The 115,055-nt window shown below is 63.3% G+C and carries 96 protein-coding genes and 7 pseudogenes; 57 read left to right on the forward strand and 46 right to left on the reverse strand.

Annotated elements, in window-relative coordinates:
- Positions 1-310, reverse strand: a 310-nt coding sequence (tnpB, locus tag DBO86_RS07895) for an IS66 family insertion sequence element accessory protein TnpB (RefSeq protein ID WP_146173172.1), incomplete at its 3' end; no start/stop codon positions are given.
- A gap of 39 nt (positions 311-349) precedes the next feature.
- Between tnpB and rarD the strand changes: the two genes are divergently transcribed.
- The gene (gene rarD, locus DBO86_RS07900) at positions 350-1,237 is read left to right on the forward strand and encodes an EamA family transporter RarD (protein ID WP_108233416.1); all 888 of its coding nucleotides are present in this window, start codon (positions 350-352) and stop codon (positions 1,235-1,237) included.
- Positions 1,238-1,555: 318 nt separating this feature from the next.
- Here the strand turns inward: rarD and DBO86_RS07905 are convergent, their stop codons facing one another.
- Positions 1,556-2,074, reverse strand: a complete 519-nt coding sequence (locus DBO86_RS07905; protein WP_092378092.1) for a glycine cleavage system transcriptional repressor — start codon at positions 2,072-2,074, stop codon at positions 1,556-1,558.
- A 33-nt stretch (positions 2,075-2,107) separates the two neighbouring features.
- A complete protein-coding gene (locus tag DBO86_RS07910; protein WP_092378095.1) occupies positions 2,108-2,557 on the reverse strand; it encodes a GNAT family N-acetyltransferase in 450 nt (149 codons plus the stop codon).
- Between the two features lie 304 nt (positions 2,558-2,861).
- Here DBO86_RS07910 and DBO86_RS07915 point away from each other — a divergent pair, with 304 nt between their 5' ends.
- A complete protein-coding gene (locus tag DBO86_RS07915) occupies positions 2,862-5,039 on the forward strand; it encodes a malate synthase G (protein WP_108233417.1) in 2,178 nt (725 codons plus the stop codon).
- 126 nt (positions 5,040-5,165) lie between these two features.
- Here the strand turns inward: DBO86_RS07915 and DBO86_RS07920 are convergent.
- Positions 5,166-7,230, reverse strand: a pseudogene (locus DBO86_RS07920) (LTA synthase family protein).
- A gap of 165 nt (positions 7,231-7,395) precedes the next feature.
- Between DBO86_RS07920 and DBO86_RS07925 the strand changes: the two are divergent.
- A complete protein-coding gene (locus DBO86_RS07925) occupies positions 7,396-9,327 on the forward strand; it encodes a putative nucleotidyltransferase substrate binding domain-containing protein (protein WP_108233418.1) in 1,932 nt (643 codons plus the stop codon).
- On the forward strand, positions 9,324-10,025 hold the full coding sequence (locus tag DBO86_RS07930; RefSeq protein WP_003463851.1) for a 3'-5' exonuclease: 702 nt from the start codon (positions 9,324-9,326) through the stop codon (positions 10,023-10,025). The genes DBO86_RS07925 and DBO86_RS07930 overlap by 4 nt, the downstream gene beginning before the upstream one ends.
- 269 nt (positions 10,026-10,294) lie before the next feature.
- Here DBO86_RS07930 and trhP read toward each other — a convergent pair whose 3' ends face one another.
- The 4 genes and pseudogenes from trhP to DBO86_RS07950 all read right to left on the reverse strand — a co-directional run bounded on the left by trhP (position 10,295) and on the right by DBO86_RS07950 (position 14,401).
- Positions 10,295-11,602: a prephenate-dependent tRNA uridine(34) hydroxylase TrhP gene (gene trhP / locus DBO86_RS07935; protein WP_074855408.1), complete on the reverse strand. Its 1,308-nt coding sequence runs from the start codon at positions 11,600-11,602 to the stop codon at positions 10,295-10,297.
- Positions 11,603-11,766: 164 nt separating this feature from the next.
- Positions 11,767-12,273: a hypothetical protein gene (locus DBO86_RS07940; protein WP_104727952.1), complete on the reverse strand. Its 507-nt coding sequence runs from the start codon at positions 12,271-12,273 to the stop codon at positions 11,767-11,769.
- Between the two features lie 91 nt (positions 12,274-12,364).
- A pseudogene (locus DBO86_RS07945) lies at positions 12,365-14,134 on the reverse strand (sodium:solute symporter family protein).
- Positions 14,135-14,140: 6 nt separating this feature from the next.
- On the reverse strand, positions 14,141-14,401 hold the full coding sequence (locus tag DBO86_RS07950; RefSeq protein ID WP_003463859.1) for a DUF4212 domain-containing protein: 261 nt from the start codon (positions 14,399-14,401) through the stop codon (positions 14,141-14,143).
- 219 nt (positions 14,402-14,620) lie between these two features.
- On the opposite strand from DBO86_RS07950, the gene DBO86_RS07955 reads away from it, so the two are divergent.
- Positions 14,621-15,019 carry a TonB-dependent receptor domain-containing protein gene (locus DBO86_RS07955; RefSeq protein ID WP_003463861.1) on the forward strand — a complete coding sequence of 133 codons (399 nt, stop codon included), beginning with the start codon at positions 14,621-14,623 and terminating at the stop codon, positions 15,017-15,019.
- A gap of 192 nt (positions 15,020-15,211) precedes the next feature.
- Here the strand turns inward: DBO86_RS07955 and creD are convergent.
- A pseudogene (gene creD / locus DBO86_RS07960) lies at positions 15,212-16,260 on the reverse strand (cell envelope integrity protein CreD); the annotation flags it as partial.
- A 175-nt stretch (positions 16,261-16,435) separates the two neighbouring features.
- Between creD and DBO86_RS07965 the strand changes: the two are divergent.
- The 3 genes from DBO86_RS07965 to DBO86_RS25805 all read left to right on the forward strand — a co-directional run bounded on the left by DBO86_RS07965 (position 16,436) and on the right by DBO86_RS25805 (position 21,035).
- Positions 16,436-18,067: a VRR-NUC domain-containing protein gene (locus DBO86_RS07965; protein ID WP_108233419.1), complete on the forward strand. Its 1,632-nt coding sequence runs from the start codon at positions 16,436-16,438 to the stop codon at positions 18,065-18,067.
- Positions 18,064-20,364, forward strand: coding sequence for an ATP-dependent DNA helicase (locus DBO86_RS07970; protein WP_108233420.1), 2,301 nt, complete (start codon positions 18,064-18,066; stop codon positions 20,362-20,364). The genes DBO86_RS07965 and DBO86_RS07970 overlap by 4 nt, the downstream gene beginning before the upstream one ends.
- A gap of 290 nt (positions 20,365-20,654) precedes the next feature.
- The gene (locus DBO86_RS25805) at positions 20,655-21,035 is read left to right on the forward strand and encodes a hypothetical protein (RefSeq protein ID WP_125874017.1); all 381 of its coding nucleotides are present in this window, start codon (positions 20,655-20,657) and stop codon (positions 21,033-21,035) included.
- Between the two features lie 403 nt (positions 21,036-21,438).
- Here DBO86_RS25805 and creC read toward each other — a convergent pair.
- From creC to DBO86_RS07995, 5 genes and pseudogenes are all read right to left on the reverse strand, one after another.
- A pseudogene (gene creC, locus DBO86_RS07975) lies at positions 21,439-22,859 on the reverse strand (two-component system sensor histidine kinase CreC).
- 19 nt (positions 22,860-22,878) lie between these two features.
- Positions 22,879-23,508: pseudogene (creB, locus tag DBO86_RS07980) on the reverse strand (two-component system response regulator CreB); the annotation flags it as partial.
- Positions 23,509-23,756: 248 nt separating this feature from the next.
- Entirely contained in the window at positions 23,757-24,197 is a 441-nt protein-coding gene (locus DBO86_RS07985) for a CBS domain-containing protein (RefSeq protein WP_003463876.1), read from the reverse strand.
- A gap of 157 nt (positions 24,198-24,354) precedes the next feature.
- Positions 24,355-24,793: pseudogene (locus DBO86_RS07990) on the reverse strand (methyl-accepting chemotaxis protein); the annotation flags it as partial.
- Positions 24,794-24,910: 117 nt separating this feature from the next.
- Positions 24,911-26,149, reverse strand: a complete 1,239-nt coding sequence (locus tag DBO86_RS07995; protein ID WP_074855405.1) for an HD-GYP domain-containing protein — start codon at positions 26,147-26,149, stop codon at positions 24,911-24,913.
- A gap of 192 nt (positions 26,150-26,341) precedes the next feature.
- Between DBO86_RS07995 and DBO86_RS08000 the strand changes: the two genes are divergently transcribed.
- Positions 26,342-27,232, forward strand: a complete 891-nt coding sequence (locus tag DBO86_RS08000) for an acyltransferase (RefSeq protein WP_084341200.1) — start codon at positions 26,342-26,344, stop codon at positions 27,230-27,232.
- 275 nt (positions 27,233-27,507) lie between these two features.
- Here DBO86_RS08000 and fdhA read toward each other — a convergent pair whose 3' ends face one another.
- From fdhA to DBO86_RS08045, 8 genes are all read right to left on the reverse strand, one after another.
- Positions 27,508-28,707 (reverse strand): formaldehyde dehydrogenase, glutathione-independent, encoded by a 1,200-nt coding sequence (fdhA, locus tag DBO86_RS08005; RefSeq protein ID WP_074855403.1) that lies wholly within the window; start codon positions 28,705-28,707, stop codon positions 27,508-27,510.
- 373 nt (positions 28,708-29,080) lie between these two features.
- Positions 29,081-29,944 (reverse strand): formyltetrahydrofolate deformylase, encoded by an 864-nt coding sequence (gene purU, locus DBO86_RS08010; RefSeq protein WP_074855402.1) that lies wholly within the window; start codon positions 29,942-29,944, stop codon positions 29,081-29,083.
- Positions 29,945-30,211: 267 nt separating this feature from the next.
- A complete protein-coding gene (locus DBO86_RS08015) occupies positions 30,212-30,841 on the reverse strand; it encodes a sarcosine oxidase subunit gamma (protein WP_108233421.1) in 630 nt (209 codons plus the stop codon).
- Positions 30,834-33,857, reverse strand: a complete 3,024-nt coding sequence (locus tag DBO86_RS08020; RefSeq protein WP_108233422.1) for a sarcosine oxidase subunit alpha — start codon at positions 33,855-33,857, stop codon at positions 30,834-30,836. Before DBO86_RS08020 ends, DBO86_RS08015 begins: the two co-directional genes overlap by 8 nt.
- Positions 33,854-34,180, reverse strand: a complete 327-nt coding sequence (locus tag DBO86_RS08025) for a sarcosine oxidase subunit delta (protein WP_017675818.1) — start codon at positions 34,178-34,180, stop codon at positions 33,854-33,856. The genes DBO86_RS08020 and DBO86_RS08025 overlap by 4 nt, the downstream gene beginning before the upstream one ends.
- A gap of 316 nt (positions 34,181-34,496) precedes the next feature.
- Entirely contained in the window at positions 34,497-35,747 is a 1,251-nt protein-coding gene (locus tag DBO86_RS08030) for a sarcosine oxidase subunit beta family protein (RefSeq protein WP_108233423.1), read from the reverse strand.
- Positions 35,748-35,869: 122 nt separating this feature from the next.
- Positions 35,870-37,123: a serine hydroxymethyltransferase gene (gene glyA / locus DBO86_RS08035; protein ID WP_108233424.1), complete on the reverse strand. Its 1,254-nt coding sequence runs from the start codon at positions 37,121-37,123 to the stop codon at positions 35,870-35,872.
- 690 nt (positions 37,124-37,813) lie between these two features.
- Positions 37,814-38,113 carry a hypothetical protein gene (locus tag DBO86_RS08045; protein ID WP_003463904.1) on the reverse strand — a complete coding sequence of 100 codons (300 nt, stop codon included), beginning with the start codon at positions 38,111-38,113 and terminating at the stop codon, positions 37,814-37,816.
- A gap of 239 nt (positions 38,114-38,352) precedes the next feature.
- Here DBO86_RS08045 and DBO86_RS08050 point away from each other — a divergent pair, with 239 nt between their 5' ends.
- On the forward strand, positions 38,353-39,393 hold the full coding sequence (locus DBO86_RS08050; RefSeq protein ID WP_108233425.1) for a threonine aldolase family protein: 1,041 nt from the start codon (positions 38,353-38,355) through the stop codon (positions 39,391-39,393).
- Positions 39,394-39,452: 59 nt separating this feature from the next.
- Here DBO86_RS08050 and gbcB read toward each other — a convergent pair whose 3' ends face one another.
- A complete protein-coding gene (gene gbcB / locus DBO86_RS08055; RefSeq protein ID WP_074855396.1) occupies positions 39,453-40,559 on the reverse strand; it encodes a glycine-betaine demethylase subunit GbcB in 1,107 nt (368 codons plus the stop codon).
- Positions 40,560-40,873: 314 nt separating this feature from the next.
- Between gbcB and gbcA the strand changes: the two genes are divergently transcribed.
- Complete coding sequence (gene gbcA, locus DBO86_RS08065) at positions 40,874-42,160, forward strand: glycine-betaine demethylase subunit GbcA (RefSeq protein WP_108233427.1); 1,287 nt, start codon at positions 40,874-40,876, stop codon at positions 42,158-42,160.
- A 142-nt stretch (positions 42,161-42,302) separates the two neighbouring features.
- Here gbcA and rlmE read toward each other — a convergent pair whose 3' ends face one another.
- On the reverse strand, positions 42,303-42,932 hold the full coding sequence (rlmE, locus tag DBO86_RS08070; protein WP_003463912.1) for a 23S rRNA (uridine(2552)-2'-O)-methyltransferase RlmE: 630 nt from the start codon (positions 42,930-42,932) through the stop codon (positions 42,303-42,305).
- A gap of 202 nt (positions 42,933-43,134) precedes the next feature.
- Between rlmE and DBO86_RS08075 the strand changes: the two genes are divergently transcribed.
- Positions 43,135-43,860, forward strand: coding sequence for a TrmH family RNA methyltransferase (locus tag DBO86_RS08075; protein WP_003463914.1), 726 nt, complete (start codon positions 43,135-43,137; stop codon positions 43,858-43,860).
- A gap of 106 nt (positions 43,861-43,966) precedes the next feature.
- Here DBO86_RS08075 and typA read toward each other — a convergent pair whose 3' ends face one another.
- Positions 43,967-45,790: a translational GTPase TypA gene (gene typA / locus DBO86_RS08080; protein ID WP_039965278.1), complete on the reverse strand. Its 1,824-nt coding sequence runs from the start codon at positions 45,788-45,790 to the stop codon at positions 43,967-43,969.
- A 284-nt stretch (positions 45,791-46,074) separates the two neighbouring features.
- Positions 46,075-47,529: a tRNA uracil 4-sulfurtransferase ThiI gene (gene thiI, locus DBO86_RS08090; RefSeq protein ID WP_108233428.1), complete on the reverse strand. Its 1,455-nt coding sequence runs from the start codon at positions 47,527-47,529 to the stop codon at positions 46,075-46,077.
- A gap of 329 nt (positions 47,530-47,858) precedes the next feature.
- On the opposite strand from thiI, the gene glnA reads away from it, so the two are divergent.
- The 5 genes from glnA (at position 47,859) to ntrC (ending at position 53,435) form a co-directional block, all read left to right on the forward strand.
- A complete protein-coding gene (glnA, locus tag DBO86_RS08095) occupies positions 47,859-49,265 on the forward strand; it encodes a glutamate--ammonia ligase (protein WP_013717510.1) in 1,407 nt (468 codons plus the stop codon).
- 276 nt (positions 49,266-49,541) lie between these two features.
- Positions 49,542-50,105: a DUF4124 domain-containing protein gene (locus DBO86_RS08100; protein ID WP_108233429.1), complete on the forward strand. Its 564-nt coding sequence runs from the start codon at positions 49,542-49,544 to the stop codon at positions 50,103-50,105.
- A 5-nt stretch (positions 50,106-50,110) separates the two neighbouring features.
- Positions 50,111-50,728, forward strand: a complete 618-nt coding sequence (locus DBO86_RS08105; RefSeq protein ID WP_108233430.1) for a DUF4124 domain-containing protein — start codon at positions 50,111-50,113, stop codon at positions 50,726-50,728.
- A 188-nt stretch (positions 50,729-50,916) separates the two neighbouring features.
- Positions 50,917-52,005 carry a nitrogen regulation protein NR(II) gene (gene glnL, locus DBO86_RS08110; RefSeq protein ID WP_106733306.1) on the forward strand — a complete coding sequence of 363 codons (1,089 nt, stop codon included), beginning with the start codon at positions 50,917-50,919 and terminating at the stop codon, positions 52,003-52,005.
- Positions 52,002-53,435, forward strand: a complete 1,434-nt coding sequence (gene ntrC, locus DBO86_RS08115) for a nitrogen regulation protein NR(I) (RefSeq protein ID WP_108233431.1) — start codon at positions 52,002-52,004, stop codon at positions 53,433-53,435. The genes glnL and ntrC overlap by 4 nt, the downstream gene beginning before the upstream one ends.
- 93 nt (positions 53,436-53,528) lie before the next feature.
- Here ntrC and DBO86_RS08120 read toward each other — a convergent pair whose 3' ends face one another.
- Positions 53,529-53,927, reverse strand: coding sequence for an NINE protein (locus tag DBO86_RS08120; protein ID WP_108233432.1), 399 nt, complete (start codon positions 53,925-53,927; stop codon positions 53,529-53,531).
- A gap of 147 nt (positions 53,928-54,074) precedes the next feature.
- On the opposite strand from DBO86_RS08120, the gene DBO86_RS08125 reads away from it, so the two are divergent.
- Positions 54,075-55,286 (forward strand): putative DNA modification/repair radical SAM protein, encoded by a 1,212-nt coding sequence (locus tag DBO86_RS08125; RefSeq protein ID WP_108233433.1) that lies wholly within the window; start codon positions 54,075-54,077, stop codon positions 55,284-55,286.
- A complete protein-coding gene (locus tag DBO86_RS08130) occupies positions 55,286-56,173 on the forward strand; it encodes a TIGR03915 family putative DNA repair protein (protein ID WP_075750332.1) in 888 nt (295 codons plus the stop codon). Before DBO86_RS08125 ends, DBO86_RS08130 begins: the two co-directional genes overlap by 1 nt.
- Here the strand turns inward: DBO86_RS08130 and DBO86_RS08135 are convergent.
- Together DBO86_RS08135 and DBO86_RS08140 are read right to left on the reverse strand one after the other, a co-directional pair.
- Positions 56,139-57,284, reverse strand: a complete 1,146-nt coding sequence (locus tag DBO86_RS08135; protein WP_075750334.1) for a PilT/PilU family type 4a pilus ATPase — start codon at positions 57,282-57,284, stop codon at positions 56,139-56,141. The two genes, DBO86_RS08130 and DBO86_RS08135, sit on opposite strands and share 35 nt — an antisense overlap.
- A gap of 165 nt (positions 57,285-57,449) precedes the next feature.
- Positions 57,450-58,484, reverse strand: a complete 1,035-nt coding sequence (locus DBO86_RS08140) for a type IV pilus twitching motility protein PilT (protein ID WP_055984795.1) — start codon at positions 58,482-58,484, stop codon at positions 57,450-57,452.
- A 71-nt stretch (positions 58,485-58,555) separates the two neighbouring features.
- Between DBO86_RS08140 and DBO86_RS08145 the strand changes: the two genes are divergently transcribed.
- From DBO86_RS08145 to DBO86_RS08205, 13 genes are all read left to right on the forward strand, one after another.
- The gene (locus DBO86_RS08145) at positions 58,556-59,248 is read left to right on the forward strand and encodes a YggS family pyridoxal phosphate-dependent enzyme (RefSeq protein WP_075750336.1); all 693 of its coding nucleotides are present in this window, start codon (positions 58,556-58,558) and stop codon (positions 59,246-59,248) included.
- Positions 59,249-59,265: 17 nt separating this feature from the next.
- Positions 59,266-60,084, forward strand: coding sequence for a pyrroline-5-carboxylate reductase (gene proC / locus DBO86_RS08150; protein ID WP_075750338.1), 819 nt, complete (start codon positions 59,266-59,268; stop codon positions 60,082-60,084).
- Between the two features lie 11 nt (positions 60,085-60,095).
- On the forward strand, positions 60,096-60,689 hold the full coding sequence (locus DBO86_RS08155; protein WP_055984803.1) for a YggT family protein: 594 nt from the start codon (positions 60,096-60,098) through the stop codon (positions 60,687-60,689).
- A 2-nt stretch (positions 60,690-60,691) separates the two neighbouring features.
- The gene (locus tag DBO86_RS08160) at positions 60,692-60,982 is read left to right on the forward strand and encodes a DUF167 domain-containing protein (RefSeq protein ID WP_075750340.1); all 291 of its coding nucleotides are present in this window, start codon (positions 60,692-60,694) and stop codon (positions 60,980-60,982) included.
- Between the two features lie 181 nt (positions 60,983-61,163).
- Entirely contained in the window at positions 61,164-63,152 is a 1,989-nt protein-coding gene (locus DBO86_RS08165) for a dynamin-like GTPase family protein (RefSeq protein ID WP_108233434.1), read from the forward strand.
- A 59-nt stretch (positions 63,153-63,211) separates the two neighbouring features.
- Positions 63,212-63,406 carry a hypothetical protein gene (locus DBO86_RS08170; RefSeq protein WP_021490406.1) on the forward strand — a complete coding sequence of 65 codons (195 nt, stop codon included), beginning with the start codon at positions 63,212-63,214 and terminating at the stop codon, positions 63,404-63,406.
- Positions 63,399-64,016 (forward strand): ATPase, encoded by a 618-nt coding sequence (locus DBO86_RS08175; protein WP_075750342.1) that lies wholly within the window; start codon positions 63,399-63,401, stop codon positions 64,014-64,016. Before DBO86_RS08170 ends, DBO86_RS08175 begins: the two co-directional genes overlap by 8 nt.
- Before the next feature lie 74 nt (positions 64,017-64,090).
- Positions 64,091-65,230 (forward strand): homoserine O-succinyltransferase MetX, encoded by a 1,140-nt coding sequence (gene metX / locus DBO86_RS08180; protein WP_075750344.1) that lies wholly within the window; start codon positions 64,091-64,093, stop codon positions 65,228-65,230.
- Between the two features lie 2 nt (positions 65,231-65,232).
- Positions 65,233-65,853, forward strand: coding sequence for a methionine biosynthesis protein MetW (metW, locus tag DBO86_RS08185; RefSeq protein WP_026088470.1), 621 nt, complete (start codon positions 65,233-65,235; stop codon positions 65,851-65,853).
- Positions 65,854-65,867: 14 nt separating this feature from the next.
- Positions 65,868-66,284: a DUF4426 domain-containing protein gene (locus tag DBO86_RS08190; RefSeq protein ID WP_003463950.1), complete on the forward strand. Its 417-nt coding sequence runs from the start codon at positions 65,868-65,870 to the stop codon at positions 66,282-66,284.
- Between the two features lie 140 nt (positions 66,285-66,424).
- A complete protein-coding gene (gene rdgB / locus DBO86_RS08195; RefSeq protein WP_084340421.1) occupies positions 66,425-67,021 on the forward strand; it encodes an RdgB/HAM1 family non-canonical purine NTP pyrophosphatase in 597 nt (198 codons plus the stop codon).
- A complete protein-coding gene (gene hemW / locus DBO86_RS08200) occupies positions 67,018-68,178 on the forward strand; it encodes a radical SAM family heme chaperone HemW (RefSeq protein ID WP_108233435.1) in 1,161 nt (386 codons plus the stop codon). Before rdgB ends, hemW begins: the two co-directional genes overlap by 4 nt.
- Before the next feature lie 87 nt (positions 68,179-68,265).
- A complete protein-coding gene (locus DBO86_RS08205; RefSeq protein ID WP_017675845.1) occupies positions 68,266-68,589 on the forward strand; it encodes a DUF3392 domain-containing protein in 324 nt (107 codons plus the stop codon).
- Positions 68,590-68,634: 45 nt separating this feature from the next.
- Here the strand turns inward: DBO86_RS08205 and DBO86_RS08210 are convergent, their stop codons facing one another.
- From DBO86_RS08210 to DBO86_RS08230, 5 genes are all read right to left on the reverse strand, one after another.
- Entirely contained in the window at positions 68,635-69,978 is a 1,344-nt protein-coding gene (locus DBO86_RS08210; protein ID WP_108233436.1) for a DUF1329 domain-containing protein, read from the reverse strand.
- Between the two features lie 310 nt (positions 69,979-70,288).
- Positions 70,289-71,005, reverse strand: a complete 717-nt coding sequence (gene trmB / locus DBO86_RS08215) for a tRNA (guanosine(46)-N7)-methyltransferase TrmB (protein ID WP_108233437.1) — start codon at positions 71,003-71,005, stop codon at positions 70,289-70,291.
- 67 nt (positions 71,006-71,072) lie between these two features.
- Complete coding sequence (locus tag DBO86_RS08220; protein WP_108233438.1) at positions 71,073-71,867, reverse strand: thiazole synthase; 795 nt, start codon at positions 71,865-71,867, stop codon at positions 71,073-71,075.
- Positions 71,868-71,885: 18 nt separating this feature from the next.
- Positions 71,886-72,086, reverse strand: a complete 201-nt coding sequence (thiS, locus tag DBO86_RS08225) for a sulfur carrier protein ThiS (protein WP_045735689.1) — start codon at positions 72,084-72,086, stop codon at positions 71,886-71,888.
- A gap of 102 nt (positions 72,087-72,188) precedes the next feature.
- Entirely contained in the window at positions 72,189-72,560 is a 372-nt protein-coding gene (locus DBO86_RS08230; RefSeq protein WP_003463966.1) for a DUF423 domain-containing protein, read from the reverse strand.
- Positions 72,561-72,720: 160 nt separating this feature from the next.
- On the opposite strand from DBO86_RS08230, the gene mtgA reads away from it, so the two are divergent.
- Positions 72,721-73,449: a monofunctional biosynthetic peptidoglycan transglycosylase gene (gene mtgA / locus DBO86_RS08235; protein ID WP_108233439.1), complete on the forward strand. Its 729-nt coding sequence runs from the start codon at positions 72,721-72,723 to the stop codon at positions 73,447-73,449.
- Position 73,450: 1 nt separating this feature from the next.
- Here mtgA and DBO86_RS08240 read toward each other — a convergent pair whose 3' ends face one another.
- The 5 genes from DBO86_RS08240 to ftsY form a co-directional block, all read right to left on the reverse strand.
- On the reverse strand, positions 73,451-74,062 hold the full coding sequence (locus DBO86_RS08240) for a hypothetical protein (RefSeq protein WP_104729843.1): 612 nt from the start codon (positions 74,060-74,062) through the stop codon (positions 73,451-73,453).
- A gap of 62 nt (positions 74,063-74,124) precedes the next feature.
- On the reverse strand, positions 74,125-74,979 hold the full coding sequence (rpoH, locus tag DBO86_RS08245; protein WP_074855375.1) for an RNA polymerase sigma factor RpoH: 855 nt from the start codon (positions 74,977-74,979) through the stop codon (positions 74,125-74,127).
- A 143-nt stretch (positions 74,980-75,122) separates the two neighbouring features.
- A complete protein-coding gene (gene ftsX / locus DBO86_RS08250; protein ID WP_074855374.1) occupies positions 75,123-76,139 on the reverse strand; it encodes a permease-like cell division protein FtsX in 1,017 nt (338 codons plus the stop codon).
- Positions 76,139-76,807, reverse strand: coding sequence for a cell division ATP-binding protein FtsE (gene ftsE / locus DBO86_RS08255; RefSeq protein WP_003463983.1), 669 nt, complete (start codon positions 76,805-76,807; stop codon positions 76,139-76,141). Before ftsE ends, ftsX begins: the two co-directional genes overlap by 1 nt.
- Positions 76,804-78,120: a signal recognition particle-docking protein FtsY gene (ftsY, locus tag DBO86_RS08260; RefSeq protein ID WP_108233440.1), complete on the reverse strand. Its 1,317-nt coding sequence runs from the start codon at positions 78,118-78,120 to the stop codon at positions 76,804-76,806. The genes ftsE and ftsY overlap by 4 nt, the downstream gene beginning before the upstream one ends.
- Positions 78,121-78,458: 338 nt before the next feature.
- Here ftsY and DBO86_RS08265 point away from each other — a divergent pair, with 338 nt between their 5' ends.
- The 5 genes from DBO86_RS08265 (at position 78,459) to DBO86_RS08285 (ending at position 83,644) form a co-directional block, all read left to right on the forward strand.
- Positions 78,459-78,893: a BLUF domain-containing protein gene (locus DBO86_RS08265; protein ID WP_104729841.1), complete on the forward strand. Its 435-nt coding sequence runs from the start codon at positions 78,459-78,461 to the stop codon at positions 78,891-78,893.
- A gap of 141 nt (positions 78,894-79,034) precedes the next feature.
- Positions 79,035-80,405 carry a M16 family metallopeptidase gene (locus DBO86_RS08270; RefSeq protein WP_108233441.1) on the forward strand — a complete coding sequence of 457 codons (1,371 nt, stop codon included), beginning with the start codon at positions 79,035-79,037 and terminating at the stop codon, positions 80,403-80,405.
- A complete protein-coding gene (locus DBO86_RS08275; protein WP_074855370.1) occupies positions 80,402-81,862 on the forward strand; it encodes a M16 family metallopeptidase in 1,461 nt (486 codons plus the stop codon). The genes DBO86_RS08270 and DBO86_RS08275 overlap by 4 nt, the downstream gene beginning before the upstream one ends.
- The gene (rsmD, locus tag DBO86_RS08280) at positions 81,862-82,464 is read left to right on the forward strand and encodes a 16S rRNA (guanine(966)-N(2))-methyltransferase RsmD (RefSeq protein WP_074855369.1); all 603 of its coding nucleotides are present in this window, start codon (positions 81,862-81,864) and stop codon (positions 82,462-82,464) included. Before DBO86_RS08275 ends, rsmD begins: the two co-directional genes overlap by 1 nt.
- A gap of 196 nt (positions 82,465-82,660) precedes the next feature.
- Positions 82,661-83,644: a hydrolase gene (locus DBO86_RS08285; RefSeq protein ID WP_108233442.1), complete on the forward strand. Its 984-nt coding sequence runs from the start codon at positions 82,661-82,663 to the stop codon at positions 83,642-83,644.
- A gap of 1 nt (position 83,645) precedes the next feature.
- Here DBO86_RS08285 and DBO86_RS08290 read toward each other — a convergent pair whose 3' ends face one another.
- Positions 83,646-84,152 carry an SgcJ/EcaC family oxidoreductase gene (locus tag DBO86_RS08290; protein WP_104729838.1) on the reverse strand — a complete coding sequence of 169 codons (507 nt, stop codon included), beginning with the start codon at positions 84,150-84,152 and terminating at the stop codon, positions 83,646-83,648.
- A 164-nt stretch (positions 84,153-84,316) separates the two neighbouring features.
- Between DBO86_RS08290 and DBO86_RS08295 the strand changes: the two genes are divergently transcribed.
- Genes DBO86_RS08295 through DBO86_RS08310 form a run of 4 tightly spaced genes read left to right on the forward strand, consistent with a single transcriptional unit; the run spans position 84,317 to position 88,975 of the window.
- Positions 84,317-85,486: a sensor histidine kinase gene (locus tag DBO86_RS08295; protein ID WP_108233460.1), complete on the forward strand. Its 1,170-nt coding sequence runs from the start codon at positions 84,317-84,319 to the stop codon at positions 85,484-85,486.
- Positions 85,483-86,145, forward strand: coding sequence for a response regulator (locus DBO86_RS08300; protein WP_108233443.1), 663 nt, complete (start codon positions 85,483-85,485; stop codon positions 86,143-86,145). Before DBO86_RS08295 ends, DBO86_RS08300 begins: the two co-directional genes overlap by 4 nt.
- On the forward strand, positions 86,142-88,493 hold the full coding sequence (locus DBO86_RS08305; protein ID WP_108233444.1) for an ATP-binding protein: 2,352 nt from the start codon (positions 86,142-86,144) through the stop codon (positions 88,491-88,493). The genes DBO86_RS08300 and DBO86_RS08305 overlap by 4 nt, the downstream gene beginning before the upstream one ends.
- A gap of 2 nt (positions 88,494-88,495) precedes the next feature.
- Positions 88,496-88,975 (forward strand): response regulator, encoded by a 480-nt coding sequence (locus tag DBO86_RS08310; protein WP_017675870.1) that lies wholly within the window; start codon positions 88,496-88,498, stop codon positions 88,973-88,975.
- A 5-nt stretch (positions 88,976-88,980) separates the two neighbouring features.
- On the opposite strand, the gene DBO86_RS08315 is transcribed toward DBO86_RS08310, so the two are convergent.
- The gene (locus DBO86_RS08315) at positions 88,981-89,637 is read right to left on the reverse strand and encodes a TetR/AcrR family transcriptional regulator (RefSeq protein WP_108233445.1); all 657 of its coding nucleotides are present in this window, start codon (positions 89,635-89,637) and stop codon (positions 88,981-88,983) included.
- 462 nt (positions 89,638-90,099) lie between these two features.
- On the opposite strand from DBO86_RS08315, the gene DBO86_RS08320 reads away from it, so the two are divergent.
- From DBO86_RS08320 to ggt, 6 genes are all read left to right on the forward strand, one after another.
- The gene (locus DBO86_RS08320) at positions 90,100-91,530 is read left to right on the forward strand and encodes a coniferyl aldehyde dehydrogenase (RefSeq protein WP_108233446.1); all 1,431 of its coding nucleotides are present in this window, start codon (positions 90,100-90,102) and stop codon (positions 91,528-91,530) included.
- 42 nt (positions 91,531-91,572) lie between these two features.
- Positions 91,573-92,118 carry a twin-arginine translocation pathway signal protein gene (locus tag DBO86_RS08325; protein WP_108233447.1) on the forward strand — a complete coding sequence of 182 codons (546 nt, stop codon included), beginning with the start codon at positions 91,573-91,575 and terminating at the stop codon, positions 92,116-92,118.
- 91 nt (positions 92,119-92,209) lie between these two features.
- The gene (locus DBO86_RS08330) at positions 92,210-93,808 is read left to right on the forward strand and encodes a GMC family oxidoreductase (RefSeq protein WP_108233448.1); all 1,599 of its coding nucleotides are present in this window, start codon (positions 92,210-92,212) and stop codon (positions 93,806-93,808) included.
- Between the two features lie 104 nt (positions 93,809-93,912).
- Positions 93,913-94,395: a pantetheine-phosphate adenylyltransferase gene (gene coaD / locus DBO86_RS08335; protein WP_017675875.1), complete on the forward strand. Its 483-nt coding sequence runs from the start codon at positions 93,913-93,915 to the stop codon at positions 94,393-94,395.
- A 197-nt stretch (positions 94,396-94,592) separates the two neighbouring features.
- A complete protein-coding gene (locus DBO86_RS08340; protein WP_003464019.1) occupies positions 94,593-94,844 on the forward strand; it encodes a YfhL family 4Fe-4S dicluster ferredoxin in 252 nt (83 codons plus the stop codon).
- Positions 94,845-94,954: 110 nt separating this feature from the next.
- Positions 94,955-96,613 (forward strand): gamma-glutamyltransferase, encoded by a 1,659-nt coding sequence (ggt, locus tag DBO86_RS08345; protein ID WP_108233449.1) that lies wholly within the window; start codon positions 94,955-94,957, stop codon positions 96,611-96,613.
- 95 nt (positions 96,614-96,708) lie between these two features.
- Here ggt and DBO86_RS08350 read toward each other — a convergent pair whose 3' ends face one another.
- From DBO86_RS08350 to DBO86_RS08370, 5 genes are all read right to left on the reverse strand, one after another.
- Positions 96,709-98,544: a Na/Pi cotransporter family protein gene (locus DBO86_RS08350; RefSeq protein ID WP_108233450.1), complete on the reverse strand. Its 1,836-nt coding sequence runs from the start codon at positions 98,542-98,544 to the stop codon at positions 96,709-96,711.
- Positions 98,545-98,623: 79 nt separating this feature from the next.
- Positions 98,624-98,962 (reverse strand): multidrug transporter, encoded by a 339-nt coding sequence (locus DBO86_RS08355; protein ID WP_100547311.1) that lies wholly within the window; start codon positions 98,960-98,962, stop codon positions 98,624-98,626.
- Between the two features lie 76 nt (positions 98,963-99,038).
- Positions 99,039-99,617, reverse strand: coding sequence for a lysophospholipid acyltransferase family protein (locus DBO86_RS08360; protein WP_108233451.1), 579 nt, complete (start codon positions 99,615-99,617; stop codon positions 99,039-99,041).
- Positions 99,618-99,733: 116 nt separating this feature from the next.
- Positions 99,734-100,546 (reverse strand): bifunctional DNA-formamidopyrimidine glycosylase/DNA-(apurinic or apyrimidinic site) lyase, encoded by an 813-nt coding sequence (mutM, locus tag DBO86_RS08365; RefSeq protein ID WP_074855355.1) that lies wholly within the window; start codon positions 100,544-100,546, stop codon positions 99,734-99,736.
- Between the two features lie 111 nt (positions 100,547-100,657).
- The gene (locus tag DBO86_RS08370; protein ID WP_074855354.1) at positions 100,658-101,524 is read right to left on the reverse strand and encodes an HDOD domain-containing protein; all 867 of its coding nucleotides are present in this window, start codon (positions 101,522-101,524) and stop codon (positions 100,658-100,660) included.
- Between the two features lie 138 nt (positions 101,525-101,662).
- Between DBO86_RS08370 and DBO86_RS08375 the strand changes: the two genes are divergently transcribed.
- The 9 genes and pseudogenes from DBO86_RS08375 to gloA all read left to right on the forward strand — a co-directional run bounded on the left by DBO86_RS08375 (position 101,663) and on the right by gloA (position 115,038).
- On the forward strand, positions 101,663-102,862 hold the full coding sequence (locus tag DBO86_RS08375) for a class I SAM-dependent rRNA methyltransferase (protein WP_108233452.1): 1,200 nt from the start codon (positions 101,663-101,665) through the stop codon (positions 102,860-102,862).
- A gap of 267 nt (positions 102,863-103,129) precedes the next feature.
- A complete protein-coding gene (locus DBO86_RS08380; protein WP_108233453.1) occupies positions 103,130-104,248 on the forward strand; it encodes an ABC transporter ATP-binding protein in 1,119 nt (372 codons plus the stop codon).
- A gap of 22 nt (positions 104,249-104,270) precedes the next feature.
- Entirely contained in the window at positions 104,271-105,344 is a 1,074-nt protein-coding gene (locus DBO86_RS08385; protein WP_108233454.1) for an ABC transporter substrate-binding protein, read from the forward strand.
- Between the two features lie 146 nt (positions 105,345-105,490).
- On the forward strand, positions 105,491-106,726 hold the full coding sequence (locus tag DBO86_RS08390) for an ABC transporter permease (RefSeq protein WP_108233455.1): 1,236 nt from the start codon (positions 105,491-105,493) through the stop codon (positions 106,724-106,726).
- A 7-nt stretch (positions 106,727-106,733) separates the two neighbouring features.
- Positions 106,734-107,588: an ABC transporter permease gene (locus DBO86_RS08395; RefSeq protein ID WP_084340443.1), complete on the forward strand. Its 855-nt coding sequence runs from the start codon at positions 106,734-106,736 to the stop codon at positions 107,586-107,588.
- A 215-nt stretch (positions 107,589-107,803) separates the two neighbouring features.
- Complete coding sequence (gene ilvD / locus DBO86_RS08400) at positions 107,804-109,642, forward strand: dihydroxy-acid dehydratase (protein WP_074855348.1); 1,839 nt, start codon at positions 107,804-107,806, stop codon at positions 109,640-109,642.
- Positions 109,643-109,747: 105 nt separating this feature from the next.
- Positions 109,748-113,815 (forward strand): DEAD/DEAH box helicase, encoded by a 4,068-nt coding sequence (locus tag DBO86_RS08405; protein ID WP_108233456.1) that lies wholly within the window; start codon positions 109,748-109,750, stop codon positions 113,813-113,815.
- Positions 113,815-114,272, forward strand: a pseudogene (locus DBO86_RS08410) (metallophosphoesterase family protein). The gene DBO86_RS08405 and the pseudogene DBO86_RS08410 overlap by 1 nt, the downstream one beginning before the upstream one ends.
- A gap of 238 nt (positions 114,273-114,510) precedes the next feature.
- Positions 114,511-115,038 (forward strand): lactoylglutathione lyase, encoded by a 528-nt coding sequence (gene gloA, locus DBO86_RS08415; RefSeq protein WP_021490448.1) that lies wholly within the window; start codon positions 114,511-114,513, stop codon positions 115,036-115,038.
- Positions 115,039-115,055: the final 17 nt, after the last annotated feature.

The raw sequence follows: 115,055 nt of genomic DNA on the forward strand, positions 1-115,055 counted from the left end.
GGTCGATACCGTCCAGCAACCAGTTCAGCTCCTGGGCCGTCAGCACGATCGCATCGTCGCCAGGCTGCGGATGCGACTTGAAGCGCTCAGCCTCCAAGCGCTTGAGCCACAGGCAGAAGCCGTTGCGCTCCCAATACAAAATCTTCACGCGATTGCGCGCGCGATTGAGGAAGACGAACAGCACGGGGTCGAAGACCGCCACCTTGATATCCAGCTCGACCAGAGCGGCCAGGCCGTCAATGGATTTGCGGAAATCCACCGGCTTGGGGTAGAGGTAGACTTTTTCAACTTTAGCGTCGGGGCGCATCATGGTGGCTGGCTCCAGAAAGAAATCGGAGCACAGCATTGACTGGCCTGCGGATCATTTGAAGATGGGGTTTGTGGAGCGCTTACCATCATCTGGGGCCTGTTCCCGCTCTACTTCAAAGCCCTGCAAAGCGTCCCGGCGATGGAAATCATCGTGCACCGCGTGCTCTGGTCCGCGCTGTTCGGTGGTCTGTTGCTGCTCGTCTGGAAGCACCCTGGCTGGTGGCGCGAGCTGCGCGACAATCCCAAACGCCTGGCAGTGCTGGCCGGCTGCGGCCTGCTGATCGCGACCAACTGGCTGGTGTACGTGTGGGCGGTGAACAATGACCGCATGATCGAGGCCAGCCTGGGCTACTACATCAACCCGTTGATCAACGTACTGCTCGGCCTGCTGATTCTCGGCGAGCGCCTGCGCCGCTTGCAGTGGCTGGCCATCGCCCTGGCCGCGCTGGGTGTGCTGCAGCAGCTATGGCAGGTCGGCAGCCTGCCCTGGGTGTCGCTGGTGCTGGCGCTGACCTTCGGTTTCTATGGATTGATTCGCAAGCAGGCGCCCGTGGCAGCCCTGCCCGGGCTGGTGGTGGAAACCTGGCTGCTGGTGCCGGTAGCGTTGGCCTGGCTCGCTCTGCACCCTGCAGCGATGAGCAGCCAGGCAAGTTTCTGGACCAGCAGCGAAGCACTGTGGCTGGCAGCCGCCGGGCCGATCACCCTGGTGCCGCTGGTGTGCTTCAACGCCGCGGCGCGGCATCTGCCCTACACCACGTTGGGCTTCCTGCAATACCTGGCGCCGACCCTGGTACTGCTGCAGGCCATCCTGCTGTTCGATGAGCATTTCTCGCCGAGCACCCTGCTGGCGTTCGCCTGCATCTGGGCCGGGCTTTTTGTATACAGCCTGGATATCTGGCTGAACCTGCGCAAGCGGCGCAGCGCGTAAGCGCTGGTGCGCACGGCGCACCCTATGACCGAGCGCAGGCGGATCTGCGAACCTCGTAGGGTGTCGCGGGGCCGCCCAGGCTATGCACACCGGCGTCGACCGGGCCCTGAGCAGAAAACACTCAACCGCCGCCAGACCGCGCCAGCCTTGGGACGGAGCCTGTCCCCCCGGCTTATCCACAGATCCATCCCCGGCATTTGTGCACAAACCATTGATCCTGCTGCATTTTTAGCCAGCCAATGAAAAACCCCGGGGCACTAGGCAGTGCGCCGGGGCTCCCCAGTTTATCCACAGGCTGATCCACGCATACCGTGGATATCAATCCTCAGCGCGCAGATTCAGCTCCACCATCAGGTCATCGGCCAGGGTTTCCAGGCGTGCCTGCAATTGCTCCAGCGCCAGCGTTTCCGGCACGGCCAGCAGTGCTTCGGCGGTGAACAGCAACTCGCCGCTCATCGGCGCTGGCGCCACCTCGGTCAGCAGGCTCTCCAGGTTGACACCCTGCTCGGCCAGCACACGGGTGATATCACGGACGATACCGGGTCGGTCATTACCCACAAGCTCCAGACGAATCGCAGTGAAACGCCCGCCCGGCTCGCTGCCGCTGGCCGCCAGCTGCACACGAATACCCTGTGCACTGAGCGCTTCGAGCGCCTTGATCAGGCCGCCGTGGGCCTCGGCCGGCACATCCACCCGCACGATTCCGGCGAACTGCCCGGCCATGCGCGCCATACGGCTCTCCAGCCAGTTGCCACCATGATTGGCCACGCAGCCGGCCAGACGCTCGACCAGACCCGGTTGGTCCTCGGCAATCACCGTCAGTACCAGATGGTCCATGTACTACCTCACTCGTTTACAGGATTGGGAAGGTCAGCCGCGTAGCGACAACCAGTAAGTGAAGAACTGCTCGTCACGCACGTAGCCAAGACGCTGGTAAAGGCGCTGGCCGGCCAGATTGGTCTTCGCCGTCTCCAGTTGCAGACCGCAGGCGCCGGTCGCCTCGGCATGCACGCGGGCGGCATTCATCAATGCCTCGCCCATACCCGAGCGGCGGGCGCGTTCGTCGACATACAGATCACTGAGCAACCAGGCCGGTTCCAGCGCCAACGAGGACTGAAAGGGATAAAGCTGCACGAAGCCCTGCGCGGCGCCCTGCTCGTCGCGAGCAATGAACAGTTGCGAATCACCGCGCTGCAGGCGCTGGCCAAGAAAGCTGGCAACTTCCGCCGCCTCCCGCGGCACTTGGTAGAAGCGTAGGTAGCCGACGAACAGACGGGTGAGATCAACAAGGTCAGCAGCAACAACAGCGGATACCGTCATGGCAGGCTCCGGAATGACTGAAAGGCAGTATAGGCGAGGTGGCGTAGGCCATATCGGCGCACTTGTCAGCAGCCAACTCAATTAATCGTGTACGATTTTTTCTTATTTTGTGGAACAATATCGCACTTTTTTGCACGCAAAGAGCACTAAATGTGACCATAAATAGTCTTGTGGTCGCAGACTGACGCTACCCCGCTGCATTTACCCAGGATCTTGATGTAGTATGCCGCGCTTTGGACTACAAGACGGAAAACCCGTCTCCAAAGCGGCTATTGAGTAGAGCTCAGAGAGAGTGAGGCAAGTGATGACTGAACGCGTTCAAGTCGGCGGCCTGCAGGTCGCCAAAGCCCTGTACGACTTCGTGAACAACGAAGCCATTCCCGGTACCGGCATCGCTGCCGACCAGTTCTGGGCCGGTGCCGCTGCGGTCATCAAGGACCTGGCGCCGAAGAACCATGCCCTGCTGGCCAAGCGCGACGAACTGCAGGCGCAGATCGACGCCTGGCACCAGGCGCGCAAGGGGCAGGCCCATGACGCGGCTGCCTACAAAGCTTTCCTCCAGGAAATCGGCTATCTGCTGCCTGAGCCGGAAGACTTCCAGGCCACCACTGCCAATGTCGACGAAGAGATCGCCCGCCTGGCCGGCCCGCAGCTGGTGGTGCCGGTGATGAACGCGCGCTTCGCCCTGAACGCCTCCAACGCCCGCTGGGGCTCGCTGTACGACGCACTGTACGGCACCGACGTGATCAGCGAAGAAGGCGGCGCCGAGAAGGGCAAGGGCTACAACAAGGTGCGCGGCGACAAGGTCATCGCCTTCGCCCGCGCCTTCCTCGACGAGGCCGCGCCGCTGGCTGCCGGCTCTCACGTCGACTCCACCGGTTATGCCATCGTCGACGGCAAGCTGGTCGTTGCCCTCAAGGGCGGCAGCAACAGCGGCCTGCGTGACGACGCGCAACTGGTCGGTTTCCAGGGCGAGGCCAGCGCACCGATCGCCGTGCTGCTCAAGCACAACGGCCTGCACTTCGAAATCCAGATCGATGCCTCCAGCCCCATCGGCAGCACCGACGCCGCCGGCGTCAAAGACGTGCTGATGGAAGCCGCGCTGACCACCATCATGGACTGCGAAGACTCCGTCGCCGCCGTCGATGCCGACGACAAGGTGGTGGTCTACAAGAACTGGCTGGGCCTGATGAAAGGCGACCTGGCCGAGGACGTGTCCAAAGGCGGCAAGACCTTCACCCGCACCATGAACCCGGATCGCGTCTACACCCAGCCGGACGGCTCCGAGCTGACCCTGCATGGTCGCTCGCTGCTGTTCGTGCGTAACGTCGGCCATCTGATGACCAACCCGGCCATCCTCGACGCCGAAGGCAACGAGATCCCGGAAGGCATCCAGGACGCGCTGTTCACCAGCCTGATCGCGGTGCACAACCTGATCGGCAACACCAGCCGCAAGAACACCCGTACCGGCAGCGTGTACATCGTCAAACCGAAGATGCACGGCCCGGAAGAAGTCGCCTTCACCAGCGAAATTTTCGCCCGCGTCGAGGATGTGCTGGGCCTGGCCCGCAACACCCTGAAAGTCGGCATCATGGACGAAGAGCGTCGCACCACCGTCAACCTCAAGGCGTGCATCAAGGCTGCCAGCGAGCGCGTGGTGTTCATCAACACCGGCTTCCTCGATCGCACCGGTGACGAGATCCACACCTCCATGGAGGCCGGCGCCGTGGTGCGCAAGGCCGCCATGAAGAGCGAAGCCTGGATCGGTGCCTACGAGAACAACAACGTCGACGTCGGCCTGGCCACCGGCCTGCAAGGTCGTGCGCAGATCGGCAAGGGCATGTGGGCCATGCCGGACCTGATGGCCGCCATGCTCGAGCAGAAGATCGCCCACCCGCTGTCCGGCGCCAACACCGCCTGGGTCCCCTCGCCGACCGCCGCCACCCTGCACGCGCTGCACTACCACAAGGTCGACGTGTTCGCCCGTCAGGCCGAACTGGCCAAACGCACCCCGGCTTCGGTGGACGACATCCTGACCATCCCGCTGGCCAAGGACACCAGCTGGTCAGCAGAAGAAATCCGCAACGAGCTGGACAACAACTCGCAAGGCATCCTCGGTTACGTGGTGCGCTGGATCGACCAGGGCGTGGGCTGCTCCAAGGTGCCGGACATCAACGACGTCGGCCTGATGGAAGACCGCGCCACCCTGCGCATCTCCAGTCAGCTGCTGGCCAACTGGCTGCGCCACGGCATCGTCAGCGAAGCGCAGGTGGTCGAAAGCCTCAAGCGCATGGCACCGGTGGTCGATCGCCAGAACGCCAACGACCCGCTGTATCGCCCGATGGCCCCGGATTTCGACAACAACGTCGCCTTCCAGGCCGCGCTGGAGCTGGTCATCGAGGGCACCAAGCAGCCCAACGGCTACACCGAGCCGGTGCTGCATCGCCGTCGTCGCGAATTCAAGGAAAAGAACGGCCTGTGATTCGCCTGGCACCTCGACCATAAAAAACCGCCCTTCGGGGCGGTTTTTTTATGGGGAGTGTCGCGGCTAAAGCCCCTCCCACAGGGCACTCAACTTTGTGGGAGGGGCTTTAGCCGCGACAGACAACTAGCGCGTGGCCTGCGCCGCCTTGTCCGCTGTTACCCCGGTGGTATTGCCCAGCAGACTGGTTGTCGCGGTCTGCACGAAGGCCGACAGCTTGCGCTCCAGATCGCTGCGCCGCTGCGCATCGTCGATCACTTCGGCACTGGCCTCGTGGCCAAGCTGGTAGCGATACAGGCGCGCATCACGGTCACGCGGTTTGACCAGGATGTTGTCGCCCGTCACCAGGCCCACGGTCTGGTCGCTCCCGGACGGTTTGATCACCGCCACGCCGGCATCGCCCTCAGGCAGCGCCAGCAGGTCGCGGCCCCAGCATTGCTGCTGCACCGGCTGGCCGAGACGGCCCATGATGGTTGGTACCACGTCGATCTGGCTGCCGACGGTGTCGCGGTTATTGCCGAAGGTTTCCTGCACGCCGGGGCCAATCAGCAGCAGCGGGATGCTGAAGCGCGACAGGTCCATCTCGGTGATCTGCTCGTCGTTGCCGAAGCCATGGTCACCCAGCACCACGAACAGGGTGTCCTTGAAGTAGGGCTCCTGGCGCGCCTTGGCGAAGAACTGGCCGAGCGCCCAGTCGGCGTAACGCATGGCGGTCAGGTGCTCGTCCAGCGAGCCGTGGCCGGTGACGCGTTCGACCGGCAGATCCTCCGGCAGGGCGTAAGGCGTGTGGTTGGACAACGTCTGCAGCAGTGCGTAGAACGGCTTGCCCTGGCGCCCCAGCTTGGCCAATTCATCGGCACCACGGCTGAACATGTCCTGGTCGGACACGCCCCAGGTCGGGTCGATGAAGACCGGGTCGACGAAATCGTCGCGGCCGACGAAGTTGCGCATGCCCTGGTTGGCGAAGAAGCCGGACTGGTTATCCCAGGCGAAGCTGCCGTTGTACACGTACACATCGTCATAACCACGGGCACTGAGCAACTGCGGCAGGCCGGAGAACTGGTGGCCACCTTCGGGCATGCGCATCAGGTATTCGAACGCCGGCAGGTTGGGGAAGCAGGCCATGGTGGCGAACATGCCCTGGTGGGTGTGGGTGCCGTTGGAGAACACGCGCTGGAACAGCAGCCCCTCCTTGGCCAGGGCATCGAAGTTGGGGGTAATGCCGTCCTGGTTGCCCATGGCGCCGATGTAACGGCCGGCCATGCTCTCAATGAGAATGACCACCACGTTGCGCACCTGCGGCAGTTGGCCTTCGGCCGGTGGCGTGTATACGCGGCGCACGGCGGCCAGGTCGGCATCGAGCAACTGATCGCGTGGGGTCAGCAGCAGGTCGCGGGTGATCTGCCGCGCTTCGTCAGCCGGCAGGGTGGCCTTCCAGCTGTTGTCGCGGTGATCGGAGAAGAAGTTCTCGGCGGCATCGACCAGGGTCAGACTGCCGTTGAGGCCCAGGTGATTGGCGAACATCGAATCGGTGGTGTAGGCGTCGCCCCAGCGCAGCGGCGGGCCGGAGCGCAGGGTGCCACGCGCAGCGACCACGCAGACCAGCAGAAACAGCACGAACACGGCGATGCGAGCCGGCCAGCGCGGCGGCGCAGCATGCCCGTGCGCACGCGTGGCGCGCTCGATACAGCGGAACAGCCAGGCCAGCAGCAGCGTGGCCAGGGCCCAGGCCAGCAGCAGGCGCAACACCGGGAAACCGTTCCAGATCATGCTGGTGACGGTGCCCAGGTCCTCCTGCATGTACTGGAACACCAGACTGTTCAGGCGCTGATGGAATTCGCGGTAGAAATTCAGCTCGACCACGGCAAAAAACAGACACAGGCTGGTGACGACGGTCAGCCAGGCTACATGCAGACGCCGCGCGCGCATCGCAGTCACACTCAGCAGCGACAGACTCAGCGGAATGCACAGGTAGACGACCAGACGCAGGTCGAAGCGCGCCATTGACGAAGGCCTCGGCGAAGGTGCTGACCGATGTATCGGCGATCAGCGCCTGGTTGTAGGCCAGCAAGCCCAGCCGAGCCAGGGCGAAAAGCAGCAGCATGCACAGCGCGCTGCCGAGGATGAAAGCCAGGTGACTACCAACACTGACCTGCGCCGCCTTGCGGGCAGCTGGTACGGATGACTGCATGGATGTGCCTTGCTCTTTATGGCATAGGAGGGCCGGTGCAGCTTGCCTGAGTGCAGGTCAAAATTTCGTCAAAACTGCGTTGTCTGCACCCTACTTAGGTGCAATGGGCAAGCCGGCCAGCCAGGGCCACACTGACAGCATCCCGAAACTGCGAGGCGCACGCCCATGAGCAAGGCCGACGCGATGGCCGATGCGGGCAAGACAGCGGTGCTGCAGAACATCCACGGCACCATGGAGTTCCTGCAGAAGTTTCCGCCCTTCAACCAGATGGACACCGCCCACCTGGCGTTTCTGGTCGAGCACTGCCAGCTGCGCTTCTATGCCGAGGGCGACTCGATCATCAAACCCAGCGATGGCCCGGTCGAGCACTTCTACATCGTCAAGCAGGGCCGCGTGCACGGTGAGCGCCCACACAGTGCGCGGCGTGGCACCGAGACCACCTTCGAGATCACGGCTGGCGAGTGCTTTCCCCTGGCGGCGCTGATCGGCGAACGCGCCACGCGTACCGAGCACCTGGCCGCCGAGGACACCTTCTGCCTGCTGTTGGCCAAACACGCCTTCATCAAGCTGTTCGCCGTTTCCAACCCGCTGCGCGACTTCGCCCTGCGCGGGGTCAGCAGCCTGCTCGATCAGGTCAACCAGCAGGTACAGCTGCGCGCGGTGGAAACCCTCGGCGCGCAATACTCGCTGGACACCCGTCTGGGCGAACTGGCCATGCGCCAACCCATCGGCTGCGCGCCCGACACGCCGCTGCGCGAGGCGGTGCGGCTGATGCACGAACAGCATGTCGGCAGCATCGTCATCGTCGATCCGGCCGAGCGGCCGCTGGGCATCTTCACCCTGCGCGACCTGCGTCGGGTGGTGGCCGACGGCGTCGACCTGGCCCAGCCGATCAGCAACCTGATGACCCCCAGGCCCTTCCACCTGGCGCCGGACGCCAGCGCCTTCGACGCCGCCATCGCCATGACCGAGCGGCATATCGCTCACGTTTGCCTGGTGGACCACGAAAAACTCTGCGGGGTGATTTCCGAGCGCGACCTGTTCAGCCTGCAGCGCGTCGACCTGGTGCATCTGGCACGCACCATCCGCCACGCCGGCAAAGTCGAGACCCTGGCCGGGCTGCGCAGCGACATCCGCCTGCTGGTCGACCGCATGCTCGCGCATGGCGCCAGCTCGACGCAGATCACCCATATCGTCACCCTGCTCAACGACCACACCGTATGCCGGGTGATCGAGCTGACCCTTGAAGAAATGGGCGATCCGGGCATTCCCTTCACCTGGCTGTGCTTCGGCAGCGAAGGCCGCCGCGAGCAGACCCTGCACACCGATCAGGACAACGGCATTCTCTTCGAGGCCGAAAGCGCCAGCGAGTCTGCTGCCATCCGCGAGCGCCTGCTGCCGATCGCCCGCGAGATCAACCAGCGCCTGGCGCAGTGCGGCTTCACCCTGTGCAAGGGCAATATCATGGCCGGCAACCCCGAGCTGTGCCTGTCGCGCGAGGAATGGTCGCGGCGCTTCGCCGGCTTCGTCCTCGAAGCCACGCCGGAAAATCTGCTGGGCTCGACCATCTATTTCGACCTGCGCGCGATCTGGGGCCCGGACGAAGGCTGCGAACAGCTACGCGAGGAGCTGCTCGGACGCATCGCCAACAACAGCCTGTTCCAGCGCATGATGGCGGAGAACGCCCTGCGCCACCGCCCGCCGGTTGGACGCTTCCGCGACTTCGTGGTGGCCCGTTCGGGCGCCGACAAGGACACTCTCGACCTCAAGGTGCAGGGCCTGACGCCCTTCGTCGACGGCGCCCGTTTGCTCGCGTTGGCCAACGGCATCAGTGCGGTCGGCACCCTGGAGCGCCTGCGCGCGCTGATCACCAAGGGCGTGATCGAGGCCCTGGACGGCGCCGCCTATGAAGAGGCCTACCACTTCATTCAGCAGACGCGCATGCAGCAGCATCAACTGCAGGCACGCGACGAGCTGCCCTACTCCAATCGGGTCGATCCCGACCACCTCAATCACCTGGACCGGCGTATTCTGCGCGAGTCGTTCCGCCAGGCGCAGCGCCTGCAGAGCAGCCTGGCCATGAGGTATCAGCTATGAGCAAGTTCACCTGGTTCACCGGCCGCGGTCCGGCCCTGACCCAGCAGCAGCTGCAACGCCGCGAGGCCTTGAGCGCTCCGGCGGCGTTCGACGAACGTCCGCTGCACCAGCAGCGCTTCGTCGTCCTCGATCTGGAAACCACCGGCCTGAACATGCGCCGCGATCAGGTGCTGGCCATCGGCGCGGTGGTGATCGACAACGGCGCCATCGATTTCGCCGAACAGTTCGAATGCACCCTGCACCGCCCCGACCATCAGGCCAGCGCCAGCACGCTGATCCATGGCATCGCGCCCAGCGCAGTGGCCCGGGGTGTGGAACCGGCTGAGGCGCTGCTGGATTTCATGGAGTTCGTCGGCAGCAGCCCGCTGCTGGCCTTTCATGCCGAATTCGACCAGCGCATGCTGGCTCGCGCACTGCGCCAAAGCCTGGGCTATCGCCTGCAGCACCATTTCTTCGATGTCGCCGAAATCGCCCCGCTGCTGTGCCCGCAAGCGCGCATTCGTCAGGGCGGGCTCGATGACTGGGTCGCCGAATTCGGCCTGCAGGTGCACCAGCGCCACAACGCCAGTGCCGATGCGCTGGTGACCGCTGAACTGGCGCTGATGCTGTTCAGCAAGGCGCGCCGTCAGGGCATCGACAGTCTTTGCGATCTAGAGCGCCAACTGGCCAGCCAACGCCGGCGTCAACACGCCATGTAAACAGACGCCACGTCGGCTCGTAGGGGGGATCGGGGCGCGTAGTCGACGCTCTTTTCATCCACCTCGAGGGCAACAAACCTGGTGAATGGGTGAAGCGTCATCCACCCTACGAAGCTTATCCACAACTTCAAGGTGCGCACAGCGCACCCTACGGACTGGCCAGCCGGCGTCGGCGTCGGCAGGCCATATACAGCACATCGCCCGCAAGCGGGCTCCCACGACGCAATCCCCCGTAGGAGCCGGCTTGCCGGCGATCCATCTTGGCCGCTCTACAGATCGCGCATCAGCAATCCATAATCCAACCCCACTTCCGCCGGCAACGGCAGGTACAGCACGTGACCGTCCCCCGGCGCCACCTGCTGCGCCTGGCCCTGCGCGTTCTGCAGGTGTTCCAACGTGAAACGCAGATTGCCCTGCGGCGTCATCAGCTCCAGGCCGTCACCCACGGCGAAGCGGTTCTTCACCCGCACCTCGACCAGCTCGCCACGGCGCTCGCCGGTGAGCTCGCCAACGAACTGCTGGCGCTCCGCGACCGAGCTGCCGCGCTCGTAATTCTGGTATTCGTCGTGCACATGACGACGCAGAAAGCCTTCGGTGTAACCGCGATGCGCCAATGACTCCAGGCTGCCCAGCAGGCTCGGGTCGAATGGCTTTCCGGCCAGGGCATCGTCGATGGCTCGGCGGTAGACCTGCGCCGTGCGCGCCACGTAGAAATGGCTCTTGGTGCGCCCCTCGATCTTTAGCGAATGCACGCCCATGCGCACCAGGCGCTCGACGTGCTGCACCGCGCGCAAGTCCTTGGAGTTCATGATGTAAGTACCGTGCTCGTCCTCGAAGGCGGCCATTTCCTCGCCCGGCCGGCCGGCCTCTTCGAGCACGAAGGCTTGCGCAGTCGGCGCACCCTGGCCAAGCGTCGGCTCGACCACGCGGACGATCTCACCCAGCTCGTTCTCGGTCGCGGGCGTGGCCTGGTATTGCCAGCGGCAGGCGTTGGTGCAGGTGCCCTGGTTGGGGTCGCGGCGATTGATGTAGCCCGACAACAGGCAACGCCCGGAATAGGCCATGCACAACGCGCCATGGACGAACACCTCCAGCTCCATGTCCGGTACCTGACTGCGGATTTCCTCGATCTCTTCCAGCGCCAGCTCGCGCGAGAGGATCACCCGGCTCAGCCCCTGCTGACGCCAGAACTCGACACTGGCCCAGTTCACCGCGTTGGCCTGCACCGAGAGGTGAATCGGCACCTGCGGATAGTGCTGACGCACCAGCATGATCAGGCCCGGGTCGGACATGATCAGCGCATCGGGCGCCATCTCGATCACCGGCGCCAGATCCTTGAGGAAGGTCCTGAGCTTGGCATTGTGCGGGGCGATGTTGACCACCACATAGAACTGCTTGCCCTGCGCATGTGCCTCGGCGATGCCCAGGGCCAGGTTGGCGTGGTCGAACTCGTTATTGCGCACGCGCAGGCTGTAACGCGGCTGCCCGGCATACACCGCATCGGCGCCGTAGGCGAAGGCATAACGCATGTTCTTCAGGGTGCCGGCTGGCGACAACAGCTCAGGGAAACGGGGCATGACCGCACGCTCGAAAATCAGGGGCTGGCGATTCTATGCAGGTGGCAGGCGTGGATATTGATCTGGGTCTATCGGGCGCGGAGAAGCACCTGGTGGGTTAAATGGATCAGGCGGTCGCGTAGGGTGCGCCGTGCGCACCACTGCCGCGACACAAGAATGGCGGGCTAGCGACACACTTGGCGGTACAGCGCGTCGTCCTTGTCGATGCGCTTGAGCTGGGCAAGCTGAGGCTGTTTCTTCTCGTCCAGCGGCAGCAACTCGCCAGTTGTGCAATTGAGCAGATGAGCGCGGTGCGATACGTGGTCGATGTGCTGCTTCTCGAAACGATAGAGCATGAACTCGGCCACTTGCGCATCCGCCAACTGCTTGTGCACGACGCTCTTGCTGTCGAGCACGGTAAAGGCAGTGACCATCGGCACGAAGTAACTCCACGGACGCCAGAACACATGCCCCGCCTCGGTCGCCACCACCACTGATTCTGCAGGCTGACGTGCCTGCTGATGCTCGAACCAGGAGTACTCGTAGAACACCTGATAGCCCAGCATCCCCAGACCACCAAACAGTGGCACGATCCACCGCGGCAGCTTGTTGCGCGTCAATTTGCGTAGCAGCAGAGCGATACCGGCAGCGCCGAGCCCCGCGACCACGATGGCAAGCAAAGTCCACAACATATGACTGTTCCCGAAAAAAGACGGGCCTCCACTGGAGGCCCGTCTGTCAGACCCTGGACCATCGGAAGATGGCCTCAGGCCAGGATTATGCTTAGTGGTTCAGAGCGGCACCAGCACCTTTGGGGGTACGCACGCTTTCCACCAGGTCCTGGATTTCCTGCGGTGGGGCAGCAGTGACGCTCGACACCGCGTAAGCCACGGCGAAGTTGATCAGCGCACCAACGGAACCGAAGGAAGCCGGGGAGATACCCATGAACCACTGGTCCGGAGTGTTGGGCAGCATGTTGGTCTCCGGAATGAAGAACCAGCCCAGGTAGGTGAAGATGTACAGCAGGGTGACCACCAGACCGGCAACCATACCGCAGATCGCGCCCTTGTCGTTCATGCGCTTGGAGAAGATCCCCATCATCAGCACCGGGAACAGGGTCGCCGCCGCGATACCGAAGGCCAATGCCACCACCTGCGCGGCGAATCCGGGTGGATTCAAGCCCAGGTAGGTCGCCAGCAGGATCGCTGCAGCCATCGACAGCCGCGCTGCCAACATCTCGTTCTTCTCGCTGATCTTCGGATTGATCAAGGTCTTGATCAGGTCATGACTGATCGCCGAAGAAATCGCCAGCAACAAACCAGCCGCCGTCGATAGCGCCGCTGCAATTGCACCGGCCGCGATAAGACCGATTACCCAGCCAGGCAGGTTGGCAATCTCCGGGTTGGCCAGAACCAGGATGTCGTTGTTCACGGTCAGCTCGTTACCGTTCCAGCCACGCTCCTGAGCGGTCGCGGTGAAGGCCGGTGCAGCATCGTTGTACATCTGGATGCGGCCGTCACCGTTCTTGTCTTCCCACTTGATCAGGCCGGTCTGTTCCCAGGTCTTGACCCACTCAGGACGCTCTTCATAGGACAGAGCCGGGGCGGAAGCGCCTTCCGGATAAATAGTGGTCATCAGGTTCAGGCGCGCCATCGAGGCAACGGCCGGAGCGGTGAGGTACAGCATGGCGATGAAGATCAGGGTCCAGCCAGCGGACCAGCGCGCATCGGCTACCTTCGGTACGGTGAAGAAGCGAATGATCACGTGCGGCAGACCGGCAGTACCGATCATCAGCGACAGGGTGAACAGCACCATGTTCAGCTTGTTGTCGACATCCGCGGTGTAGGCAGCGAAGCCCAGGTCACGCACCACTTCATCGAGTTTCTGCAGCAGCGGCACGCCGGACTCGACGTGGTCACCGAACAGGCCCAGCGGCGGGATCGGGTTACCGGTCAGCTGCAGGGAGATAAAGATGGCCGGGATGGTGTAGGCCACGATCAGTACCACGTACTGAGCGACCTGGGTGTAGGTGATGCCCTTCATGCCACCGAATACGGCGTAGGCGAAGACCACCGCCGCAGCGATCCAGATACCAGTGGAGTTGCTCACTTCGAGGAAGCGCGAGAAGGCAACACCGGCACCGGCCATCTGGCCGATCACGTAGGTCACGGAGATGATCACCAGTCAGATCACCGCAGTCAGGCGTGCGCCTCGACTGTAGAAGCGATCACCGATGAAATCCGGCACGGTGAACTTGCCGAACTTGCGCAGGTACGGTGCCAGCAGCATCGCCAGCAGCACGTAGCCACCGGTCCAGCCCATGAGGAAGGTGGAGTTGGCATAACCACCGGCGGCAATCAGGCCCGCCATGGAAATGAAGGAAGCAGCGGACATCCAGTCAGCGGCCGTCGCCATGCCGTTGGTGATCGGATGCACACCACCGCCAGCGACGTAGAACTCCTTGGTGGAGCCGGCACGCGCCCAGATGGCGATGCCGATATAGAGCACGAAGGACGCCCCTACGAACAACATGTTGATAACGAACTGGCTCATGACCACTTACTCCTCAACGCCAAATTCTTTATCAAGTTTGTTCAGTCTCCACGCGTAGTGAAAAATGAGCCCGATAAAGAAGAGGATTGAGCCTTGCTGGGCGAACCAGAATCCGAGGTCGGAACCGCCAACGGAGATTCCCGCGACCATCGGACGCAGGATCATGGCGAATCCGTAGGAAACCAGCGCCCAGACAATCAGGCTCCAGGTGATGAGCCGCACATTGGCCTTCCAATAGGCCGCGGCATTGCTTTGTTCAGAAGTCATAGACGCCTCCGGTTATTGTTATTCTGATGCATCTTCAAGCTAGCAGCAGGCCAGCACCTACCGACAGCTAGACATTGGTATTAGCAGGCTGCTGAACACCCCCCCGGCACTGGCCCCCTGCCCCATGCAGTTGTTGCCCGAACCATCAACGGCCTGCCAGAACTGTAGAAGAAAAGTGGCGTTTTCAAAGGTGACCGGCAACATCACCCCGCATGGCGGGTGATCGGCGGCTATGCCTATGTCGACGCCGAAGTGACCGAAAGCACCACGACCACCATACCGGTGGGCTCGCGCCTGGCCAACGTGCCACGGCATAGCTTCAACCTGCTCGACACCTACGAGTTCGACAGCGGCGCACTGGCCGGCCTGGGCCTGGGCGTTGGTCTGAAATATGTCAGCGAGCGTCAGGGCCAGGCCAGCAACAGCACCTTCGACATGGACGGCTACGGCCTGGTCGACCTGCTGGCCTACTACCCGCTGACCGAGAACGTGCGCCTGAACCTCAACCTCAACAACGTCTTCGACAAGCACTACGAGGAACGTCTGGAGCTATCCGGGCGAACCGCGCACCCTGCATGCGGGGATTTCGCTCAGCCTGTAAAAACGGGCGCCAGGTGAACCCGGTTCATCTGGCTTGCCACCTCGTCTCACCATGCAAGCACGCCTTCTGCCGCACCTCGGTATATAACCTCTGACAGATCCGTTGTTGCGTCTGCCATTGACGAAACAATCCGGCAATCCGCCGCGCCAGCAGATGCCCGGCACGCGCCTCCCCGCGCAGACCGATATGCCCGCTCATGAGCGATACCACAGGCGCATAAAGCCCAGCGCCAGCAGCAGGCCCACCAGGGCGTACTGCACCGGATGCACGGCCAGGCGTTTGAGCACTTCGAAGAGAAAGAAGGTGGCGAAGGTCAGGGCAATGAACAGCAGCGCATATTTGATCGCGCGGTCGGTCTTCAGGTACTGATCCACCGGGTCGACAAAACTCACCCCGAAGTTGCGGCCGAATAGGCCCTGGCAACGCTCGGCGCCCACGCAGTCGCGCAATGCCTCTTCCAGGTTGGTGGCGAAGAAGCTGGTCTGCCACTCGGCGCTGAAGCCCTTGTCAGAGATTTCGCGGCGGCTCGGCAGGTATTCACCGACGAAGCTCGGGTGCGGCCAGTCGGAACTCAGCTTGACCCGGCTGTCGCGCCCGACCGGCACCACCGACAGTTGCTCGGTGCCCTGCAGCTTGAGGTCGAAAGCGAAGTCGAGCGTCTGCCCACTCTGCGCGTCCAGCGCAGGAAGCGGCGCATGCACGCCGGCACCGAAATTGTCGTCACCGCTGCCCGGCGCGAAGCTCTGGGTCTGGCCATTGAGGCGCAGTTGCAGGTCGTTGCTGATGCCATGGATATCGCTGATGCCGACCGAGAGGAAGGGTTTCTCGAAGCGGTAGAAACCGAGGTCGTCGCCCAGCCCCAGGCGCGCCGGCAGGCGGAATTGGCCGCTGACCTGGCTGTCGCTGCGATACAGGCGCGCTTCATAAATGCCGCGGGCACGCAGCTCGGTGCCAACCGCTCCTTCAAGCACGAAGCGCTCCGGCAGGAAGTACAGGCGACCACGCCGTTGACGCTTTTCGCTATAGCGCTCGCCGGTCTTTTCGTTGGTCTTCCATTCATGGGTGGTCTTGATGTAAGGCAACACCAGGGCCCGGTGATCTGCTGGCTGTAGCTGGAACTGCGGGTAATGCCCTGCATCACCTCATAGCGCAGGCCCTGGCGCTCATCGACCAGGCCATCGATCATCAACAGGGGAATCATCAGCAGCAGAATCAACAGGGCAATGGCGCCCAGCTTGAAACTCAGGGAACTGCTCATGGGTACGGCTCTCCGTAGCGAGTGAAAGTACGGCAGAGTCTGGGCAGCGATGATGGGAGGCGTGTGGGGCGCACGTGGAGATTGTGTGGAGAATGCGGGAGCGCTGTAAGCCGATTTGTCATCCAGCAGCTCGGCGGCACTGGCATCTGTATAAAAAACCAGTGAAACTTCGTCCATGCTCAACCTCGATGCCCCCGAACTCTATTACCTGGCCAACTTTCGCAAGGCGCTTGCCTGGCTCGACGCCCATCACGTTGACCTGATGGACGACGCCGAACGCGCCTTCGTTGCGGATTTCCCTCAGCTGCCCCTACCCGCCCAGGCGCTGCTGGTGCGCCTGGTGATGCGCAAGGGCGTGCACTTTCGCGTGAGTAAACTGCGCTACGCCGAGATCGGCGATATACCGAGCGCTGCCGCACCGCTGCTGCAACGGGGCTGGCTGATCGACTGCGCCGCCCTGAACTTCGACGAACTCGGCGCCCTGCTGCTCAAGGACGAACTGGCTGCGCATTTCGCCAGCGATCTGCCACGCGGCAACCTGAAGAAAAGCGAAGTGCTCGACCATCTGCGCGAATTGCACAGCGAACCCCGCAGCCTGGCGGACTGGTGCCCAAATCTGGACGAGCGCCTGCTGAGCCTGGCCATCGGGCCACTGTGTGACCGCCTGCGCCTGATGTTCTTCGGCAACCTGGCGCAGGACTGGTCGGAATTCGTGCTCGCCGACCTGGGCATCTTCCGTTACGAACAGGTGCCGATCACCCCAGGTTCGCGCGGTTTTCGCAGCCGCCAGGATGTGGACGACTACCTGCACCTGCGCGCCTGCCGCGAGGCCTTCGAGGTCGGCATGCCGGTGACCGAGGTTCTGCAGCACCTTGGCGATTTCTCCAGCGACAGCCCGCATATCGGCGAACGCCACCAGCGCCTGCTGCTGCAATTGGCTCAGCATCTGGAGCGCGCTGGCGAGCTGGACTCGGCGCTGGCGCTATACCGCGACACCCGCGCAGTAGGTTCGCGACAACGGCAGATCCGCGTGCTGGAACGCCTGAGCCAAGATGCCGAGGCGCTGGCCCTGGCCGAACAGGTGATCGCAGCGCCGCACAACGCCGAAGAGGCGCAACTGGCCGAAAGGGCGCGCACACGCCTGCGCAAACGCCTCGGCCTACCAGCTGCGACCAAGGCAGCGAAGCTGATCGAGGATCGCCTCGACCTGCGCCTGCCGCGAGCTGCCAGCGTCGAGCTGGCTGTGGCCATGCACTTGGCAGAACCCGATGCACCCGTGCATTACGTGGAGAACACGCTGATCTGCGGGCTGTTCGGCCTGCTCTGCTGGGAGGCGATCTTCGCCCCGCTGCCTGGCGCCTTCTTCCACCCCTTCCACACCGGCCCGGTGGATCTGCACCGCGCCGACTTTCACGCCCGTCGCAGCGAGCTGTTCAGCGCCTGCCTGGCGCGCCTGGAGGACGGCAGCTACATCGAGGCCATGCGCCGCACGCACGCCGAGAAGTTCGGCATTCAGTCGCCCTTCGTGTTCTGGGAACTGCTCGATACCGAACGACTGGAGCAGGCGCTGGCCTGCCTGCCACCGGCGCACCTGGGCGCCTGGTTTCGCCGCCTGCTGGCCGATATCCGCGAAAACCGCGCCGGCATGCCCGACCTGATCCAGTTCTGGCCGGCCGAGGGCCGCTACCGAATGATCGAGGTGAAAGGCCCGGGCGACCGCCTGCAGGACAACCAGAAACGCTGGCTGGCCTTCTGCGCCGAACACGGCATGCCAGTCAGCGTGTGCTACGTGGAGTGGAGCGATTGAGCCTGCGTATCGCCGTGCGCGAGCTGTGCGAGTTCACCGCCAAGGAAGGTGACCTCGACCTGCGCTTCACCCCCTCGCCCACCGCGCAGGAAGGCATGGCCGGGCACGCCACCGTGGTTGCCCGGCGCGGCCCGGATTACGTCTCCGAGCTGCCACTGATCGGCGAGTTCGAGGGGCTGACGGTCAGCGGCCGCGCCGATGGCTTCGACCCCGAGTTTCGCCTGCTGGAAGAAATCAAGACCCATCGCGGCGACATCTCGCGCATCCCGGCCAACCACCGCCTGCTGCACTGGGCGCAGGTGAAGATCTACGGCTGGCTGCTGTGCCAGGAGCTGGGCTTCGAGGAACTGGATCTGGCGGTTGTCTACTTCAACGTCATGACCCAGCAGGAAACGGTGTTCCGCGAACGCCACAGCGCGGCCTCGCTGGGCGAGTTCTTCGCCCTGCACTGCCGCCGTTACATCGAATGGGCGCGGCAGGAGCAGGCGCATCAGCAAGCACGCAATCAGGCATTGGACGCGCTGGAGTTCCCCTACGGCGAATTTCGCCATGGCCAACGGCAACTGGCAGAAGCCGTGTACCGCGCCGCGCGCGACGGCCACTACCTGCTGGCGCAGGCCACCACCGGCATCGGCAAAACCCTCGGCACCCTGTTCCCGCAGCTCAAGGCCATGCCTGGCCAGCAGCTCGACCGCCTGTTCTTCCTCAGCGCCAAGACGCCAGGCCGGCGCCTGGCACTGGATGCCCTGCAACGCCTGCGCGAACCCGACACGCCGCTACGCGTGCTGGAACACGTAGCCCGCGACAAGGCCTGCGAACACCCAAGCAAAGCCTGCCATGGCGACTCCTGCCCATTGGCCAAGGGCTTCTACGACCGCCTGCCGGCAGCGCGCAGCGCGGCGCTGAAGGAACGCTGGCTGGATCAGCAGGCGGTGCGCAATATCGCCATCGCCCATGGCGTATGCCCCTACTACCTGAGCCAGGAGCTGTGCCGCTGGAGCGACGTGGTGGTGGGCGACTACAACTACTACTTCGACCTCGGCGCCCTGCTGCACAGCCTCACCCTGATCAACCAGTGGCGCGTCTGCCTGCTGGTGGACGAAGCGCACAACCTGGTGGAGCGCGGACGCGGCATGTACAGCGCCGAGCTGGATCAGGCGCGCTTCAAGGCCATGTGCCGCGATGCGCCGAAGCGTCTGAAAAGCGTGCTGGAACGGGTCGACCGCCACTGGGATCAACTGCACCGCGAGCAAGAGGTGCCCTATCAGGTCTACCCGCTGGCGCCGGACTTGCTGCTTGCCGCGCTGGGCAAGGCGGTCAGCGCCATCACCGACCTGCTCACCGACCAGCCCGAAGGCAATGGCGGTGAGCTGCTCAGCTTCTATCTCGACGCCATGCTGTTCTGCCGCCTGGCGGAGAGCTTCGGCCCGCACTCGCTGTTCGACATCAATCGCATGGAGGCCGGCAACGGGCGCGGCTACTCGGCCCTGTGCATCCGCAATATCCTGCCGGCGCCCTTCCTCGGCCCACGCTTCGAGGACGCCCACAGCGCCACGCTGTTCTCCGCCACCCTCAGCCCCAGCCACTACTACCTCGACCTGCTCGGCCTGCCGGAAGAGACCCAGTGCCTGGACGTCGCCTCACCGTTCAGCGCCGAACAACTGCACGTACAGGTGGTGCGCAACCTGTCGACCCGCTACCAGCACCGCGACGCCTCGTTGGCGCCGATCTGCCAGTTGATGGCGAGCCAATACGCCGAACGCCCCGGCAACTACCTGGCCTTCTTCAGCAGCTACCAGTACCTGGAACAGGTGCTACAGGAGCTGCGCTGCGACCACCCGCAGATCCCGGTGTGGACGCAGTCCCGGCAGATGGACGAAGCGGCGCGCCAGGGCTTTATCGAGCGCTTCCAGATCGGCGGCCGCGGCATCGGCTTCGCCGTTCTCGGCGGTGTATTCGGCGAAGGCGTGGACCTGCCCGGCGAACGCCTGATCGGCGCCTTCGTCGCCACCCTCGGCCTGGCCCAACTCAACCCGATCAACGAAGAAATCCGCCAGCGCATGGACACCCTGTTCGGCAACGGCTACGACTACACCTACCTGTACCCCGGCCTGCAAAAGGTCGTACAAGCCGCCGGCCGGGTGATCCGCACCCCAGAAGACCAGGGCGTGCTCTACCTGATCGACGACCGCTTCGCCCGCCCCGAAGTCCGCCGCTTGCTGCCGAGCTGGTGGCAAGTTGAACTGCTGCGCTTGCCATACAAAACACCCACACCCGAGCCGCAACCCGACCTGTAGGATCGGGTGGGCGGCATTCCGTTTTAGCCGCGATCATCACCGCCAGAGAACCGTAGCCAGGGCTGAGCGAAGCAATACCCGGGAGGATCGTGAGCGTCAGCACGCCACGACTGAATACGAGTTGCCAGCGGTTATCCGACATGGTGTATAACCTGCCAAACACCCCACCGCCTCGCTGCAGGCCGCGAGATAGAGAAGGATTTCGAAAATGACCAGAAAGGTTATCCACCAAAACCACCCGCAGGTTATGCACCATTTGGTGTCTATTTATAGTTAGGCTATTTCAAAGCATGAGTATGATTGCTCGCATCACCGTAGCCCTTATCCTAGTTATTGTTATAGGTAGCATATATCTAAACTTCACAACGCCTCATACAGAAGAGCAGTCGTTTGACACCACCTTATGGAGTGAGCTCAAAAAAGAATCCATGTTAAACGACCCTGGCTGCGTTCGGGGCGGGATGGCTCTATCTCTAATACGAAATGAACGGTTAACTGGCCTTAAAAAACATGAGGTAGATAAACTTTTAGGAGAAGCTACAACACCTTCAACTACTAATGAATTTCGCTATAGCCTCGGTCAGTGCCATTGGGACTGGAAACACAGCTCTATGGTAGTGCGCTTCAATGCCAGCGATGTTGTAACAAGTACATTTATCGAAGTTGAATAAATTACTAAAATCAGTACAGAAACTAAATTACCAATCAGTCGGGGCACAGCGTCAGCGCTACACCGCCTAACAACTTATATGGACTCTCCCCACAAGTAGTGAGCAAAGCTTTGCCTTTGCACCTGTCGTCAGCGCGGTTGCATTCGTATATCCGGCCTGTTCTGAGCGCTAAGGAAGACATAGTGGCGTGGACAACGCGAAGCTTGTCCACCATGCCTGGATTGAGCGCAGCGAAAACAGGAACGTCGCGTTGCTACCCATCCTAAACAGCCGAGAAGTTTCGCGGCTGAAGCGGAGTGCCGCCCAGCCGCTCCTACAAAGGCTGACGCTCAGGCTGTTGAGGGAGGCGCTTTAGCGGCGAGTCGCGGCTAAAGCCCCTCCCACAAGGCAACAGCAGCGCTGCCTACGCGGGTAGTGTCAGACGTACTTCCACACCGCCTTCGACATTACCGATCTGCAACTCGCCACCATGCAGCTCGGCCACCTCCTGCACAAAGTTCAGGCCCAGGCCGGTGCTCTTGCGGCCACCATTGGGGCGCGGCAGGGAGTAGAAGCGCTCGGTCAGACGTGCCAGGGCGTAGTCGGGGATGGCTTCGCCCTGGTTGAACAGGCGCAGGACGATGCGCTCGCCATCGCGTTCGGCGGCGATGCGGATGCGGCCGTCGGGTGGTGTGAAGTCCAGGGCGTTGTCCAGCAGGTTGGCCAGTGCCTGGCGCAGCAGGAAGCGCTCGCCGCGCAGGCTGAGGCCGGTCGGTATTGCCCGATCAACGTGCAGATGGGCAGCAGTGATACGCGCCTGTTGCGCTTGCAGCAGTTCGTCCACCAGTGGCGCCAGCGGCACCGCCACGCGTTCTTCCAGCCCCTGGCGTTGCTCCACCTGGGTCAGGTGCAGCAGGCGTTCGATCAGGTTCTGCAGGCGTGCGCCTTCCTGCTGGATATTGCCCACGAAGTGCTGGCGCTGCTCGACCGGCATATCACCTTCGAGCAGTTCGGCGGCGCCGCGGATGGCGGCCAGCGGGCTTTTCAGTTAGTGGGTCACGGGTGTGCACGTAACGCTCGACGTAGGCCTTGCCTTCCAGCTCGGTGCGCATGCGCTCCACCGCCTTGGCCAGTTGCCCCAGTTCGCCGCCGCGCACAGTGGGCGCCTCGGCGCGCTGCCCCTCGCTGACCGCCTGGGCATAGCGAGTGAGCTTGCCCAGTGCGGCGCTGAGCCACCAGGACAGCCCCGCGCCAATCAACAGGCCAAGGCCGATCAACCCGGCACCGAGCCAGCCAAGACGCGTTTGCGAGCGCTCGATATAGGGCTGCAGGGTGCGGTTGGGTTTGGCCACCGAGACCACGCCAATGATCTGCTCGCCATCCCTGATAGGTGCGGCGACATACATCACCGAAGAGTCGGGATCGTCCGGGTCTTCGCGGGTCGAGCGGGCGCCGTACTGGCCGCGCAGGGTCAGCAGCACATCGTTCCAGCGCGAATAATCCTGGCCGACCGCCAGGCCAGTGGAGTCGAGCAGGACGATGCCCTGGGCGTCGGTGACGTAGATGCGGTGGTTGACCTCGGCCTTGGTCAGCCCCCAGATGCTGGCCTGGGCTGGCGCCGGCCATAGGCCTCCAGTGCGTCGTTCAGGCGGCCCTCGCCGAGGGTGCCGGCCTTGACCTCGTCACGCAGGATCTCGGCCAGCAGGTTGGCGGTGTCGACCAGCGCCTCCTCGGTGCTCTGGCGTACACCGGGCGAATCTCGTCCATCACCGTGCTCAGCACGAACCAGCCGGCCAGGCCGACGAAGAGGAAGTAGACGAGGACGATGCGTACGCCAAGTGGCATGACTCAGGCCCCCCGCTTCGAAACTGTAGCCCAGGCCGCGATGCATCTGGATCGCCTCTTCGCGCGGGGCGATGGCGCGCAGTTTGGCGCGCACACTCTTGATATGGCTGTCGATGTTGCGCTCGTAGCCGGCCTCACTGGCCACGCCGAGGGCATCGAGCAATTGCTCGCGCGCATAGACCCGGCGTGGCTGGCCGAGCAGCGTGCGCAGCAGGCGAAATTCGTGGCGGGTCAGGCTCAGGGCCTGGCCATGGTAGTGAATGCGAAAGGCGGCATCATCGATCTGAAAGGTTCTCGGCGCGCTGGCTGCTGGTGCTTCACGCGGCGCCACGCGTTTGAGGATGGCCTTGACCCTGGCGGCGACCTCACGCGGGCTGAAGGGTTTGACCACGTAGTCGTCGGCGCCGATTTCCAGACCCACCACGCGGTCGATCTCCTCGCTGCGCGCGGTGAGGAAGATCACCGGTAGTTCGGAGAAGAGACGCAGGCGCTTGCACACTTCGAAGCCGCTGATATCGGGCAGGCCGACGTCGAGAATGGCCTGGTCGAAGGCGCCATTTTCCAGCAGCGTCAGCGCCTCGCCGCCCAGGCTCGACCAGTGCGTGACGAAGCCTTCAGCCTGCAGGGCATAGACCAGCGTATCGGCAATCGCGGCTTAGTCTTCGTCTACGAGTATCTGCGGCATCGGGCGTCCTGCACCTGTTGGGCAACAGCGGCAGACTGCCGGGGGCCGGATCATGCATCAAGCGGGCGATAGCGTAGGACTGGGGCAGCCCGTCAGGGGTGGTTGGCGGGTTGCACCCGCCCTACGCAACTGGCAAAACGGGAGGAGTCCATATACGGATGGAATCCGGGGGAGTGAACGGACGACTTCCCGGATTGCATTGGGCTACGCGCTCAGGGAATCTCGCCGCGGATGTACTGCTCCAGCTGACGGATCAGGTCGGCCTGTTCGGCAATGGTTTCCTTGACCAGGTCACCGATGGACAGCAGGCCAATCAGTTCGCCCTCGGCCAGCACCGGCAGGTGACGCAGGCGACGCTCGGTCATCAGTTGCATGCAATATTGCAGATTGTCACGCGGGCTGACGCTGATCACCTCACGGGTCATGATCGTGTTGACCTTGGCATCCAGCATCGAGCGGTCGGCCAGTGCCGCCTTGCGCACGTAATCGCGCTCGCTGACGATGCCGACCATACGTCCGCCGGAGAGCACCACGAGCGCACCAACGCCCTTTTCCGCCATGATGCGCAGCCCATCGAGCAGGGAGTCGTCCGCGTCGACGCTGTAGAGAAAGGTGTTGGACTTGGTTCTGAGCAGTTCGGCAACCGTTTTCATGCTGGGGGCTCCGCGTTGTTTGCAGTGTTTTTAGCAGAGTTGGCCAGCCAGGTCAGCCCGGTAATGTTCTACAAGCCGTTTATCGGCGACAGCAACCCGGATATTCCGGGTGCCCGCCTGCGTGGATCATGACGACCTCTGCAATCTTTCCCTGGTTTCAGCCGAGGGTGAAGCGCCCGGTATTCTGCGCCAGCCCTTTCGCTGCCTAGGCGCAGTTGCTCGGCAGCGCTGCTCACGGCCTGGGCGCCATCGAGCAGTTGTCCGGCGGCCTGATCGACCTGCTGGATATTGCCACTGACCTCATCGGCGGTGGCCGCCTGCTGCTCGGCAGCCGTGGCGATCTGCGCCAGTCGGTCGCTGACGCGCTGCACCGAGTCGACGATGTTCTGCAGTTCATCACCCATGGCCAGCACGCTGCCGATGTCGCCGTCGGCCTGGCTGCAGGCTTCTTCCATCAGGGTGACCGACTGTCCAACCACGCGCTGCAGGTTGTCCACGGTCTGGGCGATTTCCTGGGTCGAGTCCTGGGTGCGATTGGACAGCGAGCGCACTTCATCAGCGACCACGGCGAAGCCTCGCCCAGCCTCACCCGCACGCCGTCAGGGAAACACTGAAAAAATCGTCATGCCCGCGCAGCGGGTATCCAAAACCTGCAAAGCATCTGGGCTCACGCCATAGCGGGAGTGACGACAGATGGCTTTTGCAGCACAGTCTCAGCGGCCGCGCCCCTCCAGATCCATCCCACTCCACAACTCGTCGAGCCGCTCGAACCCCCACTCTTCGGCCGACTCGCGCCCGACGATACGGTCCTGGTCGGTAATCTTGCTCAGGTCGACGATGCTTTGCGGCAGCGGCAAGCGCGACTTGGTCGAGAAGAACACCTTGACCCTGGGCGCCAGCAGCGCCTTGGGATTCTGCTCCATGACCACCGCCAGACGCCCGCTCTGCAGGCGCACCAGCGCGCCGACCGGGTAGATGCCAACCGTTTTGACGAAGGCCTGGAACACGGCCTCGTCGAAGTGCCCCTTCCACTCGGCCATCTTGCGGATCGACTCGGCCGGGTCCCAGCCCTGCTTGTAGGGACGGTTCGAGGTGATGGCGTCATACACGTCGCAGACCGCGCCCATCTTCGCCATCAGGCTGATCTGGTCACCCTGCAGACGGTGAGGATAGCCACTGCCGTCGACCTTTTCGTGGTGATGCAGGCATACGTCGAGCACCAGCGCGCTGATCTGTTTGCTCGCCAGCAGAATGCTGCCGCCTTCCTCCGGGTGCTTGCGCACCTTGGCGAACTCGGTGTCGGTAAGCTTGCCGGGCTTGTCCAGCAGCTCCTGCGGGACGGCCATCTTGCCGATGTCATGCAGCAGCCCGGCCAGCCCGGCCTCACGCACGGCATCGTCGGGCAAGCCGAGCTTGCGCGCCAGCGCGATCATCAGCGCGCATACGGCAACCGAGTGCATGTAGGTGTATTCGTTGCTGTGCTTGAGCCGCGCCAGGCTGATCAGCACGTTGGGATGACGCAGAACCGATTCGGAAATCTCCTCGACCAGGGCCTCGGCCTGCTCGAACTGCAGCGCCTGCCCCATGCGCGCATCGTTAAACATCTCCATGACCGCCTGCCGGGAACGCGCGCAGAGTTTGACGGCCTGTTCCAGCTCCTGCTCCATCGACAGGGCTTTGACCTTGGGCGGCTCGATGGCGGCCAGCAGCCGCGCTTCGGCCTCGCATTCGGCCTCTTCTTCGGTCGTGGCCTGCACACCTGGGGCTACATCAGCCCCCTTGCCGACATCGATCCACAGCTCGGTGATCGCACTGCTGTGAATGCGGGCCAGATCCTTTTCCGAGCTGAGCATGAACTTGGACTTCCAGAAGGGGTGATCCATCCATGATCCGCAAAACTCCTGGATGTACATACCGATCCGCAGATCGGCCACCGCAATGCGTTTCAACATCGACATCATCCAGAACGGGTTGGCGAGGGAGTCCGGGAGCTGGGCCTTGTCATTGTCGGATAATTCCCTGTTTTTTCACACTGACCCGCATCAGGGCTTTGACAAAAAATGGCCATAGGCCACTGGTGACGATTTTGAGCCACACCCAACAGGTGCTTATGATGCGGCGTCCACGCCTGCCAAGGAGTTGCCATGCGCCCCCTGTTGATCGGTCTACTCAATGTCATTCTGCTGCTGGGTAACACCCTGCTGCTGATCGGCCCACTGCTGCTGATCGCCCTGGCCAAGTTCGTCCTGCCGGGCCAGGCGGCGCGCGATGCCTGCTCGCGCGGGGTGATGTGGGTGGCCGAATTTTGGGCGGAGAACTGCAAACGCATCTTCGCCCTGCTGACGCCGACACACTGGGACATCCGCGGCAACGCCGAGCTGCGCAGAGACCGCTCCTACCTGGTGATCAGCAATCACCAGTCCTGGGTCGATATTCCCGCCCTGGTGCAGGCCTTCAACCGCAGGACGCCCTACTTCAAGTTCTTCCTCAAGCAGCAACTGATCTGGGTGCCCTTTCTCGGCCTGGCCTTCTGGGCGCTCGATTACCCCTTCATGAAGCGTTACTCCAAGGCCTTCCTCGACAAGAACCCGCACATGAAGGGCAAGGATCTGGAGATCACCAAGGCCGCCTGCGAGAAGTTCAAGCGCTTGCCGGTGACCGTGGTCAACTTCCTCGAAGGCACTCGCTTCACACCCGCCAAGCAGGCTCAGCAACAATCACCCTACCGCTACCTGCTCAAGCCCAAAGCCGGCGGTGTGGCCTTCGTACTCGCTACATTGGGTGAGCAGATCGACGCCGTGCTGGACGTTACGTTGGTCTATCCCGAGGGCAATCCCCCTGGCTTCTGGGCCTTGCTCAGCGGCCAAGTGGGCAAGGTGACCGTCGATATCCAGACGCGCAACCTGGCTGCCGAACTGTGGCAGGGCGACTACCAGAACGACCCGGTATTTCGCCAGTACATGCAGGACTGGGTCACTCAACTCTGGCAGGAGAAGGACGCGCGCATCGCGCAAATCCGTGCCGAGTGGCAGTGATTGCACGTAACAGAAAATGGGAGCCCGCAGGCTAATGCCAGTCAGTTAAGCCGTTGCACTCGATCTTTGCAGGAGCCGGCTTGCCGGCGATCCGCCATAAAAAGCATCGCCAGCAAGCTGGCTCCTACGAAAAGCGCCCCCTCTACTGCAAGTAGGAGGGGGTGGTGACGAACTTATCTGATCAGCATTAGCCTGCGGGCTCCCGAAAGACGACGCCAACAACTGCGCCTTTGTCGTGAAAGGTAGCGGCCTGGGACTAAGCCCAGGTCACGACGTCACGCCGCACTGAAGGTCTTATGCGGGTCGATGACGAATTTCTTCGGCACGCCGGCATCGAACTCGCCGTAGCCACGCGGCGCATCGTCCAGGCTGATGACCTGCACACCGACCACCTCGGCGATGTTGATGCGATCCCACATGATGGCCTGCATCAGCGCGCGGTTGTACTTCATCACCGGGGTCTGGCCGGTGTGGAAGCTGTGCGACTTGGCCCAGCCGAGGCCGAAGCGGATGCTCAGAGCGCCGATCTTCGCCGCCGCGTCCACCGCGCCCGGGTCTTCGGTGACGTAGAGGCCGGGAATACCGATCTTGCCGGCCACGCGGGTGACCTGCATCAGCGAGTTGAGCACGGTGGCCGGGGCCTCGTGCTGCGCGCCGTCATGGCCGTGACCGCGGGCCTCGAAGCCCACGCAGTCGATGGCGCAATCGACTTCCGGCTCGCCGAGCAGCTCGGCGATCTGCTCATGCAGCGGCGTGTCCTTGGACAGGTCGGCGATCTCGAAGCCCACCGCCTTGGCATGGGCCAGGCGCACCGGGTTGACGTCGCCGACTATGACCACGGCGGCGCCGAGCAGACGCGCCGAAGCGGCGGCGGCCAGACCGACCGGGCCGGCACCGGCGACGTAGACGGTGCTGCCCGGGCCAACGCCCGCAGTGACCGCACCGTGGTAACCGGTGGGCAGAATGTCGGACAGGCAGGTCAGGTCACGGATCTTCTCCATGGCCTTGTCGCGGTCCGGCAGCTTGAGCAGATTGAAGTCGGCGTAGGGCACCAGCACGTATTCGGCCTGACCGCCGGTCCAGTCGCCCATGTCGACGTAGCCGTAGGCGCCACCGGCACGCGCTGGGTTGACGGTCAGGCAGACGCCGGTGTGCTGTTCCTTGCAGCTGCGGCAGCGGCCGCAGGCGACGTTGAAGGGCACGGAAACCAGATCGCCGATCTGCAGACGCTCGACATCGCGGCCCTTCTCGATCACCTCACCGGTGATCTCGTGGCCCAGCACCAGGCCGACCTGTGCGGTGGTACGGCCACGCACCATGTGCTGGTCGGAGCCACAGATATTGGTGGAAACGACTTTCAGGATGACCCCGTGCTCGATCTTCTTGCCGCGCGGATCCTGCATTTTCGGGTAGTCGATCTTCTGCACTTCGACCTTGCCCGTACCGAGATAAACCACACCACGATTACCAGACATGCGTAACTCTCCTTTCTTGTTGTGGACACAAGACGCGACCGACGGGCCGCGCGACCTTGCACTGGAGCTTGTTGCATCTGTTGCCGGAAACCGCCGGTAAAGCCTGGCAGGGCGGTTTCCGTAGGGTGGGCCGAGCGGCGATCCGCCTTAGCCCACCAATTACGTTCTTCCGTTGCGCCTGGTGGGCTAAAGCCCACCCTACAAATGGCACCGTTGTTACCGTAGGGTGGGCTTTAGCCCACCAAATAGCGTTTTACGTTGCGACTCCTTCTCTAGGGTGGGCCGGGCGGCCTTCCACTTTAGCCTACCGAAAAAGCCTGTGGGCTGAAGCGGAGCGCCGCCCGACCCACCCTACAGCCAGGTAGCCTCGTGTTCAGGCGTTGAGCACCACAGTGCGGTTGGCATTGAGGAACACACGGCGGTCGATGTGGTAGCCGACGGCGCGGGCCAGGGTCAGACATTCGATATCGCGGCCCTTGGCGATCAGGTCCTCCGGGTAATGCGCGTGATCCACCGCCTCCACGCCCTGGGCGATGATCGGCCCCTCGTCGAGGTCGTTGTTGATGTAGTGCGCCGTGGCACCGACCAACTTGACGCCCTTCTGGTAGGCCTGGTGGTAGGGCTTGGCGCCCTTGAAACCGGGCAGCAGCGAGTGGTGGATATTGATCGCCCAGCCGTCCAGCCGGCGACACAGCTCGGGCGACAGCACCTGCATGTAGCGGGCGAGCACCACCAGCTCCGCGCCGGTGTCCTCGATCACCTGCAGCACCTTGCGCTCTTGCGCCGGCTTGTCGGCCGGATCGAGCGGGAAATGGTGGTAGGGAATGCCGTGCCAGCGCGCCAGCGGTTCCAGATCCGGGTGGTTGGACACCACCGCCACCACGTCCATGGCCAACTGGCCGATGCGCTGGCGATACAGCAAGTCATGCAGGCAGTGGTCGGCCTTGGACACCATCAGCACCACCTTGGCGCGGTAGCCCGGCGGGGTCAGCTCGACCTGCATGTCGAAGGGTGCCAGACGCTCGGCAACGCCAGCGCGAAAGGCGGCCTCGTCGAAATCCTGCGGCTGACGGAACTCGACACGGATGAAGAAGCGTGAGGACAGCCGGTCATCGAAGCTGTGATGCTCGGTGACGTAGCAGCGCTGCTCGAACAGAAAGCGGGTTACCGCATCCACGGTGCCGAGCACGCTCGGGCAATGGGCGGTGAGAATCCAGGTGTCGGGGGTGCGGCTCATAATAGACTCCATTGCTGTTCACCCCTCTCCCTTGGGAGAGGGGCCGGGGGTGAGGGCTATCCGACACAATGCGGTCTGCCCTTCCCCTCACCCCAACCCTCTCCCAGAGGGAGAGGGGGTTGTTCGTGGCTGCTTGTGAGACCCACGCCAGACACACGTCATAGCGAACTCCCCTCAGCGTTGGCATCCTGCGCCCCCTACCTCCTGCTCCATGCAGTCGTCTCCGGGAGGAAGAGGGAGCTGTCCGCGTATACCTCAGGTTCAGCTTCAGGCCTCAACCGCCAACCCATACTCGGCACTGGCATCCTGCAGCCACAGCCAGAAGTAGTCGGCGAAGCTGCGGCGGATCACCAGCTCCCAGGTCTCCTCGCCAGTGTGGCGAATCACCAGTTGGGACTTGGCGAACACCGTGCCCACCGCCTTGCCCACCGGGAATTTGCTCGGGTGCACGTCGTAGCTGGTCGATTTCATCAGCAGTTCACGCACCTTCGGCCCGGATAGCTCCAGCAGGGTCTGTCCGCCGCTGACGTTGACCACCGAGATATGCTGGCCATCCAGCGCTTCGCGCAGCCGGCGCTCGACCTCGAACTCGCTGCCGCCGGGCACGATCAGCAGCCATTCGTCCGGGCCCAGCCACTGCAGCGAGGTGTCGCCGTCGGCGACCAGGGTCAGCGCCACCGGCAGTTCCAGGCCCAGGGCCTTGTGCACACCGCCGGAGAAACCGGCGTCCTTGGCATCCCCACGAATCACCAGATGCCCGCGCAGTTTCTTCTCGCGCAGGGTGATGCCGGCGTTCTTGCGGCCCTTGCCGACCAGCTCATGCAGGCCGGCGTGGTGCAGTGGCGACTGCCCGGCGATGTCGGCGGGGCGTTGCTGATAGACGTTGACGTTAGACATTCTGGCGATCCCCTTTCGGGTCATAGAACACGGAGCTGCAGATTTCGGCCTCGATCACGCTGCCATTGGCCAGCGGCGCGAACACACGCTCGCCCATGCGCTTGAGGCCGCCCTTGACCACCGCCATGGCGAAGCTGTAACCCATGGCCGCGCTCATGTAGCTGGAGGTGACGTGGCCGACCATCTGCATCGGGATGGACTGTTTCGGGTCGAACACCAGTTGTGCGCCTTCCGGCAGCACCTGATTCGGGTCGACCGGTTTCAGCCCGACCAGCTGCTTGCGGTCTTCGCGCAGGCAGTCGGCGCGGTTCATGCCACGCTTGCCGATCCAGGAGAACGGCTTGGTACGGCCGACGCACCAGCCCATGTTCAGATCGTCCGGGGTCACCGAGGCGTCGGTGTCCTGGCCAACGATGATGAAGCCTTTCTCGGCACGCAGTACGTGCATGGTCTCGGTGCCGTAAGACGTCAGGTCGAACTCCTTGCCGGCTTCGATGATCTGCTCCCACACGCCCAGGGCGTAGTCGGCCTGCACGTTCACTTCGTAGCTCAGCTCGCCGGTGAAGGAAATGCGGAACACCCGCGCCGGCACACCGCCAACCAGACCTTCCTTCCAGCTCATGAAGGGGAAGGCGTCCTTGTCCAGGTCGATATCGGTGACCTTGGCCAGCAGCTTGCGGCTGTTGGGGCCGGACAGGGTCATGGTCGCCCAGTGGTCGGTGACCGAGGTGAAGTACACCTTCAGCTCCGGCCATTCGGTCTGGTGGTATATTTCCAGCCATTCCAGCACGCGCGCCGCGCCGCCAGTGGTGGTGGTCATGAGGAAATGGTTGTCGCCGAGACAGGCGGTAACGCCGTCGTCGAAGACCATGCCATCTTCCTTGCACATCAGGCCATAGCGCGCCTTGCCCACATCGAGCTTGGTCCAGGCGTTGGTGTAGACGCGGTTGAGGAACTCGCGCGCATCCGGGCCCTGAATGTCGATCTTGCCCAGGGTGGAAGCATCGAGGATACCCACGCTGCCCCGCACGGCCAGGCACTCGCGGGCCACGGCTGCGTGCAGGTCCTCGCCATTTTTCGGGAAGTACCAGGGGCGCTTCCACTGGCCGACGTCCTCGAACTCGGCGCCGTTCTTCACATGCCAGGCCTGCATCGCGGTGTAGCGCTTGGCATCGAACAGCTCGCCACAGTGGCGACCGGCCACGGCGCCGAAAGTCACCGGCGTGTAATTCGGACGGAACATGGTGGTGCCCATCTGCACGATGCTGATGCCCATCGAACGCGCGGCGATAGCCAGGCCGTTGATGTTGCCCAGCTTGCCCTGGTCGGTGCCGAAGCCCAGTGCGGTGTAGCGTTTGACATGCTCGACCGACTCGAAGCCTTCACGCGTTGCCAGCTCGATGCCGGCCGCGGTGACGTCGTTCTGCAGGTCGACGAACTGCTTGGGCGCACGTGCCGTTGGCTTGTCGTGCGGCACCTGGAACAGCGCCAGCATCGGCTCATCCTGACGCGCTTCGACCTTCGGCAGACTGCCACTGACGGCCTTGTAGCCAGTCTCGGCAGCCGCCTTGGCGCCCGCCTCGAAGCCATTGGCAAGCACGTCGCCGAGGGCGAACACGCCATTCACCGCACCCGCGTCGATGCGCTGCTGGATGCCGTTGCCCGGCCCGGGAACGAAACCGAGGATGTCCTCGCGCCATTCGGGGCGACCACCCAGGTGCGACGCCAGGTGCACCACCGGGCTGTAGCCACCGGAGCTGACGATCAGGTCGCAGTCGAGCACTTCGCCAGGGCTGGTGACCTTGTGTGCCTTGGCATCGATGGCGCAGATACGCGCACCGGTCACGCGCTTGCTGCCACGTGCCTCGACCACTGCGCTGCCGGTGAGGATGCGCACGCCACGCGCACGCGCTTCCTCGACCCAGCTGCCGCGCGGGTTGCTGCGCGCATCGGCAACAGCCACCACCTTGCGCCCGGCATCGAGCCAGTCGAGCACCACGCGGTAGGCGTAATCGTTGTTGGTCGACAACACCAGTTCCTGCCCTGGCGCCACGCCATAGCGACGAACGTAGGTCGACACGGCGCCAGCCAGCATATTGCCCGGTACATCGTTGTTGGCGTACACCAGCGGCCGCTCATGGGCGCCGCTGGCCAACACCACACGCTTGGCACGCACGCGGTGCATGCGCTGACGGGCCTGGCCCATCGGCGCGGTTTCACCGAGGTGATCGGTCAGGCGCTGATGGATGGTGAGGAAGTTGTGGTCGTGGTAACCGTTGACCGTGGCGCGAGGCAGCAGGGTCACTTCCGGCATTGCCTGCAACTCGGCGATGACCTGCGCTACCCAGTCGGCGGCGGGCTTGCCGTCGAGGGTTTCGCGAGTGTCGAGCAGGCTGCCGCCGAACTCTTCCTGTTCATCGGCAAGAATCACCCGCGCACCGCTACGGCCAGCAGCCAGCGCGGCGGCGAGACCGGCAGGGCCGGCGCCGACGATCAGCACGTCGCAGTGCTGGTTGAGCTGGTCGTAGATATCCGGGTCGACCTCGGTGGGCGAGCGACCTAAGCCTGCGGCCTTACGGATGTACTTCTCATAGGTCATCCACAGGTTCTGCGGATACATGAAGGTCTTGTAGTAGAAACCGGGCGGCATCATGCCGCCACCGACCTTGCCGAGGATGCCCATCAGGTCGGTGTTAACGCTCGGCCAGCCGTTGGTGCTGTTGGCCACCAGGCCGCTGTACAGCGCCTGCTGGGTGGCGCGTACGTTAGGAATTTGCGCCGCCTCGGTGGAGCCGATCTGCAGCACGGCATTGGGCTCTTCCGCGCCCGCAGCGACGATGCCGCGTGGGCGCGAGTACTTGAAGCTGCGGCCGACGATGTCGACGCCGTTGGCCAGCAGCGCGGCGGCCAGGCTGTCGCCGGCGAAACCCTGATAGGTCTGGCCGTTGAAGGTGAAGCTCAGTGCCTGGCTGCGGTCGATGCGACCACCCTTGGCAAGACGATTGACCTGACTCATGCCGTTACTCCTTCTGCCACGGCTTGCTTGTCGGTGGCCGCGGCTGCGGTGACCGAAGGCTTCTCGCCGACCTTGTAGGTCTCGAGGATCTCGTAGGTCACGGTGTGGCGGGTGGCGTTGAAATACTTGCGGCAACCGGCCGCGTGCACCCACAGCTCGTGGTGAATGCCGCGCGGGTTGTCGCGGAAGAACATGTACTCGCCCCACTCCGCATCACTGCAGGCATCGGGATCGAGCGGGCGGGCGATGTGCGCCTGACCCTTGGCGTGGAATTCCTCTTCGGAGCGCAGTTCGCCACAGTAAGGGCAGAAGATGTGCAGCATGGTGGAGCCTCCGCTTGCTTTACTCCCCTCTCCCGCTTGCGGGAGAGGGGCTGGGGGAGAGGGCTGCTCTATGCACGCCATCCCCCGAGTCAGTTACTGGGAGCTGCGGTGCCGAACTCAGCACCCTCTCCCGCCCTTCGGGCACCCTCTCCCGCAAGCGGAGGAGGACGTTTTGTTCTCCCCTCTCCCACTTGTGGGAGAGGGGTCGGGGGAGAGGGCTACGGTGTTGGCCGAACCGCCCTCTCCCGGCCCTGCGGGCCACCCTCTCCCGCAAGCGGGAGAGGGTCATCGGATGTCATCCCTACGGGATGAATGTTTAATGGGCCACTGCAGCGGCGCCGTGCTCGTCGATCACTGCGCCGGTGTGAAAACGGTCGATGGAGAACGGTTTGGCCAGCGGGTGCATCTCACCCTTGGCCAGGCTGGCGGCGAACACGTGGCCCGAACCCGGCGTGGCCTTGAAGCCACCAGTGCCCCAACCGCAGTTGAAGAACAGGTTGTCCACCGGAGTCTTGGAGATGATCGGGCAGGCATCCGGGCTGGTATCGACGATGCCGCCCCACTGGCGGTTCATACGCACTCGCGAGAGCACCGGGAACATCTCGACGATGGCCTGCAGGGTGTGCTCGATAGTGTGGTAGGAGCCGCGCTGGCCGTAGCCGTTGTAGCCGTCGATGCCGGCACCGATGACCAGATCGCCCTTGTCCGACTGGCTGATGTAGCCATGCACGGCGTTGGACATGATCACGCTGTCGATGATCGGTTTGATCGGCTCGGACACCAGCGCTTGCAGCGGGTGCGATTCCAGCGGCAGACGGAAGCCGGCGAGCCCCGCCATATGCCCGGAATTACCGGCAGTGACCACACCGACGCGCTTGGCGCCGATGAAACCCTTGTTGGTCTCCACGCCGATCACCGCACCGTTCTGTTTGCGGAAACCGATCACCTCGGTGTTCTGGATCAGGTCGACGCCCAGGGCATCGGCGGCACGTGCGTAGCCCCAGGCCACGGCGTCGTGACGGGCAACGCCACCGCGACGCTGTACGGTGGAACCCATCACCGGATAACGGGTGTTCTTGCTGCAGTCGAGGTAGGGAATCTCCTCAGCCACCTGCTTGGCATCCAGCAGTTCGCCATCCACGCCGTTGAGGCGGTTGGCGCTGACACGGCGCTCGGCGTCACGCATGTCCTGCAGGGTGTGGCAGAGGTTGTAGACGCCACGCTGGGAGAACATGACGTTGTAGTTGATGTCCTGCGACAGACCTTCCCACAGTTTCATGGCGTGTTCGTAGAGCTGCGCGGACTCGTCCCACAGGTAGTTGGAACGCACGATGGTGGTGTTGCGCGCGGTGTTGCCGCCGCCGAGCCAGCCCTTCTCGACCACGGCGACGTTCTTCACGCCGAATTCCTTGGCCAGGTAATAGGCCGTGGCCAGGCCGTGGCCGCCACCGCCGACGATGACCACGTCGTACACCGGCTTGGGCGTCGGGTTGCGCCACATGCGCTGCCAGTTCTCATGGTGGCTGAACGAGTGCTTGAACAGGCCGAAGCCGGAATAACGTTGCATGAAGATGCTCCTTGAATCTGTTCTCGAACGCCTAACCTGTAGGAGCCAGCTTGCTGGCGATCCATTACAACGAGCTCGGCTGGATCGCCAGCAAGCTGGCTCCTACAACAGAGCAGAAGGCTTTAGCGGTATACGGGGTAGTCCGCGCACAGCCCGGCGACCAGCTTGGCCACCTGCGCCTCGACATCGGCATCGCCGAGGTGATCGAGGATGTCGCAGATCCAGCCGGCCAGCGCCTGGCACTGGGCGACCTTGAAACCACGGGTGGTGACGGCCGGCGTACCGATGCGGATGCCCGAGGTCACGAACGGCGACTGCGGGTCGTTGGGCACGGCGTTCTTGTTCACGGTGATGCCGGCGCGGCCCAGCGCAGCATCGGCCTCCTTACCGGTCAGCCCCTGCTTGATCAGGCTGAGCAAAAACAGATGGTTGTCGGTGCCGCCGGAGACCACCTCGTAGCCGCGCTCGATGAACACCCTGGCCATGGCCTGGGCGTTGTCGATGACTTGCTGCTGGTAAGCCTTGAACTCGGGCTCCATGGCCTCCTTGAAGCACACCGCCTTGGCCGCGATGACGTGCATCAGCGGGCCGCCCTGGGCACCGGGGAACACCGCGGAGTTGAGCTTCTTCTCGATCTCTTCGTTGGCCTTGGCCAGGATCAGGCCGCCACGCGGGCCACGCAGGGTTTTGTGCGTGGTGGTAGTGACAACATCGGCGAAGGGAATCGGGTTCGGATACAGGCCGGCGGCGACCAGGCCAGCGACGTGGGCCATGTCGACGAACAGCAGCGCACCGACCTTGTCGGCGATGGCGCGAAAGCGCGGGAAATCCAGGGTCTTGGAGTAGGCGGAAAACCCGGCGACGATGATCTTCGGCTTGTGCTCCACGGCCAGGCGCTCGACCTCGTCGTAGTCGATCAGCCCGGTAGCGGTGTCCAGGCCGTACTGCACGGCGTTGTAGAGTTTGCCCGAGGACGACACCTTGGCGCCGTGAGTCAGGTGGCCGCCGTGGGCCAGGCTCATGCCGAGGATAGTGTCGCCGGCATTGAGCAACGCCAGGTACACGGCGCTGTTGGCCGAGGAACCGGAGTGCGGCTGAACGTTGGCGTAATCGGCGCCGAACAGCGCCTTGGCGCGGTCGATGGCCAGTTGCTCGACCTTGTCGACATACTCGCAGCCACCGTAATAACGCTTGCCCGGATAACCTTCGGCGTACTTGTTGGTCAGGCCGCTGCCCTGCGCTTCCATCACCCGCTGACTGCAGTAGTTCTCCGAGGCGATCAGCTCGATATGCTCTTCCTGACGGCGTTCTTCCTGATCGATCGCCGCGAGCAACTCGTCGTCGTAACCCTGAATCTGATCCTGCTTGCTGAACATCTCAACTCTCCTGCAGCGCCTGTGGGCGGCGGTCTTGGACGGGCAGGCCGGCAAGGCCCTGTGCAGCGATGGTAGGGCCGCCCCTGCCCGCCCAAATGCCTGCCAACGCCGTGAGAGCATTCGTTTGCGACATGGCCTTGTCGCAATCAGGCGCGTCGCGGGTGCGCCGCTGGTTTGCACACAAATCACGGGGATCAAACTGTGGATAAACCGTGCATACAACGCCCGCCCCCAGGAATGGCAGGGGCTCCCGCAAAAAGGTCATTCCTGATCGATATCAAGCAGTTAACAACATCAGCCATACACAGAAGCCGTGGACTAGCCTGTGGAAAAGCTGTCAGCAGATTGCTGCCGGCCTTGCACTCACTGCGATACAGGGCTGCGCTCAATATCCATACACCCGCACCGCCACCCTGGCTTATCCACCAGCGACATGAGCGAGAGGCAGGGATCGGTTGGGGATATGCACAGAAGATGTGGATGAAACTGTGCATAGGCTGTTCGACGCAGGCGCGAAGCCAGAGCAGCCGGGGCTTGCCGAGAGACGGCTAAAAATCGAACAGGATCAAATAGATAGACGCGGCTTGTGCACAAATACTGTGGGCGCCACTGTGCACTGCCTGTGGAAATCCGGCGCCAGGCCAGAGCCCACGGGGCTCCGGCACAAGCGCACGTTATTTACTCAGCCACTTATGGTTTGAGTTTCTCTCCGCAACTGCTGGAGGCATTCACCAGGCGCTGCTGCATGGTAGGGTCAGGCGGAGACTGGCGACTCATTTCCTGCAACTCGGCCTCGCTGAATTCCTTGCTGACGCTGGTCGCAGCGCAGTCGCAATAAGCACGCAGTTGTGGCTCCTCGTAGCCTGCCGGTGCGCCAGCGATGCACTGCTGAACGAATTCGGTCTTGGCATCATCCGACCACTCGGCAGCGGAAACGGGCAGCGCCACGGCCAGCGGCAGAGCAAGGGCGAGCAGGTGACGATAAGTCATGGGAAACTCCTTCTCTTGATTGCGGAGAGCGGATCGACTGCCGCCCTCTGGTAAGTGTGAACGCCAGAGCAAGCTTCAAGTTCCATCTGCTAGCCGAACGTTTGGCCACGAACCGACTCGGCAGTACGCTTCAGCGCAACAACTCGTCGCGGCGACGGACGCCTGACAGATAGCCGCAGGGTTAAAGTAGAGGCTTTCCCGGCAGACCCGCCGGCAGGTTTTTCAGAAGGAACGCGCCAATGCCCGACAATGCCCAGCAATTCGCCAGCGACAACTACTCCGGCATCTGTCCCGAAGCCTGGGCCGCCATGGCCGAGGCCAACCAGGGCCACCAGCGCGCCTACGGCGATGACGAATGGACGGCGCGCGCTGCCGATCACTTCCGCCGCCTGTTCGAGACCGACTGCGAGGTGTTCTTCGCCTTCAACGGCACCGCGGCCAACTCCCTGGCCCTGGCCTCGCTGTGCCAGAGCTACCACAGCGTGATCTGCTCGGAGACCGCCCACGTCGAAACCGACGAATGCGGCGCACCGGAGTTCTTCTCCAACGGCTCCAAGCTGCTGCTGGCCAAGACCGATAACGGCAAGCTGACCCCGCAAGCGATCCGCGAGATCGCCCGCAAGCGTCAGGATATCCACTACCCGAAACCGCGCGTGGTCACCCTCACCCAGGCCACCGAAGTAGGCACTGTCTATCGCCCGGAAGAAGTCCGCGCCATCAGCCAGGTCTGCGAGGAGCTGGGCCTGCACCTGCACATGGACGGCGCACGCTTCTCCAACGCCTGCGCCTTCCTCGGCTGCAGCCCGGCAGAGCTGACCTGGAAGGCCGGCGTCGACGTGCTGTGTTTCGGCGGCACCAAGAACGGCATGGCCGTCGGTGAGGCCATCGTCTTCTTCAACAAGGATCTGGCCGAGGACTTCGACTACCGCTGCAAGCAGGCCGGCCAACTGGCCTCGAAGATGCGCTACCTGTCCGCGCCCTGGGTCGGCATCCTGCAGAACGATGTCTGGCTGAAATACGCCAACCACGCCAACCGCTGCGCGCAGTTGCTGGCCACCCTGGTGGCGGATGTACCCGGCGTCAGCCTGATGTTCCCGGTGGAAGCCAACGGCGTGTTCCTGCAACTGTCGGAGCCGGCCATCGCCGCCCTCACCGCCCGTGGCTGGCGCTTCTACACCTTCATCGGCGCTGGCGGCGCGCGCTTCATGTGCAGCTGGGATACCGACGAAGCCCGCGTACGTCAGTTGGCCGCGGATATCCGTGAAGTAATGAGCGCCTGAATGACGCCATGACGCACCTGTGGGAGGGGCTTTAACCGCGACCAGAACCAAGGTGGCGATCAATAGTCGATCGCCACATCCCCTTTCGGCACGCTGCAACACGACAGGATGTAGCCCTCGGCCACATCCTCGTCGGTGATGCCGCCGTTGTGCTCCATTTCCACTTCCCCGGCGGTCTTCATCACCTTGCAGGTACCGCAGATACCCATGCCACAGGCCTTAGGGATATGCAGGCCAAGCTTGGCCGCAGCGGCGTGCACGGTTTCACCAGGCACCACACGGATGCTCTTGCCGGTACTGATGAACTCCACCTGATTGAGCTCGGCCACCGGCACCTCGGGCGCCTCGGCGGCTTCGGCGGCCAGTTCCTTGACCTCGGCGCGGATCTCCGGTGGCGTCGGGCCGAAGGCCTCCTCGTGGTAGCGGCTCATGTCATAGCCCGCCGCCTCGAGCAGACGCTTGACCGCGCTCATGTAGGGCGTCGGGCCACAGCAGAATATTTCGCGTTCGAGGAAGTCCGGTGCCATCAGCTCCAGCATTGGCTTGTTCAGGTAACCGCGATAGCCAGCCCAGGACTCACCCAGGCCATGCTTTTCGCAGATCACGTGCAGGCTGAAATTGTTGATGCGCGCCGCCATGTGCTCCAGCTCGCGCTGGTAGATGATGTCCTTCGGCGAACGGGCGCTGTGCACGAAGACCATGTCGACATTGGCATTGGTGTCGTAGAACCAGCGCGCCATCGACATCACCGGCGTGATGCCGACCCCACCGGAGAGGAACAGCACCTTGTCGGAGGGAAAATCGATGGCATTGAACAGGCCCACCGGCCCATGCACTGGCACCTCGTCGCCTTCCTTGAAGTTGTCGTGCAGCCAGTTCGACACCTTGCCGCCCGGCACCCGCTTGATGGTGATGGAGAAGCTGTACGGCACCGAAGGCGAGCTGGAAATGGTGTAGGAGCGCATGATCGGCTGGCCATCGATCTCCAGCTCCAGGGTGACGAACTGCCCGGGCTTGAAGAAGAACAGCACGGGCTGGTCGGCCATGAAGCAGAAGGTGCGCACATCCCAGGTTTCCTGGATCACCTTGACGCAACGCACCAGGTGGCGGCCGTTGGTCCAGGTCTGCGTGGTAACCGGGTTGAGGAAGGCGTTGGTGGTGGTCATGAACAGCTCTCCACACGGCCGGATATCGGCCTATATACGGCGGATTGTGCGAAAGGCCGAGCACCGTCATTTATCTACCAGCGACATCCACATGCTTATCGCGACCTGCCTGATAGCACGGGGGCTAGCGCGTCGGAAACGCATCCGGCCATGTCGCCCATGGATAAGGTTTCGCCTTGGCTCGGCTCCACACTCCGCCTCACCACGCATGCACGCCCATCGCAGGCGGCAGTGATAAACGACCACCTTGCGGCACATACCGTATCAGCCACTTTTTCCGGCAGGCATAACGCGCCAGCCACTGAGGAGCCAACATGGACTGCACCCAAAATCTGAGCCTGGGCGACCCGCTGGAGCCCGTCCGCAAGGCCACCGCGCAGATGCTGCACGAACGCGACCACAGCTTCTCGCTGCCGCAGCCGTTCTACAACGACGAGCGCCTGTTCCAGGTCGACATGCAGGAGATCTTCCACAAGGAATGGTTGATCGCCGGCATGACCAGCGAAATCCCGACCAAGGGCAACTTCCTCACCCTGCAGATCGGCGACAACCCGATCATCGTCATCCGCGGTGCCGAAGGTCAGATCCATGCCTTCCACAACGTCTGCCGCCATCGCGGTTCGCGCCTGTGCGTCTCCGACAAAGGCAAGGTCGCCAAGCTGGTCTGCCCCTACCACCAATGGACTTATGAGCTCGATGGTCGCCTGTTGTTCGCCGGCACCGAGATGGGCGAAGGCTTCAAGCTCTCCGACTACAACCTCAAACCGGTCAACTGCAAGACCGCTGGCGGCTTCATCTTCATCAGCCTGGCGGACAACCCGCCGGCCATCGACGAGTTCCTGAGCACCCTGGCTCATTACATGGAGCCGTACGACATGGAGAACACCAAGGTCGCGGTGCAGAGCGTCATGCACGAGAAGGCCAACTGGAAGCTGGTGATCGAGAACAACCGCGAGTGCTACCACTGCAACGGTTCGCACCCGGAACTGCTCAACACCCTGCTGGAATGGGATGACGTCACCGACCCACGCGCCAGCCAGGCGTTCAAGGATCAGGTGGCCGAATGCACCGGCCGCTGGGACAAGGACAACATTCCCTACGCCCACGCCAGCTTCGGTCTGCGCAACCGCATCGTGCGCATGCCGCTGCTCAAGGGCACCGTTTCCATGACCATGGACGGCAAGCCAGGCTGTAACAAGCTGATGGGGCGCATCACCGACCCGGACCTGGGCTCCATGCGCATCCTGCACCTGCCGCATTCGTGGAACCACTGCATGGGCGATCACCTGATCAACTTCACCGTATGGCCGATCAGCGCCCAGGAGACGATCGTCATCACCAAATGGCTGGTGCACAAGGATGCAGTAGAAGGCGTCGACTATGACGTGGCGCGCCTGCGCCAGGTGTGGGACGCCACCAACGACCAGGATCGACGCCTCGGCGAGGAAAACCAGCGCGGCATCAACTCCACCGCCTACCAGCCGGGCCCGTATTCCAAGACCTACGAGTTCGGCGTGATCAACTTCCTCGACTGGTACAGCGAGCGCATGCTCAACAACCTCGGCGACACCCCGGCGCAACTGCGCCAGGTAGAGGGCTGACGCCGCCCCGCTGGGCCATGCCAGTGGCCGGCCTCATTAAGCCGGCCACTTCCCCCGTAAGCCTCCCCGCCGCAAGCGCATCACAGAACGCCGAGCGCTGACTGGCTCAGCACAAACGCCGCGCGGGCGCGCAGACTGATCCTTACTGAGCGTCGCCCTTGAAGCCCTTGGCGACGAAGTACACCTCACGCGAACGCGGACGCGAGGCTGCCGGCTTGCGCACCATGACCTTCTCGAAGGAACGCCGTACGTCGCGCAGGTACTCATCCGAACCCTCGCCCTGAAACACCTTGGCGACGAAGTTGCCGCCAGGTTTGAGCACCTGTCGGGCCATGTCCAGCACCAGTTCCACCAGATACATCGACGCTGCCTGATCGGCCACGCCGACGCCGCTGATATTGGGGGCGATGTCAGAGACGATCAAATCCGGGCGACGACCATCGAGCAGATCGAGAATCTGCTGGAACACCTTGTCGTCGGTGAAGTCACCCTGAATGAAGTCGACGTTATCGAGCGAATCCATCGGCAGGATGTCGCTGGCGATTACCCGGCCGGTGGCCCCCACCATACGTCCGGCGATCTGCGACCAGCCACCGGGGGCCGAGCCCAGGTCCATCATCAGCATACCGGGACGAATCAGCTTGTCCTTTTCGTTGATCTCGATCAGCTTGTAGGCGGCACGCGAGCGGTAGCCGTCCTTCTGCGCCTGCTTCACGTAGGGATCGTTCACATGTTCGTTCAGCCAGCGGCTGCTGCTTTTTGAGCGTTTCATCGTTCAACCAGATCAATTCCAGGAAGGCAGCCCGCCGGCATGGTGACCCGGGCTGCACAATTGTCGCGAGTATAAGCCATCGCAGCCCTCCGGCTCACGCCGGCCGGCCCTGCAGCCTGACAGCCCGCCGGGTGGCAGGTACAATCGCAGCGGCCTCGCTACCGCGGGGAGCCCCGCTTTCACGCCCCTTTCCAGGCTTTCCATGAAACTCGACGACGTCAAGAAACTGCAGCAGAAAAAGTACCGGGAGCAATTCGGCCACTTCCTCGTCGAGGGCGAACACCTGGTGCTGGAACTGCAGAAAGCGGCGCAGCACGCGCCCCTGCTGGCAAGCAGCGAACTCTACGTCACGGCCGCCTACGAGCACTGGCAGAGCCCGTTCAGGACGCACCTGATCAGTGACCGGCAGATGGCGCAGATCGCCGACACCAAGACCCCCCAGGGGATCATCGCGGTAGTGCCGATGGCGGCGATTGGCTCCGGCCCGTCGGCGCCGGCCGGCAAGGCCATCTACCTGCACGAGATCCAGGACCCCGGCAACCTCGGCACCATCCTGCGCAGCCTCGCCTGGTTCGGCGGCTTCCGCTGCCTGCTCAGCCCCGGCAGCGTCGACCCCTTCAATCCCAAGGTGGTGCGCGCCAGCATGGGGGCAATCTTTCACACCCCCATCGAGCAGGATGTCAGCCTCGACAACCTGAGCACGCGCTTTGCACGCATCGCCTGCCTCGACATGCAGGGCCAAAGCCTGCGCGCACCGGCCTTCGCGCAGGCCGAGTGCTACCTGTTCGGCAACGAAGCGCGCGGCGTCCCCAGCCAGGCGCTGAGCGAGCTCAACGCCACGCCGTTCAGCATCGCCGGCAGCGGCGCGATCGAGTCACTGAACCTGGCCAGCACGGTAAACATCTGTGTGTATGAGCTGAGCCGCTAGCCCGCGACTCATGCCCGCGCGTCCCGGCGCTCGGCGGAAACCCACAAAAAAGCCCCGCCAGATCGCTCTGGCGGGGCTTTTCAGTTACAGCGCTAAGCTAGCCGCATCAAGCCTTGTTGGCTTTCTTGGCAGCGCGGGTGCGCTCGCCTTCGTCGAGGATCTTCTTGCGCAGACGGATCGACTTCGGCGTCACTTCGCACAGCTCGTCATCCTGGATGAACTCCAGAGCCTGCTCCAGGGTGAAGCGAACCGGCGGCACCAGGGCGATGGTTTCGTCTTTACCCGAAGCACGCATGTTGTCGAGCTTCTTGCCCTTCGTGGGGTTGACGCCCAGGTCGTTGTCGCGGCTGTTCAGGCCGATGATCTGACCGTTGTAGATTTCCTGGCCGTGCTCGATGAACAGCTTGCCGCGCGCCTGCAGGGTTTCCAGGGAGTAGGTCAGCGCCTTGCCGGTATCGATCGACACCAGTACGCCGTTCTGACGGCCAGACATGGTGCCCGGCTTAACGGTGTCGTAACGGTCGAAGATCGAGGTCAGGATGCCGGCGCCGTTGGTCAGGGTCAGGAACTGGTTACGGAAACCGATCAGACCGCGAGCCGGGATGTTGTATTCCAGGCGCACACGACCTTTGCCGTCCGGCGCCATGTTGGTCAGGTCGCCCTTACGCAGGCCCATCTCTTCCATGACCTTGCCCTGGGCTTCTTCCGGGATGTCGATGGTGACGTTCTCGTACGGTTCCTGCTTGACGCCGTTGACTTCACGGATGATCACTTCCGGACGGCCGACGCCCATTTCGAAGCCTTCGCGGCGCATGGTTTCGATCAGTACCGAGAGGTGCAGCTCGCCACGACCGGAGACCTTGAACTTGTCGGCGCTGTCGCCCTCTTCAACGCGCAGGGCCACGTTGTACAGCAGCTCCTTGTCCAGACGCTCCTTGATGTTGCGGCTGGTGACGAACTTGCCTTCCTTGCCGCAGAACGGCGAATCGTTGACCTGGAAGGTCATCGACACGGTCGGCTCGTCGACGGTCAGCGGCTTCATCGCCTCGACATGGTTGATGTCGCACAGGGTGTCGGAGATGAACAGCTGGTCCATGCCGCTGACGCAGACGATGTCACCGGCGGTGGCTTCTTCGACGTCTACGCGGTGCAGGCCATGGTGGCCCATCAGCTTGAGGATACGGCCGTTACGCTTCTTGCCGTCGACGTCGATGGCCACTACCGGCGTGTTCGGCTTGACGCGACCACGGGCGATACGGCCGACACCGATGATGCCGAGGAAGCTGTTGTAGTCCAGCGCGGAGATCTGCATCTGGAACGGGCCGTCGAGGTCGACGTTCGGCGCCGGTACGTGGTCGACGATGGCCTGGTACAGCGGGGTCAGGTCTTCGGCCATGGCGGTGTGGTCGAGACCGGCGATGCCGTTCAGGGCGCTGGCGTAGACGACCTGGAAGTCGAGTTGCTCATCGGTGGCGCCGAGGTTATCGAACAGGTCGAAGATCTGATCCATGACCCAGTCAGGACGCGCGCCCGGACGGTCGATCTTGTTGATCACGACGATCGGCTTGAGGCCGGCCTCGAAGGCCTTCTTGGTCACGAAGCGGGTTTGCGGCATCGGGCCGTCCTGGGCGTCGACCACCAGCAGTACGGAGTCGACCATCGACATCACGCGCTCTACTTCACCGCCGAAGTCGGCGTGGCCGGGGGTGTCGACGATGTTGATGCGGTAGTCGTTCCATTTGATGGCGGTGTTCTTGGCCAGAATGGTGATGCCGCGCTCTTTTTCCTGGTCGTTGCTGTCCATCACGCGCTCGTCGTTGAGCTCGTTACGCTCAAGGGTGCCGGATTGACGCAGCAGGGCGTCGACGAGGGTGGTTTTGCCATGGTCGACGTGGGCGATGATGGCGATGTTGCGCAGTTTTTCGATCACTGTATGTATCTCGATCAGAGGATTCGGTGTGTCGCCCAGCCTGGACGACGAATATGTAGAAACTGGGATCAGCGAGCTGATCGGGGCACCTCTATAAACGTAGGCGAGGCAGTCAGTGCAAGGCAGAAACAAGCGAAAAACGGTCGGAGTCGCGCTCGACTTTACGAGCTATGTGAGCATTTTGAGCTTGTTTTTAACGCAGCAATGACAACGCAGGTAGTTTTTAGAGGTGCCCCGGGTCGGGAGGGCGATGGCGGATACTGCCGCCATTAAGCCCCGGCGTCTTATGTCGGACGATAAACGCGCACATTGGCATGCCCCTCGCTCAGCAGGTGATGGGCATGCAGGCGGCTCATGACGCCCTTGTCGCAATACAGCAGGTACTGGCGGTTCTCATCCAGTTCCTTGAATTTGTTGTTCAGCGCGTAGAACGGCAGCGCCTGCACCTCGACACCCGGCACGTCGAGCGGCTCGTCTTCGGCGGCGTCGGGGTGGCGAATGTCGATGACGATGTGCCCGGCCAGGGCTTCGCGCACTTCCTCGACCTGCACGTCCTTGCCCAGTTCGTCGATCACGCGGTCGATGGGCAGTTGGGTGGCGCGCTCCAGGGCGCGATCGAGGATGGCCATGTCGAACTGCGCCTCCTCCTTCTCCACGCGGTAACCGCGGGCCTTGGTGGTCGGGTTGACCGAGATCACGCCGCAGTATTCGGGCATGTTCTTGGCGAACTCGGCGGTACCGATTTGCGTGGCGGTGTCGATGATGTCCTGTTTGTGGCTGGCAATCAGCGGGCGCATGACCAGCATGTCGGTCGCCGAATCGATCACCGCCAGGTTGGTCAGGGTCTGGCTCGACACCTGGCTGATCGCCTCACCGGTGACCAGCGCTTCGATCTGCAGTTTTTCGGCAACACGAGTAGCCGCGCGCAGCATCATGCGCTTGAGGATCACACCCATCTGGCTGTTGTCGACCTTGCCGAGAATCTCGCCGACCACTTCTTCGAACGGCACGCTGACGAACAGCACGCGCTGCGAACGGCCAAACTTCTGCCAAATATAGTGCGCCACTTCCATCACGCCCAGTTCATGGGCACGGCCACCGAGATTGAAGAAGCAGAAGTGGCTGACCAGGCCGCGGCGCATCATCTGATAGGCCGCGACGGTGGAGTCGAAGCCGCCGCTCATCAGCACCAGGGTCTGTTCCAACGAGCCCAGCGGGTAACCGCCGAGGCCTTCGTGGCGGTTATGCACCACGAAGAGGCGCTGGTCGCGAATTTCCATGCGCACTTCGACTTCCGGTTTCTTCAGGTCGATACCGGCCGCACCGCACTCCTGACGCAGACGTGAACCGACATGGCGTTCGACATCGATTGAGCTGAACGCGTGCTTGCCGCCACGCTTGCAACGCACGGCGAAGATCTTGCCCGGCAACTGGTCGGCGTAGTGGCGCTTGCAGTGTTCAGTGATCTCGTCCAAATCGCCCAGCGGGTACTCATTCACCTCGAGGAACAAACCAATGCCCGGAGTGTTGCGCAGGCGTTCGGTCATCTCGGCCAGCAGCTTGGGATCGTCCAGGTCGGTCTCGACCTCGAGGTTGTCCCAGACACCCGTGACCCGCAGAGCAGGGTCAAGATCACGCAGCACGGAGCGAATGTTCTTCCCCAGCTGGCGAATGAACTGCTTGCGCACCGGGCGGCTCTTGATGGTGATTTCCGGGAAAACTTTGACGATGAGCTTCATGAATAGAGCGCCCGCTTGGGGGACGAAAAAACAGGGGCGCGGATTATAGCGGAAATTGTTCAAGCTTTGACCAAAAATACTGCAACCCCAAGTTGGCGCACCAAAATAGGCCTTTTCCATAAATTTCAGCCCTTAAATAGTGCAAATATCTCCGCGGAATCGGCGCGCAGCCGGCGTAGCGCCTGAGTTTCGCGGCCTCTGCCCAATAAAGGGCACTGGCATGCAATTTGCTCCCTTGTGAGGCAGGTCGCCCTAAAGGACTATCCCGCCGGGCTTCACCGCACATATCGGGGCTCCACGAAGCGAGCCTTTTCCATCTGGAGGACAACATGTCTAAGGCTGTTCAACTGATCAAAGAACACGACGTGAAGTGGGTAGACCTGCGCTTCACCGATACCAAAGGCAAGCAGCACCACGTGACCATGCCGGCCCGTGACGCCCTGGACGAAGACTTCTTCGAGCACGGCAAAATGTTCGACGGCTCGTCCATCCATGGCTGGAAAGGCATCGAAGCCTCCGACATGATCCTGATGCCGGTCGACGAAACTTCGGTACTGGACCCGTTCACCGAAGAGCCGACCCTGATCATCGTTTGCGACATCATTGAGCCAAGCACCATGCAGGGCTACGATCGTGACCCGCGCTCCATCGCCAAGCGTGCCGAAGAGTTCCTGAAAACCACCGGCATCGGTGACACCGTATTCGTCGGCCCGGAGCCCGAGTTCTTCATCTTCGACGAAGTGAAGTTCAAGTCCGACATCTCCGGCTCGATGTTCAAGATCTACTCCGAGCAAGGCTCCTGGATGACCGACCAGGACGTGGAAGGCGGCAACAAAGGCCACCGTCCCGCCGTCAAAGGTGGTTACTTCCCGGTTCCGCCGTGCGACCACGACCACGAAATCCGTACTGCCATGTGTAATGCCATGGAAGAAATGGGCCTGGTCGTCGAAGTGCACCACCACGAAGTGGCCACTGCCGGTCAGAACGAAATCGGCGTGAAGTTCAACACCCTGGTCGCCAAGGCTGACGAAGTTCAGACCCTGAAGTACTGCGTGCACAACGTGGCCGACGCCTACGGCAAGACCGCTACCTTCATGCCGAAGCCGCTGTACGGCGACAACGGCTCGGGGATGCACGTGCACATGTCGATCTCCAAAGACGGCAAGAACACCTTCGCAGGCGAAGGCTATGCCGGTCTGTCCGAGACCGCCCTGTACTTCATCGGCGGCATCATCAAGCACGGTAAGGCCCTGAACGGCTTCACCAACCCGTCGACCAACTCCTACAAGCGCCTGGTTCCGGGCTTCGAAGCGCCGGTCATGCTGGCCTACTCGGCTCGCAACCGCAGCGCTTCGATCCGTATTCCGTACGTTTCCAGCCCGAAAGCCCGCCGTATCGAAGCGCGTTTCCCAGACCCGGCTGCCAACCCGTACCTGTGCTTCGCTGCACTGCTGATGGCCGGTCTGGACGGTATCCAGAACAAGATCCACCCGGGCGATGCCGCCGACAAGAACCTGTACGACCTGCCGCCGGAAGAAGGCAAGCTGATCCCGCAGGTCTGCGGCAGCCTGAAAGAAGCCCTGGAAGAGCTGGACAAGGGCCGCGCGTTCCTGACCAAGGGCGGCGTGTTCTCCGACGACTTCATCGATGCCTACATCGAGCTGAAATCGGAAGAAGAAATCAAGGTACGTACCTTCGTACACCCGCTGGAATACGACCTGTACTACAGCGTCTAAGCCAGTCTCGCACCGCCCTCGTGCGGCGCGTTTCAAAAGCCCTGCCCGGCCCTGCCTGGCGGGGCTTTTTCATGGACACGCAGCGGCACCATGCCCTGTAGGAGCGAGCATCGCGAGCGAACCTGGCGAGCTGAAGAGCTTCGCTCGCGACGCTCGCGCCTACGGCAGATCCGAGTCCACTTTTTGTAGCCGAATATCACAGCCATGGAGCCCTGCGCTTGCCAGGAACCGCCAGCAGTGCAAGGCTTAGCGCATCATCCGCGGAAGGATCGGCCCATGCGCCTGCTACTCGCCTGCCTGCTGCTTGCCCTGGCCCTGCCGGCCAGTGCGCAGATCTACAAATACACCGACGCCAACGGCAACACGGTCTTCACCAACCAGCCGCCCGATGGCACGGCCGCCGAAAGCGTCAACCTGCCGCCAACCAATACGGTGGAGATGCAGACGCCGAGCATGCCGGCGAGCGACGACAACGCGCCAGCGCAGAGCGAAGCGCCCTACTCGGTGCTGAGCCTCACCGGCATCCCGGACGACGAAGCGATGCGCGCCAACAACGGCACCTTCATCGTCGGCGTGAACATTCAGCCGCGCCTGCAGCCCGGCCACCAGCTACGCCTGATTCTCGATGGCAAGCCATACGGCCAGGCCAGCAACGTACCGAGCCTGCAACTGACCAACCTTGACCGTGGCGCACACAGCCTGGCGGTAGCAGTGGTGGCCGGCGAACGCATCATCCAGCAGAGCGCCACCGAAACCTTTACCGTGCAGCGCATCAGCGTCAACAGCCCTGCTCGCCCACCGGTCACGCCACCGCGCCCGACCCCAAGACCGACGAACTGACCACGATGCGTACACTGCTGCTCTGCCTGCTGTTCATCACCCAAGCGGCTTTGGCTCAGGTCTATACCTATATCGATGCTGAAGGTAACCGCGTTTTCACTGACAAACCGCGCAGCAGCAATGCCGAACGAGTGGTGCTCGCGCCGTCCAACAGCGCGCAAATGAGCCAGCCCCAACCCACGGTGCGCATGGCCCCGCCACCCGCGGTAAGCAAACCGACCGTGCACTATCAGCTGCTGCGCATTCTCGTGCCGGAGCCGGACGCCTCTATCCATAACGGTTCCGGCGACATGATCGTCACCCTCAACAGCGAGCCGGGCCTGCTGCCCGGCCATAGCTACCGGCTGCTGCTCGACGGCGAACCTCAAGGCGAGATCAGCCGCAGCCCGGTGTTCTCCTTGCAGCATGTCGACCGTGGCACGCACCAACTGGTGGCAGAAATCATCGACTCCGCCGGGCTCATCGTCGAACGCACACCGGCGCAACCCTTCCACATGCACCGCATGACCCTGGCGCAGAAACGCAAGATCAATCCGTGCAAGAAAGATGAATACGGCGTTCGCCCCGAATGCCCGCTGAAAGACAAACCCAAGGAAGAGGTCAGCATCCTTCCCTTCTTCTGAACTCAAACGCACCATAATGGTGCGATATAGCGCACCACCTCCTAAGCCCTCACCATTTTGGGTCGTTTTCCCCCGCCCTCTTCGCCGCAGCACCACCAAAACCTGGCAGACCGCACAAATAATGCGTCTTTTCGGGGCTTTGGTTTGCTTCTTGCATTTTCCTGCCCCATCGCCGGAACGCACTGCCTATGACCATCAACGACGCGCTGCACCGCCTGCTACTCGACAACCTGACCACCGCCACCCTGCTGCTCAACAGCCAGCTGTGCCTTGAGTACATGAACCCGGCGGCGGAGATGCTTCTGGCCGTCAGCGGCCAGCGCAGCCATGGTCAGTTCATCAGCGACCTGTTCACCGAATCGCCCGAGGCGCTGTCATCCTTGCGCCAGGCGGTGGAACAGGCGCACCCATTCAACAAGCGCGAAGCCGTATTGACCTCGGTCACCGGCCAGACGCTGACCGTGGACTACGCGGTAACACCGCTGTTCAGCATGGGCGAGACCCTGCTGCTGCTGGAAGTGCACCCGCGCGACCGCCTGCTGCGCATCACCAAGGAAGAGGCGCAGCTGTCCAAGCAGGAAACCACCAAACTGCTGGTGCGCGGCCTGGCCCACGAAATCAAGAATCCGCTCGGCGGCATTCGCGGTGCGGCGCAACTGCTGTCGCGCGAACTGCCCAACGAAGAGCTCAAGGACTACACCAACGTCATCATCGAAGAGGCCGACCGCTTGCGTAACCTGGTCGACCGCATGCTCGGCTCGAACAAGCTGCCGTCGCTGGCGATGACCAACGTGCACGAGGTGCTGGAGCGCGTCGCCAACCTGATCGAGGCGGAAAGCCAAGGCAGCATCACCTTGGTGCGCGACTACGACCCAAGCATTCCGGATCTGCTGATCGACCGTGAGCAGATGATCCAGGCCGTGCTCAATATCGTGCGCAACGCCATGCAGGCCATCGCCGGGCAGAAGCATGACATGGGCCTCGGGCGCATCAGCCTGCGTACCCGCACCCTGCGCCAGTTCACCATTGGCCATACGCGCCATCGCCTGGTGGTCAAGGTCGAGATCATCGACAACGGTCCCGGCATTCCGCCGGAACTGCAGGAAACCATCTTCTATCCCATGGTCAGCGGTCGTGCCGACGGCACCGGTCTGGGCCTGGCCATCACCCAGAACATCATCAGCCAGCACCAGGGGCTGATCGAGTGCGAGAGCTATCCCGGCCACACCGTATTCTCGATCTTCCTACCGCTGGAACAAGGAGCGCCCACGCCATGAGCCGCAGTGAAACCGTCTGGATTGTCGACGACGATCGTTCCATCCGCTGGGTACTGGAAAAGGCCCTGCAACAGGAAGGCATGACCACCCAGAGTTTCGACAGTGCCGACGGTGTACTCGCCCGCCTGGCCCGCCAACAGCCGGACGTGATCATCTCCGACATCCGCATGCCCGGCGCCAGCGGCCTCGACCTGCTGGCCCGCATCCGCGAGCTGTATCCGCGCTTGCCGGTGATCATCATGACCGCCCATTCGGACCTGGACAGCGCAGTAGCCAGTTACCAGGGCGGCGCCTTCGAGTACCTGCCCAAGCCGTTCGACGTCGACGAGGCCGTTTCACTGGTCAAGCGCGCCTTCCAGCATGCTCAGGAACAGCAGAGCCTGGCCGTCCCGGCTGCGCAGGCGCGTACCCCGGAAATCATCGGTGAAGCACCGGCGATGCAGGAGGTGTTCCGCGCTATCGGCCGCTTGAGCCACTCCAATATCACCGTGCTGATCAACGGCGAATCCGGTACGGGTAAAGAGCTGGTGGCGCACGCCCTGCACCGCCATAGCCCACGCGCAGCAGCGCCGTTCATTGCCCTGAACATGGCGGCAATTCCCAAGGACCTGATGGAGTCCGAGCTGTTCGGCCACGAGAAAGGCGCCTTCACCGGCGCGGCCAACCAGCGTCGCGGCCGTTTCGAACAGGCCGATGGCGGCACGCTGTTCCTCGACGAAATCGGCGACATGCCGGCCGACACCCAAACGCGCCTGCTGCGCGTATTGGCCGATGGCGAGTTCTACCGCGTTGGTGGTCACACCCCGGTGAAGGTTGACGTGCGCATCATCGCCGCCACCCACCAGAACCTGGAAACCCTGGTGACAGCCGGCAAGTTCCGTGAAGATCTGTTCCACCGCCTCAACGTCATCCGCATTCACATCCCGCGCCTGGCCGATCGCCGCGAGGACATCCCGACCCTGGCCCACCACTTCCTCGCCCGCGCCGCGCAGGAACTGGCGGTGGAGCCGAAATTGCTCAAGAGCGAAACCGAGGACTACCTCAAGCACCTGCCCTGGCCGGGCAACGTGCGCCAGTTGGAGAACACCTGCCGCTGGATCACCGTCATGGCCTCGGGTCGCGAAGTGCACGTCGACGACCTGCCGCCCGAGCTGCTGACCCAGCCGCAGGACGCCGCACCAGTGACCAACTGGGAGCAGGCGCTGCGCCTCTGGGCCGACCAGGCCCTGGCACGCGGCCAGTCCAACCTGCTCGACAGCGCTGTGCCGGCGTTCGAGCGCATCATGATCGAGACCGCGCTCAAGCACACCGCCGGCCGCCGCCGCGACGCCGCCTTGCTGCTGGGCTGGGGTCGTAACACCCTGACGCGCAAGATCAAGGAACTGGGCATGAAGGTCGACGGTGGGGATGACGACGACAGCGACGACTGATACCGCCAACGCTACGAAAAAGGGCATTCCGTGGGATGCCCTTTTTCATTTTCCCCGGAGTGCATCCGGGCAACGGCGCTTGATTCCCCTGACTCAACCGCGCTGCGCGTTCTTGATCGAGATCTGCGTATTGAGCGTCCAGAAGTCGTAGAGCACGCCGATCAGGAACAGGCCGCCGGTAAACAGGTAGATGATCCCGGTGATCCACTTGCCCTGATACATGCGGTGTACGCCGAAAATGCCAAGGAAGGTCAGCAGGATCCACGCCACGTTGTAGTCAGTATCACCTGCGGTAAAACGCAGGTCGGCCTCGCGATCCATCGCCGGAATCAGGAACAGGTCAATGATCCAACCGATGAAGAACAATCCCAGGGTGAAGAACCAAATGGTGCCGGTGACCGGTTTGCCGTAGTAGAAACGGTGCGAACCGAGAAAGCCGAAAATCCACAGCAGGTAGCCAATCAGCTTGCTGTGCGTATCCTGTCGTTGCATGGCGAACTCCTTGTGCGAGATACAGCTATGACGCTGCGCGCCGAGTGAAGGTTTCATTTGCAATGAGGCAGCGCAACACAACGAATGGCTTGATAGCTGTACGACGCCCATATACTGTATAAAAAAACAGTATAGATATTGCCCGCCATGCAACTGATCGAAAAGCTCACCATCCTCGCCGACGCAGCCAAGTACGACGCCTCCTGTGCCAGCAGCGGCGCACCCAAGCGCAGCTCCAAGGGCAAGGACAGCATCGGTTCGACCAACAGCATGGGCATCTGCCACAGCTATACGCCAGACGGTCGCTGCGTGGCGCTGCTCAAAGTACTGCTGACCAACTTCTGCCTGTACGACTGCCAATACTGCATCAACCGTCGTTCCAGTGACGTACCTCGCGCGCGCTTTACCCCCGAGGAAGTAGTGACGCTGACACTGGACTTCTACAAGCGCAACTGCATCAGCGGCCTGTTCCTCAGCTCCGGCATCATCCGCTCGGCCGACTACACCATGGAGCAGCTGATTCGCGTCGCCAAGCTGCTGCGTCAGGAGCACCAGTTCCGCGGCTACATTCACCTCAAGACCATTCCCGATGCCGCACCGGAGTTGATCGCCGAAGCCGGCCTGTACGCGGACCGCCTCAGCGTCAACATCGAGCTGCCCACCGAAACCAGCCTGGTACGCCTGGCACCGGAAAAGAACGTCGGCAGCATCCACCAGGCCATGCACAAGATTCATCTCGGCGAGCGTGAGGCCAAGGAAGAACGCCGCGCGCCGCGCTTTGCCCCGGCCGGACAAAGCACGCAGATGATCGTCGGTGCCGACGCCACCGATGACAGCACCATCCTGCACAACGCCCAGAGCCTGTATCACGACTACCGCCTGCGCCGCGTCTACTACTCGGCCTTCAGTCCGATTCCGCAGAGCCCCAAGACCGTGCCCTTCGAGGCGCCGCCGCTGCTGCGCGAACACCGCCTGTACCAGGCCGACTTCCTCATGCGCGGCTATGGCTTCAGTGCCACGGAGCTGCTCGCCGGCCCCGGCAACCTGGATCTGGATATCGACCCCAAGCTGGCCTGGGCCCTGGCCAACCGCGAGCAGTTTCCCGTCGATCTCAACCGCGCCGACGAATCATTGATCGCCCGCGTGCCCGGCATCGGTGTGCTCAGCGCACGACGCCTGGGCGCGCTGCGGCGCGAACGGCGTATCCGCTACGAGGACCTGACCCGTCTGCGCTGCGTACTGGAAAAGGCCAAGCCCTTCATCGTCACCCAGGACTACCGACCGCCGCGGGCCGAACACGAGTCCGTGGTGCTGCGCCAGCAGTTGCGCGACACCCCGGCGCAGATGGCCTTGTGGTGATGCACAGCCTGCGTTTCGACGGCAGCTTCGCCACCTGGCGCCAGGCCGCGCGCCGTGCACTGCTGCAGGGCCTGGCACCGCACCAGTTGCAGTGGCTGGACGAAGAAGCGGCGCCTGGCCTGTTCGACCAGCCCGCCGAACGCGCGCCGGAGCCCAATGGCCGCCTGCGCGTATCGCCCGAACTGCTGGAGCTGCTGGAGAGCGCCGCACAGTACCGTGGCGAGGAGCGCTGGAGCCTGCTCTACCGCGTGCTCTGGCGCTTCGTACAGGGCGAACGCAGCGCCGTGCTGGCCGGCGACCCCGACGGCAGCGAGCTGCATCGCCGGCTCAAGGCGGTGCGCCGCGAGGCCCATCACCTGCATGCCTTCGTGCGCTTTCAGCCGAGCAAGGCGCAAGGCGCGCCGGACTTCGTCGCCTGGTTCGAACCCGCGCATGACATCCTGGCCGCGGCCAGTGGCCATTTCGCCGAGCGCCTGGGCAAGCACAGCTGGCTGATCGCAACGTCTCGGGACGGTGTGTACTGGGATGGCCAACGCCTGCAGCACGAGCGCCGCTGCCCGGCGCAATGGCAAGCCTGGGCACGGCAGCCCGAGGATGACGGCCAGGCCCTGTGGCGTGCCTATTACGGCAGCACCTTCAACCCGGCGCGGCTCAACCGCACGGTGATGCAGCAACATCTGCCACTGAGATTCTGGAAGCACCTGCCGGAAGGCCCGCTGATTCCGCAACTGATGAGCGAAGCACGCGCCGGCGCGCAACGCGATGGCCAGGCATTGGTGCTGGCAGGCAGAAAGGGCAAACGTATCGCCCAGATAAACGAGGGGGACGCAGCGCGTCCCCCGTCAGGTAGCGTCAGCGGAAGCGACGCCCCGGATCTTCCTCGCTGACCTCCAGCGCCAGGCCCTGGGCCATGCTGGTCAGGTGATCGCCATCGGTTTCCGAACCGAGCTTGATCATCAGGCGCAGGTCGTTGGCCGAGTCGGCGTAGAGCAGCGCGTCTTCGTAGGTGATCTCGCCCTGGGTGTAGAGGTTGTACAGCGCCTGGTCGAAGGTCTGCATGCCCTGCTCGGTGGAGCGCTTCATCAGCCCCTTGAGCTCGTGCACCTCGCCCTTGCGGATCAGGTCGGCGGCCAGCGGGGTGTTGATCAGCACCTCGATCACTGCGCGGCGACCTTTGCCATCCGGGGTTGGAATCAGTTGCTGAGCGACGATAGCCTTGAGGTTGAGCGACAGGTCCATCCACACCTGGTTCTGCCGGTCGGCCGGGAAGAAGTTGATGATGCGGTCCAGCGCCTGGTTGGCGTTGTTGGCGTGCAGGGTGGCCAGGCACAGGTGACCGGTTTCGGCGAAGGCCACGGCGTGGTCCATGGTCTCGCGGGTGCGCACCTCACCGATGAGGATCACGTCCGGCGCCTGACGCAAGGTGTTCTTCAGCGCCACTTCGAAGGACTCGGTGTCGATGCCCACTTCACGCTGAGTGACGATGCAGCTCTGATGCTGGTGGATGTACTCGATCGGGTCTTCGATGGAGATGATATGGCCGCTGCTGTTCTTGTTGCGGTAGCCGATCATCGCCGCCAGCGAGGTGGACTTACCGGTACCGGTAGCCCCGACGAACAGCACCAGGCCGCGCTTGGTCAGCGCCAGCTTCTTGAGGATGTCCGGCAGCTTGAGGTCGTCGATGGTGGGGATGTTGGTCTCGATGCGGCGCAGCACCATGCCCACCAGGTTGCGCTGATAGAAGGCGCTGACGCGGAAGCGGCCGATGCCGCGGGCGCTGATGGCGAAGTTGCACTCATGGTTCTCGGCAAAGTCGCGGCGTTGTGCCTCGTTCATCACCCCCAGCACGGTTTCGCGGGTCATTTCCGGCGACATCGCGGTCTTGGTCACCGGCATGATTTTGCCATTGACCTTCATCGACGGCGGCACGCCAGCGGTGATGAATAGATCGGAGCCACCTTTTTCGACCATCAGGCGCAGTAGTTTTTCGAATTCCATCGTCGTGTTCGCTCATCCGCACGCATGAATGCACGCCCCCGCAGCGCAGGGCCAGCGGCTGCGAGCGTGTCATCGCAGCCGTGAAGCAGTCCGTAGGGTGGGCTTCAGCCCACCAACAGTGGCCGGCCTTGGTGGGCTGAAGCCCACCCTACCCACTGGGTTTTCCTAGAAGTTTTCCGGGCTCTTGGCCTTCTCGCGCGCGCTGTCGCGGCTGACCAACCCCTTGGATACCAGCGTCTTCAGGCAGGCATCGAGGGTCTGCATGCCCAGCGCGCCACCGGTCTGGATCGATGAGTACATCTGCGCCACCTTGTCCTCGCGGATCAGGTTACGGATGGCCGGAGTGCCGATCATGATTTCGTGTGCCGCGACGCGACCGCCACCGATCTTCTTCAGCAGGGTCTGCGAGATCACCGCCTGCAGCGATTCCGACAGCATCGAGCGCACCATCGACTTTTCCTCGGCCGGGAACACGTCGACCACCCGGTCGATGGTCTTGGCGGCGGAGGTGGTGTGCAGGGTGCCGAACACCAGGTGGCCGGTTTCCGCGGCGGTCAGCGCCAGGCGGATGGTTTCCAGGTCACGCATCTCGCCCACCAGGATGATGTCCGGGTCCTCACGCAGCGCCGAGCGCAGCGCTTCGGAGAAGCCGTGGGTGTCGCGGTGCACCTCACGCTGGTTGACCAGGCACTTCTTCGACTCGTGGACGAATTCGATGGGGTCTTCGATGGTGAGAATGTGGTGGTACTTGTTGCTGTTGAGGTGGTCGATCATCGCCGCCAGGGTGGTCGACTTGCCCGAACCGGTTGGGCCGGTAACCAGCACCAGGCCGCGCGGCACGTCAGTGATCTTGCGGAACACCTCGCCCATGCCCAGGTCTTCCATGGTCAGCACCTTGGACGGAATGGTACGGAACACCGCACCGGCGCCACGGTTCTGGTTGAAGGCGTTGACCCGGAAACGCGCCACACCCGGCACTTCGAAGGAGAAGTCGGTCTCGAGGAACTCTTCGAAGTCCTTGCGCTGCTTGTCATTCATGATGTCGTAGATCAGCGCGTGTACCTGCTTGTGATCCAGCGGCGGCAGGTTGATGCGGCGTACATCGCCGTCGACGCGGATCATCGGCGGCAGACCCGCCGAGAGGTGCAAATCCGACGCGCCTTGCTTGGCGCTGAAGGCGAGCAGCTCAGTGATATCCATGGGACTCCCCAATTACAAGCAAGCAGGTAGAATGCCGCGAACGCAACGGCCAGGCTTATAGAGCGCAGGTAATGTCCACGATAGCAGAGAATATTGCAAAGGTCGGAGCGCGCATCCGTGAGGCGGCGCAAGCCTCACAGCGTAATTTGACGGATATCGGCCTGCTCGCGGTGAGCAAGACCAAACCGGCAGCGGCCATTCGTGAAGCTCATACGGCTGGTTTGCGCGATTTTGGCGAGAACTACCTGCAGGAAGCGCTGGAAAAACAGACCGAACTGAGTGATCTGCCCTTGATCTGGCACTTCATCGGCCCCATTCAGTCGAACAAGACCCGGCCCATCGCCGAGCATTTCGACTGGGTACATTCGGTGGATCGCCTGAAAATCGCCCAACGCCTCTCCGAGCAGCGTCCTGCGCACCTGCCACCGCTGAATATCTGCCTGCAGGTCAACGTCAGCGCTGAGGACAGCAAATCCGGCTGCAGCCCAGAAGCGCTGCCAGAGCTGGCCAAGGCTGTAGCCGCCCTGCCCAACCTGCGCCTGCGTGGGCTGATGGCGATTCCCGAACCTACCGACGATATCGCGGCGCAACATGCCGCCTTCGCCCACCTGCGCCAATTGCGTGATGACCTGGGGCTGGACCTCGATACCTTGTCCATGGGCATGAGCCATGACCTGGGGGCCGCCATCGCCGAAGGTGCCACCTGGGTGCGCATCGGCACCGCCCTGTTCGGCGCCCGCGATTACGGCCAGCCCACTCACTGAATGAAGGATTTTCTGCAATGAGCAACCCGACCATCGCCTTCGTCGGCGCCGGCAACATGGCCGCCAGCCTGATTGGCGGCCTGCGCGCCCAGGGCGTGGCAGCCAGCGCCATCCGCGCCAGCGAGCCCGGCAGCGAACAGCGCGCCCGCCTGCAACAGGAACACGGCATCGCCACCTTCGCGGATAACGGTGAAGCCATAAAAGGCGCCGACCTGATCGTGCTGGCGGTCAAACCACAGATCATGAAAGCGGTATGCCTGGATCTGGCGCCACACCTGGCTCCCAATCAGGTGATCATCTCCATCGCCGCCGGCATCAGTTGCGCCAGCCTGGAAAACTGGCTCGGCCAGCGCCCAGTCGTGCGTTGCATGCCCAACACGCCGGCGCTATTGCGCCAGGGCGTTTCCGGCCTGTTCGCCAACGCCCGCGTCAGCGCCGCACAGAAAGCCCAGGCCGAACAGGTGCTGAGCGCCGTTGGCCTGGCCCTGTGGCTGGATGAAGAAGCCCAACTAGACGCCGTTACCGCTGTTTCCGGCAGCGGGCCGGCTTATTTCTTCCTTTTGATCGAAGCCATGACGGCGGCTGGCGAGCAGCTCGGCCTGCCGCGCGAGACGGCTGCACGCCTGAGCATCCAGACTGCACTGGGCGCCGCACGCATGGCCAGCGAGAGTGATGTCGACGCCGCCGAACTGCGGCGCCGTGTGACCTCGCCGAACGGAACCACCGAAGCGGCGATCAAAACCTTTCAGGCCGGCGGCTTCGAAACGCTGGTACAACAGGCACTCAACGCCGCCGCCAATCGCTCGGCCGAACTGGCCGAACAACTGGGTCAATAAAGGAAGCACACATGTCCGGACTCATCGAAGCCCTGATCTACATCATTCAGACCCTCGGCAGCCTGTATCTGCTGATCGTCCTGCTGCGTTTCATCCTGCAACTGGTACGCGCCGACTTCTACAACCCGCTGAGCCAGTTCATCGTCAAGGCTACACAGCCGCTGGTGAAACCCCTGCGTCGGATCATCCCCGGTTTCGCCGGGCTGGATCTGGCCTCGCTGGTGCTGGCCATCCTGGTGCAGCTGCTGCTGATGGTCATCACCCTGACGCTGATGGGCTACAACGTCGGCGGCTTCATCCTGCAACTTCTGGTGTGGTCACTGATCGGCGTGACCTCGCTGTTTCTCAAGGTGTTCTTCTTCGCCCTGATCATCAGCGTGATCCTGTCGTGGGTCGCCCCGGGCAGCTACAACCCCGGCGCGCAGCTGGTCAACCAGATCTGCGAACCGCTGCTGGCGCCGTTTCGCAAGCTGCTGCCGAACCTTGGCGGCCTGGATATTTCGCCGATCTTCGCCTTCATCACCATCAATCTGATCGATCGCTTCGTCATCGGCGGTCTTGCAGCCTCCACCGGCCTGCCGCCGATGCTCAGCCCCTTCCTCTGAGGGTGAGCTTCTACCGCTGGGACGGCGAGGACCTGATCCTCGACTGTCACCTGCAGCCCAAGGCGAGCAAGGACGAGTTCGCCGGGCTGCATGGTGATCGGTTGAAGATCCGCCTCACCGCCCCACCGGTCGAGGGCAAGGCCAACGCCCATCTGCAGGCCTTTCTGGCCAAGGCGTTCGGCGTGGCCAAGAGCCAGGTGAGCCTGGCAAGCGGCGAGCTCAATCAACACAAGCGCCTGCGCATCCGCACGCCACGTAACCTGCCAGCGATTCCCGGCTTGCAGAACGCCTGATGACCATTCAGCCGCCATACCCGACCACAAGGCGGGACTGTATAAGCAGCCAATTGACGGCCGCCCTGTACCTCGCATAATGCAGGTTATTCTCGCCAATGCCGTGCGTCCTGGCGGCAACACCAACTGAACAATCACGCAGCCCCAGCAAGTGGATGAACTTGCCGAGAGGAGAGCCAGGATGAGCATGGAACGTCTCAGCCAGCAGGTTGACGCCTACGTCGCCTGGAAACGCGAACTGATGCGCGAGATCACGCGTTATCGCAGCTGGCTGGAACACAATCGGCTCAACTCCGAGGCGGTACAGGCCAAGCTCGAGCGCGCGCTGAAGATCTTGCGTACCGACCACATCACCCTGGCGTTCGTCGGCGAGTTTTCACGCGGCAAGACCGAGCTGATCAACAGCCTGTTCTTCTCCGAATACGGCCAGCGTATGCTGCCTTCGCATGCCGGGCGTACCACCATGTGCCCCACCGAGCTGTTCTTCGACCCGCGCTCGGAACGCCCCTACATTCGCCTGCTGCCCATCGAAACGCGCGCAGCCTCGGCCAGCGTCGCGCAGTTCAAGCGCATTCCGAGGCATTGGGTGAACATCCCGCTGGACACCAGCGACCCCGCCAACATGGCGCTGGCTTTCAGCCAGGTGGCCAAGACCAAAGCCATGCCGGTGGAACAGGCGATCCAGCTCGGCTTCCACCCGGACATGCTCGAAGGCACCGGCAAACGCGGCCAGGTGCTGGTGCCGGCCTGGCGCCATGCGATGGTCAACTTCGATCATCCGCTGCTGCGCCAGGGCTTGCGTATTCTCGACACCCCCGGCCTAAACGCCTTGGGCAGTGAACCCGAGCTGACCCTGTCGATGCTGCCCAATGCCCAGGCGATCATCTTCCTGCTGGCCGCCGATACCGGCGTCACCGCCAGTGACATGCACATCTGGCAGCAGCACATCCGCCAGCTCGACGACGACGCGCAAACCTGCCTGTTCGCCGTGCTGAACAAGATCGACGTACTGTGGGACGACCTGGCAGGCGAGACCTTCGTGCAGAACGCCATCGGCCAGATCCAGAGCGCCACCGCCAAGCAGTTGGGTATCGCCAAGCAGGACGTGCTGCCGCTGTCGGCCAAGCAGGCGCTGCTGGCCAAGGTGCGCAAGGACGAAGAATTGCTGGCACGCAGCCAGATGGCCGGTCTGGAAAACCTGCTATGCGAGCGCATCGTCGCGCAGAAGGAACGCCTGATCGAAGATAACGTGGTGCGTCAGGTCCTGGCGTTGGTGAACAACAGCCAACATGTGCTCAACCTGCGCCTGGAGAAAGTCAGTGAGCAGTTGGCCCTGCTCGGCAACCATCAGCAGGACAACGGCCAGCTGCTGTTCGAGCTGACCGCCAAGACCAAGGAAGACCACAGCCTGCACCACAAGCGCCTGCTCGGCCTGAAGACCAACCAGCGCCTGCTGCAGCGCCAGGGACAACTGCTGCGCCACGCCGCGCGCGCCGAACGCCTGGAGGAACACCTGAGCGAGGTGCGCCGCAATCTCACCGGCAGCTGGACCACCCTGGGCATCAACCAGGCCATCCTGCATTTCTTCCGCGCCGTCGAACAGGATCTGCACAACCTGCAGCACGAAGCCGACATGGCCAACAAGATGGTTGCAGCCATCTATCGTCGACACAACGAAGACAACCCGCTGGGCGGGGTCGACGCACCGCAGTTCAAGATCCAGCGTTATCTGCGCGAGCTGAAGAAACTGCAGGAAAAGGGCGACCAGTTCCGCCTGCACCTGAAGACCCTGCTCACCGAACAGCGCAGCCTGACCCGACGCTTCTTCGCCACCCTGGCCCAGGAAGTGATCGGCCTGCACCAGCGCCTGCGCCTGGACGCCGAGCAATGGGCCGCCGATGCGCTGATGCCGCTGATGCAACACACCCTGGAACACAAGCAGATGCTGGAAAGCCACATGCTGCGCCTCAAGGCGCTGGCCCAGGAAACCCAGCAGACGCGCAAACGCAGCCTGCAACTGGCGCGCTACCGGGAAGAGCTGGAACAGCAGCTGGCCCTGGCCAGCGACATGCTGCGCGTGCTGCGTCGTCCGGCACCGGTGCAGCGCCAGGGCAAGGTGGTCAGCCTGCCGACGGCGGCGCGCCAAAGGGGAGCAGTTGACCTTGGCTGATTGGATTTCCTCACGGAAGCCCATATGCTGTTGCTAAAGCCATGACCAGGAGGCTTGTAATGAACAACCACTTTAGCCTGATTACCTCTCAGGAAGACCCAAGTGATACACAGCTTGCAGAGCTTATGACACAAGTTCGCAAGACTGCTCACAGGCGTGTCGAGCGCGTGGATAATCAGTTAAACCAGGCTTTGATCCAGGCAATCCGCGCCAAGAAGGAAAACTCGGCCGCACGCGCCAGCCGTGATGCCTGAGAACAAACCCAAACTGATCGTCTTTGCCGGCCCCAACGGCTCAGGTAAGACGTCGATCACCGAAACCCTGCGCGAGCACCACTGGCTGTCCGGCTGCACCTTCATCAATCCCGATGAAATGGCGCAGGAGGAGTTTGGCGGCTGGAACTCGGAAGAGGCTTTCAGGCAAGCAGCCGAAAAGGCTGAGCAATTGCGTGAACAGTGCCTACAGAGTGGTCGCAGCCTGGCCTTCGAGACAGTGTTGTCGACCGAGGACAAACTCGAATTCATTCGCCGGGCTATAAGTGCCGGCTTCTTCGTCCGGGTATTTTTCGTCAGTACCTCACACCCCGCCATCAACGCCTACCGAATTACCTACCGCTACATGGATGGCGGCCATGAAGTGCCAATCAGCAAGATCGTTTCTCGCTACACCAAGTCCATCGCCAACTGTGTCGCGCTGTCGTCTGTAGTAGATCGTCTCTATGTCTACGACAACTCTGTGAACGACCACAGCCCACGCCTGCTTTTTCGCACTCGTCAGGGCAGTCTCTGCAAGACCTATGCAGCCGACTCCGACATCCCCGACTGGGCCTTGCAGATCAAACATTGCATTGCAGAGGAAACCTAGCGCCCAGCTCGCTTGCCGCTCGGGTCGGTGCTCTTTAGACTGGCGCCCTCCTCCGCTTCATTAGCAGCGCCTCAATGCCCACTGCATTTCCCGAAGATTCCGTCGGCCTGGTCAGTCCCCAGGTATTTCGCTTCAGCGAACCCCTGGCGCTGGCCTGCGGGCGCAGCCTGGCCGAGTACGAACTGGTCGTCGAGACCTATGGCGAACTGAACGCCGCGCGCAGCAATGCGGTGCTGATCTGCCACGCCCTGTCCGGCCACCATCACGCCGCCGGCTATCACAGCCCGGATGATCGCAAGCCCGGCTGGTGGGACAGCTGCATCGGCCCCGGCAAGCCCATCGACACCAACAAGTTCTTCGTCGTCAGCCTCAACAACCTGGGCGGCTGCAACGGTTCCACCGGCCCGAGCAGCGCCAACCCGGCGACCGGCAAGCCCTACGGCGCGGACTTTCCGGTAATGACGGTGGAAGACTGGGTGCACAGCCAGGCACGCCTGGCCGATGTGCTCGGCATTGCCCAGTGGGCGGCGGTGATCGGCGGCAGCCTCGGCGGCATGCAGGCCATGCAGTGGACCATCAGCTACCCCGAGCGTGTGCGTCACTGCCTGGCGATTGCCTCGGCGCCCAAGCTGTCGGCGCAGAACATCGCCTTCAACGAGGTGGCGCGCCAGGCGATTCTCACCGACCCGGAATTCCACGGCGGACACTTCCAGGAACAGGGTGTGATCCCCAAGCGCGGGCTGATGCTGGCGCGTATGGTCGGCCATATCACCTACCTGTCCGACGACGCCATGGGCGAGAAATTCGGCCGCGGCCTGAAGAGCGAGAAGCTCAACTACGACTTCCACAGCGTCGAGTTCCAGGTGGAAAGCTACCTGCGCTATCAGGGCGAGGAATTCTCCGGCCGTTTCGACGCCAACACCTATCTGCTGATGACCAAGGCGCTGGACTACTTCGATCCTGCCGCTGCGCACGACGGCGATCTGGCCAAGACCCTGGCCGTGGCCAAGGCGGACTTCTGCGTGATGTCCTTCACCACCGACTGGCGCTTCTCCCCCGCCCGCTCGCGGGAGATCGTCGACGCCCTGACGGCGGCAAAGAAGAACGTCTGCTACCTGGAAATCGACGCACCGCAGGGCCATGACGCCTTCCTCATGCCGATCCCGCGTTATCTGCAGGCGTTCGACAGCTACATGAAGCGAATCGAGGTATGAGCATGCGAGCGGATCTGGACATCATCCAGGAATGGATCGCCCCGGGCAGCCGTGTGCTCGACCTGGGCTGCGGCGACGGCGAGTTGCTCGCTTGGCTGCGCGACAACAAGCAGGTGGCCGGCTACGGCCTGGAAATCGACCCGGACAAGATCGCCCTGTGCATCGAGCGCGGCGTCAACGTCATCGAGCAGAACCTCGACCTGGGCCTGGGCAACTTCGCCAGCAACAGCTTCGACGTGGTGGTCATGACCCAGTCGCTGCAGGCGCTGCATTACCCGGACAAGGTGCTGGCCGAGATGCTGCGCGTCGGCAAGACCTGCATCATCACCTTCCCCAACTTCGGCCACTGGCGCTGCCGCTGGTACCTGACGACAAAAGGTCGCATGCCGGTGTCGGACTTCCTGCCCTACACCTGGTACAACACACCGAACATCCACTTCTGCACCTTCGAGGACTTCGAGCGCCTGTGCCATGCTCAGGGTGCCCGCGTGGAAGAACGTCTGGCGGTCGACCGTGACCACCGTCATGGCCTGGCAAGCCGCATCTGGCCCAATCTGCTGGGCGAAATCGGCATTTACCGCATCAGCGGCGCGGACCTCTCCGCCCACCGCGTGGCGGTCTGAACGAGGAGAACATCATGCGTCGCATCATTCCCTTCCTGATCGCCCTGTGCCTGGCCCTGCCGGCCGCCGCCGAGCGCAAGCAGAGCTTCGGCGACCTCGACGTGCACTACAGCGTGTTCAATTCCAGCTTCATCCAGCCGGACATCGCCAGCGCCGCCGGCCTGGTACGCAGCAAGACCCAGGGCGTGGTCAATATCGCCGTACTCAAGGCCGGCAAGGCCAGCACCGCGCAGGTCAGCGGCCAGGTGAAGAACCTGCTGGGGCAGAGCAGCGCACTGACCTTCAGGCAGGTCACCGAGAGCGGCGCCATCTACTACCTGGCGCAGTTCCCCTTCTCCAGCCGAGAGATTCTCAGTTTCACCCTCGATGTGCGCCAGGGCGACGACGCGCACCGCATCACCTTCAACCAGGAAATGTTCCCGGATGACTGATGCCGCAGGCGCTGCCGGCATCTTTGCGTAGGCGCCCCGCCCCAGGGCGAAGCTTTCAGGGCGCTGCCGTCCTGGTTCGCGGCGGGGCGCCGCTCCTACAGATTCTGTAATTCAACGTACAACTGACAGGCAATATCCGCATGATCGACCTCAAGGAACTGGTACTGGCCAGCCATAACGCCGGCAAGCTCAAAGAGTTGCAGGCCATGCTCGGCGATGCAGTACGCGTGCGCTCGATCGGCGAGTTCTCCAGCGTCGAGCCGGAAGAGACCGGCCTGTCGTTCGTCGAGAACGCCATCCTCAAGGCACGCAACGCCGCGCGCATCTCCGGCCTGCCGGCGCTGGCCGACGACTCCGGCCTGGCGGTGGACGCCCTCGGCGGCGCCCCCGGCATCTACTCGGCGCGCTATGCCGATGGCCAGGGCGACGCGGCGAACAATGCCAAGCTGCTCAACGCCCTCAAGGACGTGCCGGATGCCGAGCGCGGCGCGCAGTTCGTCTGCGCCCTGGCGCTGGTTCGACATGCCGACGATCCGCTGCCGATCCTCTGCGAAGGCCTGTGGCACGGCAGCATCCTGTACGAAGCCCGCGGCGAGCACGGCTTCGGCTACGACCCGCTGTTCTGGGTGCCGGAAACCCAGTGCTCCAGCGCCGAACTACCGGCCGAGCAGAAGAATCGCCTCAGCCACCGCGCCCGCGCCATGGCCCTGCTCAAGAAGCGCCTGGGGCTGGCATGAGCGATTCCGCTGGCGGGAGTTTCCTGCTCCCGCCCCTGGCGCTCTATATCCACATCCCGTGGTGCGTGCGCAAATGCCCCTACTGCGACTTCAACTCCCACGCCGCCGGGCCCACGCTGCCTGAAGAGGAATACGTCGACGCCCTGCTGGCCGATCTCGATGCCGACTTGCAGCACGTCCATGGCCGGCCACTGACTTCGATCTTCTTCGGTGGCGGCACGCCCAGCCTGTTCTCCGACCGCGCCCTGGGTCGTCTGCTGGAAGGCGTCGAGCGGCGCATCGCCTTTGCGCCAGACATAGAGATCACCCTGGAAGCCAACCCCGGCACCTTCGAGCAGGCCAAGTTCAAGGGCTACCGAAGCCTCGGCATCAACCGTCTGTCCATCGGCGTGCAGAGCTTCCAGGAAGCCAAACTCAAGGCGCTGGGGCGCATCCACAATCGCGACGAGGCCATTCGCGCCGCCGACATGGCCCGCGCTGCCGGCTTCGACAATTTCAACCTCGACCTGATGCACGGCCTGCCCGAGCAGAGCATCGAGGACGCCCTGTTCGACCTGCGCACCGCAATCAGCCAGGGCCCGACGCACCTGTCCTGGTACCAGCTGACCATGGAGCCGAACACGGTGTTCTGGAGCCAGCCGCCCGAGCTGCCCGAAGACGATCTGCTGTGGGACATCCAGGAAGCCGGCCAGGCGCTGCTCGCCGCCGAGGGCTACGCGCAGTACGAGGTGTCCGCCTACGCCCAGCCCGGCAAACAGGCGCGGCACAACCTCAACTACTGGACCTTCGGCGACTTTCTCGGCATCGGTGCTGGCGCCCACGCCAAGCTGAGCACCCCCGCAGGGCGCATCCAGCGCACCTGGAAAACCCGCCTGCCGAAGGACTACCTCGACCCGGCCAAGGCATTCCAGGCCGGCGAACGCCTGCTGGCAGCCGACGAGTTGCCCTTCGAATTTCTGATGAACGTGCTGCGCCTGACCGAAGGCTCGCCAGCCGAGCTGTTCAGCCAGCGCACCGGCCTGCCGTTGCAGCAACTCGAACAGGCGCGCCGCGAAGCCGAACGCCAGGGCCTGCTGCAAGCCGATGAAACTCGACTGGTCGCCACGGCCAAGGGCCAGCTGTTTCTCAATGATCTGCTGCAGCAGTTCCTGGCCTAGTTCACCCACAGCGCGGCATGAATCCGGTAGGCTAACGCGCCATTCGCGCGGCCATCGCTCACGTCGCGCTGTACTGAAGGAGCCTGCATGGATCTGCTACTGGACCTGATCGTCACCCTCTCGCGCTGGAGCCGCAGCCACCTCGGCGATATCTCCCTGGCCATCATGGCCACTTTGCTGGTGCTGTTCGGCCCAGCCATCAACGCCTGGGTTCAGCGCACCATCGGCAACCTCAATTTCGTTCTGCGTACTCTGCTGTTCGTGGTGTTCTGCGCGGTCGGCTATGGCCTGGCGATCGTCTTCCTCACGCCATGGCTGGCCAAGGGCCTGGCGCACTTCAACAACTACACCCTGGCGCCGGTGCTGATCCTGATCTTCGTGGTCATAGGCATATTGGCCGACCGCAATTAGCCAGCCTGAAATGAAAAAGCCACCTCAAGGGTGGCTTTCTCAGACTCAATTACCTTCGCGGCGCAGCGCCTGCGGGGTGAAGTCGCGCGGGCTCAGTCGGGCGTTGAAGTCGTACATCTTCTCGTTGTTATCCAGGCCGTCAGCGAAGTAGCGGCCACCCTTGAGGTCGTAAATGGTCTCCAGGGTCGAGCCGAACATCGGCACGTCGTAGTAGCTGATCGGGTGGGCTTCCTGCAGACCGATCAGGTTGCCGTTGCGGTCATACAGGTCGACGGCGAGGATCTGCCAGCTGTCCTCATCCAGATAGAAGCGGCGTTTGCCATAGGGATGGCTGAAGCCGGTACGCAGATCCGCCTCGACCACCCAGACGCGGTGCAGCTCGTAACGCAACAGCTCGGGGTTGATGTGCTTGGCCTGCAGGATATCGGCGTAGGGAATGCCGCGCTGGTGCACGGCATAGCTGTTGTAGGGCACCAGCATCTCGCGCTTGCCCAACAACTGCCACTCGTAGCGATCCGGCGCGCCATTGTAGGAATCCACCTGGTCGGCGGTGGCCATACCATTGGTGTCGGGCTGCAGGGTGTCGTAGGCAAGCATCGGCAGGCGGCGCACACGGCGCTCGCCACGGTTGAAACGCCAGGCCTTGCGAATCGCCAGCACCTGATCGAGGGTCTCCTGCACCACCAGCGCCGAGCCGGCCAGCTTGGCTGGAGCCACGACCTTGTACTTGTAATAGAACAGGGTGTTGTCCAGGTCCTGCGGGGCCACGCCGTCACGGCCGTAGACGAAGTAGATGTCGCGCTCGAGCTTGAGCAGGTTGTAACTACCGTTGCTGAGCACCGCCGCCTGATTGGTGGCCATGCTGATCTGGTCGCCGCGATACCGCATGACGTGGTTCCAGATCGCCTCCTGGCCGTTCGCCGGCAGCGGGAACGGCACGCCGGAAGCAGCCCCCTGAACGCCATTGCCACCGGCAATCAGCTCGGCATTGAGGGCGTTGAAGCGAGTAGCGTCGTAGATGCGTTGTGGTGCGGCCGCACTGCGCCGGGTCGGGAATACGCGCAGATAGAAACTGGGGTTCTGCTGCAGCAGGGTCTTGACGCCGACCGGCAGCTGTTGTTCGTACTGCGCCAGGTTCTGGCTGTCGACCCGGTACAGCAGTTTGTCGTCAGCATAGGGATCAGGATGATGCATGCCCGGCTGGTAATTGGCCGGCGGCGTGGCCAGGCCGCCCGTCCAGGCAGGGATGGTGCCACTGGCATTACCGGCACGCTCGCCGCCAAGTGGCGTCAGTTCCTGACCCAGGCGCGCGGCCTGGCTGGCATCGACCTTGGCCTGGGCCTGAAACGCCAGGGCAGTCAGCAGAAGAAGGGAAACCGATCTCAACACAATGCTCTCCTCGCGGCGCCATGACAGCGGCGCCGCTATTGTCTGCACGCCTTGCAGGCGCACTTATCGTTGTTGTGTTCTGAGAGCCTGCTCACGGTCTCGCGAGCTAGAGCGATACAAGGCAAAAACAAGCGAGGAAGCGGAATGTACTTTTGTACATGAGCATTCCGAGCTTGTTTTTAACGCAGTAGCGCCGACGCGCAGCAGATCGTGAGCAGGTTCTGAGGTGAGGCGCCGTCCTGGCCGTCGGTTTATCCCGATCTAATCGTGCATCCTGCCGGTTCTAATCAAACGCGTGTCGTCGGGTGAATCATGCCTGACGCTGAAACTTCAGATCCCACACACCATGGCCGAGGCGCTCGCCACGACGTTCGAACTTGGTCACCGGACGCTCCTCGGGACGCGGCACGTAGGTGCCATCGGCCGCCAGGTTGCGATAGCCCGGCGCTGCATTCATCACTTCGAGCATGTGCTCGGCGTAGTTCTCCCAATCGGTAGCCATGTGCAGCACACCACCGATCTTCAACTTGCTGCGCACCAGCTCGGCAAAAGCCGGCTGGACGATGCGGCGCTTGTGGTGGCGCGACTTGTGCCAGGGGTCGGGGAAGAACAGCAGCACGCGATCGAGGCTGGCGTCGGCCACGCAGTCACGCAGCACCTCCAGCGCATCGCAGCTGTAGACCCGCAGGTTGCTGAGGCCCTGCGTCATCGCACCGTTGAGCAGCGCACCCACGCCAGGCTTGTGTACCTCGACACCGATGAAATCCTGTTCAGGCGCAGCAGCAGCCATCTCCAGGGTGGAGTGGCCCATACCGAAGCCGATCTCGAAGGTGCGCGGCGCACTGCGACCGAACACTTGGTCGAAGTCGCGCAGACCATCTTCCAGCTCCAGGCCGAACAACGGCCAGCCCTTGTCGATGCCGCGCTGCTGGCCCTCGGTCATGCGCCCGGCACGCATCACGAAGCTCTTGATGGTACGGCGCTGGCGACCGTCTTCGGTCAGTTCGGGCTGTTGGGTATCGGTCATGCTGGACTCTTGTAGATTGCGTTACGACTGGCGCGCCGGCGGGCCGGCACGCAGCCAATCGTCATCCTTAGTTGATCAGGCCAGTCAGCGGCGACGACGCACTGGCATAGAGTTTCTTCGGCATGCGACCGGCCAGGTAGGCCAGGCGGCCAGCCTCGACGGCATACTGCATGGCGCGCGCCATCAGCACCGGATTCTGCGCATCGGCGATGGCGCTGTTCATCAGCACGGCCTCGCAGCCCAGCTCCATGGCGATGGTAGCGTCGGAGGCAGTGCCAACGCCGGCGTCGACCAGCACCGGCACCTTCGATTCCTCGAGGATGATGCGCAGGTTGTACGGGTTGCAGATCCCCAGGCCCGAGCCGATCAGGCCGGCCAGCGGCATCACCGCGATGCAGCCGATCTCGGCCAGCTGACGCGCGATGATCGGATCGTCGCTGGTGTACACCATGACGTCGAAGCCATCCTTGACCAGCACTTCGGCGGCCTTGATGGTCTCGATGACGTTGGGGAACAGGGTTTTCTGGTCGGCCAGCACTTCCAGCTTGACCAGGTTGTGGCCATCGAGCAGCTCACGCGCCAGGCGGCAGGTGCGCACGGCCTCGACAGCGTCGTAGCAGCCGGCGGTATTGGGCAGGATGGTGTACTGGTCCGGGCTGATCACGTCGAGCAGGTTCGGCTCACCGGGGTTTTGGCCGATATTGGTGCGGCGCACCGCCACGGTGACGATCTCGGCGCCGGAGGCGGCGATGGCGTCACGGGTCTCGTCCATATCCTTGTACTTGCCGGTACCGACCAGTAGGCGCGACTGGAACGTACGACCGGCCAGGGTGAAGGGCTTGTCGCTGCGAACTTGGCTCATGGAATACTCCTCGTGAGGTCAACCGCCGCCGATGGCGTGCACCACTTCCACCTGATCGCCCTCGGCGAGCTGGGTGCTGTTGTGCTGGCTGCGTGGAACGATGTCCTGATTGAGTTCGACCGCCACACGGCGCCCGGTCAGGTCGAGGCGAACCAACAGGTCGGCGACGCTCTGGTTATCCGGCAGTTCGAAGGGTTCACCATTCAACTGGATACGCATGACGACTCGGTCACAACTGGAAAGAGGGCCGGCATTCTAGCCCGTTAACTGGCCACGACCAAGGCTAAAAGGCGCCATTCGTCCTCATTTCTGACGCCAGGGTCAGGTCAGCTTCCAGGCGCTCAGGCCCAGGCACAGCCAGCCAACGAGGAAGGCGACGCCACCGAAAGGCGTGATCATGCCGAGCTTGCCGACACCGCTGAGGGTCAGCAGATAGAGGCTGCCGGAAAACAGCAGGATACCCAGCGCGAAGGCGCCGCCAGCCAGATTCACCAGCCGTCCGGGTGCATGCATCGCCAGCAGGCCGACGCCGAACAGGGCCAGCGCGTGGATCAGCTGATAGTGTGTGCCAGTCTGGAACACCGCCAGGTATTCGGCGCTTAGCCTGTGCTTAAGGCCATGGGCCGCAAAGGCGCCCAGAGCCACCCCGGTAAAGCCGGCGAAAGCGGATAACAGCAGCCAGAAACGAGCCATGGAACCTCCAGGTGAGATCGACGTGCACGCAGTTTAACCATTGAGCCTGGGGTCGAAATGGTTGTTATTGTCACACCTGCGCGCAATCGTGCGGCCGCTCGGGAATTTCCCCAGTGATTTTTTGTTTTAATAGCGCCACATCCGATCAATGCGAGACCCCATGCTCCGAGCCCTGACCCGCCGCCTGCTGAAACTGCTGCTCTGGCTGATGTTGGCCAGTGCGCTGCTGGTGCTCGTACTGCGCTGGGTACCGCCGCCCGGCACGGCCTTGATGATCGAGCGCAAGATCGAATCCTGGGGCAGCGCACAGCCCATCGAGCTGAAGCGCCAGTGGCGCCCCTGGAAAGAACTCCCGGATCACCTGAAGATGGCGGTGATCGCCGCTGAAGACCAGAAATTCGCCGAACACTGGGGGTTCGATGTCGGCGCGATTCAGGCGGCGCTGGCGCATAACCAGAGCGGCGGCTCACTAAGAGGCGCCAGCACCCTCAGCCAGCAGGTGGCGAAGAACCTGTTTCTCTGGTCCGGACGCAGTTGGCTGCGCAAAGGGCTGGAAGCCTGGTTCACCGCACTGATCGAAGTGCTCTGGTCGAAAGAACGCATCCTTGAGGTGTACCTCAATAGCGTCGAGTGGGGCGATGGCATCTTTGGCGCCGAAGCCGCGGCACAACACCATTTCGGTGTCGGCGCGCCTTATCTCAATCGCCAGCAGGCCAGCCAGCTGGCAGCGGTGCTACCTAACCCGCTGCGTTGGAGCGCAGGCCGACCGGACGCCTACGTCAATCGCCGCGCAGCCTGGATTCGCCAGCAAATGAATCAGTTGGGGGGCAGCCACTACCTCAATCAACTCAAGCCGCAGCGCCCCGATTGGTGGCCGCGCTGGCTGTAAGCTAGCGGGTAGCGCGAAAAGCCTTGCGCGGGACGGCGTGCAACAGCTCGACCTCGTCGCCCTGCAGATGCACGGTCAGCCCCCATTGTGGATAGACCCAGGCCTGGCCTTCGGCCAGCTCCAACGTCAAGCGTGGCTGCCCGAGACTGGCAGCCAGGCGGTCGCTGGCCAGCGCTTGCGGGGCACTCAGATTGAGGCTGGCGATGGAAAAACCAGCCATCTGATCGACCAGTGATTGACCAAGGGCCAACTCGGCATCACCGGCCTGAAGGCCCTGCGCCGCCATCAGACTGTTGCGCTGCTCAAGGCTTAACCTAACCTCCGCCTCGAGCAACCAGTCGCCCTCTTCCCCGTCGAGCGACGCACGATAGAAAAGCCGTGCGCCGTCCAGGCGCGGCGCCAGCCACAGCTCGCCTGGCGCTGACGCCTGCACCTCACGCAGCATCAACTCGTCTTCGGCCAGCGGCTGCAACAGCACATCACGCCACTGCTGCAGATTGGCCACCGGCTCAACCTCGGTACTGCGCATCAGCCAGGCACCCCAGGCGAAGAACAGCGCGGCGACGAGCGCGAATATCAGCCAGTGCTGCGCTTTCAGTGGGGCTTTGTTCAAGGCAATCGCTCCAGACAGAAAAAAGCCGCACCAGGGTGCGGCTTTTCGGGGTAACGGCAGACTCAGGCGGCGATATAGCCTTTGAGCTTGTTCATCGCGTTCTTTTCAAGCTGACGAATACGCTCGGCCGACACATTGTACTTGGCGGCTAGGTCATGCAGCGTCGCCTTCTCCTCGGCCAGCCAGCGCTGGTAGAGGATGTCGCGGCTGCGCTCGTCCAGGCTTTCCAGCGCTTCGTGCAGGTTGCTGCTGGAACTGTCGCTCCAATCGGCATCCTCGAGCTGACGAGCCGGGTCGTAACGATGGTCTTCCAGATAATGCGCGGGTGACTGGAAGGCACTGTCATCGTCGGCATCGGCAGCCGGGTCGAAGGCCATGTCCTGGCCGGTCAGGCGACTTTCCATCTCGCGCACTTCGTGCAGCTCGACGCCCAGGCTTGCGGCCACGGCGGTCACTTCATCGTTGTTCAGCCAGGCCAGACGCTTCTTCTGGCTGCGCAGGTTGAAGAACAGTTTGCGCTGGGCCTTGGTGGTGGCCACTTTGACGATGCGCCAGTTCTTCAGGATGAACTCGTGGATCTCGGCACGGATCCAGTGCACGGCGAAGGACACCAGACGCACGCCCATTTCCGGATTGAAGCGCTTGACCGCCTTCATCAGGCCGACATTGCCTTCCTGGATCAGGTCGGCCTGGGCCAGACCATAGCCGGAGTAGCTGCGCGCGATATGCACCACGAAACGCAGGTGGGCCAACACCATCTGGCGGGCGGCCTCGAGATCCTGCTGGTAAAAGAGATTTTCGGCCAGTTCACGCTCCTGCTCAGGCGTCAGCAGCGGAATGCTGTTGACCGCATGCACGTACGCTTCCAGGTTGGCGCCTGGAACCAGAGCATGGACAGATTGCAAGGAAGTGGACATTCGAATCCTCCGATTCACGAAACTCGTGCAGTGTAGCACTGAGCCATCTGATGCAAAACCTGTGGATAAGTTCCCTGAGAGATAGTCAATATCAACCAAAACAATGACTTGTCAGCCTGCGTTCAGCCTTACCGAACAACGCCCTAACGGGGTGCAAGTTCGTTCAGATGACGCGCCACCGCCAGCCAGGCGCCAATATAGCCCAACAGCACGGCGCCAAACAGCAGCGAAAAACCATCAGAAGAAGGTACGCCACCCAGCGCGAAATCGCTACCGTAAAGACCGGCCAAACGTACTACAGCATCGTTCAGCCAATCCAGCCCGAAGGCCAGCAGCAACCAGGCGAAGATGCCTGCGCCAAAACCGTACAACGCGCCCATATAAAGGAAGGGACGGCGTACATAGCCATCGGTGCCGCCCACCAGCTTGATCACTTCGATCTCGGCACGGCGGTTTTCGATATGCAGGCGGATGGTGTTACCGATCACCAGCAGCAGCGCCAGAATCAGCAGCAGGCTGAGGCCGAAGACGAAACGATCACCCAGTTTGAGGATGGCAGTCAGGCGCTCGACCCAGACCAGATCGAGCTGCGCCTGCTCTACCTTGGGCAGCTCCGCCAGGCGCTGGCGCAGGGCCTCAAGCTTGGCCTTGTCGACTTCCTTGGGCGTTACCAGCACCACGCCGGGCAGCGGATTATCCGGCAACTCCTTGAGCGCCTGACCCAGACCGGACAGCTGCTGGAACTCTTCCAGTGCCTGTTCGCGGCTGATCCATTCGGCCTCGGCAACGTCATCCATCGCCGCGATCTGCCCGCGCAGTGCCTGACCATCGCGCTCGCCGGCCGACATGTCGAGGAACAGGGAAATCTGCGCCGCACGCTGCCAGGAGCCGCCGAGCTTCTCGACGTTGTCCAACAGCAGCGACAGACCCATGGGCAGGCTCAACGCCACGGCCATCACCAGGCAGGTGAAGAAACTGCCGATGGGCTGACGCGCCAGGCGGCGCAGGCTGTCGACCAGGCTGGCGCGGTGGCTTTCCAGCCAGGCATGGAACAGCGTGCGAAAATCCGGCTCGTCCGCCGGGCCGTCGACCACCTTGTTGCGCGGCGCCGCGCCGACCCGTTCGGCCGGTTGCGGCGTGGGCATTTTCGATGCGCTCATCAGGCAGCCTCCCCGTCACCGATCAGGCGACCGCGTTGCAGGGTGAGCATGCGCTGGCGCATGCGTGCGATCAGCGCCAGGTCGTGACTGGCGATCAGCACGGTGGTGCCCAACTGGTTGATGTCTTCGAACACCCCCATGATCTCGGCGGCCAGGCGCGGGTCGAGGTTACCGGTGGGCTCATCCGCCAGCAGCAGGGCCGGACGGTGGACGATGGCGCGGGCGATGCCGACACGCTGCTGCTGACCGGTGGACAGATCGCCAGGCGATTGCGCCGCCTTGTCACTGAGGCTGACGCGCTCCAGCGCCGCGCCGACGCGCTTGGCGATCTCCGGCTTGGACAGGCCGAGAATCTGCAGCGGCAGCGCTACGTTGTCGTACACAGTGCGGTCGAACAGCAACTGGTGGTTCTGGAACACCACACCGATCTGCCGGCGCAGGAAGGGAATCTGCGCATTGGTGATGGTCGACAGGTCCTGCCCGGCCAGCAGCAACTTGCCGCTGGTGGGCCGTTCCATCGCCAGCAGCAAACGCAGCAGCGTGCTCTTGCCGGCGCCGGAGTGACCGGTGACGAAGAGAAATTCGCCCGGGCGAACGCGGAAAGTCAGCTCGTGCAGCCCGACATGGCCATTGGGGTAACGCTTGGCGACCTGCTCGAATCGGATCATCCGCGCTCACGCTCCTCGAAGAGTGCCTGGACGAAAGCCTGCGCCTGGAACGGACGCAGGTCATCGATGCCTTCACCCACGCCGATATAGCGAATCGGCAGACCGAACTGCTTGGCCAGGGCGAAGATAACGCCGCCCTTGGCGGTGCCGTCGAGTTTGGTCAGTGCCAGACCGGTGAGGTTCACGGTCTGGTTGAACTGCTTGGCCTGGTTGATGGCGTTCTGCCCGGTGCCGGCATCGAGTACCAGCAGCACCTCATGCGGCGCGGTTTCGTCCAGCTTGCCGATCACCCGACGGACCTTCTTCAACTCTTCCATCAGGTTGTCTTTGGTGTGCAGGCGCCCGGCGGTGTCGGCGATAAGCACGTCGATGCCACGCGACTTGGCGGCCTGCACCGCATCGAAGATCACCGAAGCCGAGTCGGCGCCGGTGTGCTGGGCGATCACCGCGATGTTGTTGCGCTCACCCCAGACCTGCAACTGCTCCACCGCAGCGGCACGGAAGGTATCGCCGGCAGCGAGCATGACCTTCTTGCCTTCGAGTTGCAGCTTCTTGGCCAGCTTGCCGATGGTGGTGGTCTTGCCCACGCCGTTCACGCCCACCACGAGAATCACATAGGGCTGTTTGCCGCTGTCGATGACCAGCGGCTGCTCGACCGGCTTGAGCAGGGTCACCAGCTCCTCCTGCAGCGCCTTGTACAGGGCGCCGCTGTCGGCCAGTTCCTTGCGCGCCACGCGCTTGGTCAGGTTGCCGATGATGGTGGTGGTCGCCTCGACGCCAACGTCAGCAGTGAGCAGGCGGGTTTCCAGGTCGTCGAGCAAGTCATCGTCGATGACCTTCTTGCCGAGGAACAGGCTGGCCATCCCTTCGCCGAGACTGGCGCTGGTCTTGGACAGGCCCTGCTTGAGGCGGGCGAAGAAGCTTGGCTTTTCCTGCGTGGCCGCTGCAGCGACGGGAGCCGGTACTGCCGCCACGGGTGCTGCCTCGACGACAGGTTCGGGCACGACCGGCTGCGGCTGCACAGCAGCTGCAACAACCGGCGGTGCAACGACGTGCGGCTCAGGCGACGCTGACGGAGCGGGCGCGACTTCAGCCACTTCCACCGCGACCGTTGCTACGGCTTCGGGCACGGGCGGCTCGACAGGCGCCTGAGCAGCAGGTTGCTCAACGGGCGCAGGCTGAGCAGGCTCGGCAGTCGTCTCTGCCGGTTTCTTGCGCCACCAGCTGAACAGGGATTTCTTTTCTTCGCTCACGGGCTGGGCTTGGGGGTCGGTCACGGCCGGTGAGTTCTTGTCGTCTTTGGAACCAAACATGGGTCTTCTCAAAGGGGCGAGCAGCCATTGCAGGCAGTGGGTGCCGCAGGCGCATCCGGAAAAATTCGCTTGCCAGGCACGGCCCGGAGCAACCGCCCGCACGGGCACTGCAAAGGGCTTGCGCTGTACGAAACAGCCCGAGACTTTACCACTTTAGAGCGCTACCGCGCAGCGTTGCAGCCTGCCAGTTTCCTGCCGCTGATCAGGCGCCTGCGGTAATCACCATCGCCAGCGCGAGACCCGACAGTAGCGCGCCCAAAAACCTATGCAAAAGCTGTACAGTCTGATACGCCATTGTCGAACATCTTCCTCAGCTCATCCTTTGCGGGGTCGCCAGCATGCTTGTCCGCCTTACCTATGCCAGCCGCGCCAGCCATGGCATGTCTTCACAACTGATCCGCGATATTCTCGAAAGCTCGCAACGCAACAACCCGATACGCGGCCTCACTGGCATCCTGTGCTGTAACGCCGACACCTTTGTTCAAGCACTGGAAGGACCACGAACGGCCATCAACGTGTTGTACAACCGTTTGGCAGAGGATAACCGCCACAAGGACCTGACGATTCTCGACTACGAAGAGATCCACGTTCGCCGCTACGCCAGCTGGAGCATGGGCTGGGCCGGCGCCAAGCAGGTCAACCGAGAACTTTTTCTGAAATACTCCTGCAGCGACCGCCTGGACCCTTTCGGCATGAGCGCCGAACAGGTCAATGGCTTGCTACTGGAACTGTCGGCAAGCGTGAGCACCATCAGCGCGCCGATTATCGACTGAATCCAATTCGCTGCGACGCAGAACCTAATCGCTTGTTCCGATATCCCAAGGGCGGTGCTTCGTAGTATGGATGGAGTATCCTGACACCCTCTTGTCAACGGCGGTTAGACCGCCTCGGCCATCCAAACAGGACGACACCCGATGATTGTCACTGCACGCCGCACCCTCGGCCTGATTCTGGGAGTGTTTTGTTGCCTGCCGCTGGCGGCGTTCGCTGCTGCGCCGCAGCCCACTCATGAATTTACACTCGACAATGGCCTCAAGGTCATCGTCCGCGAGGATCACCGCGCGCCGGTGGTGGTCTCGCAGCTCTGGTACAAGGTCGGCTCCAGCTATGAGACGCCCGGTTCCACCGGCCTGTCCCACGCGCTGGAACACATGATGTTCAAGGGCAGCGGCAAGTTTGGCCCCGGCGAAGCCTCGCGCATCCTGCGCGAACTGGGTGCCGAGGAGAACGCCTTCACCAGCGACGACTACACGGCCTACTATCAGGTACTGGCCAGTGACCGCCTGGGCGTGGCGCTGGAGCTGGAAGCCGACCGCCTGGCTAGCCTGAAGCTGCCGGCCGACGAGTTCGCCAAGGAAATCGAAGTCATCAAGGAAGAACGCCGCCTGCGCACCGACGACCGCCCGTCTTCGCTGGCCTACGAGCGCTTCAAGGCCATGGCTTACCCGGCCAGCGGTTACAGCATCCCCACCATCGGCTGGATGGCCGACCTCGAGCGCATGCATATCGATGACCTGCGTGCCTGGCACCAGAAGTGGTACGCACCGAACAACGCCACCCTGGTGGTGGTCGGTGACGTCAGCGTGGATGAGGTCAAGACCCAGGTGCAGCGCTACTTCGGCGACATTCCGCGCGGTGACGTGCCGACCGCCAAACTGCCGCTGGAGCTGGCCGCGCCGGGCGAACGCCGCACCACGCTGCACCTCAAGACGCAGTTGCCGAGCCTGCTCATGGGCTTCAACGTACCGGGTCTGGCCACCGCCGAAACGCCGCGCCAGGTCTATGCCCTGCGCCTGGCCGCCGCCCTGCTCGACGGCGGCTACAGCGCACGCCTGTCCACCCGCCTGGAACGCGGCGAAGAACTCGTCTCGGGCGCCAGCGCCTGGTACAACGCCTTCACCCGTGGCGACAGCCTGTTCATCGTCTCGGCCACGCCCAACGTACAGAAGGGCAAGACCCTGGAGCAGGCCGAGGCCGGCCTGTGGCGCGAACTGGAAGAACTGAAGAAAGCCCCGCCGTCCGCCGCCGAACTGGCCCGCGTACGTGCCCAGGTGATCGCCGGCCTGGTGTTCGAGCGCGATTCGATCACCAGCCAGGCCACCAGCATCGGCCAACTGGAAACCGTCGGCCTGTCCTGGCAACTGATCGACCAGGAGCTGGCCGAGCTGGAGGCCGTCACCCCGGCCGACATCCAGCAGGCCGCACGCACCTTCTTCGTCCGCGAGCGCCTGAGCGTCGCCAACGTACTGCCCGAAGAGTCCCGCAATAAGGAGTCCCGCCCATGAAGACTGAGCACCGCCGCCTGGGCCTGCTCGGCCTGATCCTGTCCAGCGCCCTGGCACTGGGCGCCTGCGCCAACCTGTCCGACAGCACCGTGACTGGCGATGCCGCCAAGCTGCAGTCGCTGGCCGCACTCGACGGCAAGGCGCCAACCCGCCGCACCCTGGATATCCAGACCTGGCAGACCGCGCAAGGCGCCAAGGTGCTGTTCGTCGAAGCACATGAGCTACCGATGTTCGACCTGCGCCTGACCTTCGCCGCCGGCAGCAGTCAGGACGGCGGCGTGCCAGGCCTGGCCACCCTGACCAACGCCATGCTCAACGAAGGCGTACCGGGCAAGGACGTCGGCGCCATCGCCGCCGGCTTCGAGGGGCTCGGTGCCGAGTTCGGCAACGGCGCCTACCGCGACATGGCGGTGGCCAGCCTGCGCAGCCTGAGCGCGCAGGAGCAGCGCGAACCGGCACTAGCCCTGTTCGCTGAGGTGCTGGGCAAGCCCACCTTCCCCGCCGACTCGCTGGCACGGATCAAGAACCAGTTGCTGGCCGGCTTCGAGCTCCAGAAGCAGAACCCGGGCAAACTGGCCAGCCTCGAATTGTTCGAGCGCCTGTACGGTCAGCACCCCTACGCTCACCCGAGCGAAGGCACGGCACAGTCGATCCCGGCCATCACCCGCCAGCAGCTGCAGGCTTTCCATGCCCGTGCCTATGCCGCCGGCAATGCGGTGATCGCGCTGGTTGGCGATCTGTCGCGCGCCGAGGCCGAGGCCATCGCCGACCAGGTATCCGCCGCCCTGCCGCCAGGCCCGGCGCTGGCCAAGATCGCCCAGCCGCAGACGCCCAAGCCCGGCGCCAGCCATATCGAGTACCCGTCCAACCAGACCCACCTGATGATCGCCCAGCTCGGCATCGATAGGCGCGACCCGGACTATACCGCGCTGTACCTGGGCAACCAGATTTTCGGCGGCGGCGGTTTCGGCACTCGCCTGATGAGCGAAGTGCGCGAGAAGCGTGGCCTGACCTACGGCGTCTACTCCGGTTTCAGCGCCATGCAGGCACGCGGCCCGTTCATGATCAACCTGCAGACCCGAGCGGACTTGAGCGAAGGCACCCTGGCGCTGGTCAAGCAACTGCTCGCCGACTACCTGCGTGACGGCCCTACCCAGCAGGAACTGGACAACGCCAAGCGTGAGCTGGCCGGCAGCTTCCCGCTGTCCACCGCGAGCAACGCTGCCATCGTCGGCCAACTGGCCTCGATGGGTTTCTACGACCTGCCACTGAGCTATCTGGACGACTTCATGCGTGACGTGCAGAACCTCACGACCGATCAAGTGAAAGCGGCAATGGCCAAACACCTCGACCCCGAGGCGCTGGTGGTGGTCACTGCCGGCCCGACGGTGCCGCAAAAAGAGCTCCCGCCGCCCACCGAGCGCCCGGCCGAACTGCCCAGCGCGGTGCCGCACTGATGCGTGGTCGCACACAGCCAAAACCGGCCGCCAAGGCTCACGGCGGCCAGGGTCAGTTGCGCATCATCGGCGGGCAGTGGCGTTCGCGGCGCTTTGCTTTCCCCGACGGGCCAGGCCTGCGCCCGACCCCGGATCGGGTGCGTGAGACGCTGTTCAACTGGCTGGCGCCCTATGTCGAGGGCGCTTATGTGCTCGACCCCTTCGCCGGCAGCGGCGCACTGCTGCTCGAAGCGCTGTCGCGTGGTGCTGCCAGCGGTCTGGCCTGCGACCTCAACCCGGCCTCGGTGAGCGCCTTGCGCGGCCACCTGGCGACGCTGCAATGCAGCACGGGCGAGATTCATCTGGGCGATGCCCTGCAACTGTTGGCGCGTCCGGCGCCGCGCCGCTTCGATATCGTTCTGCTCGACCCGCCGTTCCACAAGAACCTGCTGCAGGACGCCTGCAACCTGCTGGAAGCGCAGGGCTGGCTGAGCGACGACGCCTGGGTCTATACCGAAAGCGAAACCGCGCCCTCGACGCTGGGTCTGCCCGGCAACTGGCGCCTGCATCGTGAAAAACATACCGGTCAGGTGCATTATGCGCTTTGGCAGAGGAGTGCGTAGGGCGGACTCAGGAGCGCCAGCGAACAGTCCGCCTGGATCATGCCAGAGCTTGCCACCTCCCTGCCCTGGCACCGGCGTCACGATAGATTCCGCGACGGCGTACTGTTTCGCGACGACTGCATGGATGCAGGAGGTAAAACGACGCAGGAAGCCAAAGCCGAGTACGCCCTACACCAGAATAACGACCGGCCACCCGATGAACACTGACTTTCGCCCCGCCTGGTGGCTCCCCGGCCCGCATCTGCAGACGCTGTGGAACCCCTTCTGTCGCAAGCCGCCGCAACTGGAACGGCAGCGCGAGCGGCTGTGGCTGGACGATGGCGATTTTCTCGACCTCGACTGGTACGGCCCGCATGACGCCCATGCGCCGCTGGTGCTGGTGCTGCATGGCCTGACCGGCAGCTCCAACTCGCTCTACGTGCTCGGCCTGCAGCAGGTTCTGGCCGCGCGTGGCTGGGCCAGCGTGGCGCTGAACTGGCGTGGCTGCTCCGGCGAACCCAACCTGCTGCCGCGCGGCTACCACTCCGGCGCCAGCGAAGATCTGGCTTCGGCTGTCGCCCACCTGCGCGCGCAACGACCGATGGCGTCGCTATACGCCGTCGGTTATTCCCTGGGCGGCAACGTGTTGCTCAAGTATCTGGGTGAGAGTGGCGAGCAAAGCCAGCTGCAAGCAGCGGTGGCGGTCTCGGTGCCGTTTCGCCTGGACCAGTGCGCAGACCGCATCGGTTTGGGCTTCTCGAGGGTGTATCAGGCGCACTTCATGCGTGAGATGGTCGCCTACGTCAGCAACAAGCAGCGCCTGTTCGCCGAGAGTGGCCAGGGCGAGCGCCTGTCGGTGCTGCAGCGCCTGGGCCCGCTGGACGGCATGCGCACCTTCTGGGACTTCGACGGACGCATCACCGCGCCGCTGCACGGTTTCGCCGATGCCCACGACTACTACCGGCGTGCGTCCAGCCGTTTCTACCTTGGGGCGATCCGTACGCGTACGCTGATCATCCAGGCCGAGGATGACCCCTTCATCTTCCGCCACAGCCTGCCCGAGGCCAGCGAGCTGGCACCCGGCACCGAGCTCGAGCTGCATGCCAGAGGCGGGCATGTCGGCTTCGTCGAAGGCAGCCTGCGCCGCCCCGTTTACTATCTGGAGCGGCGCATTCCCGAGTGGTTATGCGCGCTGAGCTGAATCAGCTCGCGGCGGGCTGTTCCGGCATCGCCGAGGAGTGGTGCTTGAGGATTTTCCACTCGCCATCGACCTTCTGGTAAACAAAGGTGTAGCGCGCCTGCACCTGGCGCACCGCATCGCCCTGGGTCAGGGCGAAGGTGTAAACCCCCGAATCCACCGCTGCATCCGGGCCGATCTGGCGAATTTCACGCATGTTGATAGTGCCGACCGGCTTGGCCTGTAAGAAATGGTCGAAATAGTCCTGGATTGCCTCATGGCCTACGCGCACCCGATTCGATACCGTGGGCTGCAGCACGCCGTTGTCGGCGTACAAGGCAGCGACCTTGGCCGAGTCGCCAGTCTGCAAGGCGGCGTTCCAGCGCTCGAACAGGCCGGCGATCTGCTGCTCCTGCGCATTGCTCGGGGCGGTTGCCGTTTCCGTGTAGACATAAGGCGCATCGGCCGCCTGAACCAGCGGCACGGATAGGGCAAATACCAGGGCACAGCTGCTGAACAAGGGTTTCAACATGGTTGAATCTCCGGCTATTGAAAGACGCCACCAGCATGCAGGCCGCCCAGCGCAGGCACATCGGCCAGGTGGAGACGGCGGTCTATGCCAGGTGGCAGATGCCGGACGCGGTTCAATTTATTAGCCTGCGCCGTCGGTTGACGCGCCAAACCCTGGAGATCCGGATGCAGCACACCCCACCTGACAGCGTACTGGCCCTGCGCGCCGATTACCGCCAGGCGGAAAGCCGCGCCGCGCGCCTGCGCCTGCTGGTGGAAAGCGGCCGCGCCCTGAATGCGCTGCCCTCCGCCGAGAGTGGTGCGCTGGCCCTGCAACGGGCCTGCAGCTTCTGCGCCATGGATGGTGGCGTACTGCTGCTCAGGCATGCCGATGGCAGCCCGAGCCGCAGCGCCGGCTTCGGCCCGGCTGCCTTGCAACAACAACTCGCTACTTTGCCCTGGCAAGACGCAGCCCAGGTGTTCGCAGCGCCGCTGCCGGAGGTTGCCCTGGCGCTCTGCCTACCCTTGCATGCGGCTTCGGGCGAAGTATTCGGCGCCCTGCTGCTGGGCAACGCCAGCGCCATGCGCGGCCCCGACGCGGAAGACCTCGAAGCCTTGCAACTGCTCGCCACCCTGCTCGCCGGGCATCTGCATAACGGTGAGCTGCTGGCCGCCCTGAGCCTGCGCGAACGCAGCATGTCGGAGCTGGTACACCAGCAGATGACCGCCCAGGAGGACGAACGCGCACGGGTGGCCTATGACCTGCACGACGGCCTGGCGCAGACCCTGGCCGGGCTGCATCAGCACCTGCAGGGCTTCGCTCAGCATCGCCAACTGAATGACGACTTGCGTGCCGCCCTGGCGCCCATCCTGCAACTGGCGCAGCGCAGCATGGGCGAGACGCGTCAGGCCATCAGCGGGCTGCGCCCGACCCTGCTGGATGATTTTGGTCTGGCGCCGGCACTGGACCGTGAACTTGACCGCCTGCGTGCCCAGGGCCGCCAGGTGCAGTGGCTGCGCCGTGCCCCCCAACGGCTGCGCCCGGCGGTGGAGATCGCCCTGTTTCGCATCGGCCAGGAGGCCATCAACAACATCTGCAAGCACACCGCCAGCGGCGCGGTCAGCCTGGATCTACATCTCGACGACGACACCGCACGGTTGCAGGTGGAGGATCGCGGCCCCGGCTTCGCCATCACGCAGAAACCAGATCCCGGCGAAGGCGGCATGGGCCTGGTGGCCATGCGCGAACGCTGCCTGCTGCTTGGCGGTCAGTTCACCTGCCACAGTCAGCCAGGCCAGGGCACCCGTGTATTGGCCAGCATTCCACGCGCCCTGGCGGATGAGGACAGCCCATGAACGAACCGATTCGCCTGCTGCTCGCCGACGACCATGAAGTGACCCGCGCCGGCTTCGCCGCGATGCTCACCGACTGCCCGGAATTCAGCATCGTCGGCCAGGCGGTGGACGGTCGCCAGGCGCTGGAACTCTGCGAGCGCCTGCAACCGGATATCGCCATCCTCGACATCCGCATGCCAGTACTCAACGGGCTGGCCACGGCGCGCCTGCTGCACGAGCGCCTGCCGGCGATCAAGGTGCTGCTGTTCACCATGTACGACAGCCCCGACCACCTGGAAGCGGCGATCGGCGCCGGTGCCGTCGGCTACCTGCTCAAGGACGCCAGCCGCCAGGAAGTCATCGACGGCCTGCGCCAGGTGGCAGCAGGCCAGAGCGCCCTCAACGGCATGGTCAGCGCGCAACTGCTGCGCCGTGTGGTCGAACGCAGCCAGAGCGGCGCGGCCAGCAACGCGCTGACGCCACGCAAGCGCCAGGTGCTCGGGCTGGTTGCAGGCGGTTTCACCAACCGCGAGATCGGCGAAAAGCTGGGCATCGCCACCGGCACCGCCAAGGCCCACGTCGAACGGGTGATCGGCAAACTTGGGGTCGCCGACCGCACCCAGGCCGCCGTGCAGGGCATCGCCCTGGGCCTGGTGGCCCCGACGGAGCGCCAGCCGTGAAGAGCCTGTTCAGCCGCTGGACCGACCGTCCACTGCGCAGCAAGAGCCTGGTGATCATCGCCCTGCCACTGGCCGTATTGCTGATCTCGCTGGTGCTGGTGTACGTCACCGAGCGCCAGACCTCTCGGGTCGAGGACGACGTGCGCCGTGCGCTACGCGTACAGGGCGACGTGCAGGCGGTGCACAGCCTGCTGGCCGAAGCAGCGGCCAGCGTGCGCGGTTACCTGCTGATTCAGCGCAATGATTTTCTGCCATCCTACCGCAGCGCCGTGGAACGCATCGACAGTACGCTGCGACGTCTCGATGCGGACATTCGCGACCCGCAGATGCGCAGCAGCCTGGAGCGTCTGCGCCCGCTGATCGTGATCAAGCTGGAAGGCCTGGAACAGCTCAAGACCCTGGCCAGCAACGCCGAGCGCGCGGCGATGACGCGCATCCTGGTGGACAACAAGCATGTGCTCGACGCCCTGCGCCAGGAAATCCAGCAGATGCTCGACCGCGAGCAGACCCTGCTCGACGAGCGCAACGCCGAAGCCAGCGCGGTACGCTCGCGCATGCTCCTGGCCACCGGCCTGGCTGCCATGTTCGGTGTGCTCGGTGCGCTGTTCGCCGTGGTGCTGCTGTCCACCGGCATCGTCCAGCGAGTGCAGCAGGTCGAGCGCAACGCCCGGCGCCTGGCCCTGGGCCAGCCGCTGATCCCCCATGGAGCCGCAGCCGACGAGATCGGCCAGCTCGCCGCCAGCCTGGAGGAGGCCGGGCAACTGCTGGCCGAACGCGAACGCGCCTTGCGCGACAACGAGGAGCGCCTGCGCCTGATCATCGACGGGGTCAAGGAATACGGCATCTTCGGCCTCGACCCCAACGGCCACGTCACCTCCTGGAACACCGGCGCCGAACGCATCAAGGGCTACAGCGAGGCGGACATCCTCGGTCGCCACTTCTCCCTGTTCTACCCACCGCAGGCCCGCGACACCGCGCCCTACCTGGCCCTGCAGGCGGCCACCCGTGAAGGCCGCTACGAGGAAGAGGCCTGGCGCCAGCGCCGCGATGGCTCGCTGTTCTGGGCCAACGTGGTGATCACCGCCCAGCGTGACGCCAGCGGCACCTTGCGCGGCTTCTCCAAGATCACTCGCGACATCACCGACCGGCGTAATGCCGAGGCCGCCCTGCGCACGGCCCGCGAAGAAGCGGAAAACGCCAGCCGGGCAAAAAGCGAATTTCTCTCGCGCATGAGCCACGAGCTGCGCACGCCGCTCAATTCCATTCTCGGTTTCGCCCAGTTGCTGGAAATGGACACGGGCACGCCGGCGCAACAGGCCCAGGTACGTCATATCCTGCGCGCCGGCCGGCACCTGCTGGGGCTGATCAATGAGGTGCTGGATATCGCCCGCATCGAATCCGGACGCCTGGCAATGAGCCCCGAGCCCTTGGCGCTGCGACCACTGCTGCAGGAGGTCAGTCTGCTGCTGTCGCCACAGGCCGACAGTGCCGACATCCGCCTGCGCCTGCCAGACGACCTGGCAACAACACTCTGCGTGCAAGCTGACCGCCAGCGCCTGGTGCAGGTGCTGCTCAACCTGCTGTCCAACGCGATCAAGTACAACCACCCTGGCGGCCATGTCGAAGTGCGGGTGCAGGCCAATAGCGACACCGTCACGTTGAGCGTGATCGACAACGGCCCCGGTATCGCCGCCGAGGACCTGGAGCGTCTGTTCATCCCCTTCGAGCGCCTCGGCGCCGCAGCCAGCGAGGTGGAGGGCACCGGTCTGGGCCTGGCCCTGAGCAAGAGCCTGCTGGAGCAGATGGATGGCAGCCTCGGCGTGCGCAGCACACCCGGTGAAGGCAGCACCTTTAGCCTGACGCTGCCACGGGCTCAGGTGCATGAAGGCCTGCTGCCGGCACCGGCCGCGGCACCACCGCCTGCGGCCAGCGACATCGCCCCGCCGGAGCGGCCGCTGCGCGTGCTGTGCATTGAAGACAACCTGTCCAGCCTGGCGCTGATCGAGACCCTGCTGTCGCGCTGGCCGCAGGTGCAGGTGATTTCGGCCATGCAGGGGCAGCTCGGTCTCGACCTGGCCTGGCAGCACCGCCCCGAGGTGATCCTGCTGGATCTCGACCTGCCCGACCTCTCGGGGCAGGAAGTACTCAAACGCCTGCGCCTGCACCCCAGCAGCAGCGATACACCCGTGCTGCTGATCACCGCCGACGTCAGCGCCGGCACCCGGCGCGACCTGCAGCAGGCCGGCGCCACCGCGGTGCTGAGCAAACCCCTGCACGTACCGACCTTTCTCGCCGCCCTGCGTCAGCATCTGGATGTCGCCACGCCCACACCGCCTCTCGGAGCCTGACCATGAACCACCCAGCGCCCGCCGACGATTTTCGTATCCTGGTGATCGATGATCAGCCCGCCAACCTCGAGCTGGTCGAACAACTGCTGGCCCGCGAAGGGCTGCACAACGTGCTCTGTTGCACCGACCCGGCGCAGGCTCTGGCGTTATTCAGCAGCTTCGAGCCGGATCTGCTGATTCTCGACCTGCACATGCCCGGCCTGGACGGCTTCGCCGTGCTCGAACAGCTGCAGCGGCGCATTCCCGCCGACGATTACCTGCCGATTCTGGTGCTCACCGCCGATGCCACGCGCGAAGCCCGGCTGCGCGCGCTGGCGCTGGGCGCGCGCGACTTCATCAGCAAGCCGCTGGATGCCATCGAGACCTTGCTGCGGGTATGGAATCTGCTGGAAACCCGCGCGCTGTATCGCCAGTTACGTCGCCTGCAACCCGACCAGCCGCCCTTACGGGCCAGGCCAGTGGCGCTGGGCAACAGTAGCTGATCGCCTCAGAGCACCTGCTCCAGCGGCACATACAGGCGGCCGTACAGCGCTTCGACCGCCGCGCGCGCGGCGGGGGCGATATAGCCGCCCTCCAGCGCCAGCACCTGGTAGATGCCGCGGCGTAGCATGTCCTGGCTGAGGTTGTCCGGGCTGGCGCCCGCCGTGCAGAGAAAGCGCACCCAGGAGGTCATGATGATCCAGGCGTTGAGCGTCAGCGCCTCGATCTGCGCCGGCGTCATCAGCAGGATGCCGGCCTCGACGAAGCCCTGATAAACCGACTGCGCGCCTATCAGGCAGCGCCGGGCGAAGGCGCGGTAACGCTCGGCCAGCTCGGCGTCGGATTCCAGCAGGTGCTCCAGGTCGCGGTGCAGGAAGCGGTAGTGCCACATCGCTGCCAGCAGCGCCTCCAGATAGAAGGTCTTGTCCTCCACCGTCAGCGCGCGGCCTTCGGGCAGGCGCAGGAAGCTGTCGACCTGCGTTTCGTACTGGGCGAACAGCTCGGCGATGATCATCTGCTTGTTGCGGAAGTGGTAGTACAGGTTGCCCGGCGATATGCCCAGGTGCGCGGCGATATGGTTGGTGGTGACGTTGCGCTCACCCTGGGCGTTGAACAGGGCCAGGCTCTCGGCAACGATGCGGTCGCGGGTCTTGGGTGGCGCCATAACGCAGCTCGATCTCGACTTCAAAAGTGGCAAAGGTACAGGCGAAACAGCCGGAGTGTTACCCCCCCGATGCATCCCCCAGGCCCTGACAGGCCTTTGGTTAGGGTGCAGCGATGACGGCTGCGCGGCATCCTATTTGACACATTAGAGTAATTGCTCTAAAAATCCAGCTTAGCCTAATCGCGGCTTATAGCCGCCTCCAGCAGGCTGTTTAAAAACGTCGGCGACGACTGCATGGATGCAGGAGGTAGAGCGAAGCAGGAAGCCCGAGCCGAGGCAGTCAGCGCAATACCGATGGCGGCCCCGCAAAAACAGGCAAAAATCGGTCGGAGTCGCGCTCGACTTTACAAGTTGTAAATGAGCATTTTGATCGGACTCGCGCACGAGCCTGTTTTTAACGCAGCGATGACAACGCAGATAGTTTTTCAACAGCCTGCCCGCTGGAACGTCGAGGAGAAACCTATGGTCGCCGACATCGCCTACCTGCAGCACAGCCAGCAGCAGATCAACCAGCTGGACAGCACCTTCGCCCTGCAGCGTGCGGCCTTTGCCGCCAACCCGATGCCATCGGCCGAGCAGCGCATGCAGTGGTTGAAATCCCTGCGCGAGCTGCTGACCCAGCAGCAGGACGCGCTGGTAGCGGCGATCTCCGAGGACTTCAGCAACCGCTCGGCCGACGAGACCCTGCTCGCCGAGCTGATGCCCAGCCTGCACGGCATCCACTACGCGAGCAAACGCATCAGGAAGTGGATGAAGCCCTCGCGACGCAGCGTCGGCCTGCAGTTCATGCCCGCCGCGGCCAAGGTCATCTACCAGCCGCTGGGCGTGGTCGGCATCATCGTGCCGTGGAACTACCCGCTGTTTCTCGCCATCGGCCCGCTGACCGGCGCGCTGGCCGCCGGTAACCGGGTGATGATCAAGATGAGCGAATCCACCCCGGCCACTTCGCAACTGATCAAGGATCTGCTGGCACGCGTCTTTCCCGAGGACCTGGTCAGCGTCGCCCTGGGCGAGGCAGAAGTCGGCATGGCCTTCTCCAAGCTGCCGTTCGACCATCTGCTGTTCACCGGTGCCACCAGCATCGGTAAGCACGTGATGCGCGCCGCTGCCGAGAACCTGACCCCGGTGACCTTGGAGCTGGGTGGCAAGTCGCCGGCCATTGTTTCCGCCGACGTGCCGCTGGAGCACGCCGCCGAGCGCATCGCCTTCGGCAAGACCCTCAACGCCGGGCAGACCTGCGTAGCGCCGGACTACGTGCTGGTGCCGCGCGATCGCATCGACGGCTTCGTCAGCGCCTACCGCGACGTCGTGCAGCGCTTCTATCCGCAGCTCAAGGACAACCCCGACTACACCGCGATCATCAACGAGCGACAGCTGGCCCGCCTCAATGGCTACCTGCAGGATGCCGAAGCCAAGGGCGCGCGTATCGTCTCGCTGTACCCAGAAACCCAGGGCCGGCGCCTGCCGCAGAGCCTGGTGCTGGACGTCAGCGACGAGATGAAGCTGATGCAGGACGAGATCTTCGGCCCGCTGCTGCCGGTGGTGCCCTACGACCGTATCGAAGACGCCTTCGCCTACGTCAACGCGCGGCCACGGCCGCTGGCGCTTTACTACTTCGGCTACGACAAGCGCGAGCAACAGCGCGTGCTGCACGAGACCCACTCAGGCGGCGTGTGCCTGAACGACACCCTGCTGCACGTGGCGCAGGACGATATGCCGTTCGGCGGCATCGGCCCGTCCGGCATGGGCTATTACCACGGCCATGAAGGTTTCCTGACGTTCAGCAAGGCCAAAGGCGTGTTCATCAAGCAGCGCTTCAACGCCGCGCGACTGATCTACCCGCCTTACGGCAAGGCGATCCAGAAGCTGGTCTACAAGTTGTTCGTACGCTGATCCACACGGGCAGCGCCCGTTTTACGCCTGGTGATAACAACAATGAACGACACCACCCTGAACACGCCGCAGCTGTCGCGGCGCAACCTGCTCAAGGTCGGCCTGCTGGGCACGGCGCTGCTCGGCACCGCCGGGCTGACCGCCACCATCAGCGGCTGCTCGGCCAGTACGCCGGCCAGCGGCTACCTGATCCTGCGCAGCAGCGATATGCCCTTTCTGCGCGCGCTGATCCCGGTGATGCTCGACGGCGCCGTGACCGCGCAGCAGATGCCGCAGGCCATCGACGGCACGCTCAAGAGCCTCGACACCAGCCTGGCGCACCTGTCGCCGGAGATGCGGGGGCTCACCGTGCAGCTGTTCGACGTACTCGCCCTGCCCATCACCCGCGGCCCGCTGACCGGGGTGTGGGGCAGGTGGGACAAGGCCAGTGGCGACGACGTGCGGCAGTTCCTCACCCGCTGGCAGAACAGCAGCCTGAGCCTGCTGCGCATGGGCCACGCCTCGCTGTTGCAGTTGGTGATGATGGCCTGGTACAGCCGCCAGGAGGCCTGGGCGCATTGCGGCTATCCAGGGCCACCTACGGTCTAGTTGTAGGAGCCGGCTTGCCGGCGATTGCTGGATCGCCGGCAAGCCGGCTCCTACCAGGGCTGCGCTGTCCATAACAACAAGAGAATTCGAAATGCCCGTACCCGATCTGTTCAAGCAAGGCCTGGCCCGCGGCTGGAAAACCCACGACGGCTCGCGCCTGGAAAACGACCTGAGCCTGGAAGCCGATGTCGCCATCGTCGGCAGCGGCGCCGGTGGTGGCACCACGGCGGAAATCCTCAGCGCGGCGGGTTACAAGGTGCTGCTGATCGAGGAAGGCCCGCTGAAGACCAGCGACGACTTCAAGATGCAGGAAGCCGACGCCTACCCGACCCTCTATCAGGAAGGCATCGGCCGCATGAGCAAGGACGGCGCCATCACCATCCTGCAGGGCCGCACGGTCGGTGGCACCACGCTGATCAACTGGACCAGCAGCTTCCGCACGCCGCCACAGACCCTGACGCACTGGGCCGAGGTGCATGGCGTGAAGGGCCATGACGTCGAGTCCATGGCGCCCTGGTTCGAGAAGATGGAGCAGCGCCTGGGCGTGGCACCCTGGGCGGTACCGCCGAATGCCAACAACGAGGTGCTGCGCAGCGGTTGCGACACGCTCGGCTATCACTGGGCGCCGATCCCGCGCAACGTGCGCGGCTGCTGGAACCTCGGTTATTGCGGCATGGGCTGCCCGACCAACGCCAAGCAGTCGATGCTGGTCACCACCATCCCCGCCACCCTCGACGCCGGCGGCGAGCTGCTCTACCTGGCGCGCGCCGACAAGCTGCTGATCGAAGGCGACAAGGTGGTCGGCATCGACTGCCTGGGCATGGACGAACGCTGCGTGGCGCCCAACGGCAAGCGCATCCGGGTCAAGGCGCGGCACTACGTGCTGGCCGGTGGCGGTATCAACACGCCCGGCATCCTGCTGCGCTCCAATACGCCCGACCCGCACCAGCGCGTCGGCCGGCGCACCTACCTGCACCTGGTGAACTTCTCCGCGGCGCAGTTCGAGCAGGTCATCAACCCCTTTTACGGTGCGCCGCAGTCGGTCTACTCGGATCATTTCCAGTGGGACGACGGCACCCGCGGGCGCCTCTCCTACAAACTGGAAGTGCCGCCGCTGCAACCGGCGCTGACCGCCACTCTGCTCGGCGACTTTGGTCGCGAGAATGCCCTGCGCATGGCGCAACTGCCGCACACCAACGTGATGCTCGCCCTGCTGCGCGACGGTTTCCACGAAGACAGCGCCGAAGGGCGCGTCGAGCTGCGGGGCGATGGCAGCCCGGTGCTCGACTACCAGATGACCGACTACACCTGGGATGGCGTGCGCCGCGCCTACCTGACCATGGCGGAAATCCAGTTCGCCGCCGGTGCCAAGGCGGTGATGCCGACCCATGCCGATGCGCGTTACGTCGGCAGTTGGAAGGAGGCCCGGGACATGATCGAGAACCTCGACCTGGCGCTGTACCGCACCCGCCTGGGCAGTGCTCACGTGATGGGCGGCTGCGCCATGGGCGAGGATGCACAGCAGGCAGTGGTCGACAGCCTGGGCCGGCACCATCACCTGGCCAACCTGTCGATCCACGACGGTTCGCTATTTCCCACCAGCATCGGCGCCAACCCCCAACTGTCGATCTACGGCCTGACCGCCAAGCTTGCGACGCTGCTGGCCGAGCGGCTGAAAAGCCCGAGCTAGACGCTACTGCCCTGGCATGGGAGAACGCAACGCAGGCCGTGGCTTGGCCGCTGGCATGCGCTGCGCTACCATCCGACTCCTTTTCGACCCGCCAGGACGTCCCGATGAATCGAGTGTTATACCCCGGCACCTTCGACCCCATCACCAAGGGCCACGGTGATCTGGTCGAACGCGCCGCGCGCCTGTTCGATCACGTTATCATCGCCGTCGCCGCCAGCCCCAAGAAGAACCCTCTGTTTTCCCTGGAGCAACGCGTCGAGCTGGCCCGCGAGGTGACCAAGCACCTGCCCAACGTCGAAGTGGTGGGTTTTTCGTCGCTGCTGGCGCACTTCGTCAAGGAGCAGAACGCCAATGTCTTCTTGCGCGGCCTGCGCGCGGTGTCGGACTTCGAATATGAATTCCAGCTGGCCAACATGAACCGCCAACTGGCGCCGGACGTGGAAAGCCTGTTCCTCACCCCGTCGGAAAAATATTCCTTCATCTCCTCGACCCTGGTGCGCGAGATCGCAGCCCTGGGCGGCGATATCACCAAGTTCGTGCACCCTGCCGTGGCCGACGCGCTGAACGAGCGTTTTCGCAAAAGCTAAGCAAGATCGACTTTTAGCAGGAGCCCCACCCCGGGGCGAAGCTTGTCTGGCGAAACTCAGATTCGCGGCGCGGCGCCGCTCCTACAGTGAGCGGTGCCTAACTGTCCAGCCTCATGGCACAAGCCGCACCAATCCGGCACAATTGCGCCATTGTTGTCTGCCAGTGTCGAAGCCTGCGCCTCGACAGGAGTTGCCCCATGTCCCTGATCATCACCGACGATTGCATCAACTGCGACGTCTGCGAACCCGAGTGCCCCAACGGCGCCATTTCCCAGGGTGAGGAGATCTACGTGATCGACCCCAACCTGTGCACCGAGTGCGTTGGCCACTACGATGAGCCGCAATGCCAGCAGGTGTGCCCGGTGGACTGCATCCCGCTCGACGAGAACAATGTCGAGAGCAAGGATGAGCTGATGCACAAATACCGCATCATCACCGGCAAGGCCTGATTCTCCCCGGGAGGCCGCCGGTCTCCCGTTTCCTCCGCGCCCATTGTGCCCCCTCGCCCGAGCGAGGCTGTTAAGCTTCCAGCCTCCTTCAGCCGCCTCAGGTAGATCGCATGTTGCGCAAACTCCTGCTATCAACCTTGCTGCTCGGCGCCAGCCTGCTGGCCCATGCCGCCCCGCAGCAACCCGCCATTGCCACCGCTCACCCCGCCGCCACAGCCGCTGCGCAGCAGATGCTCGACGCCGGCGGCAATGCCTTCGACGCCGCCGTCGCCGCCAGTGCTGCCCTGGCCGTGGTCGAACCCTACGGCTCAGGCCTTGGCGGCGGCGGCTTCTTCCTGCTGCGTACTGCCGGCGATACGCCAGGCTATGACTTCCTCGATGCGCGCGAACGCGCACCGCTGGAAGCCAAACCGAATCTGTATGTCCGCGATGGCAAGGTGCAGCGCGAGTTGTCGCTCAACGGCGCACTGGCTGCCGCCATTCCAGGGCTGCCAGCAGCATTGGTCGAGCTGGCGGAGAAGCACGGCCGTCTGCCGCTGAAAACCAGCCTGGCACCGGCAATCCACCTGGCCAACGAGGGCTTCGCGGTGGACCGTGTCTACCGCGAGCGTGCGACCTGGCGCCTGGCAGCGCTGCGTGACGATGCCGAAAGCGCCAAGCTCTTTCTTGATCGGGGCGAAATCCCCGCCGAGGGCCATCTACTGCGTCAGACGGATCTGGCTGCCACCCTGCAGGCGCTGGCCGAACATGGCCGGGAGGGTTTCTATAACGGCCCGATAGCCGAGCGCCTGATCAAAGGCGTGCGCCATGCCGGCGGTATCTGGACCGAGGATGACCTGCGTGAGTACCGTATTGCCCGCCGTGCGCCGCTACATTTCCCCCTGGAAGATGGCCGCGAGCTGATCAGCGCACCGCCGCCCTCGGCTGGCGGTATAGCCCTGGCGCAGAGCCTGGCGATTCTCGAACAACTGCCCTGGCGCGACGCCGAGCCGGTACAGCGCGTGCATTATGTGGTCGAAGCCCTGCGCCGCGCCTACCGTGACCGGGGCCTGCTCGGCGACCCGGACTTCGTCAAGAATCCGGTCGAGCAACTGCTTTCGCCTGGGCATCTGGCTGTACTGGCCGGCAGCATCGACCCCGAGCGCGCCACACCCAGCGCCAGCCTGCCGCCGGCCGGCACCTGGCACGAGGGCGACCACACCACCCACTTTGCCGTGCTCGATGCCGAAGGCAATGCTGTCGCTGCAACGCTGTCGATCAACCTGCCCTTTGGCGCCGCCTTCACCGTACCCGGCACCGGTGTACTGCTCAACGACGAGATGGACGACTTCGCCGCCGACGTGCAGGGCGCCAACGCCTACGGCCTGACCGGCAGCCAGGCCAATGCGATTGCCGGAGGCAAGCGGCCGCTGTCGTCGATGAGCCCCAGCTTTATCGAGAGCAGCGACGAGTTCGCTGCCTTCGGCACGCCGGGCGGCAGCCGTATCCCCAGCATGGTGCTGCTGTCGATGCTCGAGTACCTGGACGATCAGCCCATCGAGCGCTGGCCAGCCGTGGCACGCTATCACCACCAGTTCCTGCCCGACGTGATCGAGCACGAGCCGGACACCTTCAGCGATGAGCAGATCGCCGAGCTGCAACGGCGTGGCCATGAACTCAAGCGCCTGGATCGGCATTACGGTAATCAGCAGGTGCTGTTCTGGGACAAGGTCAGCGGCGAAGTGAAGGCCGCGAGCGATCCTCGCGGGATTGGCACAGCGACGCCTTGAAGCGCAGCGCCCGAATGTGACCGTGGCCCGGATGCAATCCGGGGAAACTGCACAACCGCTCCCGGATTTCATCCGGCTACGGGCTACGCCTTGTGTCAGGAGAGCCTGATCAGGCTCTCCTGCTCCTCACCGAACTTGCGCAATTCGCGGAACAGCGCCTGCTCGTTGCTCAGCATCAGCACGTTGCGCAGGCTCTGGAAAATACGGCTGACATAACCCAGGTCGTTCATCAGCGAGCTGGTCTGCAGGCCATCCAGACGGCCGTCGCGTACCTCGGCGAACAGGCGCTGACGAAACCTCGCATCGAAGCTCGCCGCCTGCTCATCCAACCAACGCAGGCGTGACTGCCACATTTCGTCAGGCATGTCCGAGCGTGCCAACTCACGCACCTCGTGCAGGGTGGTGAGCAAATGGCGACGCAGCTCCACATAGGCATCACGCACCGCCGAGGGTGGTGCGTCCAGATAATGGCCAAGATTCTTCTGCAGGTGCTTGGCGTCCTTGACCGCATCCACCAGTTGCAGCGCCGCCAACTGGCAACTGACCCAGAACTGCTGATGCGCTTCGTCCATGGGCAGTTCCATGCGCCCCATGAAGCTCAGCAGATCGCCATACACACCCTTGATATGGAATTGATACAAGTGCTCCGCATCGAAGCCGCCCTGCGTGGGCTTGGCCTGCAGCAGTTGCTCATCCGCCCGTGCACGCGCCAACTGATCAACCGGCAGATAGAGTGCATGGCAGATCACCTCGAGGCTCAAGCGGCCAAGGTGCCCCAGCTCCTGCACCACCGCGCAGGAGGCGGCATCCACCGAATCCAACGCCCGTTCGTTGAGGTAGCGCGCTCGCGTTCGCTCGGGCTCGGCGACTTTCTCGCTCGCCAGTTCGGTGATCAGTACCTGTGGCTCGCTACGTTCCGGCAGCCAGCGGATCAACAACTGCGCCAGACGCCCCTGCAGCGGCCAGAACAGCGCAACGCCCATGGCATTGAACAGGGTGTGGAACATCGCCAGTTGGATCAGGCTGTTTTCGCCAAGCCCCAGCGGTTCGGCCAGCGCGTGCACCAGCCAGGTCAGCGGCTCGAGCAGGATGAATGCCAGCACGCCAGTGACCACGTTGAACAGCACATGGGCCAGGGCAAGGCGCTGCCCGCTGCGGTTGCCGCCCAGCGAGCCGACGAAGCCGGTGGTCACACTGCTGCCGATATTGGAGCCAATGGCAATGGCCAGACTCTGGCTCAACTCCAGCTGACCGCCAGCCAACGCTGCGAGAGTCAGCATCAGGGTCGCATGGCTGGATTGCAGCACCACGGTGATGGCCATGCCTATTGCGGTGAACAGCAGCGCGCCGCGTAGCCCGCCTTCCTGGTATGCACTCATGTCCAGACCATCGCCAAAGCTGGCGAAGCCTTCCTTGATCTGATCGATCCCCAGGAAGATGAAGGCAACGCCTAACACGATACGCCCGGCCGCCTTGCTCTTCGCCCCGAAGAAACCGGCCAGCACACCGAACACCAGCAATGGCAAGGCCAGCGGACTGAGGCTGAGGTTCTGTCCCGCCAGCGCCAGCAACCAGATACCGCTGGTGGCGCCGAGGTTGGCGCCGAAAAGAATGGCGATGCCGCCCGCCAGTTGGATCAGCCCGGTGCTGATAAAGGCGATGGTCAGCAGCGACACCAGGGTGCTGGACTGCAGCAACAAGGTGCCGCCGACGCCGAACAACAGACTCTTGAAGGATGTCGAGGTGCTGCGCCCAAGTATCTGCTCCAGCTTGCTGCCCGCCAGTTGGCGCAAGCCCTCTTCCAGGCACTGCATGCCGAACAGGAAGATCGCCAGCCCGGCGCAGAGTTGCAGCCAGCCCTGGCTGAACCAGAACGAGGCGATCAGCCCCATTACCACCAGCAGCAATATCACCCAGCGCAGGTACTTCATCACTACCGCTTCTTCCTTTTCTCGGCGTTAAAACGTAAACGGCCCCTCGCCTCGATGAGGAGGAGAGAGGCCGCGACAATCAGTCTTGCTTGTAGCCGCTGCTGGTGCAGCCCAGGCAGCGTACGAAGGCTTCTTTGCCCGGCGCTACCACGAGGGACTGCGCTGCCTCGCCGACGTTACCGCCCAGCGCGGTGAACGGCAGGCTGACGATGAAGGCTGCAGCACCGATCGCAGTGGCGCCGATCAGCAGGGGGCGGGCGATGAGCAGATCACCAATCATGGCATAGCCCTTGGGCGCCTCGACGGTGTACAACGGATCACCACTGGCGTTCTGCTGAACCACTTCCGCTTGCGCCGATAGCGCCAGCAGGCCAGAGGTCAGCGCCAGGACAACAGCGGGGGTGCGGAACGCTTTCATGGATCGATCCTTCAGATTATTCGGGAAAGTGCCAGTAACTATAACAGCGCATTGATAATTGTCAGCGTGACGGGCGTCAATCGCCGTGAAAGGCATACTCCGGCTTTTTCGGCACGTAAGGACGAAAGAACGCCAGCATGGCTGCCAGGTCGGCTTGCTCGTCACCTGTTGGCAAAAAGGTCGGAGCGATCACCACCCGCCGATTCTGGTAATCCAGCGCGCCCAGCACTATGGGTACGCCCGCGCCCAGCGCAATATGGTAGAAGCCCATCTTCCAGCGCTCGACCTTCTTGCGCGTGCCTTCGGGCGACAGCCCCAGAATGAACTCGTCATGCTCGCGAAAGGCCTGAATGGCCTGTTCGACGGTGTTCAACTTGCGGTCCAGGCGAATCGCAATGCCGCCCCAACTGCGCATGAGGCCGCCGAAGGGCCAGCGAAAGATGCTGTGCTTGCCGAACCAGCGCGCGTTGAGGCGCAGCACGAACTTCAGCGCAATGAAGATCACGAAGTCCCAGTTGGACGTGTGGTGAGCGCCGATGGCGACGAACTTGTCGAGTTTGGGCAACTGCCCAACGATGCGCCAGCCCATGAGTTTCAGCACGCCGCGCCCCAGCCATTCGGCAGCTGGATTGCGCGGTAGATAGTTGCCGGACATCTAACACCTTCGTTTTTCTTATTTTTATGCCGTAGGGCGGGTGCAACCCGCCATTGAAATCCCGGCGGGTTTCACCCGCCCTACGACTCACCCATATCCAGCGGATCGTTATCTGCTCAGCGCTGGCACTTGGGACAGTAGACACTCGCCCGCTGGCCCAGCTTGACCTCACGTAGCGTGCTGCCGCAGACCTTGCAGAACTCGCCGCCGCGCCCGTAGGCGAACAGCTCCTGCTGGAAGTAGCCCGGCTGGCCATCGCCACCGACGAAGTCGCGCAAGGTGGTGCCGCCACGCTCGATGGCATGAGCGAGGATACGCTTGATCTCATCGGCCAGGCGCAGGTAGCGCGCCCGCGAAATCGAGCCGGCTTCGCGGCGCGGGTCGATACCGGCGGCGAACAGCGCTTCGCTGGCGTAGATATTGCCCACGCCGACGACCACGGCGTTATCCATGATGAAGGGCTTGACCGCCATGCTGCGCCCGCGCGACATCTGGAACAGACGCTCACCGTCGAACAACCCGCCCAACGGCTCAGGGCCGAGTTTGCTGAGCAATACGTGAGTCAGCGGGTCCTCACTCCACAGCAGTGCACCGAAACGCCGCGGATCGGTGTAACGCAGGGCAAGGCCGGACTCCAGCTCGATATCCACATGCTCATGCTTGGCCGCAGCCAGGCCACATTCGACCAGGCGCAGACTGCCGGACATACCCAGATGACTGATCAGACTGCCGACTTCGGCCTTGATCAGCAGGTATTTGGCGCGGCGCTCGACGCACTCGATGCGCTGACCGGACAGACGCACGTCCAGGTCTTCGGGGATGGGCCAGCGCAGACGGCGCTCACGCACGATCACGCGGCTGACGCGCTGACCCTCGAGATAGGGGGCGATACCGCGGCGGGTAGTTTCGACTTCGGGTAATTCAGGCATGGCAATACGACAGGAAAACGGCGGTGCGCCACCTTAGCAGGAGCTGCGCAGCAAGCGGTAGGGTAAGCCGCCTACCCGCTCAGTTGCCCGGCGGCGCAACCTCATGAAGACTCAGAGCACCGCCAGGTCACGGATGCTTTCGCGCAGGTTCTCGAAGTCATACTCCGACAACCCCAGATACTCGAGAATCGGCTGCGCGATGTGCTGCCACTCCATGTCGATGGCCTGCCCAGCCTGCACGCGATGCGTCTCGCAGATATGCTCGGCCATCTTGAGAATGCCCAGCAGCGTCTTCAACTGAGCGTCACACCCCGAGTCATCGCTGAAGATCGCCAAGGCGTTGTGGTGGTTGGCAATGACCTCGCAGAGGTGTTCCGGCAGACGCCAGGAACGTGCGGTGAAGTACCCCACTACAGCGTGGTTGGTGGTCAGCAGGCGATTCTCGGTATCGACCACACGCCGCTCGTCACTGGCGCTGGCGTAGGCCTCCTCCAGCACCTGCATGTAGTTGGGGAAGCGCTTGAGCATCAGCGGGATGCCACAATCGTGGAACAGCCCCAGGCTGTAGGCCTCGTCCGGCGAGTGATAGCCGAGGCGCTTGGCCAGGGTCAGGCAGGTCATCGCCACGTCCTGAGCACTGTCCCAGAAGCGGTTGAGCACCAGGATCGCTTCGTCGGTCAGCTCGCCTTTGATCGACTGCGCATTGATCAGGTTGATCACCGTGTTGCAGCCCATCAGATTGACCGCCTGCTGGATCGAAGCGATGCGGTTGGCCAGGCCGAAGTGTGGCGAGTTGACGATCTTCAGCAGCGCGCCGGACAGCCCCGGGTCCTGACTGATCAGCTTGGCGATGCTGCGCAGATCGGGGCTGGGCATGATCTGTTCCATCTGCAGATCGACCATGATCTGTGGTTGCGGCGGTACGCTGATCCCCTGCAGGACTTGCTGGATCTGTTCGGCGGTAAGTTCGTAGGTCATGAAAGAGGGATCGTGCAGGGTGAGAAGTAGCGCACAGTCTAGCCAAAGCACCGACCTGCTCGCAGTCGACTTTTGTAACCGCCGGCCCCGTGTGCAAACCGCTATAATCCCGCTCTTTTCCCCGCGGAGCCCGAACTCATGTCTTCCCTGCCCAGTCTGCGCCTGAAAGCCAACGCCGACCGACGCCTGCGCGCCGGCCACCTGTGGGTCTACAGCAACGAGATCGATGTCGCCGCCACCCCGCTGCATGGTTTTGCCGCCGGGAACCAGGCTGTTCTCGAAGCCGCTGGCGGCAAGCCGCTGGGCATCGTTGCCATGAGTCCGAACAACCTGATCTGCGCGCGCCTGCTGTCGCGCGACGTCAAGCATGTGCTGGACAAATCCCTGCTGGTGCATCGCCTCAACGTCTGCCTGTCGCTGCGCGAGCGCCTGTTCGACAAGCCCTGCTACCGCCTGGTGTACGGCGACTCCGACCTGCTGCCGGGGCTGGTGGTCGACCGTTTCTTCGACATTCTGGTGGTCCAACTGGCTTCGGCCACCATGGAGGCACACAAGGACGACGTGCTCGCCGCGCTGATCCAGGTGTGCAAACCCAGCGGCATCCTGTTCAAGAACGACTCCAGCGCGCGCGACGCCGAAGGTCTCGAACGCTACGTGGCGACTGCCTACGGCGAGGTGCCGGAGTGGGTAGCGCTGGAAGAGAACGGCGTGAAGTTCGAAGCACCGGTTATCGAAGGGCAGAAGACCGGCTGGTTCTATGACCACCGCATGAACCGCGCGCGCCTGGCGCCCTATGTCAAAGGCAAGCGCGTGCTCGACCTGTTCAGCTACATCGGCGGCTGGGGCGTGCAGGCCGCGGCCTTCGGCGCCAGCGAAGTGTTCTGCGTAGATGCTTCGGCCTTCGCCCTCGATGGCGTCGAGCGCAACGCCACGCTCAACGGTTTCGCCGAGAAAGTCACCTGCGTGGAGGGTGACGTGTTTGCCGCGCTGCGCGAACTGAAATCCGCCGAAGAACGCTTCGACGTGGTGATCGCCGACCCACCCGCCTTCATCAAGCGCAAGAAGGACATCAAGAACGGCGAGGCCGCCTACCGCCGCCTCAACGAAACCGCCATGCGTCTGCTCAACAAGGACGGCATCCTGGTCAGCGCCAGCTGCTCCATGCACCTGGAGGAAGACAACCTGCAGAACATTCTGCTGACCAGCGCGCGCCATCTGGACCGCAACATCCAGTTGCTCGAGCGCGGCGCCCAGGGCCCGGATCACCCGGTACACCCGGCCATCAATGAAACCCGCTACATCAAGAGCCTGACCGTACGCCTGCTGCCCAACAGCTGAGCAAGCTGCACCTGCCGAGTGCGTGTCGGCAGGTGCCTCTTCCCCTCTCGCTGTTACCTCCCCCCACACCCGCCTCGCATCTCGCCCAGCATCGACTAGGCTTGAACCTGCATAGCAGAGCGCTATCAGCCGGCCATCAGTCATCTGGCTTGCTTATTGCTTTTAGCTATCAACATAACGATCGCCTCCCACGAAGGAGGCGAATCGACTCAGAAGTTGGAGCCTTGGCCACGAGCTGACTCCACATTGCGGACAGCGGGGAGGACTATGACTGCGCAGGCTGGGAACGACGCGTTCCTGCGATTCACCAACGTCAAGAAGACCTACGATCACAAGACCCTGGTGGTCAAGGACTTCAACCTCAACGTGGCCAAGGGCGAGTTCATCACCCTGCTCGGCCCTTCAGGCTCAGGCAAAACCACCTGCCTGATGATGCTCGCCGGCTTCGAGGACGTAACCAGCGGCGAGATCCTGATCAACGGCCGCAACGTCACCAGCATCGCCCCCTACGCTCGCAACATCGGCATGGTCTTCCAGCAGTACGCGCTGTTCCCGCACATGACCATCCGCGAGAACCTGGCCTACCCACTGAAAATCCGCAAATTGCCCAAGGACGAGATTCGCGCCAAGGTCGAGGAGTACCTCGCCCTGGTCGAACTGCAGGCCTTCGGCGGCCGCTACCCCGCCCAGCTTTCCGGCGGCCAGCGCCAGCGCGTGGCCCTGGCCCGCGCGCTGATCTTCGCCCCGGACATCGTGCTGATGGACGAGCCGCTCGGCGCACTGGACAAGAAGCTGCGCGAGCAGATGCAGTTCGAGATCAAGCGCCTGCACGAGCAGCTCGGCTTCACCGTGATCTACGTCACCCACGACCAGACCGAAGCGCTGACCATGAGCGACCGCATCGCCGTGTTCAATAACGGCGTGGTGCAGCAATGCGCCGCGCCGCACGTGCTCTACGAACGCCCAGCCAACATGTTCGTCGCCGACTTCATCGGCGAAAGCAACAAGCTCTCCGGCGTGATCGAGGCAGTCGAGGCTGATCGCGTCCAGGTGCGCCTCGACGATGGCGGCCTGGTCCGCACGCTGAAAGCCAATTGCACCGAAGTCGGCCAGGCCACCACGGTGTCGGTACGCCCGGAAAAGCTCAATTTCACCGACCGCCTTGGCGGCGCCGGCAACCAGGTCAAGGCCCGCTTCGTCACCCGCCACTACGTCGGCGAATACATCCGCTACCACTTCGAAACCGCCAGCGGCAGCGAGCTGGTGGTGAAGAATCTGAACGACAGTTCAGCCCCGCAACTCAGCGCTCAGCAGGAAATCGCCCTCGCCTGGCTGCCGGAAGACAGCCAGGCGCTGGATCGATCGGAAGTCCCACCCCACAACTAGTAGAAGCACATGGAGCACAACAATGGCTAGATCACTGACTACCAGCGTTTCCACCTTCGCCCTGGTGGCGGCACTGGGACTGGCAACGGGCAGCGCCACCGCCCAGGACAGCCTTACCGTGGTGTCCTGGGGCGGGTCCTACGGCGCCGCGCAGAAGAAACACGTTATCGACCCGTACCAGGCGGAATCCGGCGTCAAGGTCCTGTTCGAGGACTACTCGGGTGGCGTTGCCGAGATCAAGGCTCAGGTCGAATCCGGCAACATTCAGTGGGACGTGGTCGACTTCGAGGTGATCGACCTCGAACGCGCCTGCTCCGAAGGCCTGCTGGAAACCATCGACCACAGCGTACTGCCGGCCGGCATCGACGGCACCCCGGCCGCACAGGACTTCATCCCCGAAGCCCTGGCCAGTGAGTGCGCGGTGGGCAACATCGTCTGGTCGGTGGTGTTCGCCTACAACCAGAACACCATCGGCGGCACCAAGGCTGCCAGCATCGGCGACTTCTTCGACACCGCCAAGATTCCCGGCAAGCGCGCCCTGCGCAAACGCCCGCAGGTGAACATGGAATGGGCACTGCTGGCCGACGGCGTGGCGCCCGATGAAGTCTACGAAGTGCTGGCCACCCCGGAAGGCCAACAACGCGCCTTCGACAAGCTGGACAGCATCAAGAAGGACATCGTCTGGTTCGACTCCTGGTCGCAGGCGCCACAACTGCTCAATGACGGCGGTGCGGTGCTGGTGCAGTCGGCCAACGGCCGCTTCTACGACGCCATCGTGCAGGAGAAGAAGCCCTTCGAAATCGTCTGGGACGGCCACGTCTACGACCTCGACGCCTGGGCCATCGTCAAAGGCTCGAAGAAGAAAGACCTAGCTATGGAATTCATCAAGTACGCCACCGGCTCCAAGCCGCTGGCCGGCATGCCGGACGTCGCCTACGGCCCGACCCGCAAGTCGTCCATGCCGCTGGCAGACCAGACTGCGACGCCGCACCTGCCGACCGCTCACCTGGATAAAGGCATCCAGGCTGGCTCCGAGTTCTGGGCTGACTATGGCGAGTCGTTGGGTGAGAAATTCAACGAGTGGTTGTTGAAGTAAAGGCCATCAGCTCCCCTCTCCCACTTGTGGGAGAGGGGTTGGGGGAGAGGGTGAATCTGTCACCCTCTCCCCAGCCCTCTCCCGTAAACGGGAGAGGGAGCTACTGATCGACACTTGCTGTGCGCCCTGTTTTACGGAGTAACACCTTGTCATCCCTGACCACCAGCGAAGCCGGCCAAGCCGCCAGCGCCCGTCGCAAGAAGCGCGTCGCCGCCTTTCTGTTCGTGGTGCCACTGCTGCTGTTCATCCTCGTCACCTTCGTCGCCCCGATCGGTACCATGCTGTGGCGCAGCGTGCATCACCCGACCGTGGCCGAGCTGATTCCCCTGACCCTGGCCGAGCTCGAACGCTGGGATGATCACAAGCAACTGCCGGACGAAAAAACCCTGCAGGTCTTCGCCAGCGAACTGCATGGCCTTAACCAGCAACGCCTGTCCGGCAAGCTCTCCGAAGAACTCAACCGCGCCTATACCGGCATGTCCAGCGTGGTCAAAGCCACTGCCCGGCGCGTTGGCCGACTGGACGCCCAGGCGCTGCAAAGCCAAGGCGTGCAGACGCTGCTCGAGGCCCACCGCAACTGGAGCAAGCCCGAGCTGTGGTACGCCATCGAGCGCGCCGGCAAGGTTTACACCTACGATTACTACCTGACCGCACTGGATCTGGAGATGCACCCCGACGATGGCATCCAGGTGCGCCAGGACACGCAGATCTATCTGCAGCTGTATTCCAAGACCCTGAACATGGCACTGGTCATCACCCTGCTCTGCGCCCTGCTCGGCTACCCGCTGGCCTACTACCTCGCCGGCCTGCCGTCGAACCGCGCCAACCTGCTGCTGGTGCTGGTGCTGCTGCCGTTCTGGACCTCGCTGCTGGTGCGTACCACCTCGTGGATCGCGCTGTTGCAGACCAACGGCGTGATCAACTCCTTCCTCATGGGCATCGGCCTGATCAGTCAGCCCTTCGAGATGCTCTATACCTCGTTCGCCACCGTGGTGGCGATGACCCACATCCTGCTGCCGTTCATGATTCTGCCGCTGTACAGTGTGATGCGCGGCATCGACCCCAGCTACATGCGCGCCGCACTCAGCCTCGGCGACAAACCGATCCCAGCCTTCGTCCGCATCTACTTCCCGATGACCCTGCCCGGCCTCAGTGCCGGGGCGCTGCTGGTGTTCATCATCTCGGTCGGCTACTACATCACCCCGGCACTGGTCGGTGGCACCGACGGGCAGATGATCAGCAACATCATCGCCTTCCATATGCAGCGTTCGAACAACTGGGAGCTGGCCGCCGCACTGGGCTCGTTGCTGCTCGGGCTGATCCTGTTGCTGTACTGGGTGTACGACCGTTTCGTCGGCGCCAGCAACATCAAGTTGGGATGATGAGACGATGAAGATCCCCGCCTACTACGGCTTCTGGCACCACCTCGGACACTGGCTGCTCAAGGCCAGCTCCTGGCTGGTGCTGCTGTTTCTGATTCTGCCGATCCTGGTGATCGTGCCGCTGTCGTTCAACGCAGAGCCGTTCTTCAGCTTCACCGAAGGCATGCTCACCCTCGACCCCGAGGCCTATTCGCTGCGCTGGTACCGGGAGGTATTCAACGATCCGAAGTGGATACTGGCGATCAAGAACAGCTTCTTCATCGGCATCCTCTCGACCATCCTCGCCACCATTCTGGGCACCTGCGCCGCCATAGGCCTGGCCCGCGATGAGATGCCGTTTCGCCGCTTCATCACCGCCCTGCTGCTATCGCCGATGATCGTGCCACTGATCATCACCGCCGCCGGCATGTTCTTCTTCTACTCCAACCTCGGCCTGGCCGGTGGCTACCTGGGCGTGATCCTGGCCCATGCCGCACTTGGTACGCCGTTCGTCATTATCACTGTCACCGCCACCCTCACCGGTTTCGACTACAGCCTGGCGCGTGCTGCGCTGAACCTCGGCGCCACGCCGATTCGCGTGTTCTTCGACGTGATCATGCCGCTGATTCGCCCCGGCGTGATCAGCGGCGCGCTGTTCGCCTTCATCACCTCGTTCGATGAAGTGGTGGTGATCCTGTTCATGGCCGGCCCACAGCAACGCACCATTCCCCGGCAGATGTTCTCGGGCCTGCGCGAGCAGATCAACCCGAGCATCCTGGCCATCGCCACACTGCTGATCCTGGTCTCCATCGCCCTGCTGGTCACCCTGGAACTGCTTCGCCGACGTGCCGAGCGGATGCGCGGGATCGAAATACCGCATTGAGCCGTCACGGGCCTGCGCACGACCGGCAACCTTCCCCCGCCAGCCCTGCCGGGCGTAGAATCGCCCCATTCCCCGCCCGGCATCCTCCGGCGGGCCTGTGAGCCCTGGCCGCACGAACGGCGATCCCGTTTCGTCATGCAGCCCACACTACGCGGCGACCTGCCGCCCACCGACGCTCACCGCCTATACAACCGCATTAGCCGCAGGAATCCGTCATGCCCGATTACCGCTCGAAAACCTCCACCCACGGCCGCAACATGGCCGGCGCCCGCGCCCTGTGGCGCGCCACCGGGATGAAGGACGAAGACTTCAAGAAACCGATCATCGCCATCGCCAACTCCTTCACCCAGTTCGTGCCCGGCCACGTGCACCTGAAGGATCTCGGCCAACTGGTCGCCCGCGAGATCGAGAAGCACGGCGGCGTGGCCAAGGAATTCAATACCATCGCCGTCGATGACGGCATCGCCATGGGCCACGACGGCATGCTCTATTCGCTGCCGAGCCGCGAGATCATCGCCGACTCCGTGGAATACATGGTCAACGCCCACTGCGCCGATGCCATCGTCTGCATCAGCAACTGCGACAAGATCACCCCCGGCATGCTGATGGCCGCCCTGCGCCTGAACATCCCGGTGGTGTTCGTCTCCGGCGGCCCGATGGAAGCCGGCAAGACCAAGCTGGCCAGCCACGGCCTGGATCTGGTCGATGCCATGGTCATCGCCGCCGACTCGACCGCCTCCGACGAGAAAGTCGCCGAGTACGAGCGCAGCGCCTGCCCGACCTGCGGCAGCTGCTCCGGCATGTTCACCGCCAACTCGATGAACTGCCTGACCGAAGCCCTCGGCCTGTCCCTGCCGGGCAACGGCTCGACCCTGGCCACCCACAGCGACCGCGAGCAACTGTTCCTGCGCGCCGGCCGCCTGGCCGTCGAGCTGTGCCAGCGCTACTACGGCGAAGGCGACGAGTCGGTACTGCCGCGCAACATCGCCAACTTCAAGGCGTTCGAAAACGCCATGATGCTGGACATCGCCATGGGCGGTTCGACCAACACCATCCTGCACCTGCTGGCCGCCGCCCAGGAAGCCGAGATCGAGTTCGACCTGCGCGACATCGATCGCCTGTCGCGCAAGGTGCCGCAGCTGTGCAAGGTGGCGCCGAACATCCAGAAGTACCACATGGAAGACGTGCACCGCGCTGGCGGCATTTTCTCCATCCTCGGCGAGCTGGCCCGTGGCGGCCTGCTGCATACCGATGTGCCCACCGTGCACAGCCCGAGCATGGCCGACGCCATCGCCCAGTGGGACATCACCCAGACCCGCGACGAAGCCGTGCACCACTTCTTCAAGGCCGGCCCGGCCGGTATCCCGACCCAGACCGCATTCAGCCAGAGCACCCGCTGGGAAACCCTCGACGACGACCGTGCCGAAGGCTGCATTCGCAGCGTCGAGCACGCTTACTCCCAGGAAGGCGGACTTGCGGTGCTGTACGGCAACATCGCCCTCGATGGCTGCGTGGTGAAGACCGCGGGTGTGGACGAATCGATCCATGTCTTCGAGGGCAACGCCAAGGTCTTCGAGAGCCAGGACAGCGCGGTCAAGGGCATCCTCAATGACGAAGTGAAGGAAGGTGACATCGTCATCATCCGTTACGAAGGTCCGAAAGGTGGCCCTGGCATGCAGGAGATGCTCTATCCGACCAGCTACCTGAAGTCCAAGGGTCTGGGCAAGGCCTGCGCCCTGCTCACCGACGGCCGCTTCTCCGGTGGCACCAGCGGCCTGTCCATCGGCCACGCCTCGCCGGAAGCGGCAGCAGGTGGCGCCATCGGCCTGGTCAACGACGGCGACAAGATCCTCATCGACATCCCCAACCGCAGCATCAACCTGCTGGTCAGCGATGAAGAACTGGCCGCCCGCCGTGCCGAACAGGACAAGAAAGGCTGGAAGCCGGCCGCACCACGCGCGCGCAAGGTAACCACCGCACTCAAGGCCTACGCCCTGCTCGCCACCAGCGCCGACAAGGGTGCGGTGCGCAACAAGGCCATGCTGGACGGCTGATACCCGCCCCCTGCCTAAACTAAGCCCGGCCATGTGCCGGGCTTGGTCGTTTTATCGATAGCCACTACCATTTGCCCTCCGTCAGGTTGCCAGAGCCCCGTTCTTATGCCCAAGTCACCCGTCGCGTTTGAAGCCTTGCCGTATCACTTGCAATCGGTGCTATTCAACCTGGCGCCCTGTGTCATGGGGCAGAACAAAACCGCATTGCTCAAACACCTGCGCGCGCTCAACGTGCGCCTCTCCAGCTCACGGCAGCTTGATCACACATGCTTCAGCGAGGTGGCCAAGGAACTCATCGCAACCGGCTGGCTAACCCAGGGGCAAAGCGACAGGCACACCTTGTTTGGCATCACGCCGAATCTACGCAACGAAGTACTGCTGCGTCTGTTCAAGTCAGAGGATCGCGTCGCATTGCTCAAGGCACATGTGCAACAGCTAACCCCGCTCGACACCTGGTCATCACCGTCCAGCAAACGGCTCATGGAGGAAGTCTGGCTGGCGATCATCGCTGACGATGCCGATTACCTGGCACAGGCGCTGGAGCAACTGGACGATGTGGTCCCCATCCATGAATCGCTGGAATGGCACCCGATCCGGCAGATGCTCAACGACGAAGCCGGGCAGACCCTCTTGGCCAGACTGTCCCTGCCGGTTCGCCAGCTACTGCTCGACGACCACCTGCAACTGGCCGCGATAGCCTGCTCACCGGCCGAGCAGAGCTATCGAATGGCCCTGCAGAGCCTGCAACAGCACAACGATATGGAGCTTGGCTTGCAGGTACTGCTGCACGCCCTGTGGCGCGGCGATCAGGCAACCCTCGAGCAGATGGCCCTTGAGACGCGCAGCCTGATGCATGTGATCATCAGCCTGTTCGCCAAGGGCGCCTTACGCGACATGCTGGCCGTGCTACGTGAGTGGATGGCCGATCTGCGCAAGCAGACCAAAAAGCGCAAGATCGACCTCCCGCCGACACTCAACGCGCTGTACTGCCTGGCGCTGATTCAGGAAAACGATCCCAAGCAGTTACCGACGCTCAAACAAGCCCTACAACTGGGCAGCAAACAGGGGTATGGCATCGCCTATCAGCTGCTGCTGAGTTTTCTCGACCTGCGCCAAGGCAGTCGACCGCCGCAGTTGCACAAACTGCCGCCACTGGCTCCGGGCCTGGATGGGTTGCTGCTCGGCCTGGCGCTGTACTGGCTGGATGAGCCGCTGGCCAGGCAAAAGGCTTGGCGTAACGCCTTGCAGGAACAGGCGCAGCAGCTATGTGAAAATGGCTATCGTTGGCTCGCCGATGAATACGAAGCGCTGATCAGCCGCCAATTCGGCGGCAGCGCGCCACTGCCTGATGGTGCGCTGCCCCTGGTAGACCTGTATCAGCGTCAGGAAAGCTGGCAACTGGCACTCAACGCACTGAGCCTGATCCGCTCACCGGCCAACCCGGTCAAGAGCGCCGAGCAACAAACGCGCCTGGCCTGGCTGCTCCACATGGACCGCTACAGCGGTCTGATGCTCGAGCCCCGCGAGCAAAAACGCAACGCCAAGGGGCAATGGAGCAAGGGCCGCCCCGTTGCCCTCAAGCGTCTGCTCGAGGACGGCGACAGCCTGGACTTTCTCTGCGATCAGGATCGTGAGGCCAGCCGCCTGATCCAGGTCGAGAACAGCTATTACGGTGGTCGCCAGTACAGCCTGCCGGCTTCCCTTGCACTGCAGCGCCTGGTGGGCCATCCCCATCTGTTCTGGCAGGATGCGCCAGAGGTAAGGGTCGACGTCAGCCTGGGCGAGCCCGGCCTGCAGCTCAAGGAAAGCAAAGGCCAGATCAGCCTGCGGCTTCAGCCTGAGGGCATCGGCCACGGCGAGTTGCTGCTGGTGAAGGAAACCCCCACGCGACTGAAGATCTACCCAGTCAGCAAGGAGCTGCGGCAGATCGCCGAGATCATCGGTGACGGCCTCAACGTGCCGCTGTCAGCCAAGGTGCAACTGGTCGAAGCCATTGGCAGTATCGCCCCGTTGCTGCCCATCCACTCGGATATCCCGGAGCTGACCGCGCACGTCGAAGAGATAAGCGCCGATACCCGCCTCTACGCTCATCTACTGCCGTTGGCCGAGGGGCTGCGCTTGCAATTGCTGGTGCGGCCGCTGGCTGAAGGTGGCTGGTTCCGGCCAGGGCATGGCAGCGAGCGCCTGCTGGGTGAGCGCGACGGTAAAACCGTGCAAGTGGCGCGTAATCTCAAGCACGAACGCAAAGCCCTGCAACAGATCCTCGACGCCTGCCCAGCCCTGGCCAATGCCGACAGCGACGGTCAGGAGTGGCAACTGGAAAACCCGCAGGACGCCCTGCAGGTGCTCAGCGAGCTGCAGGCCATCGACGGCCAGCTACTCGAATGCGTATGGCCGGAAGGCGAGCGCATGCGCATCAAGGGCCGCAGCGAGATCCAGCACCTCAAGCTTGGCCTCAAGCAACAAGGCGACTGGTTCCAGCTTCAAGGCGAGCTGACCCTGGATGACGGCCGGGTGCTGCAGCTACGCCAATTGCTGGAGCTGCTCAAGGCCAGCCCTGGCCGCTTCATCACACTGGGCAGCAATGACTGGCTGGCCATCGGCAACAGCCTGCGCAAGCGCCTGGACGAACTGAGCCACCTGGCCGAACGGATCAACGACGATGGCCTGCGCCTGAGCCCGCTGACCACCCCGCTGCTCGCCGAACTGGCCGAGGAAGCTGGCGAATTCAAGGCCGGTCAGGACTGGCAGGCCCACCTGCAACGCCTGCAGTCCCTGCGTGATTATCAGCCAGCGGTGCCAAGCACCTTGCAGGCCGAGCTGCGTGATTACCAGCAAGAAGGCTTTGCCTGGCTGGCACGCCTGGCACAGTGGGGCGTGGGCGCCTGCCTGGCCGACGACATGGGCCTCGGTAAAACCGTACAAACCCTGGCCCTGCTGCTGTTGCGCGCCGCACAAGGCCCACAGTTGGTGGTGGCGCCGACCTCGGTAACCCTTAACTGGCAGGCGGAAAGCAATCGCTTCGCCCCGACCCTCAACATCCGCGACTACCAACGCACGCGCACCCTGGAAGGTCTGGGCCCACGGGATCTGGTCATCGTCAGTTACGGCCTGCTGCAACAGGATGCCGACGCATTCAGCAAACAACCCTGGATCAGCGTGGTGCTCGATGAGGCGCAAGCGATCAAGAACGCCCAGACCAAACGTTCGCAGGCTGCCATGGCCCTGCAGGCCGACTTCCGCCTGATCGCCACCGGCACCCCACTGGAAAACCACCTGGGCGAGTTGTGGAACCTGTTCCGCTTCATCAACCCCAGCTTGCTCGGCAGCCAGGACAGCTTTAGCCAACGCTTCGCCACCCCCATCGAACAGGGCGATGCCTCGGCGCGGCGAGCTCTGAAGAACCTGATCCAACCCTTCATCCTGCGTCGCCTGAAAAGCCAGGTACTCGATGAGCTGCCCGCGCGTACCGAGATTACCTACAAGGTGCCGCTGTCCGAGGCCGAAGCCCATCAGTACGAAGCCCTGCGCCAACAGGCCGTAGACAACCTCAGCGCCCCCGACGAAGAGCGCAGCCCTCTTCAGGTGCTAACCGAGATCACCCGCCTGCGACGCTTCTGCTGCCACCCCTCACTGGTGATTCCGAGCAGCCCCCTGAGCAGCAGCAAACTTCAGGCCTTCGCGGAAATCGTCGAAGAGCTGTTGGAAAACCGTCACAAGGCGCTGGTCTTCAGCCAATTCGTCGACCACCTGAACATCGTCCGCGCCTGGCTGGATGAGCGCGGCATCCACTACCAGTACCTCGATGGCGCCACCCCAGCCAAGGAGCGCCAGAAGCGGGTCAACGCCTTCCAGGCCGGTGAAGGCGAGATATTCCTGATCAGCCTCAAGGCCGGTGGCAGCGGCCTCAACCTGACCGCCGCCGACTACGTCATCCACCTCGACCCCTGGTGGAATCCGGCAGTGGAAGACCAGGCCAGCGACCGCGCTCACCGCATGGGCCAACAACGCCCGGTGACCATCTACCGACTGGTTACGGAAAACACCATCGAGGAACAAATCGTCAGCCTGCACGCCCGCAAACGCGACCTTGCCAGCAGCCTGCTCGAAGGCGGTGAGATGAGCGGCAAGCTCGATGCCGATGCCTTGCTGGCACTGCTCAAGGGGCAGTGATGCGCATCGGCCTGATCGCCGACACCCACAACCTGCTGCGCCCCGAAGCGCTAGCAGCGTTGCAAGGCGTCGATCACCTGATCCATGCCGGCGATATCGGCGGCCGCACATTCTGGCCGATCTGGAACGCATCGCACCGCTGTCGGTTGTGCGCGGCAACAATGATCAGGACAGCTGGGCCGACGCCATCCCCGAGCGCCTGACGCTACGCTTCGGCGCCATCGCCCTGCATGTGCTGCACGACCTCAAGCAGCTGGATATCGACCCGGCAGCTCAGGGCATCGACGTGGTAATCGCCGGTCACTCGCACAAGCCGCTGCACGAAAAGCGCAACGGAGTGCTCTACCTCAACCCCGGCAGCGCCGGGCCGCGGCGCTTCAAGCTGCCCATCGGCGTGGGCCTCCTGCATATCGAAGGCCGCCAGGTACGAGCTAAGCTGATTACGCTGGAGGTCTGATCCGGGTGCTGGAATTGGTGGGCTGAAGCGGATCGCCGCCCGGCCCACCCTACTCGATCGGGCATGGCTGTAGGGTGGGCTTCAGCCCACCAATCAAGACACCACGCCAGCAAGGCAGATGAAAGAGTCCCATCCACCCTGCTGTGACATTCGACCTTGAAAAACGCCATGGGCGAAGCCATCTAGGTAGATACGGCCTTTCAGCACCGACCCCATTCCCTACCTGATGGAGAACCCCATGACCCTCGACGAGCTCAACGCCATTCCCGGCGTGACCGCCAAACCCGACGTCGCCACCGCCGACTTCGTCTACAACCACACCATGATCCGCGTGAAGGATCTGCAGAAGTCCCTGGATTTCTACACCCGCGTGCTGGGCTTCACCCTGCTGGAGAAGAAAGACTTCCCCGATGCCGAGTTCAGCCTGTACTTCCTCGCCCTGATCAATGACAAGTCGCAGATCCCGGCTGACCCGGCGGCTCGCCATCAATGGCGCAAGTCGATCCCCGGCGTGTTGGAGCTGACCTACAACTACGGCACCGAGAAAGATCCGGAATTTTCCTACCACAGCGGCAACAGCGACCCGCGCGGCTTCGGTCACCTGTGCGTGTCGGTGCCGGACATCAAGGCGGCCTGCCAGCGCTTCGAAGACCTCGGCGTGGACTTCCAGAAACGCCTGACCGACGGTCGCATGCGCGACATTGCCTTTATCAAGGACCCGGACGGCTACTGGGTCGAGATCATCCAGTTCACCGAAGTGATCTGATTCTCGCCTCCGCGAAA

This window comes from Ectopseudomonas oleovorans, from assembly GCF_003052605.1.
In the GTDB taxonomy this organism is placed as follows: Bacteria; Pseudomonadota; Gammaproteobacteria; order Pseudomonadales; family Pseudomonadaceae; genus Aquipseudomonas; species Aquipseudomonas oleovorans_A.

What these genes read in the sequence shown, in the direction of transcription:
- DBO86_RS08050 (WP_108233425.1), top strand. Translation starts at nt 38,353, where the DNA reads ATGCCCGACAATGCCCAGCAATTCGCCAGCGACAACTACTCCGGCATC.
- DBO86_RS08340 (WP_003464019.1), top strand. Translation starts at nt 94,593, where the DNA reads ATGTCCCTGATCATCACCGACGATTGCATCAACTGCGACGTCTGCGAA.
- DBO86_RS08130 (WP_075750332.1), top strand. Translation starts at nt 55,286, where the DNA reads ATGCACAGCCTGCGTTTCGACGGCAGCTTCGCCACCTGGCGCCAGGCC.
- DBO86_RS08275 (WP_074855370.1), top strand. Translation starts at nt 80,402, where the DNA reads ATGAAGACTGAGCACCGCCGCCTGGGCCTGCTCGGCCTGATCCTGTCC.
- DBO86_RS08325 (WP_108233447.1), top strand. Translation starts at nt 91,573, where the DNA reads ATGAACGACACCACCCTGAACACGCCGCAGCTGTCGCGGCGCAACCTG.
- DBO86_RS08285 (WP_108233442.1), top strand. Translation starts at nt 82,661, where the DNA reads ATGAACACTGACTTTCGCCCCGCCTGGTGGCTCCCCGGCCCGCATCTG.
- DBO86_RS08125 (WP_108233433.1), top strand. Translation starts at nt 54,075, where the DNA reads ATGCAACTGATCGAAAAGCTCACCATCCTCGCCGACGCAGCCAAGTAC.
- rdgB (WP_084340421.1), top strand. Translation starts at nt 66,425, where the DNA reads ATGATCGACCTCAAGGAACTGGTACTGGCCAGCCATAACGCCGGCAAG.
- DBO86_RS08310 (WP_017675870.1), top strand. Translation starts at nt 88,496, where the DNA reads ATGAACCACCCAGCGCCCGCCGACGATTTTCGTATCCTGGTGATCGAT.
- rsmD (WP_074855369.1), top strand. Translation starts at nt 81,862, where the DNA reads ATGCGTGGTCGCACACAGCCAAAACCGGCCGCCAAGGCTCACGGCGGC.
- gbcB (WP_074855396.1), bottom strand. Translation starts at nt 40,559, where the DNA reads ATGACCACCACCAACGCCTTCCTCAACCCGGTTACCACGCAGACCTGG.
- DBO86_RS07940 (WP_104727952.1), bottom strand. Translation starts at nt 12,273, where the DNA reads ATGTTGTGGACTTTGCTTGCCATCGTGGTCGCGGGGCTCGGCGCTGCC.
- gloA (WP_021490448.1), top strand. Translation starts at nt 114,511, where the DNA reads ATGACCCTCGACGAGCTCAACGCCATTCCCGGCGTGACCGCCAAACCC.
- DBO86_RS08105 (WP_108233430.1), top strand. Translation starts at nt 50,111, where the DNA reads ATGCGTACACTGCTGCTCTGCCTGCTGTTCATCACCCAAGCGGCTTTG.
- coaD (WP_017675875.1), top strand. Translation starts at nt 93,913, where the DNA reads ATGAATCGAGTGTTATACCCCGGCACCTTCGACCCCATCACCAAGGGC.
- DBO86_RS08295 (WP_108233460.1), top strand. Translation starts at nt 84,317, where the DNA reads ATGCAGCACACCCCACCTGACAGCGTACTGGCCCTGCGCGCCGATTAC.
- DBO86_RS08025 (WP_017675818.1), bottom strand. Translation starts at nt 34,180, where the DNA reads ATGCTGCACATCTTCTGCCCTTACTGTGGCGAACTGCGCTCCGAAGAG.
- metW (WP_026088470.1), top strand. Translation starts at nt 65,233, where the DNA reads ATGCGAGCGGATCTGGACATCATCCAGGAATGGATCGCCCCGGGCAGC.
- DBO86_RS25805 (WP_125874017.1), top strand. Translation starts at nt 20,655, where the DNA reads ATGAGTATGATTGCTCGCATCACCGTAGCCCTTATCCTAGTTATTGTT.
- mutM (WP_074855355.1), bottom strand. Translation starts at nt 100,546, where the DNA reads ATGCCTGAATTACCCGAAGTCGAAACTACCCGCCGCGGTATCGCCCCC.
- DBO86_RS07985 (WP_003463876.1), bottom strand. Translation starts at nt 24,197, where the DNA reads ATGAAAACGGTTGCCGAACTGCTCAGAACCAAGTCCAACACCTTTCTC.
- hemW (WP_108233435.1), top strand. Translation starts at nt 67,018, where the DNA reads ATGAGCGATTCCGCTGGCGGGAGTTTCCTGCTCCCGCCCCTGGCGCTC.
- DBO86_RS08045 (WP_003463904.1), bottom strand. Translation starts at nt 38,113, where the DNA reads ATGACTTATCGTCACCTGCTCGCCCTTGCTCTGCCGCTGGCCGTGGCG.
- DBO86_RS08165 (WP_108233434.1), top strand. Translation starts at nt 61,164, where the DNA reads ATGAGCATGGAACGTCTCAGCCAGCAGGTTGACGCCTACGTCGCCTGG.
- trmB (WP_108233437.1), bottom strand. Translation starts at nt 71,005, where the DNA reads ATGACCGATACCCAACAGCCCGAACTGACCGAAGACGGTCGCCAGCGC.
- thiS (WP_045735689.1), bottom strand. Translation starts at nt 72,086, where the DNA reads ATGCGTATCCAGTTGAATGGTGAACCCTTCGAACTGCCGGATAACCAG.
- DBO86_RS08360 (WP_108233451.1), bottom strand. Translation starts at nt 99,617, where the DNA reads ATGTCCGGCAACTATCTACCGCGCAATCCAGCTGCCGAATGGCTGGGG.
- DBO86_RS08220 (WP_108233438.1), bottom strand. Translation starts at nt 71,867, where the DNA reads ATGAGCCAAGTTCGCAGCGACAAGCCCTTCACCCTGGCCGGTCGTACG.
- DBO86_RS08330 (WP_108233448.1), top strand. Translation starts at nt 92,210, where the DNA reads ATGCCCGTACCCGATCTGTTCAAGCAAGGCCTGGCCCGCGGCTGGAAA.
- DBO86_RS08015 (WP_108233421.1), bottom strand. Translation starts at nt 30,841, where the DNA reads ATGTCTAACGTCAACGTCTATCAGCAACGCCCCGCCGACATCGCCGGG.
- DBO86_RS07930 (WP_003463851.1), top strand. Translation starts at nt 9,324, where the DNA reads ATGAGCAAGTTCACCTGGTTCACCGGCCGCGGTCCGGCCCTGACCCAG.
- ilvD (WP_074855348.1), top strand. Translation starts at nt 107,804, where the DNA reads ATGCCCGATTACCGCTCGAAAACCTCCACCCACGGCCGCAACATGGCC.
- DBO86_RS08350 (WP_108233450.1), bottom strand. Translation starts at nt 98,544, where the DNA reads ATGAAGTACCTGCGCTGGGTGATATTGCTGCTGGTGGTAATGGGGCTG.
- thiI (WP_108233428.1), bottom strand. Translation starts at nt 47,529, where the DNA reads ATGAAGCTCATCGTCAAAGTTTTCCCGGAAATCACCATCAAGAGCCGC.
- trhP (WP_074855408.1), bottom strand. Translation starts at nt 11,602, where the DNA reads ATGCCCCGTTTCCCTGAGCTGTTGTCGCCAGCCGGCACCCTGAAGAAC.
- metX (WP_075750344.1), top strand. Translation starts at nt 64,091, where the DNA reads ATGCCCACTGCATTTCCCGAAGATTCCGTCGGCCTGGTCAGTCCCCAG.
- gbcA (WP_108233427.1), top strand. Translation starts at nt 40,874, where the DNA reads ATGGACTGCACCCAAAATCTGAGCCTGGGCGACCCGCTGGAGCCCGTC.
- DBO86_RS08395 (WP_084340443.1), top strand. Translation starts at nt 106,734, where the DNA reads ATGAAGATCCCCGCCTACTACGGCTTCTGGCACCACCTCGGACACTGG.
- DBO86_RS08375 (WP_108233452.1), top strand. Translation starts at nt 101,663, where the DNA reads ATGTCTTCCCTGCCCAGTCTGCGCCTGAAAGCCAACGCCGACCGACGC.
- DBO86_RS08355 (WP_100547311.1), bottom strand. Translation starts at nt 98,962, where the DNA reads ATGAAAGCGTTCCGCACCCCCGCTGTTGTCCTGGCGCTGACCTCTGGC.
- DBO86_RS08270 (WP_108233441.1), top strand. Translation starts at nt 79,035, where the DNA reads ATGATTGTCACTGCACGCCGCACCCTCGGCCTGATTCTGGGAGTGTTT.
- ggt (WP_108233449.1), top strand. Translation starts at nt 94,955, where the DNA reads ATGTTGCGCAAACTCCTGCTATCAACCTTGCTGCTCGGCGCCAGCCTG.
- DBO86_RS08370 (WP_074855354.1), bottom strand. Translation starts at nt 101,524, where the DNA reads ATGACCTACGAACTTACCGCCGAACAGATCCAGCAAGTCCTGCAGGGG.
- purU (WP_074855402.1), bottom strand. Translation starts at nt 29,944, where the DNA reads ATGAGCCGCACCCCCGACACCTGGATTCTCACCGCCCATTGCCCGAGC.
- rpoH (WP_074855375.1), bottom strand. Translation starts at nt 74,979, where the DNA reads ATGTCCACTTCCTTGCAATCTGTCCATGCTCTGGTTCCAGGCGCCAAC.
- DBO86_RS08230 (WP_003463966.1), bottom strand. Translation starts at nt 72,560, where the DNA reads ATGGCTCGTTTCTGGCTGCTGTTATCCGCTTTCGCCGGCTTTACCGGG.
- DBO86_RS08320 (WP_108233446.1), top strand. Translation starts at nt 90,100, where the DNA reads ATGGTCGCCGACATCGCCTACCTGCAGCACAGCCAGCAGCAGATCAAC.
- glnA (WP_013717510.1), top strand. Translation starts at nt 47,859, where the DNA reads ATGTCTAAGGCTGTTCAACTGATCAAAGAACACGACGTGAAGTGGGTA.
- DBO86_RS08155 (WP_055984803.1), top strand. Translation starts at nt 60,096, where the DNA reads ATGTCCGGACTCATCGAAGCCCTGATCTACATCATTCAGACCCTCGGC.
- DBO86_RS08145 (WP_075750336.1), top strand. Translation starts at nt 58,556, where the DNA reads ATGTCCACGATAGCAGAGAATATTGCAAAGGTCGGAGCGCGCATCCGT.
- DBO86_RS07925 (WP_108233418.1), top strand. Translation starts at nt 7,396, where the DNA reads ATGAGCAAGGCCGACGCGATGGCCGATGCGGGCAAGACAGCGGTGCTG.
- DBO86_RS08300 (WP_108233443.1), top strand. Translation starts at nt 85,483, where the DNA reads ATGAACGAACCGATTCGCCTGCTGCTCGCCGACGACCATGAAGTGACC.
- proC (WP_075750338.1), top strand. Translation starts at nt 59,266, where the DNA reads ATGAGCAACCCGACCATCGCCTTCGTCGGCGCCGGCAACATGGCCGCC.
- ntrC (WP_108233431.1), top strand. Translation starts at nt 52,002, where the DNA reads ATGAGCCGCAGTGAAACCGTCTGGATTGTCGACGACGATCGTTCCATC.
- DBO86_RS07950 (WP_003463859.1), bottom strand. Translation starts at nt 14,401, where the DNA reads ATGACTTCTGAACAAAGCAATGCCGCGGCCTATTGGAAGGCCAATGTG.
- DBO86_RS08265 (WP_104729841.1), top strand. Translation starts at nt 78,459, where the DNA reads ATGCTTGTCCGCCTTACCTATGCCAGCCGCGCCAGCCATGGCATGTCT.
- ftsX (WP_074855374.1), bottom strand. Translation starts at nt 76,139, where the DNA reads ATGAGCGCATCGAAAATGCCCACGCCGCAACCGGCCGAACGGGTCGGC.
- DBO86_RS08175 (WP_075750342.1), top strand. Translation starts at nt 63,399, where the DNA reads ATGCCTGAGAACAAACCCAAACTGATCGTCTTTGCCGGCCCCAACGGC.
- DBO86_RS08405 (WP_108233456.1), top strand. Translation starts at nt 109,748, where the DNA reads ATGCCCAAGTCACCCGTCGCGTTTGAAGCCTTGCCGTATCACTTGCAA.
- DBO86_RS08100 (WP_108233429.1), top strand. Translation starts at nt 49,542, where the DNA reads ATGCGCCTGCTACTCGCCTGCCTGCTGCTTGCCCTGGCCCTGCCGGCC.
- DBO86_RS08140 (WP_055984795.1), bottom strand. Translation starts at nt 58,484, where the DNA reads ATGGATATCACTGAGCTGCTCGCCTTCAGCGCCAAGCAAGGCGCGTCG.
- DBO86_RS08030 (WP_108233423.1), bottom strand. Translation starts at nt 35,747, where the DNA reads ATGCAACGTTATTCCGGCTTCGGCCTGTTCAAGCACTCGTTCAGCCAC.
- DBO86_RS08290 (WP_104729838.1), bottom strand. Translation starts at nt 84,152, where the DNA reads ATGTTGAAACCCTTGTTCAGCAGCTGTGCCCTGGTATTTGCCCTATCC.
- DBO86_RS07910 (WP_092378095.1), bottom strand. Translation starts at nt 2,557, where the DNA reads ATGACGGTATCCGCTGTTGTTGCTGCTGACCTTGTTGATCTCACCCGT.
- DBO86_RS08120 (WP_108233432.1), bottom strand. Translation starts at nt 53,927, where the DNA reads ATGCAACGACAGGATACGCACAGCAAGCTGATTGGCTACCTGCTGTGG.
- DBO86_RS07995 (WP_074855405.1), bottom strand. Translation starts at nt 26,149, where the DNA reads ATGTTGAAACGCATTGCGGTGGCCGATCTGCGGATCGGTATGTACATC.
- DBO86_RS08000 (WP_084341200.1), top strand. Translation starts at nt 26,342, where the DNA reads ATGCGCCCCCTGTTGATCGGTCTACTCAATGTCATTCTGCTGCTGGGT.
- glyA (WP_108233424.1), bottom strand. Translation starts at nt 37,123, where the DNA reads ATGTTCAGCAAGCAGGATCAGATTCAGGGTTACGACGACGAGTTGCTC.
- DBO86_RS08135 (WP_075750334.1), bottom strand. Translation starts at nt 57,284, where the DNA reads ATGGAATTCGAAAAACTACTGCGCCTGATGGTCGAAAAAGGTGGCTCC.
- DBO86_RS07965 (WP_108233419.1), top strand. Translation starts at nt 16,436, where the DNA reads ATGCTCAACCTCGATGCCCCCGAACTCTATTACCTGGCCAACTTTCGC.
- DBO86_RS08205 (WP_017675845.1), top strand. Translation starts at nt 68,266, where the DNA reads ATGGATCTGCTACTGGACCTGATCGTCACCCTCTCGCGCTGGAGCCGC.
- DBO86_RS08315 (WP_108233445.1), bottom strand. Translation starts at nt 89,637, where the DNA reads ATGGCGCCACCCAAGACCCGCGACCGCATCGTTGCCGAGAGCCTGGCC.
- fdhA (WP_074855403.1), bottom strand. Translation starts at nt 28,707, where the DNA reads ATGTCTGGTAATCGTGGTGTGGTTTATCTCGGTACGGGCAAGGTCGAA.
- DBO86_RS08190 (WP_003463950.1), top strand. Translation starts at nt 65,868, where the DNA reads ATGCGTCGCATCATTCCCTTCCTGATCGCCCTGTGCCTGGCCCTGCCG.
- rlmE (WP_003463912.1), bottom strand. Translation starts at nt 42,932, where the DNA reads ATGAAACGCTCAAAAAGCAGCAGCCGCTGGCTGAACGAACATGTGAAC.
- DBO86_RS08380 (WP_108233453.1), top strand. Translation starts at nt 103,130, where the DNA reads ATGACTGCGCAGGCTGGGAACGACGCGTTCCTGCGATTCACCAACGTC.
- DBO86_RS07915 (WP_108233417.1), top strand. Translation starts at nt 2,862, where the DNA reads ATGACTGAACGCGTTCAAGTCGGCGGCCTGCAGGTCGCCAAAGCCCTG.
- glnL (WP_106733306.1), top strand. Translation starts at nt 50,917, where the DNA reads ATGACCATCAACGACGCGCTGCACCGCCTGCTACTCGACAACCTGACC.
- DBO86_RS08020 (WP_108233422.1), bottom strand. Translation starts at nt 33,857, where the DNA reads ATGAGTCAGGTCAATCGTCTTGCCAAGGGTGGTCGCATCGACCGCAGC.
- DBO86_RS07905 (WP_092378092.1), bottom strand. Translation starts at nt 2,074, where the DNA reads ATGGACCATCTGGTACTGACGGTGATTGCCGAGGACCAACCGGGTCTG.
- ftsE (WP_003463983.1), bottom strand. Translation starts at nt 76,807, where the DNA reads ATGATCCGATTCGAGCAGGTCGCCAAGCGTTACCCCAATGGCCATGTC.
- DBO86_RS08170 (WP_021490406.1), top strand. Translation starts at nt 63,212, where the DNA reads ATGAACAACCACTTTAGCCTGATTACCTCTCAGGAAGACCCAAGTGAT.
- DBO86_RS08075 (WP_003463914.1), top strand. Translation starts at nt 43,135, where the DNA reads ATGAAACTCGACGACGTCAAGAAACTGCAGCAGAAAAAGTACCGGGAG.
- ftsY (WP_108233440.1), bottom strand. Translation starts at nt 78,120, where the DNA reads ATGTTTGGTTCCAAAGACGACAAGAACTCACCGGCCGTGACCGACCCC.
- DBO86_RS08385 (WP_108233454.1), top strand. Translation starts at nt 104,271, where the DNA reads ATGGCTAGATCACTGACTACCAGCGTTTCCACCTTCGCCCTGGTGGCG.
- mtgA (WP_108233439.1), top strand. Translation starts at nt 72,721, where the DNA reads ATGCTCCGAGCCCTGACCCGCCGCCTGCTGAAACTGCTGCTCTGGCTG.